The sequence below is a fragment of the Pseudoxanthomonas suwonensis genome, from assembly GCF_010093235.1.
In the GTDB taxonomy this organism is placed as follows: Bacteria; Pseudomonadota; Gammaproteobacteria; order Xanthomonadales; family Xanthomonadaceae; genus Pseudoxanthomonas; species Pseudoxanthomonas suwonensis.
In genome coordinates this window covers 1-110,579 of the sequence record NZ_PDWP01000002.1, presented here as the reverse complement: position 1 = coordinate 110,579, position 110,579 = coordinate 1, and the positions used below count along the sequence as shown (strand labels likewise).

109 protein-coding genes, 1 tRNA gene and 4 pseudogenes (1 of these 114 running past the window's edge) are annotated in these 110,579 nt (G+C 69.2%); 20 read left to right on the top strand and 94 right to left on the bottom strand.

Annotation, left to right across the window (positions count from 1 at the left end; translation table 11 throughout):
• Positions 1-79 carry the 5' portion of a leucine--tRNA ligase gene (gene leuS / locus CSC68_RS01430; protein ID WP_162201719.1) on the bottom strand. 2,573 nt of this gene lie to the left of the window's left edge, so only the first 79 of its 2,652 coding nucleotides appear in the window; the start codon lies at positions 77-79; the stop codon falls past the left edge of the window.
• Between the two features lie 248 nt (positions 80-327).
• Between leuS and CSC68_RS01425 the strand changes: the two genes are divergently transcribed.
• The gene (locus tag CSC68_RS01425) at positions 328-579 is read left to right on the top strand and encodes a SemiSWEET transporter (protein WP_162201718.1); all 252 of its coding nucleotides are present in this window, start codon (positions 328-330) and stop codon (positions 577-579) included.
• A gap of 15 nt (positions 580-594) precedes the next feature.
• On the opposite strand, the gene CSC68_RS01420 is transcribed toward CSC68_RS01425, so the two are convergent.
• Together CSC68_RS01420 and CSC68_RS01415 are read right to left on the bottom strand one after the other, a co-directional pair.
• A complete protein-coding gene (locus CSC68_RS01420) occupies positions 595-1,197 on the bottom strand; it encodes a DUF998 domain-containing protein (RefSeq protein WP_162201717.1) in 603 nt (200 codons plus the stop codon).
• The gene (locus tag CSC68_RS01415; RefSeq protein ID WP_162201716.1) at positions 1,194-1,415 is read right to left on the bottom strand and encodes a helix-turn-helix transcriptional regulator; all 222 of its coding nucleotides are present in this window, start codon (positions 1,413-1,415) and stop codon (positions 1,194-1,196) included. The genes CSC68_RS01420 and CSC68_RS01415 overlap by 4 nt, the downstream gene beginning before the upstream one ends.
• A 274-nt stretch (positions 1,416-1,689) precedes the next feature.
• Between CSC68_RS01415 and trxA the strand changes: the two genes are divergently transcribed.
• A complete protein-coding gene (trxA, locus tag CSC68_RS01410) occupies positions 1,690-2,547 on the top strand; it encodes a thioredoxin (protein WP_162201715.1) in 858 nt (285 codons plus the stop codon).
• Positions 2,548-2,601: 54 nt separating this feature from the next.
• On the opposite strand, the gene CSC68_RS01405 is transcribed toward trxA, so the two are convergent.
• The 4 genes from CSC68_RS01405 to CSC68_RS01390 form a co-directional block, all read right to left on the bottom strand.
• A complete protein-coding gene (locus tag CSC68_RS01405; RefSeq protein ID WP_162201714.1) occupies positions 2,602-3,378 on the bottom strand; it encodes a LytR/AlgR family response regulator transcription factor in 777 nt (258 codons plus the stop codon).
• Positions 3,375-4,622 carry a sensor histidine kinase gene (locus tag CSC68_RS01400; protein ID WP_162201713.1) on the bottom strand — a complete coding sequence of 416 codons (1,248 nt, stop codon included), beginning with the start codon at positions 4,620-4,622 and terminating at the stop codon, positions 3,375-3,377. Before CSC68_RS01400 ends, CSC68_RS01405 begins: the two co-directional genes overlap by 4 nt.
• A gap of 97 nt (positions 4,623-4,719) precedes the next feature.
• The gene (locus CSC68_RS01395; RefSeq protein WP_162201712.1) at positions 4,720-6,351 is read right to left on the bottom strand and encodes a serine hydrolase; all 1,632 of its coding nucleotides are present in this window, start codon (positions 6,349-6,351) and stop codon (positions 4,720-4,722) included.
• Positions 6,352-6,471: 120 nt separating this feature from the next.
• The gene (locus CSC68_RS01390) at positions 6,472-7,695 is read right to left on the bottom strand and encodes a formimidoylglutamate deiminase (RefSeq protein WP_162201711.1); all 1,224 of its coding nucleotides are present in this window, start codon (positions 7,693-7,695) and stop codon (positions 6,472-6,474) included.
• 92 nt (positions 7,696-7,787) lie between these two features.
• Here CSC68_RS01390 and hutI point away from each other — a divergent pair, with 92 nt between their 5' ends.
• Positions 7,788-9,011, top strand: a complete 1,224-nt coding sequence (hutI, locus tag CSC68_RS01385) for an imidazolonepropionase (protein WP_162201710.1) — start codon at positions 7,788-7,790, stop codon at positions 9,009-9,011.
• A gap of 93 nt (positions 9,012-9,104) precedes the next feature.
• On the opposite strand, the gene CSC68_RS01380 is transcribed toward hutI, so the two are convergent.
• Entirely contained in the window at positions 9,105-9,275 is a 171-nt protein-coding gene (locus tag CSC68_RS01380; RefSeq protein ID WP_162201709.1) for a 30S ribosomal protein THX, read from the bottom strand.
• A 73-nt stretch (positions 9,276-9,348) separates the two neighbouring features.
• Positions 9,349-9,759, bottom strand: coding sequence for a MerC domain-containing protein (locus CSC68_RS01375; protein WP_162201708.1), 411 nt, complete (start codon positions 9,757-9,759; stop codon positions 9,349-9,351).
• An 80-nt stretch (positions 9,760-9,839) separates the two neighbouring features.
• Here CSC68_RS01375 and CSC68_RS01370 point away from each other — a divergent pair, with 80 nt between their 5' ends.
• From CSC68_RS01370 to CSC68_RS01360, 3 genes are all read left to right on the top strand, one after another.
• The gene (locus CSC68_RS01370; RefSeq protein WP_162201707.1) at positions 9,840-12,029 is read left to right on the top strand and encodes a TonB-dependent receptor; all 2,190 of its coding nucleotides are present in this window, start codon (positions 9,840-9,842) and stop codon (positions 12,027-12,029) included.
• 106 nt (positions 12,030-12,135) lie between these two features.
• Positions 12,136-12,567, top strand: a complete 432-nt coding sequence (locus tag CSC68_RS01365; RefSeq protein WP_162201706.1) for a MarR family winged helix-turn-helix transcriptional regulator — start codon at positions 12,136-12,138, stop codon at positions 12,565-12,567.
• Positions 12,564-13,775, top strand: coding sequence for an MFS transporter (locus CSC68_RS01360; protein ID WP_162201705.1), 1,212 nt, complete (start codon positions 12,564-12,566; stop codon positions 13,773-13,775). Before CSC68_RS01365 ends, CSC68_RS01360 begins: the two co-directional genes overlap by 4 nt.
• Before the next feature lie 23 nt (positions 13,776-13,798).
• Here the strand turns inward: CSC68_RS01360 and CSC68_RS01355 are convergent, their stop codons facing one another.
• From CSC68_RS01355 to CSC68_RS01345, 3 genes are all read right to left on the bottom strand, one after another.
• Positions 13,799-14,278, bottom strand: coding sequence for a transcriptional repressor (locus CSC68_RS01355; protein WP_162201704.1), 480 nt, complete (start codon positions 14,276-14,278; stop codon positions 13,799-13,801).
• 13 nt (positions 14,279-14,291) lie between these two features.
• A complete protein-coding gene (gene gltX / locus CSC68_RS01350; RefSeq protein ID WP_162201703.1) occupies positions 14,292-15,695 on the bottom strand; it encodes a glutamate--tRNA ligase in 1,404 nt (467 codons plus the stop codon).
• A gap of 155 nt (positions 15,696-15,850) precedes the next feature.
• Positions 15,851-17,167, bottom strand: coding sequence for a GGDEF domain-containing protein (locus CSC68_RS01345; RefSeq protein WP_162201702.1), 1,317 nt, complete (start codon positions 17,165-17,167; stop codon positions 15,851-15,853).
• A gap of 171 nt (positions 17,168-17,338) precedes the next feature.
• On the opposite strand from CSC68_RS01345, the gene lpxH reads away from it, so the two are divergent.
• Positions 17,339-18,085, top strand: a complete 747-nt coding sequence (lpxH, locus tag CSC68_RS01340; RefSeq protein WP_162201701.1) for a UDP-2,3-diacylglucosamine diphosphatase — start codon at positions 17,339-17,341, stop codon at positions 18,083-18,085.
• Between the two features lie 12 nt (positions 18,086-18,097).
• Here the strand turns inward: lpxH and CSC68_RS01335 are convergent, their stop codons facing one another.
• The 8 genes and pseudogenes from CSC68_RS01335 to CSC68_RS01300 all read right to left on the bottom strand — a co-directional run bounded on the left by CSC68_RS01335 (position 18,098) and on the right by CSC68_RS01300 (position 26,965).
• The gene (locus CSC68_RS01335; RefSeq protein WP_162201700.1) at positions 18,098-18,913 is read right to left on the bottom strand and encodes a ferritin-like domain-containing protein; all 816 of its coding nucleotides are present in this window, start codon (positions 18,911-18,913) and stop codon (positions 18,098-18,100) included.
• 13 nt (positions 18,914-18,926) lie between these two features.
• Positions 18,927-20,396: an amidophosphoribosyltransferase gene (gene purF, locus CSC68_RS01330; RefSeq protein ID WP_162201699.1), complete on the bottom strand. Its 1,470-nt coding sequence runs from the start codon at positions 20,394-20,396 to the stop codon at positions 18,927-18,929.
• 19 nt (positions 20,397-20,415) lie between these two features.
• Positions 20,416-21,057 carry a CvpA family protein gene (locus tag CSC68_RS01325; protein ID WP_162201698.1) on the bottom strand — a complete coding sequence of 214 codons (642 nt, stop codon included), beginning with the start codon at positions 21,055-21,057 and terminating at the stop codon, positions 20,416-20,418.
• 34 nt (positions 21,058-21,091) lie between these two features.
• Positions 21,092-22,159, bottom strand: a complete 1,068-nt coding sequence (locus CSC68_RS01320) for an SPOR domain-containing protein (protein WP_162201697.1) — start codon at positions 22,157-22,159, stop codon at positions 21,092-21,094.
• Between the two features lie 61 nt (positions 22,160-22,220).
• Positions 22,221-23,479 (bottom strand): annotated as a pseudogene (folC, locus tag CSC68_RS01315) (bifunctional tetrahydrofolate synthase/dihydrofolate synthase).
• 34 nt (positions 23,480-23,513) lie between these two features.
• Positions 23,514-24,053 (bottom strand): hypothetical protein, encoded by a 540-nt coding sequence (locus tag CSC68_RS01310; protein WP_162201696.1) that lies wholly within the window; start codon positions 24,051-24,053, stop codon positions 23,514-23,516.
• Between the two features lie 16 nt (positions 24,054-24,069).
• A complete protein-coding gene (locus tag CSC68_RS01305; RefSeq protein ID WP_162201695.1) occupies positions 24,070-24,714 on the bottom strand; it encodes a histidine phosphatase family protein in 645 nt (214 codons plus the stop codon).
• A gap of 91 nt (positions 24,715-24,805) precedes the next feature.
• Positions 24,806-26,965 carry a S46 family peptidase gene (locus CSC68_RS01300; RefSeq protein WP_162201694.1) on the bottom strand — a complete coding sequence of 720 codons (2,160 nt, stop codon included), beginning with the start codon at positions 26,963-26,965 and terminating at the stop codon, positions 24,806-24,808.
• A gap of 182 nt (positions 26,966-27,147) precedes the next feature.
• Here CSC68_RS01300 and tdh point away from each other — a divergent pair, with 182 nt between their 5' ends.
• Positions 27,148-28,182 carry an L-threonine 3-dehydrogenase gene (gene tdh, locus CSC68_RS01295; protein WP_211365672.1) on the top strand — a complete coding sequence of 345 codons (1,035 nt, stop codon included), beginning with the start codon at positions 27,148-27,150 and terminating at the stop codon, positions 28,180-28,182.
• Positions 28,183-28,251: 69 nt separating this feature from the next.
• Here tdh and CSC68_RS01290 read toward each other — a convergent pair whose 3' ends face one another.
• The 6 genes from CSC68_RS01290 to CSC68_RS01265 form a co-directional block, all read right to left on the bottom strand.
• Positions 28,252-28,944: a TorF family putative porin gene (locus tag CSC68_RS01290; protein WP_162201693.1), complete on the bottom strand. Its 693-nt coding sequence runs from the start codon at positions 28,942-28,944 to the stop codon at positions 28,252-28,254.
• Positions 28,945-29,065: 121 nt separating this feature from the next.
• Complete coding sequence (locus tag CSC68_RS01285; RefSeq protein ID WP_162201692.1) at positions 29,066-30,115, bottom strand: sulfate/molybdate ABC transporter ATP-binding protein; 1,050 nt, start codon at positions 30,113-30,115, stop codon at positions 29,066-29,068.
• A 9-nt stretch (positions 30,116-30,124) separates the two neighbouring features.
• Positions 30,125-31,039, bottom strand: coding sequence for a sulfate ABC transporter permease subunit CysW (cysW, locus tag CSC68_RS01280; RefSeq protein ID WP_162201779.1), 915 nt, complete (start codon positions 31,037-31,039; stop codon positions 30,125-30,127).
• Positions 31,040-31,103: 64 nt separating this feature from the next.
• Positions 31,104-31,982, bottom strand: coding sequence for a sulfate ABC transporter permease subunit CysT (gene cysT / locus CSC68_RS01275; RefSeq protein ID WP_246193407.1), 879 nt, complete (start codon positions 31,980-31,982; stop codon positions 31,104-31,106).
• Positions 31,983-32,068: 86 nt separating this feature from the next.
• Positions 32,069-33,091, bottom strand: a complete 1,023-nt coding sequence (locus CSC68_RS01270; protein ID WP_162201691.1) for a sulfate ABC transporter substrate-binding protein — start codon at positions 33,089-33,091, stop codon at positions 32,069-32,071.
• Positions 33,092-33,123: 32 nt separating this feature from the next.
• The gene (locus tag CSC68_RS01265) at positions 33,124-34,560 is read right to left on the bottom strand and encodes an OprO/OprP family phosphate-selective porin (RefSeq protein WP_162201690.1); all 1,437 of its coding nucleotides are present in this window, start codon (positions 34,558-34,560) and stop codon (positions 33,124-33,126) included.
• Positions 34,561-34,733: 173 nt separating this feature from the next.
• On the opposite strand from CSC68_RS01265, the gene kbl reads away from it, so the two are divergent.
• Positions 34,734-35,933 carry a glycine C-acetyltransferase gene (kbl, locus tag CSC68_RS01260; RefSeq protein WP_425501182.1) on the top strand — a complete coding sequence of 400 codons (1,200 nt, stop codon included), beginning with the start codon at positions 34,734-34,736 and terminating at the stop codon, positions 35,931-35,933.
• 6 nt (positions 35,934-35,939) lie between these two features.
• Here the strand turns inward: kbl and CSC68_RS01255 are convergent, their stop codons facing one another.
• From CSC68_RS01255 to CSC68_RS01240, 4 genes and pseudogenes are all read right to left on the bottom strand, one after another.
• Positions 35,940-36,236: a hypothetical protein gene (locus tag CSC68_RS01255; RefSeq protein WP_162201689.1), complete on the bottom strand. Its 297-nt coding sequence runs from the start codon at positions 36,234-36,236 to the stop codon at positions 35,940-35,942.
• A 69-nt stretch (positions 36,237-36,305) separates the two neighbouring features.
• A complete protein-coding gene (locus CSC68_RS01250) occupies positions 36,306-37,115 on the bottom strand; it encodes a pseudouridine synthase (protein ID WP_162201688.1) in 810 nt (269 codons plus the stop codon).
• 8 nt (positions 37,116-37,123) lie between these two features.
• Positions 37,124-37,384, bottom strand: a pseudogene (locus CSC68_RS16075) (hypothetical protein); the annotation flags it as partial.
• 266 nt (positions 37,385-37,650) lie between these two features.
• Positions 37,651-38,754: an OmpA family protein gene (locus CSC68_RS01240; RefSeq protein WP_162201686.1), complete on the bottom strand. Its 1,104-nt coding sequence runs from the start codon at positions 38,752-38,754 to the stop codon at positions 37,651-37,653.
• A 315-nt stretch (positions 38,755-39,069) separates the two neighbouring features.
• Here CSC68_RS01240 and CSC68_RS01235 point away from each other — a divergent pair, with 315 nt between their 5' ends.
• The 4 genes from CSC68_RS01235 (at position 39,070) to CSC68_RS01220 (ending at position 43,747) form a co-directional block, all read left to right on the top strand.
• Entirely contained in the window at positions 39,070-40,089 is a 1,020-nt protein-coding gene (locus tag CSC68_RS01235) for a zinc-binding alcohol dehydrogenase family protein (protein WP_162201685.1), read from the top strand.
• A gap of 73 nt (positions 40,090-40,162) precedes the next feature.
• On the top strand, positions 40,163-42,202 hold the full coding sequence (locus CSC68_RS01230; RefSeq protein WP_162201684.1) for an NADPH-dependent 2,4-dienoyl-CoA reductase: 2,040 nt from the start codon (positions 40,163-40,165) through the stop codon (positions 42,200-42,202).
• Positions 42,203-42,635: 433 nt separating this feature from the next.
• Positions 42,636-43,091, top strand: a complete 456-nt coding sequence (locus CSC68_RS01225) for a cell wall hydrolase (RefSeq protein WP_162201683.1) — start codon at positions 42,636-42,638, stop codon at positions 43,089-43,091.
• 44 nt (positions 43,092-43,135) lie between these two features.
• A complete protein-coding gene (locus tag CSC68_RS01220; protein ID WP_162201682.1) occupies positions 43,136-43,747 on the top strand; it encodes a glutathione S-transferase family protein in 612 nt (203 codons plus the stop codon).
• A 49-nt stretch (positions 43,748-43,796) separates the two neighbouring features.
• Here the strand turns inward: CSC68_RS01220 and CSC68_RS01215 are convergent, their stop codons facing one another.
• Genes CSC68_RS01215 through prpB form a run of 3 tightly spaced genes read right to left on the bottom strand, consistent with a single transcriptional unit; the run spans position 43,797 to position 46,473 of the window.
• Positions 43,797-44,336, bottom strand: a complete 540-nt coding sequence (locus tag CSC68_RS01215; RefSeq protein ID WP_162201681.1) for a hypothetical protein — start codon at positions 44,334-44,336, stop codon at positions 43,797-43,799.
• Positions 44,337-44,375: 39 nt separating this feature from the next.
• Positions 44,376-45,536 (bottom strand): bifunctional 2-methylcitrate synthase/citrate synthase, encoded by a 1,161-nt coding sequence (prpC, locus tag CSC68_RS01210; RefSeq protein WP_162201680.1) that lies wholly within the window; start codon positions 45,534-45,536, stop codon positions 44,376-44,378.
• A 52-nt stretch (positions 45,537-45,588) separates the two neighbouring features.
• Complete coding sequence (gene prpB, locus CSC68_RS01205; RefSeq protein WP_162201679.1) at positions 45,589-46,473, bottom strand: methylisocitrate lyase; 885 nt, start codon at positions 46,471-46,473, stop codon at positions 45,589-45,591.
• Positions 46,474-46,556: 83 nt separating this feature from the next.
• On the opposite strand from prpB, the gene CSC68_RS01200 reads away from it, so the two are divergent.
• Positions 46,557-47,780, top strand: coding sequence for a citrate synthase family protein (locus tag CSC68_RS01200; protein ID WP_162201678.1), 1,224 nt, complete (start codon positions 46,557-46,559; stop codon positions 47,778-47,780).
• Between the two features lie 168 nt (positions 47,781-47,948).
• Here CSC68_RS01200 and CSC68_RS01195 read toward each other — a convergent pair whose 3' ends face one another.
• Genes CSC68_RS01195 through CSC68_RS01170 form a run of 6 tightly spaced genes read right to left on the bottom strand, consistent with a single transcriptional unit; the run spans position 47,949 to position 53,328 of the window.
• The gene (locus tag CSC68_RS01195; protein ID WP_162201677.1) at positions 47,949-49,862 is read right to left on the bottom strand and encodes a hybrid sensor histidine kinase/response regulator; all 1,914 of its coding nucleotides are present in this window, start codon (positions 49,860-49,862) and stop codon (positions 47,949-47,951) included.
• The gene (locus tag CSC68_RS01190; protein ID WP_162201676.1) at positions 49,849-50,712 is read right to left on the bottom strand and encodes a sensor histidine kinase; all 864 of its coding nucleotides are present in this window, start codon (positions 50,710-50,712) and stop codon (positions 49,849-49,851) included. The genes CSC68_RS01195 and CSC68_RS01190 overlap by 14 nt, the downstream gene beginning before the upstream one ends.
• Positions 50,709-51,725 (bottom strand): ATP-binding protein, encoded by a 1,017-nt coding sequence (locus tag CSC68_RS01185; RefSeq protein ID WP_162201675.1) that lies wholly within the window; start codon positions 51,723-51,725, stop codon positions 50,709-50,711. The genes CSC68_RS01190 and CSC68_RS01185 overlap by 4 nt, the downstream gene beginning before the upstream one ends.
• On the bottom strand, positions 51,716-52,114 hold the full coding sequence (locus tag CSC68_RS01180; RefSeq protein WP_162201674.1) for an anti-sigma regulatory factor: 399 nt from the start codon (positions 52,112-52,114) through the stop codon (positions 51,716-51,718). The genes CSC68_RS01185 and CSC68_RS01180 overlap by 10 nt, the downstream gene beginning before the upstream one ends.
• Positions 52,111-52,476, bottom strand: coding sequence for an STAS domain-containing protein (locus CSC68_RS01175; protein WP_162201673.1), 366 nt, complete (start codon positions 52,474-52,476; stop codon positions 52,111-52,113). The genes CSC68_RS01180 and CSC68_RS01175 overlap by 4 nt, the downstream gene beginning before the upstream one ends.
• Positions 52,477-53,328 carry an STAS domain-containing protein gene (locus CSC68_RS01170; protein WP_162201672.1) on the bottom strand — a complete coding sequence of 284 codons (852 nt, stop codon included), beginning with the start codon at positions 53,326-53,328 and terminating at the stop codon, positions 52,477-52,479.
• A gap of 326 nt (positions 53,329-53,654) precedes the next feature.
• Between CSC68_RS01170 and CSC68_RS01165 the strand changes: the two genes are divergently transcribed.
• Positions 53,655-54,611 carry an alpha/beta hydrolase gene (locus tag CSC68_RS01165; RefSeq protein ID WP_162201671.1) on the top strand — a complete coding sequence of 319 codons (957 nt, stop codon included), beginning with the start codon at positions 53,655-53,657 and terminating at the stop codon, positions 54,609-54,611.
• Positions 54,608-55,621 (top strand): glycoside hydrolase family 43 protein, encoded by a 1,014-nt coding sequence (locus CSC68_RS01160; protein WP_162201670.1) that lies wholly within the window; start codon positions 54,608-54,610, stop codon positions 55,619-55,621. Before CSC68_RS01165 ends, CSC68_RS01160 begins: the two co-directional genes overlap by 4 nt.
• Positions 55,622-55,768: 147 nt before the next feature.
• On the opposite strand, the gene CSC68_RS01155 is transcribed toward CSC68_RS01160, so the two are convergent.
• From CSC68_RS01155 to CSC68_RS01120, 8 genes are all read right to left on the bottom strand, one after another.
• On the bottom strand, positions 55,769-56,050 hold the full coding sequence (locus CSC68_RS01155) for a hypothetical protein (protein WP_162201669.1): 282 nt from the start codon (positions 56,048-56,050) through the stop codon (positions 55,769-55,771).
• A gap of 342 nt (positions 56,051-56,392) precedes the next feature.
• Positions 56,393-56,710 carry a cupin domain-containing protein gene (locus CSC68_RS01150; RefSeq protein ID WP_162201668.1) on the bottom strand — a complete coding sequence of 106 codons (318 nt, stop codon included), beginning with the start codon at positions 56,708-56,710 and terminating at the stop codon, positions 56,393-56,395.
• 560 nt (positions 56,711-57,270) lie between these two features.
• Entirely contained in the window at positions 57,271-57,774 is a 504-nt protein-coding gene (locus CSC68_RS01145) for a GNAT family N-acetyltransferase (RefSeq protein WP_162201667.1), read from the bottom strand.
• 909 nt (positions 57,775-58,683) lie between these two features.
• Positions 58,684-58,998 carry a hypothetical protein gene (locus CSC68_RS15810; RefSeq protein ID WP_211365671.1) on the bottom strand — a complete coding sequence of 105 codons (315 nt, stop codon included), beginning with the start codon at positions 58,996-58,998 and terminating at the stop codon, positions 58,684-58,686.
• 74 nt (positions 58,999-59,072) lie between these two features.
• A complete protein-coding gene (locus CSC68_RS01135; RefSeq protein WP_162201666.1) occupies positions 59,073-60,017 on the bottom strand; it encodes an IS481 family transposase in 945 nt (314 codons plus the stop codon).
• A gap of 1,253 nt (positions 60,018-61,270) precedes the next feature.
• Positions 61,271-61,630 (bottom strand): hypothetical protein, encoded by a 360-nt coding sequence (locus CSC68_RS01130; protein ID WP_211365670.1) that lies wholly within the window; start codon positions 61,628-61,630, stop codon positions 61,271-61,273.
• Between the two features lie 525 nt (positions 61,631-62,155).
• Entirely contained in the window at positions 62,156-64,048 is a 1,893-nt protein-coding gene (gene prpE / locus CSC68_RS01125; protein ID WP_162201665.1) for a propionate--CoA ligase, read from the bottom strand.
• A 142-nt stretch (positions 64,049-64,190) separates the two neighbouring features.
• A complete protein-coding gene (locus CSC68_RS01120; RefSeq protein WP_162201664.1) occupies positions 64,191-66,716 on the bottom strand; it encodes a S9 family peptidase in 2,526 nt (841 codons plus the stop codon).
• Positions 66,717-66,887: 171 nt separating this feature from the next.
• Here CSC68_RS01120 and CSC68_RS01115 point away from each other — a divergent pair, with 171 nt between their 5' ends.
• Genes CSC68_RS01115 through CSC68_RS01105 form a run of 3 tightly spaced genes read left to right on the top strand, consistent with a single transcriptional unit; the run spans position 66,888 to position 69,752 of the window.
• The gene (locus CSC68_RS01115) at positions 66,888-67,697 is read left to right on the top strand and encodes a MipA/OmpV family protein (protein WP_162201663.1); all 810 of its coding nucleotides are present in this window, start codon (positions 66,888-66,890) and stop codon (positions 67,695-67,697) included.
• A gap of 11 nt (positions 67,698-67,708) precedes the next feature.
• On the top strand, positions 67,709-68,416 hold the full coding sequence (locus tag CSC68_RS01110; protein ID WP_162201662.1) for a response regulator transcription factor: 708 nt from the start codon (positions 67,709-67,711) through the stop codon (positions 68,414-68,416).
• Positions 68,403-69,752 (top strand): ATP-binding protein, encoded by a 1,350-nt coding sequence (locus tag CSC68_RS01105; protein ID WP_162201661.1) that lies wholly within the window; start codon positions 68,403-68,405, stop codon positions 69,750-69,752. The genes CSC68_RS01110 and CSC68_RS01105 overlap by 14 nt, the downstream gene beginning before the upstream one ends.
• Before the next feature lie 233 nt (positions 69,753-69,985).
• Here CSC68_RS01105 and CSC68_RS01100 read toward each other — a convergent pair whose 3' ends face one another.
• The 3 genes from CSC68_RS01100 to CSC68_RS01090 form a co-directional block, all read right to left on the bottom strand.
• Entirely contained in the window at positions 69,986-70,972 is a 987-nt protein-coding gene (locus CSC68_RS01100) for a malate dehydrogenase (protein WP_162201660.1), read from the bottom strand.
• Between the two features lie 75 nt (positions 70,973-71,047).
• The gene (locus tag CSC68_RS01095) at positions 71,048-71,407 is read right to left on the bottom strand and encodes a glutaredoxin family protein (protein WP_162201659.1); all 360 of its coding nucleotides are present in this window, start codon (positions 71,405-71,407) and stop codon (positions 71,048-71,050) included.
• 130 nt (positions 71,408-71,537) lie between these two features.
• The gene (locus tag CSC68_RS01090; protein ID WP_162201658.1) at positions 71,538-72,032 is read right to left on the bottom strand and encodes a peptidylprolyl isomerase; all 495 of its coding nucleotides are present in this window, start codon (positions 72,030-72,032) and stop codon (positions 71,538-71,540) included.
• A gap of 125 nt (positions 72,033-72,157) precedes the next feature.
• Between CSC68_RS01090 and typA the strand changes: the two genes are divergently transcribed.
• On the top strand, positions 72,158-73,987 hold the full coding sequence (typA, locus tag CSC68_RS01085) for a translational GTPase TypA (RefSeq protein ID WP_162201657.1): 1,830 nt from the start codon (positions 72,158-72,160) through the stop codon (positions 73,985-73,987).
• A gap of 95 nt (positions 73,988-74,082) precedes the next feature.
• Here the strand turns inward: typA and CSC68_RS01080 are convergent, their stop codons facing one another.
• The 44 genes and pseudogenes from CSC68_RS01080 to tuf (CSC68_RS00865) form a co-directional block, all read right to left on the bottom strand.
• Complete coding sequence (locus CSC68_RS01080; RefSeq protein ID WP_162201656.1) at positions 74,083-75,258, bottom strand: mechanosensitive ion channel family protein; 1,176 nt, start codon at positions 75,256-75,258, stop codon at positions 74,083-74,085.
• Positions 75,259-75,404: 146 nt separating this feature from the next.
• A pseudogene (locus CSC68_RS01075) lies at positions 75,405-76,802 on the bottom strand (class II 3-deoxy-7-phosphoheptulonate synthase).
• Between the two features lie 34 nt (positions 76,803-76,836).
• Positions 76,837-77,355 carry a disulfide bond formation protein B gene (locus CSC68_RS01070; RefSeq protein ID WP_162201655.1) on the bottom strand — a complete coding sequence of 173 codons (519 nt, stop codon included), beginning with the start codon at positions 77,353-77,355 and terminating at the stop codon, positions 76,837-76,839.
• Positions 77,356-77,480: 125 nt separating this feature from the next.
• On the bottom strand, positions 77,481-77,855 hold the full coding sequence (gene rplQ / locus CSC68_RS01065) for a 50S ribosomal protein L17 (protein ID WP_162201654.1): 375 nt from the start codon (positions 77,853-77,855) through the stop codon (positions 77,481-77,483).
• A gap of 233 nt (positions 77,856-78,088) precedes the next feature.
• Positions 78,089-79,087: a DNA-directed RNA polymerase subunit alpha gene (locus CSC68_RS01060; RefSeq protein ID WP_162201653.1), complete on the bottom strand. Its 999-nt coding sequence runs from the start codon at positions 79,085-79,087 to the stop codon at positions 78,089-78,091.
• Between the two features lie 158 nt (positions 79,088-79,245).
• Entirely contained in the window at positions 79,246-79,872 is a 627-nt protein-coding gene (rpsD, locus tag CSC68_RS01055) for a 30S ribosomal protein S4 (protein WP_162201652.1), read from the bottom strand.
• 14 nt (positions 79,873-79,886) lie between these two features.
• Entirely contained in the window at positions 79,887-80,279 is a 393-nt protein-coding gene (rpsK, locus tag CSC68_RS01050; RefSeq protein ID WP_013535974.1) for a 30S ribosomal protein S11, read from the bottom strand.
• Between the two features lie 14 nt (positions 80,280-80,293).
• On the bottom strand, positions 80,294-80,650 hold the full coding sequence (rpsM, locus tag CSC68_RS01045; RefSeq protein ID WP_162201651.1) for a 30S ribosomal protein S13: 357 nt from the start codon (positions 80,648-80,650) through the stop codon (positions 80,294-80,296).
• Between the two features lie 330 nt (positions 80,651-80,980).
• On the bottom strand, positions 80,981-82,333 hold the full coding sequence (gene secY / locus CSC68_RS01040; protein ID WP_162201650.1) for a preprotein translocase subunit SecY: 1,353 nt from the start codon (positions 82,331-82,333) through the stop codon (positions 80,981-80,983).
• A 7-nt stretch (positions 82,334-82,340) separates the two neighbouring features.
• Positions 82,341-82,778 carry a 50S ribosomal protein L15 gene (gene rplO, locus CSC68_RS01035; RefSeq protein ID WP_013535977.1) on the bottom strand — a complete coding sequence of 146 codons (438 nt, stop codon included), beginning with the start codon at positions 82,776-82,778 and terminating at the stop codon, positions 82,341-82,343.
• Positions 82,779-82,788: 10 nt separating this feature from the next.
• Positions 82,789-82,980, bottom strand: coding sequence for a 50S ribosomal protein L30 (rpmD, locus tag CSC68_RS01030; protein WP_019399170.1), 192 nt, complete (start codon positions 82,978-82,980; stop codon positions 82,789-82,791).
• Positions 82,973-83,515, bottom strand: coding sequence for a 30S ribosomal protein S5 (rpsE, locus tag CSC68_RS01025; RefSeq protein ID WP_125165457.1), 543 nt, complete (start codon positions 83,513-83,515; stop codon positions 82,973-82,975). Before rpsE ends, rpmD begins: the two co-directional genes overlap by 8 nt.
• A gap of 151 nt (positions 83,516-83,666) precedes the next feature.
• Positions 83,667-84,023 (bottom strand): 50S ribosomal protein L18, encoded by a 357-nt coding sequence (gene rplR, locus CSC68_RS01020; RefSeq protein ID WP_162201649.1) that lies wholly within the window; start codon positions 84,021-84,023, stop codon positions 83,667-83,669.
• 74 nt (positions 84,024-84,097) lie between these two features.
• Positions 84,098-84,625 carry a 50S ribosomal protein L6 gene (gene rplF / locus CSC68_RS01015; protein WP_162201648.1) on the bottom strand — a complete coding sequence of 176 codons (528 nt, stop codon included), beginning with the start codon at positions 84,623-84,625 and terminating at the stop codon, positions 84,098-84,100.
• A 19-nt stretch (positions 84,626-84,644) separates the two neighbouring features.
• Positions 84,645-85,043: a 30S ribosomal protein S8 gene (gene rpsH / locus CSC68_RS01010; protein ID WP_162201647.1), complete on the bottom strand. Its 399-nt coding sequence runs from the start codon at positions 85,041-85,043 to the stop codon at positions 84,645-84,647.
• Positions 85,044-85,217: 174 nt separating this feature from the next.
• On the bottom strand, positions 85,218-85,523 hold the full coding sequence (gene rpsN / locus CSC68_RS01005) for a 30S ribosomal protein S14 (protein ID WP_162201646.1): 306 nt from the start codon (positions 85,521-85,523) through the stop codon (positions 85,218-85,220).
• Between the two features lie 12 nt (positions 85,524-85,535).
• Complete coding sequence (rplE, locus tag CSC68_RS01000) at positions 85,536-86,078, bottom strand: 50S ribosomal protein L5 (RefSeq protein ID WP_162201645.1); 543 nt, start codon at positions 86,076-86,078, stop codon at positions 85,536-85,538.
• An 11-nt stretch (positions 86,079-86,089) separates the two neighbouring features.
• The gene (gene rplX / locus CSC68_RS00995) at positions 86,090-86,407 is read right to left on the bottom strand and encodes a 50S ribosomal protein L24 (protein ID WP_162201644.1); all 318 of its coding nucleotides are present in this window, start codon (positions 86,405-86,407) and stop codon (positions 86,090-86,092) included.
• A 15-nt stretch (positions 86,408-86,422) separates the two neighbouring features.
• Positions 86,423-86,791 carry a 50S ribosomal protein L14 gene (rplN, locus tag CSC68_RS00990; protein ID WP_014161372.1) on the bottom strand — a complete coding sequence of 123 codons (369 nt, stop codon included), beginning with the start codon at positions 86,789-86,791 and terminating at the stop codon, positions 86,423-86,425.
• A gap of 14 nt (positions 86,792-86,805) precedes the next feature.
• Complete coding sequence (gene rpsQ, locus CSC68_RS00985; RefSeq protein WP_162201643.1) at positions 86,806-87,072, bottom strand: 30S ribosomal protein S17; 267 nt, start codon at positions 87,070-87,072, stop codon at positions 86,806-86,808.
• A gap of 12 nt (positions 87,073-87,084) precedes the next feature.
• Positions 87,085-87,273 (bottom strand): 50S ribosomal protein L29, encoded by a 189-nt coding sequence (gene rpmC, locus CSC68_RS00980; RefSeq protein ID WP_019399179.1) that lies wholly within the window; start codon positions 87,271-87,273, stop codon positions 87,085-87,087.
• A complete protein-coding gene (gene rplP, locus CSC68_RS00975; protein ID WP_019399180.1) occupies positions 87,273-87,686 on the bottom strand; it encodes a 50S ribosomal protein L16 in 414 nt (137 codons plus the stop codon). The genes rpmC and rplP overlap by 1 nt, the downstream gene beginning before the upstream one ends.
• 5 nt (positions 87,687-87,691) lie before the next feature.
• A complete protein-coding gene (gene rpsC / locus CSC68_RS00970; protein ID WP_013535990.1) occupies positions 87,692-88,420 on the bottom strand; it encodes a 30S ribosomal protein S3 in 729 nt (242 codons plus the stop codon).
• Position 88,421: 1 nt separating this feature from the next.
• Positions 88,422-88,757 (bottom strand): 50S ribosomal protein L22, encoded by a 336-nt coding sequence (gene rplV, locus CSC68_RS00965; RefSeq protein WP_013535991.1) that lies wholly within the window; start codon positions 88,755-88,757, stop codon positions 88,422-88,424.
• 10 nt (positions 88,758-88,767) lie between these two features.
• The gene (rpsS, locus tag CSC68_RS00960; RefSeq protein ID WP_162201642.1) at positions 88,768-89,034 is read right to left on the bottom strand and encodes a 30S ribosomal protein S19; all 267 of its coding nucleotides are present in this window, start codon (positions 89,032-89,034) and stop codon (positions 88,768-88,770) included.
• Positions 89,035-89,040: 6 nt separating this feature from the next.
• Entirely contained in the window at positions 89,041-89,868 is an 828-nt protein-coding gene (gene rplB / locus CSC68_RS00955) for a 50S ribosomal protein L2 (RefSeq protein ID WP_162201641.1), read from the bottom strand.
• A gap of 10 nt (positions 89,869-89,878) precedes the next feature.
• A complete protein-coding gene (gene rplW, locus CSC68_RS00950; protein WP_013535994.1) occupies positions 89,879-90,178 on the bottom strand; it encodes a 50S ribosomal protein L23 in 300 nt (99 codons plus the stop codon).
• The gene (gene rplD / locus CSC68_RS00945; protein WP_162201640.1) at positions 90,175-90,780 is read right to left on the bottom strand and encodes a 50S ribosomal protein L4; all 606 of its coding nucleotides are present in this window, start codon (positions 90,778-90,780) and stop codon (positions 90,175-90,177) included. The genes rplW and rplD overlap by 4 nt, the downstream gene beginning before the upstream one ends.
• Before the next feature lie 11 nt (positions 90,781-90,791).
• Positions 90,792-91,442 (bottom strand): 50S ribosomal protein L3, encoded by a 651-nt coding sequence (gene rplC / locus CSC68_RS00940; RefSeq protein WP_162201639.1) that lies wholly within the window; start codon positions 91,440-91,442, stop codon positions 90,792-90,794.
• Positions 91,443-91,453: 11 nt separating this feature from the next.
• Entirely contained in the window at positions 91,454-91,765 is a 312-nt protein-coding gene (rpsJ, locus tag CSC68_RS00935; protein ID WP_013535997.1) for a 30S ribosomal protein S10, read from the bottom strand.
• A 320-nt stretch (positions 91,766-92,085) separates the two neighbouring features.
• Positions 92,086-93,276 carry an elongation factor Tu gene (tuf, locus tag CSC68_RS00930; RefSeq protein WP_162201638.1) on the bottom strand — a complete coding sequence of 397 codons (1,191 nt, stop codon included), beginning with the start codon at positions 93,274-93,276 and terminating at the stop codon, positions 92,086-92,088.
• A 96-nt stretch (positions 93,277-93,372) separates the two neighbouring features.
• On the bottom strand, positions 93,373-95,502 hold the full coding sequence (fusA, locus tag CSC68_RS00925) for an elongation factor G (RefSeq protein ID WP_162201637.1): 2,130 nt from the start codon (positions 95,500-95,502) through the stop codon (positions 93,373-93,375).
• Between the two features lie 132 nt (positions 95,503-95,634).
• On the bottom strand, positions 95,635-96,102 hold the full coding sequence (gene rpsG / locus CSC68_RS00920) for a 30S ribosomal protein S7 (RefSeq protein ID WP_162201636.1): 468 nt from the start codon (positions 96,100-96,102) through the stop codon (positions 95,635-95,637).
• A 15-nt stretch (positions 96,103-96,117) separates the two neighbouring features.
• Positions 96,118-96,492 (bottom strand): 30S ribosomal protein S12, encoded by a 375-nt coding sequence (gene rpsL, locus CSC68_RS00915; protein WP_013536001.1) that lies wholly within the window; start codon positions 96,490-96,492, stop codon positions 96,118-96,120.
• A 237-nt stretch (positions 96,493-96,729) separates the two neighbouring features.
• Positions 96,730-100,956: a DNA-directed RNA polymerase subunit beta' gene (gene rpoC / locus CSC68_RS00910; RefSeq protein WP_162201635.1), complete on the bottom strand. Its 4,227-nt coding sequence runs from the start codon at positions 100,954-100,956 to the stop codon at positions 96,730-96,732.
• 83 nt (positions 100,957-101,039) lie between these two features.
• Entirely contained in the window at positions 101,040-105,227 is a 4,188-nt protein-coding gene (gene rpoB, locus CSC68_RS00905; protein WP_162201634.1) for a DNA-directed RNA polymerase subunit beta, read from the bottom strand.
• 273 nt (positions 105,228-105,500) lie between these two features.
• On the bottom strand, positions 105,501-105,875 hold the full coding sequence (rplL, locus tag CSC68_RS00900; protein ID WP_162201633.1) for a 50S ribosomal protein L7/L12: 375 nt from the start codon (positions 105,873-105,875) through the stop codon (positions 105,501-105,503).
• A 54-nt stretch (positions 105,876-105,929) separates the two neighbouring features.
• Entirely contained in the window at positions 105,930-106,460 is a 531-nt protein-coding gene (gene rplJ, locus CSC68_RS00895; RefSeq protein ID WP_162201632.1) for a 50S ribosomal protein L10, read from the bottom strand.
• A 365-nt stretch (positions 106,461-106,825) separates the two neighbouring features.
• On the bottom strand, positions 106,826-107,524 hold the full coding sequence (gene rplA / locus CSC68_RS00890; RefSeq protein WP_162201631.1) for a 50S ribosomal protein L1: 699 nt from the start codon (positions 107,522-107,524) through the stop codon (positions 106,826-106,828).
• A gap of 4 nt (positions 107,525-107,528) precedes the next feature.
• A complete protein-coding gene (gene rplK / locus CSC68_RS00885) occupies positions 107,529-107,957 on the bottom strand; it encodes a 50S ribosomal protein L11 (protein ID WP_162201630.1) in 429 nt (142 codons plus the stop codon).
• 202 nt (positions 107,958-108,159) lie between these two features.
• Positions 108,160-108,717 (bottom strand): transcription termination/antitermination protein NusG, encoded by a 558-nt coding sequence (nusG, locus tag CSC68_RS00880; RefSeq protein ID WP_162201629.1) that lies wholly within the window; start codon positions 108,715-108,717, stop codon positions 108,160-108,162.
• A 13-nt stretch (positions 108,718-108,730) separates the two neighbouring features.
• Entirely contained in the window at positions 108,731-109,144 is a 414-nt protein-coding gene (gene secE / locus CSC68_RS00875) for a preprotein translocase subunit SecE (RefSeq protein WP_162201628.1), read from the bottom strand.
• Positions 109,145-109,211: 67 nt separating this feature from the next.
• Positions 109,212-109,287 (bottom strand) — tRNA-Trp (locus CSC68_RS00870).
• Between the two features lie 102 nt (positions 109,288-109,389).
• Positions 109,390-110,579, bottom strand: a pseudogene (gene tuf, locus CSC68_RS00865) (elongation factor Tu).

The following is a 110,579-nucleotide window of genomic DNA, read 5'->3' as shown; positions in this document are numbered from 1 at the left end:
TCGACTCCCAGAAGGCCTGGGCGGCGGTTTCGACCGGCTTGGGATCGTAGGCGGAGACGTTTTCGGGGACGGCGGACATTTGCAGGTCGCGGCGGCTGCGGCAAAGTCCGCAAGGGTACCGCAGCGCAGCATCCGGCTCCACCGGCAGCCCCCGCGGTTACGGGCCGGGAGCCGTTCCGGCCTCCCCTGCGGCTACCATCGATCCGACCTGCGCGAAGGAACCGCCATGCGCTCCACGCCCCTGCCCTGCCGCCCCGACGGCATGTCCTGCGTATTCATGCAGCCGCGTGTCCGGCGCGCCCCGGCGTCGGCGGCGGAGGACCGCCTGTGAGCGGCCACTGGCTGGGCTTCGTCGCCGCGACCCTGACCACCGCGGCCTTCGTGCCGCAGGCGCTCAAGACGTTGCGCAGCCGCGACACCCGCGGCATCTCGCTGGGGATGTACGTGATCTTTACCGTGGGCCTGTGCTTCTGGCTTGCCTACGGGATCGTGCTGGGTTCGTGGCCCATGATCCTGTCCAACATCGTCACCCTGGTGCTGGCGGCGCTGATCCTGGCGCTGAAGATCCGGCACGGCTGACGCCCTGCACCCGGATCAGCCGCGCCGGGAGGCCACCGCCACGTAGCAGGACCAGGCCAGCCAGGCGGCGGTGGCCAGGCGCTGGGACAGGGCTGGCCCGATCCAGCCGCCGGCGAAGAAGGCGCCCGCCAGCACCACGACCGCGGTCACGCCCCCGACCCAGGCCAGCGCCCTGGCGCCTGCCTCCCGGCAGAGGCCCAGCGCAAGGCCCAGGCCACCCAGCGGGAAGGCCAGCGCCCAGGACAGCCAGGCCAGCGCATGCCAGCGGCTGGCGCCACCCTCCTCACCCTCGAGGTCCAGCGGCAGCAGGCCCTGCGCGGCGAATGCCAGCGCCGCCAGCAGCGCCAGCTGGGCGCCGATGCGGGCCGGCCAGCCTGCGGCCCGTGGCAGGTCAGAGCGCAGGCCCAGCGCGACCCAGGCTGCCGCCAGCCCTGGCACGACGAAACCGAACACGCCGAACAGGGTCCCGGCCGAACCCCACTGCCGGGCCCCGAGCCAGGCCAGGGGATGCAAAAGGTGGGAATAGCCTTCCACCGCCATGCCGCCCACCAGGCTGGCGATCACCAGGCTGGCGACGGCGATGGCCATGGCCAGCAGGCCGGACGGGTTGCGGCTCATGGCCCTCTCCAGTGGAAGACATCCTCGACCGCCACCCCGAAGGCGCGGGCGATGCGGAAGGCCAGTTCCAGCGACGGCGCGTAACGCCCGGCTTCCAGCGCGATGATCGTCTGCCGGGTCACGCCGCAGGCATCGGCCAGCGCCTGCTGGGTCATCTCCCCGCGCTCGAAGCGCAGGCGCCGGATCTCGTTGCCGACCGGCGTCGTTCCCGTCGTCATCGGCGGTCGCGCCGGCGCAGTACCGCGCGGGCGCGCGCGCCGACGGCGAGCGGACCAGGCCCATGCCCGTCCCTGCCCGCCGAACCGAAAACGGTGCGGCTATCCATTCCTGTGCTCCAACCTGAGGTCCTGGCGCGAGAGGTAACTTACGCTTTACGCAAAGTAAGCCGAACCTTACTTTCGCCCGCAGCAATGTCAACTGGACCTTACATCCGCTTGTAAGCTGCGCCCCCCGGCTCCATCTGGCGCCTACACACCGCAACCGGAACCCTCCATGTCCAACCTTCCCCACGTCTTCGACGTCACCACCGAGAACTTCGAGACCGAAGTCCTGCAGAAATCGCTGCAGACGCCGGTGCTGGTGGACTTCTGGGCGACCTGGTGCGGCCCGTGCAAGTCGCTGGGCCCGATCCTGGAGAAGCTGGCCGGCGAATACGGCGGCGCCTTCGTGCTGGCCAAGGTCGACGTGGACCAGCAGCAGCAGATCGCCGCGGCGTTCCAGATCCGCTCGGTGCCGACCGTGTTCCTGCTGGTCGGCGGGCAGCCGGTGGACGCCTTCCAGGGCGCGCTGCCGGAAGGCCAGCTGCGCCAGTTCCTGCAGCAGCACGGCATCGAGCCGCAGGCCGGCGCCGAAGTGGCCGAAGCCGGGGCCGCGCCGCTGGATCCGCACGAGGAAGTCGTGCGCCTGCGCCAGGCCGTGCAGGCCGAGCCGGAGAAGGAGGAACTGAAGCTGGACCTGGCCCTGGCCCTGCTGCGCACCGGCGCCGCGGCCGAAGCCGGGCAGCTGCTCGACGCCCTGCCGGCCAACCTCGCCACCGACGACCGCGCCGTGCGTGCCCGCGCGCGCCTGGGCTTCGCCGGCCTGCTCAGGGAAGCCCCGCCGCCGGCGGCGCTGGAACAGGCCCTGTCCGCCAATCCTGACGACCATCGCGCGCGCCACCTGCTGGCCGTCCACCAGCTGGTCGCCGGCGACTCGGCCCCGGGCCTGGAAAACCTGCTCGAACTGCTGCGCCGCGACCGCAACTACGAGGACGGTCTGGCGAAGAAGGCGCTGATCGACGCCTTCCGCGTGGTCGAGGACGAGGACCTGGTCGGCCAGTACCGCCGGAAGATGGCGTCGCTGCTGTTCTGATCGCCCTGATCAGCGATCCCGGCGCGGCAGCCATGCCGCCGCCGGCTTTCCACGCTACATCCCGCGGAAGCGGTGCAGGAACGCACCGCTGACCGGCAGCGAATCCGGATGCTCCCTGAGCTTGAGGCTGTGCCGGCCAAGTTCGTTGCGCACAAGCCGGTCGATCGCCGACACCCGCACCACCGCGCCGCGGTGCACCTGCCAGAAGGTGTCCGGATCCAGCCCCGCCAGCAGCTCCTTCAACGGCGTGCGGATCACGGCGTCACCATCGGCCGTGGCCACCCGCACGTACTTGTCCTGGGCCTGGAAGAACAGGACCTCGTCGATGCCGATCATGCGCACGCTCTCGCCCACGCTGGCGGTGATCCAGCGGATCAGCTGGTCGCCACGCGGGCGCAGGCGCGCGTCCAGTTCGTCCAGCAGCACCTGGAGATCGGGGCCGCCGCCGGCGGCGCGCTCCTCCAGCCGCTGCCTCAGCCGCGCCACCGCCTGTTCCAGCCTCTGCGGCTGCACGGGCTTGAGCAGGTAGTCGGCCGCGCCCGCCTCGAAGGCGCGCACGGCGTAGTCGTCGTAGGCGGTGGTGAACACCACCAGGCCACCGTGGCCGGCCACCGCGCGGGCGACGTCCAGGCCATTGGCGCCGGGCATGCGGATATCGAGGAAGGACACCACGGGCCTGTGCTCGGCCACCGCTTGCAGCGCGGCCTCGCCATCGTCGCAGACCGCCACCAGCTCCAGCGCCGGCCAGACCTGCTGGAGCTGCTCCACCAGCGCCCGTCGCTGCGGCGCTTCGTCCTCGGCCACCAGGCCGGTCAACCTGCCCATGGTCATCGCGATGCCTCCTTCCGTGCCGCCTCCTGCAACGCGGCGAAGGCCACGTCGATCCGCGCCACCACCCCGCCCCCTGCTGCGGCCTGCAGGCGCAGCGAGGCCTGCCCACCGAAACGCTGGACCAGCTGCTCGCGCACGTTGGCCAGGCCCATGCCGCCACCCACGCCCGGCTGCAGGCCGGCGCCGTCGTCGCCCACCCGCACCACCAGTCGTGCACCCTCGCGAGCGGCGGTGATCTCGACCCGGCCCGGACCAGGCCGGGGCTCGATGCCGGGCTTGATCGCGTTCTCGACCAGGGTGATCAGCAGGGCCGGCGGGAACGGCAGCTCGCGCAGCGCCGCGTCGACCCGCGCCGTCCACGAGAGCCGTCCGCCCATGCGCACCTCCATCAGCGCCAGGTAGCTGGCGCAGATGTCCAGCTGCTGGCCGAGGGTGGAGACCATGCCCTGCCCGTCGCGCATACGCGGGATTGTCGCGCGCAGGAAGGCCACCAGCGCATCCAGGGTGGCCTCGGCCTGGGCAGGATCCTGGCGTACCAGCGCGCGCACGGACGCCAGGGTGTTGAACAGGAAGTGGGGCTCGACCTGGGCCTGCAGCACCCCCAGGCGCATGTCCGCCTCGCGTGCGCGGGTGGCCATCTCGGCCAGCTCGCCCGCATGCCGGTGTGCTTCCCAGCGGCGCCGCTCGCTGAAGTAGGCGCGCAGCGCCAGGCCGCCGCCGAACAGTCCGTAGATCACCGCCAGCACCGCCAGGTTGACCGCGAGCAGCAGCGCCCTGGCCACGGTGCCGAGCTCGACCTTGGGCGGCGTCGTGCCGAGCGAGGCCAGGCGCGGTTTCACCAGCTCGTTGATGTATCCGGAAGCGACGTGGTCCACGCCATAGCTCAGCACCATGCCCAGCAGCACGGCGACGACCACGCCCCAGCGCTCGCGCGGTCCCGGCCAGCCACGATGGCGTACCCAGGTGGCCAGGGCCGGACCGAGCATCGCCATCAGCGAGAAGGCGACGAACTGCGCGCCCCAGACCTGGACGCCGACCCGCACGCTCTGCATGGCCAGGGCGACGGCGACGCCGATCAGGGCCGTTGCCACCAGGACCAGGCTGCAGAACAGCAGGCTGCGACCAGCCAGCCAGCGCCAGCTGAAGACCGGGTACTGCTGGTAGCGGCTCCAGATCGCGTTGCCGCCCACCAGCACCTGCGGCGGCAGCACCTGTTGCAAGGAATACCCTGCCCGCGGATCCATCAACGCCTCCCCTCCCCGCGCCCCGGCTGCAGCAGCAGGAGCATCGCAAGCAATGGCGCCAGCAGTTCGAAACCCATGTCCATGGCGACGTCTCCCGTTACCGAGCCTGGCGCTGGCCGCGCAGCACGCGGCCGGCCTGGTGCAGTTCCAGCGCGTCGACCGCGCCGTCATGGTCACGACCGAAGTGCAGCTCAAGCATCAATGCCGGAGCCTCGAACCGGTCCTTGGCCACCGCTTCCATCGGGAACGCGCCCTGGCCCGTGGCCTGCGCCACCAGCCTGCCGCCCTCCTCGCGCACCGACAGCTCGAAGCCGGGCGCCAGCGGATAGGTGCCGGCATAGGCGGCCAGCTCGGCAGGCGACGGCTGCGCGAAGTCCGCACGGGGCCCGAACCGCGTCGCCTGCAGCATGGCGCCGGACTGCATCCAGGTGAAGGCATACGTGCCGTCGGAACGCATATCGGGGCGCAGCAATGCGTCGAAATCCCGCGGATGGAAGTCGCCGGCATCGTCGTAGGCCATCTCGTATTCGGGCTGGCCTGCCGGCTGCAGGAACAGCTTCCCGTCGCGGCTGCGCAGGCTCATCTTCATTCCGCCCTGCACCTGGTAGTCGCCGACCAGCGCCTGCAGCAGCTCCGCGGGCGGCGTGGCCGCCCGGCGAGGCTTGCCCAGCGGCAGCGACGGTTCGGCCAGGTGGTTGCCCAGGCTGGCCAGTCCGCCGACCGCGATCCAGTTCGTGTCCGACAGGATCACGACGCCGCGCTCCTGCTCCGGGTCCAGGATCACCAGCGAGGAGAAGCCACCGGTGGCGCCGTCGTGGACGAGCAGCTTGCGGCTGCCGACCGGCGCAATCATCCAGTTCATGCCCATCGGCGGGGGCTGCGAGACCGGTGCATGGGTCATGACCATCGCCCGCGAAACAGGTGTATCGTCCAGGGCCAGCCCGCCCTGTACGTAGCGGACCATGTCGGCAAGGGTGGCACGCACGCCACCGGCGCCTGCGAGGTCGGTGGCGAAGCGCCATGCCGGCACCTCCTTGCCGTGGGAGCCGTGGGCCTTGGCCTCGCGCACGCCGTCCGGGCGGCGGTTGATGTAGGCGTGGTCCATCCCCAGCGGCGCGAAGAGGCGCTGCTGCAGCAGGGTCTCCAGGTCGGTACCGGCGCGGCGCGCAACCGCATAGGAGAGCAGCATCGAAGCGTAGTTGGAGTACTCGAAGCGGCTTCCCGGTGCGTGGTCCAGCTGCACGTCGCCCAGCGAGGCCAGCAGGGCCTCCGCATCAAGCCGAGCATAGGGATCGTCCATGCGGGCCAGGTCCATGCCCCGCGACGGCAGCGACGGCAGCCCCGAGGCATGCGTCACCACGTGGCGCAGCAGGATGGGCTGGCCCTGGAACTCCGGGACCTTCGTGCCCTCAGGCAGCCACGAGGCCAGGGTGTCGTCCAGCGAACCCTTGCCCTGCTGGATCAGGTCGGCCAGCAGGACGGCGGTCATGGTCTTGCTGACCGAGCCGATCTCGAAGGCTACCTCGGGGCCGATGCGGCCGGCCTCGGCGGGATCGGCGCACTGGAAGGTGCGTGAGACGTGCGTCCTCTCGACCACGGCCACGGCCATGCAGGCTCCGGTGCGGTCGCCATCCAGGCGCTGGCGGACGAGCTGGGCGAGGCGGGCATCGTCCATCGCATGCGCGGGAGCGGCTGCGAGGACCAGGGCCACCAGGGCGGCAGGCTTCATGTCGTGCTCTCCATTGCCTCTCGGGATGACGCCATCATTGGCATCGGCAACGCCTGCGTGCGGGCGTGCGACGGGCACGGCCCCGCGGGCGACGAACGCCCCCGGAGCGGTCGCGGACGCTCAGCCTGACAGCAGGCCCGCCATCGCCTTGCGGTAGCGGGCGGCGATGGCGTCGGCATCCACATGGCGGCCGCCGCGTACCCGTACCTGCCCGGCCACCCGGGTTTCCGCCACCAGCGGCCGGTTGCCGGCAAACAGCCAGCGCTCGGCCAGGTCGTCCTGCGTGGCGCCGGCAAGCTGCGCGGCGTCCGCATCGAGCAGGACCAGGTCGCCGGAGCTGTCCGCGAAGCCGGTGGCGTCGGCGGCGCTGGCGGCCACCCCGGCCAGCAGGCTGGCGCCCACGCGTGGGCGGCGCTCGCTGGCGACGATGTTGCGCCGCCGGGCAATCAGGCGCTGCCCGTACTCAAGCCAGCGCAGCTCCTCCACCGCCGACACCGAGCCGTGCGAGTCCGAGCCGATGCCCCAGCGGCCGCCGGCATCAAGGTACTCGCGCAGCGGGAACAGGCCGTCGCCGAGGTTGGCTTCGGTGGTCGGGCAGATCGCCACGGTCGCGCCGCTGGCGGCGATGCCGCGCACCTCGTCCGCATCCAGGTGGGTGGCGTGGACCAGGGTCCAGCGGCGGTCGACCGGGAACCGGCGCAGCAGCCACTGCACCGGACGCTCGCCGCGCGCCGCCAGGCTGGCCTCGACCTCCGGCACCTGCTCGGCGATATGCAGGTGGATGCGCGCGTCCTGCGGCAGTGCTTCCAGCACCACGCGCATGGCGTCCTCCGGCACCGCACGCAGGCTGTGGAAGGCGCAGCCGATCCGCAGCATGTCGTCCTGCAGCGGGCGCAGCATTTCGAGCAGGCGCAGGAAACCGTCCACGTCGTGGGCGAAGCGCTGCTGCCGCGGCGACAGCGGTTCGCCGGCGAAGCCACCGGCCATGTACAGCACCGGCAGCAGGGCCAGGCGGATACCGGTGTCGCGCGCGGCGGCGATGAGCGCACGCGACATCGCCGCCGGATCGGCGTAGGGCGTGCCATCGGGCTGGTGGTGCACGTAGTGGAACTCGCACACCGTCGTGTAGCCGGCCTCCAGCATCTCCGCGTACAGCTGGGCGGCCACGGCGTAGGTGCTGTCCGGATCCATGCGTTCGGCGAAGCGGTACATCAGCTCGCGCCAGGTCCAGAAGCTATCCTGCGGATGGGTGCGGTGCTCGGCCAGTCCGGCCATCGCCCGCTGGAAGGCGTGCGAATGCAGGTTGGCGATGCCAGCCAGGACGAAGTCGTTGTTTTCGCGCATGTGCGCATTGTGCCCGCACCGCGTCCCCGCCGGGTGCGTGCGAGAATCCTGGCCATGACCGATACGATCCCGAGCGCCCGCGAGGGCATCCGATGATCCGTCCGCCCCGCTGGGACGGCCTGTTGCTGGACGTGCGCCTGGCCACGCTGGACGGCCCGGGCTACGGCCTGGTCGAGGACGGCGCCCTCGGCTGGAAGGATGGCCGCATCGCCTACGTCGGCCCGCGCGCAGGCCTGCCTGCCTCCGATGGGCCGCTGGCCGCGCAGGTGCTGCAGGGCGGCGGGCGCCTGGTCACGCCGGGCCTGGTCGACTGCCACACCCACCTGGTGTTCGGCGGCGATCGCGCCGGCGAGTTCGAGCAGCGCCTGACCGGCGCCAGCTACGAGGAGATCGCGCGCGCCGGCGGCGGCATCGTGTCCACGGTGCGCGCCACGCGCGGGGCGGATGCGGCATCGCTGCTGGCGCAGTCGCTGCCGCGCGCGCGTTCGCTGGTCGCCGACGGCGTGACCACGGTGGAGATCAAGTCCGGCTACGGCCTGGATTTCGACAGCGAGCGGCGCATGTTGCAGGTGGCGCGCCAGGTCGGGGCCAGCCTCGGCATCGAGGTCCGCACCACCTTCCTCGGCGCGCACGCCCTGCCCCCGGAATACGCCGGGCGCCCGGACGACTACATCGACGCCGTCTGCGACTGGCTGCCACGGTTGCGGTCCGAGGGCCTGGTCGATGCGGTGGACGCGTTCTGCGAGCGGATCGGCTTCGATGCCGCCCAGACCCGCCGCGTGTTCGAGGCCGCGCGCGCGCTGGGCCTGCCGGTGAAGCTGCATGCCGACCAGCTCAGCGACGGCGATGGCGCGGCGCTGGTCGCGGAGTTCGGCGGACTGTCGGCCGACCATGTCGAGCACACCTCGCCCGAGGGCGTGGCGGCGATGGCGCGTGCCGGCACGGTCGCCGTGCTGCTGCCCGGCGCCTTCCACGTGCTGCGCGAGACGAAGCTGCCGCCACTGGATGCCTTCCGCGCAAGCGGCGTGGCGATGGCGGTGGCGACCGACTGCAACCCCGGCACCTCGCCGCTGCAGTCGCTGCGCCTGGCCATGGCACTGGCCTGCACCCATTTCCGGCTAACCCCGGAGGAAGCGCTGCGCGGCGCCACGCAGCATGCGGCGCGCGCCCTGGGCCTGGATGATCGCGGCCGCCTGGCCGAAGGACTGCGCGCGGACTTCGTGCTGTGGAACGCGAAGGCGCCAGCCGAGCTTTGCTACTGGCTGGGCGGCAACCTCGCCGCTTCGGCCTGGAGCGGCGGACGCCAGCTTTACTGACCGACGCTTCGATGCGTCACCCCTGAAACGCGAAACGCGAAACGCGGCGCCAGGCGCCGCGTTCCGGGAGTATTGCTTCCGGCAGGGACCGGATCAGCCAGCCTTGGCCACCGACTTCTTGGCAACAGCCTTCTTCACGACGGTCTTCTTGGCCGCCGGCGCGGCCGAGCCGGCGGCGACACGGGTGCCCCCGTGGCGGCGCGCATTGCCGTAGCTGGCGTTGTAGCGCTTGCCCTTGGCGGTCTTGCGGTCACCCTTGCCCATTCTTCAACTCCTTGATTCAAATGACGTATGCGGCGCGCGGCGCGCGACAGGCCGGCAAGCCTAGCATGCGCGCTCAATGGGCGCAGCTGGCGTCATGAACGTGTCCATGGTTGAGCCGCAGGTTCAGCAGGTGGGCCACGCCGACCAGGGTGCCGCCGAAGGTCATCGCCACCGCGTGCGGAACCACCGATTCGTGCAGCGGGGCATACAGCAGTGCGGTCCACAGGGCGGCCAGTCCGGGCACCAGCAGGCCCAGGGCCTGCAGCGCCCGGTGCCGGCGGTAGCTCCATCCCAGGCTGAACAGGCCGAGCAGGCTGACGAAGGACACCAGCGCCCATTCCACCCCGTCGTCGAACCACAGCGACAGGCCCAGCGCCGGCAGGCCTGCCAGCAGCAGCGGGGTCAGCGCGCAGTGGATCGCGCACAGCAGCGAACCGGTCGCGCCGACGCGGTCCAGCAGGTTATTCGGGTGGTGATGCGGCATCGGGCGGTTTGGGGGTAGCGCGGCGGGGATCGATACATTATAACATCCGCCCTCCCATGTCACCCCAGGATGATCCCCACATGCTGCATCCGGTGCGTCTCCGTACTCCGCGCGTCCCCGCCTCGGCCCCGCTTGCCGCCGCCATCGCCCTTGCCTGCGCAACCCTGGCCCCGCCGGCCCTGGCACATGACGATCCCACCGACCTCCCCGCGCTGCAGGTGACCGCCTCGCCGCTGGCCGGCGACGCGGAAACCCTGGCACGTCCGGTCGAGGTCCTGCAGGGCCAGGCGCTGGACGATGCCCGTGGCGCCACCCTGGGCGAGACCGTCGCGCGGCTTCCCGGCGTGCAGACCAGCTATTTCGGCCCCGGCGTCGGCCGCCCGATCCTGCGCGGCCTGGATGGCCCGCGCGTGCAGGTGCTCTCCAGTGGCCTCGGCACCCAGGACGCCTCGGCGGTCAGCGCCGACCATGCCGCCGGCATCGAGCCGTTCCTGGCCGACCAGATCGAAGTGCTGAAGGGCCCGGCCACCCTGCTGTTCGGCAGCGGCGCCATCGGCGGCGCGGTCAACGTGGTCGACGGCCGCATCGCCCGCCAGGTGCCGGATGCGCCGCTGTCCGGTCGCGCCGAACTGCGCGGCAACACGGTCAACAACGAGCGCAGCGGCATGTTCCGCCTCGATGGCGTCAGCGGCGACAACCTGGTGCTGCACGTCGACGGCCTGCTGCGCGACACCGACGACTACGACATCCCCGGCGCGGCCCATGCCGGGCACGACCACGAGGGCGACGAGGAAGGCCACGATGCCCGCCCCGGCCGCCTGGCCAACAGCGCGATGAAGACCCGCGCCGGCGGCATCGGCCTGACCTGGCTGGGCGAAGGCGGCTACCTCGGCCTGGCCGCCGGTACCTACCGCAGCGAGTACGGCATCCCCCCTGGTGCGCACGTGCACGCCGGCGATCACGACCACGGCCACGACGAGGAAGAACACGGGGAGGAGGCGCACGACCATGGGGACGGATCCCACGACGTGCGCATCGACCTGCGCCAGGACCGGCTGGAACTGAAGGGCGGGGTCCATGCGCCGCTGGCGTTCCTCGAGCGCGTCGACTTCCACGGGGCCTGGACCGAGTACGAACACCTGGAGCTGGAAGGCCACGAGGTCGGCACGCGTTTCACCAGCTCCGGCTACGACGCGCGCCTGCAGGCGGTGCAGAAGGAAATCGGCGGCTGGCGCGGCGCCTTCGGCCTGCAGTCGGGCAAGGTCGATTTCGGCGCCGTGGGCGAGGAGGCCTTCGTGCCGGCCACCGTCACCCGCAACAACGGCCTGTTCGTGCTGCAGGAAAAGAGCGCCGGGCCGGTGAAGATGGAGTTCGGCGCACGCCATGACCGGGTCGAGCTGGATCCGGCAGGCGCCAGGCCGCAGCGCAGTTTCGACGCCACCAGCCTGTCCGCGTCGGCGATCTGGAAGCTGCATCCGTCCCTGGACCTGCGCTTCGGCCTGGACCGGTCCGAGCGCGCGCCGACCCAGGAAGAGCTTTACGCCGGCGGGATGCACGTGGCCACCGCCTCGCTGGAGGTCGGCGACGCCACGCTCGATACCGAAAGCGCCCTGCGCGGCGAGATCGGCCTGCATGCCCACCACGAACGCTTCGACCTGGAAGTGTCGGTGTACCGCAGCCGCTTCGACGACTTCATCCACCTGGCCGACACCGGCGTCTTCGAGCACGACGTGCCGGTGCGGCTGTGGACCCAGGCCGGCGCGGTGTTCACCGGCGCCGAGGCCGAGGCGGTGCTGCACCTGGCCGACAACGGCAGCGGCCGCTGGGACCTGCGCCTGTTCGCCGACCATGTGCGCGGCGAACTGGACGGCAGCGGCACCCGCACGGCGGCGTTCGGGGTCCCGCACGGCGACCACGTGCACGCCTACGAAGTGGAGCTGGACAACAGCGGTTCGCTGCCGCGCGTGGCACCGGGCCGCTTCGGCGCCAACCTGGCCTGGGACTTCGGCGGCTGGCGCGCGTCGCTCGGCGCGATCCGCTATCGCGCCCAGGACGACGTCGCCCGCAACGAGGAGCCCAGCCCCGGCTACACCCTGGTCGACGCCCACCTCTCCTATGCGTGGGAGCAGGCCAGTGGAGGGCGCCTGGAAGTCTTCCTGGACGGGACGAACCTGGGCGATACCGAGGCGCGCCCGCATACCTCGCTGCTGCGCGAGTACGCGCCGCTGCCGGGCCGGGCCGTGGCGTTCGGCGTGCGCGCCTGGTTCTGACCACCGCGGAAAACGGGGCGTGCCGTCACGGATCGGTGGCGGCACGCTTCCATGAATACGTGCATATGCACCTATAGTGGCGGCCCGCCATCGCGGCCCCGCCACCATGCGTAACCAGGCTTCCCCCTGCACCTGTTTCCGGCTGCGCCGCGCGGCGCGCCAGGTGTCCCAGCTGTACGACCACGCCCTTGCCGGCGCCGGCCTGACCGTGAACCAGTATTCGCTGCTGCGCCACGCGCGCACGCCGCAGAGCCTGGGCGAACTGGCCGCGAGCCTGGGCATGGACCGCACCACCCTCACCCGCAACCTGCGCCCCCTGCTGCGCGACGGCCTGCTGGCCGAGGTCCGCGACGAGGATCCGCGCCGGCGCGTGGTGGCGCTGACCGCGGCCGGGCGCCAGCGCCTGGCCCACGCGCGCCCGCTATGGCAGCGCGCGCAGCGGCGCATCGATGCCCTGCTCGGCGGCGCCACGCCCTCGCGGCTGCATGCGGGACTGGATGCGCTGGACGCCGCACTGGCGCAGGAGAGGAAGGCATGAACGCGCCCCGCACGCCCGGCGCCACCGGGCTGGTCGTCGCCGCAGCGGTGACCCTGATGCTGACCATGGGCGCACGCCAGACCACCGGCCTGTTCGTCGCACCGATCCATCTGGATACCGGCGTCGGCATCGCCACCATCAGCCTGGCCCTGGCGATCGGCCAGTTCACCTGGGGTGCGGTGCAGCCGGTGTTCGGCGCACTGGCCGATCGCCATGGCCCCGAGCCGGTGCTGGTCGCCGGCGGCCTGCTGCTGGCCGCGGGCCTGGCCCTGGTGCCGTTCCTGCCGTCAGGACCCGGGCTGATGCTGAGCCTGGGCGTGATGACCGCCGCCGGCGCAGGCGCCGGCAGCTTCTCGATCCTGATCGGCGCCACTGCCGGCCGCCTGCCGCCGCAACGGCGTTCCTCGGCCGCCGGCTTGATCAATGCCGGCGGCTCGCTGGGGCAGTTCGTGTTCGCGCCGGTGCTGCAGCTGGTGATCGGCGCGGCCGGCTGGACCGTGGCGATGCTGGGCATGGCCGCGACCTCGCTGCTGACCCTGCCGCTGGCGCGCTGCTTCCGCCGCCGCGAGGGCGAGGCGCCACCGGCGCACGAGGGCTTCGAGGACCGCGGCCTGCGCCACCAGCTGGGCGTGGCTGCGCGCGATCGCAGCTACTGGCTGCTGCACCTGGGCTTCTTCACCTGTGGCGTGCACGTGGCCTTCCTGGTCACCCACCTGCCCGGCGAAGTGGCGCTGTGCGGACTGCCTGCCAGCGTGTCGGCGGTGTCCATCGCCCTGATCGGCCTGTTCAACATCGCCGGCAGCCTGGTCGCGGGCAAGCTGGGCGAGTACGTCCGCATGAAGTGGATCCTGGCGGTGATGTACGCCAGCCGCGCGGTGCTGATCGCGCTGTTCCTGCTGGCACCGCCGGGCGCGTGGACCTTCTACCTGTTCGCGGCCGGCCTTGGCTTCACCTGGCTGGCGACGGTACCGCCGACGGCGGGCCTGGTCGGCAAGCTGTTCGGCCCCCGCTACCTGGGCACGCTGTTCGGGCTGACCCTGCTCTCGCACCAGGTCGGCGGCTTCTTCGGCGCCTGGCTGGGGGGCGTCGCATTGGAGGGCACCGGCAGCTACCAGTGGATGTGGTATGCGGACATGGCGCTGGCGCTGGTGGCCGCGGTGGCCAATGCGCCGATCAGGGAGCGGAAGCTGGTGCCCGCGGCGGCCTGAGTGCCGCGCAGGCGATGCCGGGATCAGCCGGCGCAGCGCGCGCACAGGCCGTGGACTTCCAGGGTCTGCGCCTGCGGCTGGAAGCCGAGCGCCTTGGCCCGCGCGTCGAGCTGGGCCACCACCTCGCGGTCCTCCAGCTCCACCGCGCTGTGGCAGCGGTCGCAGATCAGGAACGGCACCGAGTGCTGGGCACTGTTGGGATGGTGGCAGGCGACGAAGGCGTTGACCGAGGCCAGCTTGTGCACGAAGCCGTTGGCCATCAGGAAATCCAGCGCGCGGTACACGGTTGGCGGCGCATCGGCGCCGGCGCCCTTGGTCTCGCGCACCTTCTCCAGCAGGTCGTAGGCCTTCACCGGCTTGCCGGCATCGGCGATCAGCCGCAGCACGTTGGCGCGGATCGGCGTCAGGCGCAGGCCACGCTCGCCGCAGGCCCGCTCCACCGCCCGCACGAACGCTTCGGCGCTGTGGACATGGTGATGGGGGTCGGTGCAGGCGTGCGGCATGGCGTCTCCGTGGTCAGCCCTTCGGGATCTTGGTGAGGGCCGCGTCGATGCGCTTCAAGGCTTCTTCGCGACCGGCCAGGTAGACCGTCCAGGAAATGTCCGGGCTCACCTGGGTACCGGTGATGGCCACGCGCAGCGGCTGGGCGACCTTGCCCATGCCCAGCTCCAGCGCCGCGGCGGTGTCGTGCAGGGCCTGGCCGACGCCCTCGACCGTCCACTCCGGGAGCGCGGCCAGCAGCTCGCGCGCCTTGGCCAGCGGCGCGTCGGCGCCGGCCCTCAGGTGCTTGGCCACCGCGGCCTCGTCGTAGGTTTCCAGCGGGGTGTACCAGACCACCGACTTCTCGGCCATTTCCTTCAGGGTCTGCACGCGCTCGCGCAGGGCCACGACCACTTCCTCCGGCTTCGGGCCCTTGTCCAGGTCCAGGCCCAGCTTCTCCAGTTGGTAGACCAGGTGCGGCGCGATCGCGGCCGGATCGGTGGTCTTGAGGAAGTGCTGGTTGACCCAGCCGAGCTTGGCCATGTCCAGGCGCGCGGCCTTGGAATTGCAGTCGCGCACGTCGAACAGCTCGACCAGCTCCTGGCGGCTGAAGATCTCCTGGTCGCCATGCGACCAGCCCAGGCGCGCCAGGTAGCTCAGCAGCGCGTCGGGCAGGTAGCCCATGTCCTTGTACTGCATCACGTCGGCCGCGCCGGTGCGCTTGGACAGCTTCGCGCCCTGCTCGTCCAGGATCATCGGCATGTGGCCGAACTTCGGCACCGGAGCGCCGATGGCCTCGTAGAGGTTGATCTGGCGCGGGGTGTTGTTGATGTGGTCGTCGCCGCGGATCACGTCGGTGATGCCCATGTCCCAGTCGTCGACCACGACCGCGAAGTTGTAGGTCGGGTAGCCGTCGGGACGGAAGATCACCATGTCGTCGAGCTCGCTGTTGGCGATCTCGATGCGGCCCTTGATCAGGTCGTCGAACGCGACCACGCCCTCGGTCGGGTTCCTGAAGCGGATCACCCGGTTCGGGTCGTCGCGGTACGGCAGGCCGAGGTCGCGCGCGGCGCCGTTGTAGCGCGGCTTCTCCTGCCTGGCCATGGCGGCCTCGCGCATGGCGTCGAGCTCTTCCTTCGTCTCGTAGGCGTAGTAGGCCTTGCCCTGGGCGATCAGCTGCTCGGCCACCTCGCGGTACCGGTTGATGCGCTGGGTCTGGTAGACCGGGCCTTCGTCGTAGTCCAGGCCCAGCCAGTCCATGGCCTCGAGGATGGCGTCGATCGCCGCCTGGGTGCTGCGCTCGCGGTCGGTGTCCTCGATCCGCAGCACGAACCTGCCGCCGCGATGGCGGGCCTCCAGCCAGCAGTACAGCGCGGTGCGGGCGCCACCGATGTGCAGGTAGCCGGTGGGACTGGGGGCGAAACGGGTGCGGCAGGTCATGGGAATGGGGGCAGGCAAGGAATGGGACATTTTACCCCGCCGGCGGCGGGGCCATGGCCGGCGACCTCCCGGCGCCCCAGGCCACGCCGTCATCCGCACCTGGGCCCGCGCCCGCACGGCGCCGCGCGGCCCGCCATGCACCCGCGGTCCGCTTGCTACGGACCGTCGGCGATCACGACCCGGTTCCGTCCCTCGCGCTTGGCCTGGTAGAGCGCCTCGTCGGCGCGCTTGAACAGCGCCTCGAAGTCCTCCCCGGGCGCCTGCAGCGCCACGCCTACGCTGACGGTGACCGGCACCGGCACGCCGTGCCCGAAGCCATGGCTCTCGACCGCACTGCGCAGGCCCTCGGCCAGGCCGGCCACGTCGTTGGCCTGCACGCCGGGCAGCAGGATCACGAACTCCTCGCCGCCCCAGCGCACCAGCCAGTCGCTGGAGCGCAGCTGGCGCCGCAGCAGCCCGGCCAGCTCCTGCAGCACGCGGTCGCCGATATCGTGGCCGCAGCTGTCGTTGATGCGCTTGAAATGGTCGATGTCCAGCACCAGCAGGGCCCGCATCTGCCCCGGCTCGGGGATGGCGTGGCCCTGCAGGCGCGCCCAGCGCTGCTCGAAGCCGTGGCGGTTCAGCGCCAGGGGCAGCGGATCGGTGGTGGCGCGGGGACGGTAGCGCTCGGCCTCCTTCTGCAGCGAGCGGCGCTCGGCGCGGTAGGTGCGCAGCTGCAACAGGGCGTACAGGACGATGCCGGCCAGCCACACGCCCAGGATTCCCAGGTACCAGGTCTCGCGCGACAGCCCCGGGCGCACGAAGGTGATCTCCTGCACCTCCAGGTCGTGCGCGCCCTCGGTCATGGGATAGGAGAAATCCAGTCCCACCGTGACCACGTTGCCCAGCTCGGCGTGCGCCAGCTCGCGCGGCAGCTTGTAGGTCAGGCGCCACCACTCGGCGACGGTGAACTCGTCCACGTCCAGCGTCAGCGGCGTACGCAGGTCCTGGGTCGGCAGGAACACCGCGTTGTACTTGGTGCTGTTGGTGTCCTCCACGGTGGAGTAGCGCGGGTCGAAATGGCGCGCGAACAACCGCAGCTTGGGCACGTCGCCCTTGTAGACGACCTTTACCTCCACGTGCGTGTAGGCCGACAGGTCCACGCCCTGTCCGGGGCCGCTCCCGAGGAAGTAGTTGACCGCGCAGTAGTAGAGGGGCTCGTTGGTGCCCGGCGGGTAATGGCAGCGCAGCCGGCGCCTGTCGTCGTCCAGCCACTCCCCGGTCCGGTCCAGGCCCGGCAGCGGGGTAAAGGACAGGACCGTCGCCTCCTTCGGGACCCGGGTCACGTCGAAGCGCACGGGCGGAATGAGGTCGTAGCCGGCAATGGCGGCGAGGGTCAGGGCCACGCCGCCCAGCAGGGCCAGGGCGGCGCGCTTGCGTTGTCCGGGCTGGGACGTGGAAGTCAGGGGAACGTCTGCACCGGCCGGGGTCATGCGCTATCTACTGCTCTTGGCGGCGTCCGGACGACCCGCGGTTAACGGAACGTTACCAAATGCAACCACCGCCCGCACCGGCTGTTCCTGTGACGGGCATGCCACATCGGCGCAAACCGCCAGGAACAGGCGAGCGGGCGGGAAGGCAAGCCCTCGGCCTACAATCCCGCGATGAGCACCCTGTTCGTGTCCGACCTGCACCTGGATCCGGCCCGTCCGGAAATCACCGCCCTGTTCCTGCGCTTCCTGCGCGAACGGGCTGCCGGCGCCGATGCGCTGTACATCCTCGGCGACCTGTTCGAGGCCTGGGTCGGCGACGACGACCCGTCCGAGGCCGGGGCCGAGGTCGCAGCAGGGCTGCGCGTACTGGCCGACGCCGGGGTGCCGGTGTACTTCATGCATGGCAACCGCGACTTCCTGGTGGGCCAGGACTACGCCCGCAGGGCCGGCATGCGCATCCTGCCGGACCCGTCGGTGGTGTCGCTGTACGGCAGGCCGGTGCTGCTGATGCATGGCGACCTGCTGTGCACCGACGACACCGCCTACCAGGCATTCCGGGCCCAGACCCGCGATCCGCGCTGGCAGCAGCAGTTCCTCGCCCAGCCGTTGCAGGCCCGCCTCGCCTTCGCCGCCCAGGCCCGCCAGGCCAGCATGGCGCGCCAGCAGGAGATGCTCCAGGGCGACCGCGGCATCTTCGAAACGGTCACCGACGTGACCCCGGCCACGGTCGAGGCCGCCCTCGCCCGCCATGGCGTGGACCTGCTCATCCACGGCCACACCCACCGTCCCGCCGCGCACGCGCTGCGGGTGAATGGACGCGACTGCCGCCGCGTCGTACTGGGGGACTGGTACGAGCAGGGTTCGGTGCTGCGGGTCGACGCCGACGGCGTCAAGCTGGAAGCGCTGCCGGTCGGCTGAGCGACGGCGGGCTCAGCGCCCGGCCTGCTCCGCTTCCACGTAGCGCAGCGACTCCAGCTCGTCCTCGTCGAACCCGGCCATCAGCCGCGCCTCGACGTTGAACGGCCCGTGCAGGTAGCCGCCGGCGTACTCGTGCAGCAGTTCGCGGAAGCGCGCGCGCGGCTCGACCCCGGCGCGCTCGCAGTACCAGCGGTACCAGCGCGAGCCGGCGGCCACGTGGGCCACTTCCTCGCGCAGGATCAGCTCCAGGATCGCCACCGTGTCGGTGTCGCCCATGTCGCGCAGGCGGGTGATCATCCCGGGCGTGACGTCGAGCCCGCGCGCCTCCAGCACGCGCGGCACCAGGGCCATGCGCGCCAGGCCGTCATGCGCGGTCTTCTCGCACATCTCCCACAGGCCGTTGTGGGCGTCGAAGTCGCCGTAGTCGCGGCCCATCCGACGCAGGCGGTCGCGCAGCAGGGTGAAGTGGCGGGCCTCGTCGTCGGCCACCTGCACCCAGTCGCGGTAGAACTGTTCCGGCAGGCCGCGGAAGCGGTAGGCCGCATCCCAGCCCAGGTCGATCGCGTTGAGTTCGATATGGGCGATGGCGTGCAGGAACGCGGCGCGTCCCTCGTCGCTGCCCAGGCCGCGGCGCGGCAGGTGGCGCGGGTGCACCAGCTTCGGCCGCTCCGGCCGGCCCGGCATGCGGATCGGCTCCGGCGGCGGCGCCTGCACCGGCAGGACGATGTCGCCGCGGGCGAAAGCCGCGGCGTATTCGTGGGTCAGCGCGACCTTGCGGGCCGGGTCGGCCTCGTCCAGGCAGGCCCGCGCGGCCTCGAACAGGTCCATCGCCACGCCTTCCTCAGCAGGCGCGGCGGCGGCGCTTGGCCTCGTCCGAACGCAGCTGCTGCAGGCGTTCGAAATAGCCCGGCTCGATCCCGGTGACGTAGTTGCCGTCGAAGCAGGAGGAGTCGAAGCGCTTGAGCTGCGGGTTGCCCTCGCGCACCGCGGCCTCGAGATCCTCCAGGTCCTGGTAGATCAGCCAGTCACAGCCCAGCAGCTTCTCCACTTCCTCGACCGTGCGGTTGTGCGCGATCAGCTCGTCCGGCGACGGCATGTCGATGCCGTAGATGTTCGGATAGCGCACCGGCGGCGCGGCGCTGGCCAGGTAGACCTTGCGCGCGCCTGCGTCGCGGGCCATCTGCACGATCTGCTGGCTGGTGGTGCCGCGCACGATCGAGTCGTCCACCAGCAGCACCACGCGGTTGCGGAACTCCAGGTGGATCGGGTTGAGCTTGCGGCGCACCGACTTAACCCGCTCGCCCTGGCCCGGCATGATGAAGGTGCGGCCGACGTAGCGGTTCTTGATGAAGCCCTCGCGGTACTTCACGCCCAGCACGTTGGAGATCTCCAGCGCCGCGTCGCGCGAGGTGTCCGGGATCGGGATGATGGTGTCGATGTCGTGGTCCGGACGCAGGCGCAGGATCTTCTCGCCCAGCTTGATGCCCATGCGCATGCGCGCCTTGTGCACCGAGACGTTGTCGATCATCGAGTCCGGGCGCGCAAAGTACACGTACTCGAAGATGCACGGGGCCTGCTCGCCGGTCTCGGCGCAGACCTCGGAGAACACCTCGCCGCGCGGGGTGACCACCAGCGCCTCGCCCGGCTGCACGTCGCGCACGCGGGCGAAGCCGAGGATGTCCAGCACCGCCGACTCGGAGGCGACGATGTACTCGGCGCCCTCGTTGTGCTCGCGCTTGCCCAGCACCAGCGGGCGGATGCCGTGCGGATCGCGGAACGCGACCAGGCCCAGGCCCAGCACCACGCTGACCACCGCGTAGCCGCCCTTGACCCGGCGGTGCACGCCGGCCACCGCGCGGATCGCCGCCTGCGGGGTCAGCTCGCCCTGCACGTCCAGTTCGTGCGCGAACACGTTCAGCAGCACTTCGCTGTCCGAGTCGGTATTGATGTTGCGCCGGTCCTGGGCGAACACCTGCTGGCGCAGCGCCTCGGTGTTGATCAGGTTGCCGTTGTGCGCCAGGGCGATGCCGTAGGGCGAGTTGACGTAGAACGGCTGCGCCTCGTCCATGCCCTCCGAGCCGGCGGTCGGGTAGCGGCAGTGGGCGATGCCCACCCGCCCCTGCAGCACGCTCATGGCCTTGGCGTTGAACACGTCGCGCACCAGGCCGTTGTCCTTGTGCACGCGCAGGCGCGTGCCGTCGGCGGTGGCGATGCCGGCCGCGTCCTGGCCGCGATGCTGGAGCACGGTCAGGCCGTCATACAGCTGGCCTGCGACGTTGTCGTTGCCGACGATTCCGACGATGCCGCACATGATGCAAATCTCCGACGGTCTACTGACCGGGGTTGGGACTGGAAGACGGGACAGGTTCGCCGCCGGACGGCGGCGGTTCGGCATCCACCGGGACGGGCAATGCCCCGCCGAGGGATTCGACGAGCACGCCGGCGCGCTTGAGGGCGCCATTATCGCCGTCGGCCTTGCCGTTGCCAAAGTCGAGTTCGCCGGCCGCCCATTCCGGCAGCCAGCGCGCCAGCCACTGCGCGCCAGGCACCAGGAGCGGCAGCGCGCGCGACTGCGACCAGGCCGGTTCGCGGGGCAGCGTGCTGAAGGCCATCAGCAGCACCAGCACGCAGGCGACCAGCACGCCGCGCGCCAGGCCCAGGGCCAGGCCGAGCATGCGGTCCACGCCCGACAGGCCAACCGAATGCAGCAGCTTGCGCATGAGCCAGCCGACCAGGGTCACCGCCACCAGCACGCCGAAGAACGCCAGCGCGTACCCGGCCAGCAGGCCGGTGGCGCCCGGCTGGCCGTCGCTGCTCAGCAGGAAGGCCAGGTGTGCGCCGTAGCGGAACGCGCACCAGGTGGCGCCGATCCAGGCCACCAGCGAGGCGATCACGCCGACGAAACCGCGCACGACCCCGAGCAGGGCCGAGGCGGCGATCACCAGCAACAGGACGAGGTCGATCGCGTTCATCGCTTCGCCGCGTGCGCGGCCGGTCCGGCCGGGATCACGGGTGCGGGACCACCATGCCGCCGCCATGCGCGGCAAGCCGGCCGCGCAACTGCTCGGCTTCGGCGCGCGTAGCTACCGGCCCGACGCGCACGCGGCTGAGCGTGCCCTTGTCGGTACGCACCGGCTGGACGATGGCGCTGAAACCGGCCGCGCGCAGGCGGTCGCGCAGGGCGATCGCGTCGGCCTCGCTGGGGAACGCCCCCATCTGCCCCGCGAAGCCCACGTTCGACGCCGCCGGGGTCGGCGACGGGGCCGGCACCGTCGCGGCCGGGGGCTGCGCGGGAGTGGCGGGCCTGGACGCGGCGGGAATCGTGGCCGTCGCCTTCGGCGCCTGCGGCTGGGTGGTCGCCGTCCGGGTCGATGCGGTCGAGGTCGACGCGGCGGCCGGCGAGGAAGTGGCAGGCGCGGTCGTGGTCGTGGTGGAGACCGTGCGCGGCGCTTCGCGTGCCGGGAGCGGCTCGGAAGCGGCCGTGGCCTGCGCCGGGGCCGGTGCGGTCGCCTGGGTGGCCGCCGTCGCCGCAGCGCCCTGCGTACCCTCCCCGTCCGCAGCGTCCAGCGCGATCACCTGCGCATTGACGTCGTTGCGGATCCGCACCGCGCGCAGGCGGCCGGCTTCGGCCAGCGCCCGGTCGGCATACGGTCCGACCCGCACGCGCCAGGCCTGGCGCCCGTTGACCGTGTCCTCCTCGCTGAAACCGTCCAGCCCGGCCTGGCGCAGGCGGCTGATGACCGCCTCGGCGTCGCGCTCGCTGGCGTAGGCGCCGAAGCTCACCGCCCAGCGGCCGGCGGCGGTCGCCGGGTCGGCGGCCGGGGTCGCGGGGGCGGCATCCTCCTCCGCGACCGCGGCGGTCTCCGGCGCGGGCACGGGGGTGTCGGCGGCAGGCCCGAGCAGGGGCAGCTCGCGGGTTTCGTAGCCACCGGCAGGGGCATCCGGCACGCGGGTGGAGACATCAGCCACGCCACTGTCGGGCGCGGGCCCCTGGACCAGCATCGGCAGGAAGATGACCGCGAGCGCGACCAGTACGGCCGCGCCGATCAGGCGTTGTTTCAGCGTGGTATCCACGGGGACTGGGGCCTGGCGGGAAGTGTCGGCAATTATAGGGGGAGGCCCGGGGCCCGGACCGTCATTGCCCTGAACGCAGCATCGCCAGCGCGGCGGCGGCGGTGTGGAAGGACCCGGCCACGACCACCCGATCGCCCGGCGAGGATTGCGCGAGCGCCCGGGACAGCGCCGCTTCAACGCCCGCATCCCGGCTGCCGTCCGCAGCCGCGGTACCGGCCAGGCGCGCGGCGAGGACATCGACCTCCTCGCCGCGCGGGATGCCCGCGAGCCCGGCCAGGTGCCAGCGGTCCACGCAGCCTTCCAGCGCCTGGACGATCGCGGCCACGTCCTTGTCGGCAAGCGCCGACAGCACCATGGCGGTGGCGCCTGCGGCCGGCCGTGCCCTGGCCCAGGCCGCCAGTTCGCGCGCCGCTTGCGGGTTTGGGCCACGTCGACCACCACCTCGACGCCATCGCGCTCGAAGCGCTCCAGGCGTCCGGGCACGCGCGCAGCAGCCACGCCGGCGGCGAAGCACGCATCCGAAGGCGGACGCGGCAAGGCGCGCAGGGCGGCGACCGCGGCCGCGGCATTGGCCCGTTGCACCGGTGCCGCCAGGGCCGGCTCGGGCAGCAGCAGCTCGGCGCCGACCTCGCGCCACAGCCACTGCCCCTCTCCGGCCGGTTCGTGGAAGAAGTCGCTGCCCGAGCGGATCGCGTTGGCACCGATCGCATAGGCATGGCGCAGCACGCTGGATGGCGGATCGATCTCGCCCAGCACCAGCGGCTTCCAGGCACGGGCGATGCCGGCCTTCTCCGCGCCGATGGCCTCGCGGTCGCTGCCCAGCCAGTCGACGTGGTCCACGTCGACCGTGGTGATCACCGCCACGTCCGGATCGACCAGGTTGACCGCATCGAGGCGGCCGCCAAGGCCGACCTCCAGCACTGCCAGGTCCAGCCCCGACTGCTGGAACAGCCACAACGCGGCCAGGGTCCCGTACTCGAAATAGGTCAGCGGGGTCTGTCCCCGTGCGGCCTCGACCGCTGCGAAGGCAGCGGCCAGCGCCGCGTCCGAAGCCTCGGCGCCATCGATGCGGACCCGCTCGTTGTAGCGCAGCAGGTGCGGCGAGGTGTAGGCGCCGACCTTCCAGCCACCGGCCCGCGCCATGGCCTCGATGAAGGCCACGGTCGAGCCCTTGCCGTTGGTACCGGCGACGGTCACCACCTGCGCCGCCGGCCGCTCCAGCCCGAGGCGCGCGGCGACCTCGCGCACGCGCTCCAGGCCCATCTCGATGGACCTGGGATGTTGCCGCTCGATGAACTCGAGCCACTGCTGGAGGTTCATTGCCGCTGTTCCGCTGCCCTTGCGTATCGCCGCCTCAGTCCACGGCCTCGGCCCGCTCCACCGTGACGCCGAGCGCGGACCTGCGGCCGTGCAGCCGCAGCCCGGCCCGGCTCGCCGGCACCCTGGCCGCAACGCCAGGCACGCAGATCTTGCCGCGGAACGTGTCCTTCTCCGTCTTCGGGAGGAACCTTACCGGACACACCAGGTCGCCGGCGCGCAGCTCCCCGTACACCGTCCTGGCGTAGGGGGTGCCGGCGACCGTCGTGTAGGCCCAGGGCAGCATCTGCCCCGCCAGCGCCCAGACGATGAAGACGTAGGCCAGCGCCAGCAGTCCGAAGCGGCGCGGGGTACCGGCCGAAGGCTCGACCTCGACCGGGCCCGATGATGCCTCGCGGGCCACGTGCCGGAACGCCAGCGCCAGGCCCGCGCCGGTGAGCAGCAGCGGACCCCAGAAACCGGCCAGCGCGCCACTGGCAATGAAGTTCTGCCGCGCCGAGGCGGCCGCGCATGCCGCGCCAAGGACCAGCAGGCCTCCCAGGACCAGCCGGCCGTTGTCGCGCGCCCCCCCTTCCACGCACGCCCATGGCCACCTACAGCGCGCGGTGCTTGGCTTCGCCGAAGAACGGGGTGTGGTGCGAGCAGTCGTTCAGGCGCACCACTTCCAGCCCGTCCACGTCCGGGCCTTCCAGCAGGTTGAGCGTGGTCGGCGCCTGGCGGAAGGTCCACAGCTTGCCGATCGGCAGGCCCAGGATCCGGCACAGCAGGACGCGGTTGACCGCGTCGTGGGCGACCAGCAACAGGGTGTCGTCGGCGCCCAGGCCCTCGCTGGCCCGGACCAGGCCGCGCCAGGAACGGTCCAGCACCTGGCGCAGCGACTCGCCGCCGGGCATCAGCACCGTGTCCGGCTCCTCGCGCCAGGCGCGCAGGCGGGCCGGGTCCTTCTCGTTTATCTCGCTGGCCAGCAGGCCTTCCCACTCGCCGTGGGCGATTTCCTGCACGTCCGGATCGATCTGCAGCATCCCCGCCCGCTCCCCGCCCAGCGCCAGCTCGGCGGTGCGACGGGCGCGCGACAGCGGCGAAGCCACCGCGCGGGTGATCGGAACGTCGCGCAGGCGCTCGCCCAGCGCGCGGGCCTGGGCCTCGCCCACCGGCGAGAGCGGGATGTCGATCTGGCCCTGGTAGCGGCCCTCGGCGTTCCACGGCGTCTCGCCGTGGCGTGCAAGCAGGATACGCATGGACTTCCCTCTGCAAGAAAACCCCCGCCGTGCACGGGCACGGCGGGGGGGCGCATGATAACCGACGGCCGGCTCCCCGGCCCGGACGGGTTCAGCGGGGAATACCCATTTCCTGGAGCAGCTGCGGGGCCGGGTAGACCTCCTGCATGATCCAGCGCATGTAGCGGGCATCGACCGCGATCATGCGGGTCATCTTCGGGTCGAACACCCAGTTGGAGCTGACCGACTCCCAGTTGCCGTCGAAGGCCAGGCCCACGAGCTTGCCGCGGGCATCCAGCACCGGCGAACCGGAGTTGCCGCCGGTGATGTCCAGGTCGGACAGGAAGTTCACCGGGACCGAGCCGATGCGCGGATCCTCCAGCCCGCCGTAGCGCCGGGCCTTGACCGCATCCAGCAGCGCCTGCGGGGAATCGAACGGATCCTCGCCGGTGTCCTTGGCGACGATGCCCTCGAGGGTGGTGAACGGGGTGTAGGCCACGCCGTCCTTCGGCTCGTAGCCGGTGACATTGCCGAAGGTGATGCGCAGCGACAGGTTGGCGTCCGGGTAGACCGCCTTGCCCTGGCTCTTCTTGTAGTCGGCCAGGGCCTGCAGGAACACCGGGCGCGCGGCCAGGTTCTCGCCGGTGCGCACCTTGCGCTCCTGCTCCAGCTTCAGCAGGGTCGGCATCACCGCCACCGCGTACTGGATCGCCGGATCGTCGCTGGACTCGAACGCGGCGCGGTCGGCGGACAGCCACTTCAGGCGCTCCCCGGTGCTGCCCAGCTTCGTCTGCGACAGGCGGTCCAGGGCGCGCTCGATGGCGGCGGCGTCGTTGCCGCCCAGCCACTTGTCCACGGCCGGCACCCGCTGCGCGGCCGGCAGCCTGATGTACTCGTTGAGCCAGTAGGCCTGCAGCTGGCGGTCCATGGCCGGCACGTAGCGGCGCTCCAGCTGCTTCATCGCGCCTTCGATGGTCGGCAGGTCGCGCTGCTGGTAGCCGGACTCGCGCTCGGCGTCGGGCTTGGCCTTCTCCAGCGCCAGGCGGTACAGGTGGGTGGCGGCACCGACGGTGGCGGTGTTGTTGAACATGCCCAGCACCAGGTCGCGCTCGCGGGTCGCCCTGGACTGCTCGAGCAGCTTCAGCAGCCTGGCGTGCGCTTCCAGCGCCAGGCGGCCCTTGCTGCCCTGGCCCTTGAGCCACTTCAGCACCGCCGCTTCCTCGGCCTGCTTCTGGCCGGCGGCGTCGATGCGCCTGAAGCCCTCGAGCTGGCCTTCGTAGTTCTTGCGCACGTTGTTCCAGCTGGCCATGGTGCTGGCGTACTTGACCTGGATGTCCGGGTCCTGGCGGCCGGCGGCTTCGACCAGTTCGATCAGCTTCGCGTAGTGCCCGCCGACCACCGGGTAGGTCCACTGCTCGGTGTTGGCGAACTCGGCGGCCAGGGCGTAGCGGTTGGTCGAACCCGGGTAGCCGGCGACCATCACGAAGTCACCCGCGCCCAGCGGCTTGTCGGCGATCTCCAGCCAGCGCTTCGGGGTGTAGGGCACGTTGTCCGGGGAGTACGGCGCCGGCTTGCCGTCCTTGCCGACGTAGGCACGGTAGAAGGAGAAGTCACCGGTGTGGCGCGGCCACATCCAGTTGTCGATGTCGCCGCCGTACTTGCCGACGCTGCCCGGAGGCGCGTACGCCAGGCGCACGTCGCGGATCTCGAGGTTCTTGAACAGGCGGTAGGTGTTGCCGCCGGCGAAGCTGTAGAGGCGGCAGCGGAAGCCCGGCTCGGACTCGCACTGGGCGATCAGCTTCTTCTCGAACGCCTCCAGCGCGCGGGTGCGGGCCAGCGCGTCCGGCGCGGCGGCGATCACCGCCTTCGCCTCGGCGGTCACGTCGGTGATCTCGTCCAGGACGAACACGCGGGCATTGGGGCCGGCGCTGAGCTCATCGGCCGGGGTGGCCGCGTTGAAGCCCTCCTTGATGAGGTTCTTCTCGGGAGTCGAATTGAGCTGGATCGCGCCGTAGGCGCAATGGTGGTTGGTGACCACCAGTCCCTGCGGCGAGACGAAGCTGGCGGTGCAGCCGCCCAGCGCGACCACCGCGCCCATGGGATCGCCGGTCAGGTCCGCCAGCTGCTCCGGGGCCAGCTCCAGCCCGGCCTGCTTCAGCGGCCCGGCGATCTCCGGGAGCTGCTGCGGCACCCACATGCCTTCCGCGGCATGGGCCAGCGGCGCGGCCAGCAGGGCGGCGAAGACGGAAAGGGACAGGGGGCGCATGCGCATGGAGGTGTTTCCAGCCGGGAGGAGCCCGGATTCTAGCCCTGCGGCCGCCAGGCCCGCCCCATGACTAATGGCAGGTAAATCCCCGGGGCCGGGCCTGCCCCGGCGGCGCCACGTCGTCTACATGGTTTCGGCGGCAACCTATAATGCCCGTCTTTCCCTTCTCCCCGTACCGAGGTCCGCCGATGTCCCGAACCATGAAGGCGCTGGTCAAGCGCGAAGCCGCCAGGGGCATCTGGATGGAGGAGGTGCCGGTCCCGCAGCCGGGTCCCAACGAGGTCCTGATCAAGGTCGAGAAGACCGCCATCTGCGGCACCGACCTGCACATCTACCTGTGGGACGAATGGAGCCAGCGCACCATCAAGCCCGGCCTGGTGATCGGCCACGAGTTCGTCGGCCGCGTGGTCGAAATGGGCCCGGGCGTGTCCGGCTACAGCGTCGGCCAGCGCGTCTCGGCCGAAGGCCACATCGTCTGCGGCCACTGCCGCAACTGCCGCGGCGGCCGCCCCCACCTGTGCCCGCACACGGTGGGCATCGGCGTGAACCGCAACGGCGCCTTCGCCGAGTACATCGTAATGCCGGCCTCCAACCTGTGGCCGATCCCGGACCCGGTGCCGTCGGAGCTGGCCGCGTTCTTCGATCCCTATGGCAACGCCGCGCACTGCGCGCTGGAGTTCGACGTGGTCGGCGAGGACGTGCTGATCACCGGCGCCGGCCCGATCGGCATCATCGCCGCCGGCATCTGCAAGCACATCGGCGCGCGCAACGTGGTGGTCACCGACGTCAACGACTACCGCCTGAAGCTGGCCGCTGACATGGGCGCCACCCGCGTCGTCAACGTGGCCAACCAGTCGCTGCGCGACGTGATGTCGGACCTGCACATGGAAGGCTTCGACGTCGGCCTGGAGATGAGCGGCAACCCGCGCGCGTTCAACGACATGCTCGAGTGCATGTACCACGGCGGCAAGATCGCCATGCTCGGCATCATGCCCAAGGGCGCCGGCTGCGACTGGGACAAGATCATCTTCAAGGGCCTGACCGTGCAGGGCATCTACGGCCGCAAGATGTACGAGACCTGGTACAAGATGACCCAGCTGGTCCTGTCCGGCTTCCCGCTGGGCAAGGTGCTGACCCACCAGCTGCCGATCGACCAGTTCCAGCAGGGCTTCGACCTGATGGAGGAAGGCCGCGCCGGCAAGGTCGTGCTCAGCTGGACCTGAGCGCCCCCGGGGCCCGCGAACGGAAAAAGGCGCCGCAAGGCGCCTTTTTCCTTTGCCGCGTGGCCGGGATTACTGGCCGACGCTGAGGGTCAGCACGACGCGGCTGTCGGCGAGCTTGCCGTAGATGTCGCGGCCGTTGCCGTCGGTGCCGACGTAGGCCAGCGAGGCGCTCAGCAGGCCCCAGCTGCGGCTGACGCCGATGCTCCAGTCGGTGTAGTCCTCGCTGAACTCCTTCTCGAACAGGCTGCGACCGACGCTCAGGTCGAGGCTGAAGTCCTCCGGTAGGCCGAGGCTGGTGCCGGCGGCCACGTACCAGGCGTCGGTGTCGCTGCCGCCGAAGTCGTCGCTGTAGGCGACGGTCAGGGTGTACTGCTCGGCGAAGGTGGTGGTGGTGATCAGCTCGTTGAAGTTCAGCTCGCCCGCATCCGGGTAGGTGTAGCGGTTGAGCATGATGTCGAAGTTCACCGAGTCGCTGAAATCGACGTTGTAGCCGATGAAGCCGTCGACCTCCAGGTCGGGGTCGCCGGGCCCGAAGTCGACGCCCGAGGCCCAGACGCCGGCATAGATGCCGACCGGCGAGGTGTAGGTGAAACCGGCCTGGCCGGTCGGGTTCTCGTCGCTCTGCGAGCTACCGCGCCACACGTAGTCGGAAACCGCGGTGATTTCCCAGGAGAACGGCGATTCCTCTTCCTGCGCGAAAGCGGCGAACGGAGCGGCGGACAGCACGACGGCAAGCGAGGCAGCGAGCTTGAAGGACTTCATCCCTGGATCTCCTCTGGTGGGGTGGTGCAGCGCGGGGCGGCCAAGGCCGTCTCGGTTCACGAATAATTAACCCAGCAGATATTGCGACGCAACATTCACACCGTCAACCAATTCCGCGGCCTCAGCCCCCCGCGAAAGCGCCGTACCGCACCGGCACCAGCCCCACCCGGCTGCCCGGGGGGTGCGCCTGCTGCGCATCCACCGGCAGTTCCACCTCGACCTCCTCGCCCTGCCCGTCTTGCAGGCGCGCCCGCACCCGCAGCCGCGGGCCGCTGCGCTGGGCATCGACCACCACCGCGTCCCAGCCGCCCTCCCCCAGGCGCAGGTCCTCCGGGCGCACATAGATATCCAGCTCGTTCGCCGCACCCTCCGGCAGCCTGCCCCCCGGGGGCGGCAGCACGAGCCCTCCAACCTCGACCTGGTCGCCATGCCGCCGGCCGCGCAGGCGGTTCACCGCGCCGACGAAGGAATACACGAACGGGCTGGCCGGGCGGTCGTAGGCCCCGGCCGGCGTGGCCAGCTGCTCGATCCGGCCGCCGTTGAGGATCGCGACCCGGTCGGCCAGTTCCAGCGCCTCCTCCTGGTCGTGGGTCACGAACACCGTGGTCAACCCGGTCTGCACGTGCAGCTGCCGCAACCAGCCGCGCAGGTCGCGCCGGACCTGGGCGTCGAGCGCACCGAAGGGCTCGTCCAGCAACAGCACCCGCGGCTCGATCGCCAGCGCGCGCGCCAGCGCCACGCGCTGGCGCTGGCCGCCGGAAAGCTGCGCCGGATAGCGTCCGCCCAGACCCTGCAGCTGCACCAGCGACAGCAGCTCCTCGACCCGCGCGGCGATCCTGGCCGCCGGCCAGCGTTCGCGACCGCGGCGCACCTTCAGGCCGAAGGCGATGTTGTCGGCCACCGTCATGTGCCGGAACAGCGCGTAGTGCTGGAACACGAAACCCACGCGGCGCTCCTGCACGCTCAGGCGCGAGGCGTCCTCGCCGCCGAACAGGATGCGCCCGCCGTCGGCGTGCTCCAGCCCCGCGATCACCCGCAGCAGGGTGGTCTTGCCCGAGCCGGACGGCCCCAGCAGGGCCAGCAGCTCGCCGTCGCGGATCTCCAGGTCGATGTCGTCCAGCGCGGCGAAGGAACCGAAGCGCTTGTGCAGGTTCTGGATGTCGATCTTCATCGCATGTCCTCAGTGGCGGTGGCCGGCCGCCAGCGACTCGCCGTGCCGTGATTCCAGCCAGGTCTTGAGCACCAGGGTGACCAGTGCGCTGAGCGCCAGCAGCGAGGCCACCGCGAAGGCGGCGCTGTAGGCGTATTCGTTGTAGAGGATCTCCACGTGCAGCGGCAGCGTGTTGGTGCGCCCGCGGATGTGGCCGGAGACCACCGACACCGCGCCGAACTCGCCCATCGCGCGGGCGCCGCACAGCAGCACGCCGTACAGCAGGCCCCAGCGGATGTTGGGCAGGGTCCCCCGCCAGAAGGTCTGCCAGCCGCCGGCGCCCAGGCTCAGCGCGGCCAGCTCCTCGTCGCTGCCCTGCTGCTCCATCAGCGGCATCAGCTCGCGGGCGATGAACGGGAAGGTGACGAACACGGTGGCCAGCACGATGCCCGGCAGCGCGAACACGATCTTCGGCAGCTGCACGTGCACCTGCCCCAGCAGCGGCAGCGACAGGTCCACGCCCTCGTCGATCAGCGGCCAGGCCCAGCCGTGCGCGCCGAACACCAGGATGAACACCAGGCCCGCCACCACCGGCGAAACCGCGAACGGCAGGTCGATCAGGCTCACCAGGATGCGCTTGCCCGGGAACTCGTGCTTGGCCACCAGCCACGCGGCCGCCACGCCGAATACCAGGTTCAGCGGCACGGTGATGGCGGTGACCACCAGGGTCAGCCGCACCGCCGCCAGCGCGTCCGGCTCGCGGATCGCGGCCAGGAACGCGCCGATGCCGCCGCGCAGGGCCTCGGCGAACCCCAGCCCCAGCGGCAGCAGCAGGAATGCCAGCAGGAAGCCGATCGCTGCGGCGATCAGCAGCCACTGCACCCAGCGCGGCTCGCTGGTCGGCGAGGTCCGGCGGACATGGGCGGCGGGCGCGGGCTCGGCCATCGTCAGTTCCCGTGGATCCAGCGCAAGGACGCCATGCACGTTACCACCCGTCTGCGGCGCCATCTCACTTCCCTCCCCTGCGGCCTGCAAGCCGCGACTGCAGGGTGTTGATCACCAGCAGCAGCGCGAAGGACAGCAGCAGCATGGCCAGCGCGATCGCGGTCGCGCCGGCGTAGTCGAACTCCTCCAGCTTGATCGTGATCAGCAGCGGCGCGATCTCCGAGACCATCGGGATGTTGCCGGCGATGAAGATCACCGATCCGTACTCGCCGACCCCGCGCGCGAACGCCAGGGCGAAGCCGGCCAGCACCGCCGGCCACACCGCCGGCAGCACCACCTTCCACACCGTGTGCCAGCGCCCGGCGCCGAGGGTGGCCGCGGCCTCCTCCAGCTCGCCTTCGGTTTCGGCCAGCACCGGCTGCACCACCCGCACCACGAACGGCAGGCCGATGAACACCAGGGCCACGGTGATGCCCAGCGGGGTGTAGGCCACCTTGATCCCCGCCGCCTCCAGCCACCGCCCTATCCAGCCATTGCCGCCATACAGCGCGGTCAGGGCGATGCCGGCCACCGCCGTGGGCAGGGCGAACGGCAGGTCGATCATGGCGTCGAACAGGCGACGGCCCGGGAAGCGGTAGCGCACCAGCACCCAGGCCACCAGGGTGCCCATCACCGCATTGAACGCGGCTGCCGCCAGCGCGGTACCGAAGCTGATCTTCAGCGCCGCCAGTACCCGCGGCTCGCTCCAGATCGCCCACAACCCGCTCCAGCCAAGTTTCGACGAGTACACGAACACGCCGGCCAGCGGGATCAGCACGATCAGGCTCAGCCAGGCCACGGTGTAGCCCAGGCTCAGGCCGAAGCCGGGCATCACCCGGCGTCGCCGTCCGGATACGGCCACGCCGCCCGCGGGCGGCGTCAGGGGATTGGTGACAGTGGACATCTCGCTCGCTTCGTCGGGGGGCCTGCTGCAACGCCGCCGCAAGCGCGGCGGAAGGCCCGGGGCGGCAGCCACCCCGGGCCGGCCGGTTACCTGGCCTTGGCGGCGGCCAGGATCTGGTCGAATTCTCCGCCATCGCTGAAGTGCCGCTTCTGCGCCTGCGCCCAGGAACCGAAGGCGCCATCGATGGTCACCAGCTGCACCTTCGGGAAGCGCGCCACGTCCTCCGGATCGGCGTGCTGCGGATAGCGCGGGCGGTAGTAGTTCCTGGCCGCGATGCGCTGGCCTTCCGGCGAGTACAGGAACTCCAGGTAGGCCTGCGCGATCTCGCGGGTGCCCTTCTTGTCGACGTTGCGGTCGACGATGGCCACCGGCGGCTCGGCCAGGATGGACAGCGAGGGCACGACGATGTCGAACTTGTCCGGGCCCAGTTCCTCGATCGACAGGAAGGCCTCGTTCTCCCAGGCCAGCAGCACGTCGCCGATGCCGCGCTGGACGAAGGTGGTGGTCGATCCGCGCGCGCCGGTATCCAGCACCGGCACGTTGCGGAACAGCGCGGTCACGAAGTTGCGGACCTTGGCTTCGTCGCCCTTGAAGATCCTGTCGGCGAAGGCCCACGCGGCCAGGTAGTTCCAGCGCGCGCCGCCGGAGGTCTTCGGGTTGGGGGTCACCACCGAGACGTTGGAGCGCAGCAGGTCCGGCCAGTCCTTGATGTTCTTCGGATTGCCCTTGCGGACCAGGAACACGATCGTCGAGGTGTACGGCGAGCTGTTCTCCGGCAGGCGCTTCTGCCAGTCGGGCCTGATCAGCTTGCGCTCGGCGATGGAGTCGATGTCGTAGGCCAGGGCCAGGGTGACGACGTCGGCCTCCAGGCCGTCGATCACGGCGCGCGCCTGCTTGCCCGAGCCGCCATGGGAGTTCTCGATCTCGACCTTCTGGCCCTTGGTCTGCTGCCAGTGCCTGGCAAAGGCGGCGTTGAACTCGCGGTACAGCTCGCGGGTGGGGTCGTAGGACACGTTGAGCAGCTTCGCGTCCTTGGCGAAGGCCCCCACCGCGAGGGTCAGGCCGAAGGTGGCGGCCAGCACCAGGAGGGAACGGCGGATGGTTTTCATCGGGAAACGCTCCGTTGGGATGGGGGAAGCTGTCAGAACGCGACCTGCAGGCGGGTGAACACGGCCTTCTCGTCCTCGCGGTCGGCGCCGCCGGCGGCCCCGCCCTCGAAGCCGGTCTGCAGGTAGTTCACCACCAGCTTCAGGTTGCTGTTGAGGTACCAGTTCACGCCGGCGACCCAGGCGGTGGCCTCGCGCGCGGACACGGCCGGGTCGGCGAACACCGGGAACGCGCCCTCGTCCACCTCCAGGCGACCGTAGCGGGCCACCAGCTCCCAGGCGCCCCAGCCGCCCTTGCCGGGGCTGAAGGCACGCGCGGGCTTCACCCCGCGATAGCTGGCGTCCTCGCCGGTAAGCACCCAACTGGCGGTTGCCTGCCAGGCCGTGGTCTCCAGGTCCGCCCTGGTGCCGCCGATGTCCAGCTCCTGGCTGGACGAAGCGTACTCGGCCAGCAATCCGAACGGCCCGCGATAGAAGTAGCCCTGCGGCGACCAGCGCTTGCGCCGGCCATCGGCGGCCACGCCGCCCCGGTAGGCGAAGAACTGCTGCTGGCCCGGGGTGCGGTAGCGCGGCAGGAAGTTGTTGCCGGCACCCTCCACGTCGCCGATGCTGGCGCCGATGCCGAAGCCCAGGCCGGACCAGAAGCTGTCGCTGCCCTTGAGCGGCTCGAAGAACAGCCGGCCGGCGTACTCGAAGTTGTCGTCCGGGTTGGTGGTCACCGCGTCGCGGCCGTCGACCGCGCCGTTGAACACGCCGATCGCGTAGGAGACCTTGCCGTCGGCCAGGTCGCCCTGCAGCTGCACGCCGAGGTCGCGGTTGGGCAGCAGCTCGGAAACCAGGGCGCGCTCGATGTCGGACAGCGAGGCCGAGGACTGCAGCCGTTCCAGGCCCACCGGCGAAGTGAACTTGCCGACCCGCACGGTCGCCGCCGGGGAGAACTTCAGGTCGGCGTAGGCGTCGACGATGCTGGCGCTGTCGCCGGCGAATTCCGGGGTGAAGCGGTAGCCCACCCACTTGCCCAGGGTGCCTTCGATCGTCGGGCGCGCGGTACGCAGCAGGAAGGTGTCGTTGGCGCCCGGTGCGCCGCTGTTGAAGAAGCGGCCATCCCCCTGCAGCAGGCCGCGGATCTTCACCTCGTAGGCGCCATCCCCGGAACGGAAGGACGCGCCCTTGTCGTTGACCGCGACCACCGGTGCGGCCTTCTCCTTCGCCGCGCGCGCCTCTTCCTGCAGCTCGAGGTTGCGCTCCAGCGCGCGCAGGCGCTGGTCCAGCGCCTGCAGGTCGAGGCTGTCCTGGCCATCGACGCTGGTGCCGCCGTAACGGGCTTCCAGCGCCTGCAGGCGGCGGGCCAGTTCCTCGACCGTGGGCTGCGACTGTGCGAAGGCGGGCGCGGCCAGTGCCAGGGCGACGGCCCCGGCAAGCCAGGAACGGACCGGCAGGCGCGAGCGGCGATGGGGGATGTGCTTGGACATGGGAGTTCCGTGGTCGGAGCCGGACATCGGCCGTGCGCAAAATACTCCCTATTCAGTTTGAAGACCGGAAATGACTTAGGGGCCGACCCTTATAGCGGATGCGCATGAAGCGGGCGCCGCCGCCGGCAGCCCCGGTAGAATGACGGTTTTCCTTGCAACTGAAGGCCTTGCCCATGTCCGAAGCCGCCATCGCCCGCTACGCCGCCCAGCTGGAAGACCTGCGCGCCAAGGGCCTGTTCAAGTCCGAGCGCGTGATCACCAGCCCGCAATCGGCCGAGATCGAGCTGGCCGACGGACGCAAGGTGCTGAACTTCTGCGCCAACAACTACCTGGGCCTGGCCGACCATCCGGACATCATCGCCGCCGCACGCGGGGCCCTGGACAGCCACGGCTTCGGCATGGCCTCGGTGCGCTTCATCTGCGGCACCCAGGACCTGCACAAGCAGCTGGAAGCGAAGATCGCCGGGTTCTTCGGCACCGAGGACACGATCCTCTACGCCGCCTGCTTCGATGCCAACGGCGGCCTGTTCGAGCCGCTGCTGGACGAGAACGACGCGATCATCTCCGACGCGCTCAACCATGCCTCGATCATCGACGGCGTGCGCCTGTGCAAGGCCAGGCGCTACCGGTACGCCAATTGCGACATGGCCGATCTGGAGAAGCAGTTGCAGCAGGCCCGCGCCGACGGCGCGCGCACCATCATGATCACCACCGACGGCGTGTTCTCGATGGACGGCTTCATCGCCCCGCTGGACGAGATCACCGCGCTGGCCAGGAAGTACGACGCCCTGGTCCACATCGACGAGTGCCACGCCACCGGCTTCCTCGGCGCCACCGGCCGCGGCTCGGCCGAGGTCAAGGGCGTGCTGGAGAAGATCGACATCTTCACCGGCACCCTGGGCAAGGCCATGGGCGGAGCGCTGGGCGGCTTCACCACCGCGCGGAAGGAAGTGATCGAGCTGCTGCGCCAGCGCTCGCGCCCCTACCTGTTCTCCAACTCGCTGCCGCCGCACGTGGTGGCGGCCGGGACCAAGGCCTTCGACATGCTGTCCTCGGCCGGCGAGCTGCGCAGCCGCCTGCAGGAAAACACCGCCTATTTCCGCGAGCGCATGACCGCCGCCGGATTCGACATCAAGCCCGGCGTGCACCCGATCTGCCCGGTGATGCTGTACGACGCGCCGCTGGCGCAGCGCTTCGCCGAGCGCCTGCTCGAGGAAGGCATCTACGCCATCGGCTTCTTCTTCCCGGTGGTGCCGCAGGGACAGGCGCGCATCCGCACCCAGATGAGCGCGGCCCATACCCGCGAGCACCTGGACCGTGCGATCGACGCCTTCACCCGCATCGGCCGCGAGCTGGGCGTCATCGCCGGCTGATACCGGTCAGTCGCGTTTCTCCGCCGCCGCCGGAGTGTCGGCGGCCGGCGTGGCATCGGCATTGCCGCGCGCGATGCGGATGCCACGGGCCTTCATCCAGGCCTCGAATTCGTCGGCGTTCATCTGCCGCCCCTGTTGCTGCATGTCGAAGCGGTAGTCGAGCGGATTCTCGCTGCGGACGATGACGACCTCCGGGGCCGGCGCCGGTTCGGCGGGCGCGGAGGCGGTATCGCGGGGCGTGTTGCCCGCGCAGGCGGACAGGGCGAGGACGAGCAGCGGCAGGGTCAGGCGCAGGGTTTTCATCGCAACTCCTGGATCAGGCGCGGGAAGGATGCACACCCGGTCGTCGCCATGGCGTGGCGACGGCGGGGTTCATGCCGCCGGCATCCCTGCCGCGGTGGCCGGCGCCAGGGCATCGCGCTCGGCCGGGTCCAGCATGCGCCACTGTCCCTTGCCAAGCGAGCCCAGCCCCACCGGACCGATGGCCACGCGCACCAGGCGCAGCACGGACAGGTCGAATGCCGCCAGCAGCCGGCGGATCTGCCGGTTGCGTCCCTCGTCGAGCACGATTTCCAGCCAGGCATTGCGGGTGCCGCTGCGCAGGACGGTCGCCGAGACCGCGCGCAACCACTCGCCATCGTCCTCGACGCCGGAGCGTAGCGCCTGCAGCAGGGACTCGTCGGGGATGGTGTCGACCTGGACGTGGTAGGTCTTGTCGGGGCCGCTGTCAGGATCCAGCACGCGCGCGGCCCAGGCCGGGTCGTTGCTGAAGAGCAGCAGGCCTTCGCTGGCGCGATCGAGGCGGCCGACCGGGGCCAGCCATGGCAAGCCGCTGCCGTCGAGGCAGCGGTAGACCGTATCCCGGCCCTGCTCGTCGCGGGCCGTGGTCACCAGGCCGCGCGGCTTGTTGAGCGCCAGGTAGATGCGTTCGGGCCCGGCCGGGACCTGGCCGTCGACCAGGACCCCGCGCAACCCGTCGCGCATGGGGTATTCGGGATCGAGGACGACCCGGCCATCGACCTGCACCCGCCCGGCCTGGATCCAGCGCGTGGCCTCGGTACGTGAGCACAGCCCGGCCTTGGACAGGACGCGGGCCAGGCCATGGCGAACGCCGGACCGGGGAGACCCTGGTCCGGCGCTGTTCGGCTGGCGCGGTTGGCGCGACCGGCGGTGCGCGCCCATCGCGATCCTCAGTCCTTGGCGGGCGCCGTCGCTGCGTCGGCGGTCGCGGTGCCGCCGGCTGCGGTCGCCGGGGTCGCCGGACCACGGGCCACGCGCACGCCGCGGGCCTTCATCCAGGCGTCGAACTCGTCGGCGGTCATGCGCTTGCCGTCCTGGCTCATGTCGAAGCGCCAAGGGGTGTTGTCGTGCTCGGTCTGCGGCTTGTAGGTGGCCGGATCCGCGTTGGCGGCGGTGGCCCCGCAGCCCTTCTTGCCGTTGTCGCAACCGTCGGCAGCCATGGCGGCCGCGGGAGCGAGGGTGATGCAGAACAGGCCAGCGGCGATGAGGTTACGCATGGTGGAACTCCCCCTGAAGACGGGGCGAGTGTATGCACGGCGTGCAGGCCGATTCAAGAAGATTCTTAGGGGATGCCGCCAAACCGCCAACGGTTCGGCAGAATTCCGGCCGCGGGCCCGGCTACCCCGGCCGGCGCCGGCAAAAAGAAAGGCCCGGCTTGCGCCGGGCCCTTCCATTACTGCCTGCCTTGGTCCGGAACTTAGTTCTGGACGTTCAGCTCGGTGCGGCGGTTCTTCGCACGGCCTTCCGGATTGTCCGAACCATCCGGGTTGGCGTTCGGAGCGATCGGACGGCTCTCGCCGTAGCCGGTCGGGCCGATCAGGCGCGAAGCGTCGATGCCGTTGCTGGTCAGGTAGTCATAGACCGCCTTGGCGCGACGCTCGGACAGCTTCTGGTTGTAGGCGTCGGTGCCCCGGGAATCGGTGTGGCCGGCGACTTCGACGCGCAGATCCGGGTAGCGACGCAGGATCTCGGTGGCCTCGGCCAGGATCGCGACGGCGTCCGGACGCAGGGTGGCCTTGTCGTAGTCGAAGTTCACGCCCTTCAGGTCGATCGAGACCGGGACCGGGCAGCCGTCCGGACCGATGGCCTGGCCGGCCTGCGAACCCGGGCACTTGTCGTCGCAGTTGTTGACGCCGTCGCCGTCGTCATCCAGGTCGGCGCAGCTCGGGGCGACCGGAGCCGGGGCCGGCGGCGGGGCGGCGACCGGAGCCGGGCCCAGCGGGATCACGACGCCGACCGAAGCCAGCAGGTCGCCGAACCAGTCCTCGTCGTTACCGGCGCGGGTCGGGTTGACGCTCTGGTCATCGAAGTCGGCGCGGTAGGCCAGCTCGGTACGCAGGGCGACGCGGTTGTCGAAGGTGGTCTGCAGGCCGACGCCGACCTTGGCGGCCAGGTTGCCGTCGCTACGCTCGCCCAGGACCGGACCCGGGATCGAATACTCCTCCTCGGAGTACTGGTAGCCGATGCCGAACAGCAGGTACGGGTTCCAGCCACGGCCTTCCTGCACGAAGTGGCGGCGGAAATCCAGCGAGGCGCCGTACTGGCTCCAGTTCAGGTCGCTGTTGTCGTCGAACGACGGGTTCTGGTAGTTCAGCTCGGCGTCGACCGACCACAGCGGGCTGATGAACTTGCCGAGGCCGATGGTGCCGAACGGCGCATCCTCGGTGCCGCGATCGCTGTTCTGGAAATTGAAGCCCGCCGAACCGGTCAGGTACCAGCGGTCGTCGAACTCCTGCGCGGAAGCCGCCTGGGCCATCGCAAGGCCGCCAAGCAGCGCTGCAGTCAGAAGTTTCTTGTTCATCTCATGCTCCTTGATGATCGGGGGAATAATCCGGGGGGAGTGAACCCACATGCCTCAGGATTCAGATCACAGACATGCGCTTGCTTTGAGCGGCATATCCCGACGGCCGTTTCAGTGACGTCGTCGGCCGGCAGGTTAGGCGCGGGCATGTGAAGCCGATGTTAACAGTCCCATAACATGTCCATTGACGATCGGGCGCGCTCGCGTCCTCGCAGAATCGCTGCGCGATCGCCTTCGATACGCCCTTCCAGCGCCTGCGGGGCAACGCCATCGCTGCGTATCATGGGCCGCTCCCGCCGAAGACCGGAGTCGCGCATGAAAGCCGTCGGACTGACCCGCTACCTGCCGATCGACGATCCGCACTCGCTGCAGGACATCGAACTTCCGGTTCCCGTGCCGGGTCCGCACGACCTGCTGGTGCGGGTGGAGGCGGTCTCGGTCAATCCGGTCGACACCAAGCTGCGCGCGCCGCGCGATGGCGTGGAAAGCACGCCGCGGGTGCTCGGCTTCGACGCCGCCGGCGTGGTCGAGTCGGTGGGCAGCGAGGTCACCCTGTTCCAGCCCGGCGACGAGGTCTATTACGCCGGCGATGTCACCCGCCCCGGCAGCAACGCGCAGTACCAGCTGGTCGACGAACGCATCGCCGGCGCCCGCCCGGTGACCCTCGACTTCGCCGAGGCGGCCGCGCTGCCGCTGGCAACGCTCACCGCGTGGGAGCTGCTGTTCGAACGCATGTGCTACGGCTTCGACGCCGACAATTCGGGCAAGCGGCTGCTGGTCATCGGCGGCGCCGGCGGCGTCGGTTCGATCGCCATCCAGCTGGCGCGCCATGCCGGCTTCACCGTGGTTGCCACCGCCTCGCGCGGCGAGACCGCCGACGGGCGCCGACGCATGGGTGCGCACGAGGTGGTCGACCACAGCCAGCCACTGGGCCCGCAGCTGGAAGCCCTGGGCATGGGCGAGGTCGAGGCGGCCATCAACCTGGCCGACACCGACCGCTACTGGGACGAGCTCGGCCGGATCCTGGCGCCGCAGGGCCACGTCGGCCTGGTCGTGGAACCGAAGGGGCCGCTGCGCATCGGCGACCCGTACAAGGCCAAATGCATCGGCATCCACTGGGAGTTCATGTTCGCGCGGTCGCGCTTCCGCACCGAAGACATGATCTGCCAGCACCGCATCCTCAACCGGGTCGGCAGCCTGGTCGAAGCCGGCGAGCTGCGGACCACGCTCACCGAGGTACTGGGGCCGATCAATGCCGCCAACCTGAGGGAAGCGCACCGGCGCCTGGAGTCCGGCCGGACCATCGGCAAGCTGGCCCTGTCCGGCTGGGAATGATCCGGCCGGCCTGCTTGCCCCGCAGCGGGCTTTCACCGACGATGGCGGGCCTCCGTACGCCAGCGTATCCGACATGACGCCTGCCGCCGACACTCCGCCGTACCCGCACCTGTTCGCCCCGCTCGACCTGGGCTTCACCACCCTGCGCAACCGGGTGCTGATGGGCTCGATGCATACCGGCCTCGAGGACCGCGTCCGCGACTTCCCGAAGCTGGCGGCCTACCTGGCCGAACGCGCCGCCGGCGGCGCCGGGCTGATCGTGACCGGCGGCTTCGCCCCGAACGTGGAAGGCTGGCTCAAGCCGTTCGGCGGCAAGCTGTCCTGGCCCTGGGAGACCCGCCCGCCCCGCCAGCTCACCCGCGCCGTGCACGAGCATGGCGCCAGGCTGTGCCTGCAGCTGCTGCACGCCGGCCGCTACGGCTACCACCCGCTGCAGGTGGCGCCTTCGAAAGTGAAGGCGCCGATCAACCCGTTCACCCCGCGCGAGCTTTCCGCACGCGGCATCGAGCGCCAGATCCGCGCCTTCGCCAGCGCCGCCGCACGCGCCCGCGACGCCGGCTACGACGGCGTGGAGGTGATGGGCTCGGAGGGCTACCTGATCAACCAGTTCACCGCCCCGCGCACCAACCGCCGCGAGGACGCCTGGGGCGGCGACGCCGCCCGGCGCATGCGCTTCGCGGTGGAGATCGTGCGCCGGGTGCGCGAGGCCTGCGGTCCGGACTTCATCCTCATATATCGCCTCTCGCTGCTGGACCTGGTCGAGGACGGCAACGCCTGGGACGAGATCCTCGAGCAGGCGCGCGCGGTCGAGGCCGCCGGCGCGACCATCATCAATTCGGGCATCGGCTGGCACGAGGCGCGGGTACCGACCATCGCCACCTCGGTGCCGCGCGCGGCCTTCGCCGGGATCACCGCCCGCCTCCGCCCGCACGTGGCGGTGCCGGTGGTCGCGGTGAACCGGATCAACACGCCCGAGGTGGCCGAGGGCATCCTCGCCTCCGGCCAGGCCGATCTGGTCTCGCTGGCCCGCCCCCTGCTGGCCGATCCGGAATGGCCGAACAAGGCCCGGGCCGGACGCGCGCACGCCATCAATACGTGCATCGCCTGCAACCAGGCCTGCCTGGACCACATCTTCGTCGGCAAGGTCGCCAGCTGCCTGGTGAACCCGCGCGCCGGCCACGAGACCGAACTGCGCTACGAGCCGGCGGCCACGCCGCGCCGGATCGCGGTGGTCGGCGCGGGCCCGGCAGGCCTGGCCTGCGCCACCGTGGCCGCGCAGCGCGGCCACCACGTCACCCTGTTCGAGGCCTCGGACCGGATCGGCGGCCAGTTCAACCTGGCCTCGCGCATCCCGGGCAAGGAGGAGTTCACCGAAACCCTGCGCTACTTCCGCCACCGGATCGGGGAGACGGGGGTGGACCTGCGCCTGGGCACCCCTGCCGGCCCGGCCGAGCTGGCCGGCTACGACGAGATCGTGCTGGCCACCGGCATCGCCCCACGCAAGGTGGACTTCCCCGGCGCCGACGATCCGCGCGTGGTCGGCTACCTCGACATATTGAATGGCCGGGTGCAGGCCGGCGGCCGGGTGGCGATCGTCGGCGCCGGCGGCATCGGCTTCGACGTGGCCGAGTTCCTGGTCCAGGAAGGCCCCTCGCCCACCCTCGACCCGGTGCGCTGGCGTGCCGAGTGGGGCGTGGACCTGGAAGGCTCCGGCCGCGGCGGGCTGGCCCAGCCCCGCCCGGAGCCGCCGGCACGGCAGGTGTGGCTGCTGCAGCGCAGCCCGGGCCGCCCCGGCGCGCGCCTGGGCAAGACCACCGGCTGGATCCACCGCGCCACGCTCAAGGCCAGGCAGGTGCGCATGCATGGCGGGGTCGAGTACCTGGGCATGGAGGCTGGGGGCTTCCGGGTGCGCATCGACGGCGCCGAGCAGGTCCTGCCGGTGGACACCGTGGTGGTCTGCGCCGGGCAGGAACCGCACCGGGAGCTGCAGGCGCAGCTGCAGCAGGCGGGGATCGGCGCGCCGGTGCACCTGATCGGCGGCGCGGACGTGGCCGCCGAGCTGGACGCGAAGCGCGCCATCGCCCAGGGCAGCCGACTGGCCGCGGGGTTCTGAGCCATCCAGCGCACGGAGGGGGTCGGGGCCGGGTTCGCCCCCCTCCCGGCATTCACCCTATTCAGCTTCGGAACCGGAGCCCGGAAGGGTGCCCGGAGGCCTCGCCTGACCCGACCGGATCTTTACGCGGGCACTGGAAAACAGGCTCCGAAGGCCTTCACATCATCTTCACATGGGTCCGGAAGCGGCTTCCGCAGGCCATCAGGCGTGACCGCTGTCAAGCCGAAGCGTTCAGTTTCGATTAGGGAAATCGCACCTATCGTGCGCGCCACTTCGACCCGCCCCCTGAACTGGCGGGTCCTGCCGGCCACCTTCGCCGGCACCCGGGCGGCCCGCGGAAAGATGGCCGCCTCCCCATGACGCCCCGCGTGTCGCCCCGCCATCCGGCCCTGCCGCCTGGCACCGACAGCGAAGACGGAGCAAGGAGAAACACATGAAGTTGGCCTGGATCCTCTGGCTGTCGCAGTTCCTGCCCCAGCCAGCAGCAGACTCGCTGTGCCTGAGCACCACCGTATACCTGGAGGCCCGCAACCAGAGCCTGCAGGGCCAGCAGGCCGTCGCCGAGGTGGCCCTGCGCCGCAAGGACAGCGGCCTGTGGGGCGATTCGATGTGCGACGTGGTCACCGCGCGCAAGCAGTTCGCGCCCACCCTCGTCTCGCCCAATACCCGGCTGCGCAACCTCGACGCGTGGCACCGGTCGGTCAACGTGGCCCTGGACGCCGAGCGCAACTGGGCGCTGCCGGTCGGCCAGCGCAAGGAGATCGTGCCTGGCGCCAGCCACTTCGCCGCCCACGCCATCGCCCGGCCGAGCTGGTCCAACGCCTACCAGGTGGCGACCATCGGCGACCACACCTTCTATCGTGTCCAGCGGCTCAAGCCGCGGACCTGAGCCCGCATCCGGCGCCGCGCGGCGCCATCCCCTGCCCGAACCGCATGAAGCTCTATACCAAGCCCGGCGCCTGCTCCACCGCAGTCCACATCGACCTGTGCTGGACCGGGCAGCCGTTCGAGGTCCAGGTCATGGACGCCGACGGCATGAAGTCCCCCGGGTTCCGCGCGCTCAACCCGACCGGCGCCGTCCCGGTGCTGGTCGACGGCGACTTCGTCCTGACCCAGAACACCGCGATCGTCGGCTACCTGGCCGACCGCTTCCCCGAGGCCGGCCTGGCCGGCGACGGCAGCGCGCGCCAGCGCGCCGAGGCCACCCGCTGGCTGGCCTTCGTCAATTCGGACCTGCACCCGGCGTTCAAGCCGGCCTTCGGACCGGCGGCGTACATCGCCGACCCGGCCCAGCACGACGCCCTGCGCGAAGCCGCCCGCGTCCGCGTGCGCGGCCTGCTGGAGGGCGCCGACAAGGTGCTGGGGAGCCGTGACTGGCTGGCCGGCTTCCGCAGCTTCGCCGACCCCTACTTCTATATGACCCTGCGCTGGGCCGGCCGCATCGGCGTGGACCTGTCCGGGCTGGACGCCCTGGCCGCGTTCCGCGCGCGCATGGACGCAGACCCGGGCGTGCAGCGCGCGCTCCGGGCCGAAGGCCTGGCCTGATCCACGGAGGCCTCCCCGCCGGCGCCCTGACCGCGGCGCCGGCCGGCCCTCAGCCTAGGAGCTGCTGCTCCCAGAACGCGGCGAAATCCTCGCCGCGGGCCTTGGCCAGGGCCTGGCGCAGTTCGGGCAGGACCTCGCGCAACCCGGCCGCGTCGGTGCAGCGCTCGATCTTCAGCTGCATGAAGTAGCCGCGCAGGCCCAGGTGGGCGCGCACGACCTCGCTCATGGCCTCGTACAGCCGCACGTAATCGTTGGCCTCGTCGGCCGAACGCACCACCGGTTCGGGTGCCTCCGGCTCCGGCACGGTTGCCGGCTCCGCGGGCATGCCCGCGCCCGCCGGACCCGCGGCCCGCGCCAGGCCGGCGGCGTCGAACCCGCCGGAGGCGTGCTCGATCAACCCTTCGGCCAGCAAACGCTCCAGGGCGTCGTCCGGGGCCTTGACCCCGGCCGCGACCTGGCGCAGCTCGGCCAGCGTGCGCTGGCCGTCCACCATCAACAGGACCGTCCTCAGCTGAGGCGGCAACTTCCGGGTCCGGTCGCGGATCTCGTCGCGGCCGGCCTCGGTCTTCCGGTATATCCCCTCGCGCATCGTTTCCCCCCCAGGAACACGCGAGGCCACAATATCACTTCAGGAGCGCTGGTCCAGAGGGACGAAGGGGAGATTCTCCGGGCCGGTGTAGTTGGCGCTGGGGCGGATGATCTTGCCGTCCTGGCGCTGCTCGATGACGTGGGCGCTCCAGCCGGCGGTCCGGGCCAGCACGAACAGCGGGGTGAACATGGCCGTGGGCACGCCCATCATGTGGTAGCTGACCGCGCTGAACCAGTCCAGGTTGGGGAACATCTTCTTGATGTCCCACATCACCGTCTCCAGCCGCTCGGCGATGTCGAACATCTTGGTGCTGCCCTGCTCCACCGACAGCTGGCGCGCCACTTCCTTGATCACCTGGTTGCGCGGGTCGGCCACGGTGTAGACCGGGTGGCCGAAGCCGATCACCACTTCCTTGCGCTCGACGCGGGCCTTGATGTCGGCCTCGGCCTCGTCCGGCGCGTCGTAGCGCTTCTGTACCTCGAACGCGACCTCGTTGGCGCCGCCATGCTTGGGACCGCGCAACGCACCGATCGCGCCGGCGATGCAGCTGTACATGTCCGAACCGGTGCCGGCGATCACGCGCGCGGTGAAGGTCGAGGCGTTGAACTCGTGCTCCGCGTACAGGATCAGCGAGGTGTGCATCGCCTTGACCCAGGACTCGCGCGGCTTCTCCCCGTGCAGCAGGTGCAGGAAGTGGCCGCCGATGGAGTCGTCGTCGGTCTCGATCTCGATGCGCTTGCCGTTGTGGCTGTAGTGGTACCAGTACAGCAGCATCGAGCCGAGCGAGGCCATCAGCTTGTCGGCGATGTCGCGCGCGCCCGGATGGTTGTGGTCGTCCTTCTCGGGCGAGATGCAGCCGAGCACCGACACGCCGGTGCGCATCACGTCCATCGGGTGGGCCGACGGCGGCAGCTGCTCCAGCGCGGCCTTGACCGCGGCGGGCACGCCGCGCAGGGACTTGAGCTTGGCCTTGTAGCCGGCCAGTTCGGCGCGGTTGGGCAGCTTGCCGTGGACCAGCAGGTAGGCGATCTCCTCGAACTCGCTGCCGTGCGCCAGGTCGAGGATGTCGTAGCCGCGGTAGTGCAGGTCGTTGCCGGTGCGGCCGACGGTGCACAGGGCGGTGTTGCCGGCGGGGGGACCGGACAGGGCGACCGACTTCTTCGGCTTGAACGGCGTGGCGGTGGCGGTGGTCTCGCTCATCTTCATGCTCCTGGTTCTGCGCGCGGCCTGGGTCGGGCCGGGCGGGATGCGGTCACTTCTTGGCGGCGAACAGCGCGTCGAGCTTCTGCTCGAAGGCGTGGTAGCCGATGCGGTCGTACAGCTCCTCGCGGGTCTGCATGCTGTCGACCACGGCCTTCTGGTGGCCGTCGCGGCGGATGGCCTCGTACACGTTCTCGGCGGCCTTGTTGGCGGCACGGAACGCCGACAGCGGGAACAGCTGGATGGCGACGCCGGCGCTGGCCAGCTCGTCGCGCGAGAACAGCGGGGTCTTGCCGAACTCGGTGATGTTGGCCAGCACCGGCACCTTCACCGCGTCGACGAAGCGGCGGTAGGTGTCCAGGTCGTACGCGGCCTCGGCGAAGATGCCGTCGGCGCCGGCCTCGACGCAGGCGATGGCGCGCTCGATCGCCGCGTCCACGCCGTCGACCTGGATGGCGTCGGTGCGCGCGATCAGGAAGAAGTCCTTGTCGGTCTTCGCGTCGGCCGCGGCCTTGACCCGGTCGACCATCTCGCCCTGGCTGACGATCTCCTTGCCCGGACGGTGGCCGCAGCGCTTGGCGCCGACCTGGTCCTCGATGTGGCAGGCGGCGGCGCCGGCCTTGATCAGGCTCTTGATCGTGCGCTCGATGTTGAACGCGCTCGGCCCGAAGCCGGTGTCGATGTCCACGAGCAGCGGCAGGTCGCACACGTCGGTGATGCGGCGCGTATCGATCAGCACGTCCTCGAGCGTGTTGATACCCAGGTCCGGCAGGCCCAGCGAACCGGCCGCGACGCCGCCACCGGAGAGATAGATCGCCTTGTACCCGGCGCGCTTGGCCAGCAGGGCGTGGTTGGCGTTGATCGCGCCGATCACCTGCAGCGGCGACTCGGCGGCCAGGGCGGCACGGAAGCGGGCCCCGGCGGATCGGGTGGACATGGTCGGCTCCAGAGGTAGTGCAATCGACGGGCGCAATGTGTCACTCTGGTACCGGTTGATCAATCTTGATCCCTTAAATCAACATGTCCCTCGACAGAGACCTGATTCCCGCTTCCGAGGCCTGCCGCCTGCTGGGCATCAGCCCGGCCACGCTGTACGCCTACGTCAGCCGCGGGCTGCTGGAGTCCCGGCCGGGGCGCGACCATCGCAGCCGCGTCTACCGGCGCCAGGACGTGGAGCGGCTGGCCCAGCGCAAGCGCCTCGGCCGCGGCCCGGCCCGCGGGGCCGCGCAGAGCCTGGACCGCGGCCTGCCGGTGCTGGAGACCCGGATCTCGCTGATCCGCCCGGACGGGCCGTACTACCGGGGCCGCTCGGCGGTGCGGATGGTGCGCGAGGGCGCCACGCTCGAGGACACCGCCCGCCTGCTGTGGGACTGCGGCACCCAGGATCCGTTCGCCGATCCACCGGGCGACTGGCCGGCACGCGTGGTGGCGCTGGCCACCGATCCGGACCTGCCGCCGCTGGCCCGCGCGATGGGCGTGATCCCGCTGCTGGCGCTGCAGGTGCCGCATTCGTTCCAGGCCGACCAGGCCACCCGCCGCGCCCTGGCCGCCCCCCTGCTGCGGCAGAACGCCGGCCTGCTGGTCGCGCGCCGCCCCTCCGGCCCGGTGCACCGCCTGCTGGCCGACACCTGGCGCCCGGGAGACGAAGGATTCGCCGAGCTGGTCCGCGCCGCGCTGGTGCTGTGCGCGGACCACGAGCTCAACGTCTCCGCGTTCGCCGCGCGCGTGGTCGCCTCCACCGGCGCGCACCTGCACGCGACCGTGTGCGCCGGCCTGTCCGCGCTGGCCGGTCCCCGCCACGGCGGCGCCACGGCACGCGTGTACGCGCTGCTGGAGGACGCGCGCCAGAGCCGCGACGTGCAGCGCCTGATCCTGGCGCGCTGGCGCCAGGGCGAGGACCTGCCCGGCTTCGGCCATGCGCTCTATCCGGACGGCGATCCGCGCGCGACCGAGCTGATGGCGATGCTGCGCCAGCAGCCGCTGCCGCCGGCGACGATCGAACTGCTGGACAGCGTGGTCGCCGCGGCCGAGCAGGCCAGCGAGCGGCGGCCGAACGTGGACTTCATGCTTGGCGCGATCTGCTTCGCCTACGGCCTGCCGGCCGCGCCGGCGCTGTCGATCTTCGCCGCCGGCCGGCTCGCCGGCTGGCTGGCCCACGTGCTGGAACAGCAGGCCCTGGGCCGCCTGATCCGCCCGCGCGCCAGCTACACAGGCCTCCCCCCCGAGACCACCCCCGACGACTGAAACCGGGGTCAGAGTGCACTTTCAGGAAAAAGCCTAAGCCAGGGCGCACCAATCCCTGACGCGCGCCACAAGCGCATGCCGTGGAAAGTGCGCCCTGCCCCACCACCGGTCAGGAAACGACGCGCCCACGGGTGGGGTTTCCCTCAAAAGTGCACTCTGACCCCGGTTTTAGCCGAGTTTGCGGCGTACGGCGCGGAGCAGCTCGTTGAGGTTGAACGGCTTGAGCAGCATGTCCATGCGCTCGCCGAGGAAGCTCTGCCGGTTCTGCGCGTTCTCCGCGTAGCCGGTGATGAACAGTACCGGCATCTCCGGATGGCGCTCGCGCACCCGATCGGCCAGCTCGCGGCCGCCGATGCCCGGCAGGCCGACGTCGGTCAGCAGCAGGTCGAACTCGCGCCCCTCGACCGCCTGCAGCGCCTCGCCCGCATCGGCGCAGTCCACCACCTCGTAGCCGGCATCCACCAGCACTTCCAGCGCCATGCCGCGCACCAGCTCGTTGTCGTCCACCAGCAGGATGCGCTCGGCACCGCCCGGCGCCCGGGCATCTTCCACCGCCGCCTCGGACGCGGCGCTGTCGCCGCGCGGCAGCAGCAGCTCGATGGTCGTCCCCTGGCCGACCACGCTGTGCACGCGTGCGGCTCCACCACTCTGGCGGGCGAAGCCGTAGGTCATCGACAGGCCCAGGCCGGTGCCCTGCCCGATCGGCTTGGTGGTGAAGAACGGCTCGAACACCTTGCCGACGATCTCCGGCGGGATGCCCGGGCCGTCGTCGGAAACCGTCAGGCTCACGTACTCGCCCGGCGGCAGATCGGCCGGCACCGAGCCGGCCGGGCGTGCCGCGATGGTGATCCGCCCCGATCCGCGCAGGGCGTCGCGGGCGTTGATCACCAGGTTCAGCACCACGCTCTCCAGCTGGTTGGCGTCGGCGACCACCACCAGGCCATCGGCCAGGTCGAACTCCAGGGCGATGTTCTCGCCGATCGAGCGGGCCAGCAGCTCCGAAAGGCTGGAAACGCGCGGCCCGAGCTCGAACGCGGTGGTGTCCAGCGACTGCTTGCGCGCGAACGCGAGCATGCGTTGGGTCAACGCCGCGGCGCGGAACGCCGAGGTCGAGGCGACCGACGCGAAGCGCGGGATGCGCTCCAGCCGCCCGCTCTCCACCGCGCCGTTGATCATGTCCAGGGCACCGATGATGCCGGTCAGCATGTTGTTGAAGTCGTGCGCGATGCCGCCGGTGAGCTTGCCCAGCGCGTCCATCTTCATCGCCTGCTGCAGCTCCATCTCGGTGCGCTCGCGCTCGGCGATCTGGACGGCCAGCTCCGAATTGGCCGTATCCAGGCGCTGGCGATGCTCCTGCTCGCGCGCGTGCTGCTCGGTCTGGTCTTCCACGTACAGGAGCCCCGCGCCGGGATCCTTGTGCGGCGTCACCCGCCACTCGGTCACCCGCGGCCCGCGCGGCGTGTGCAGGCAGAACCTGCCCTTCCAGCTGCCGCCGCGGCGCAGCGCGTCGCACAGCGCATCGACCGGCTGTTCGCCGAACAGCGCGGCCAGGCCGTCCACGCCGGCCTCCGCCAGCAGGCGCTTGAATGCGTGGTTGGCTTCGCGCACCTCCAGGTCGCCGGTCACCACCGCGATCGGCGCGCCGACGTGCTCGAAGATCTCGCGGAAACGCACCTCGCTGGCGTGCAGGGCGTCCTCGGCGCGGCGCGCGCGCAGCAGGGTGCGCAGCGTGGCCAGCAGGACCCCGTGGTCGACCGGATGCACCAGGTAGGCGTCGGCACCGGCGTCCAGCCCCGTGATCACGTCGCCGGTGGCGATGGAGGCGGCCGAGACGTGGACCACCGGCAGCAGGCTCGTGGCCGGGTCGGCGCGCAGCGTGCGCACCAGGTCGAAGCCGCTCATGTCCGGCAGGTTCACGTCCAGCACGAGCGCATCGAACGGCAGGCGCGCGAGCTGCTCCAGTCCCTCGCCACCGGTACCGGCCTCCTCGACGCTGTAGCCGTGGTGTTCGAGCACGCGCCGCACCGAGTAACGGGTAGCGGCGTTGTCGTCCACCACCAGGATCCGGTTACCGTCCCTCATCCTTCTCCTCCGGCAGTGCGATGGGCAGGACCACGTGGAACTCCGAACCCTGGCCAACCACGCTGTGCACCCCGACGCTGCCGCCGAGCAGTTCGGCGAAGCGGCGGCACAGGGCCAGGCCCAGGCCAGTGCCGCGCAGGCGCTTCTGGATCGGCGAGTCGACCTGGACGAAGTCCTCGAACAGGGCTCCGATCATGTGCCCGGGGATGCCGATGCCGGTATCGCGCACGCTGAAGCGGACGTGCCCGGCGCCCTCCGGCCGCGCCGATACCGAAACCCGGCCCTGCGGGGTGAACTTGAGCGCGTTGGAAATGAAGTTGCGCAGGATCTGCGCCAGCTTCTTGTCGTCGGTGTAGAGCATCGGCAGCGCCGGTGGCTCCTCGAACACCAGCTCCACGTTCCCGGCACCCTCCACCAGCGGACGGAACATGCCGCGCAGGGCCGAGAACAGGTCCATCAGGTCGAACCAGGCCGGCGAGATCGAGATGCGCCCGGCCTCGATCTTGGCCAGGTCCAGCAGGTCGTCGACCATGTCGCGCAGCTCGATCGCCGCGGCACTGACGAACTTCACCTGCCGCAGCTGCTCGGTGTTGAGCGGCCCGTCCAGGCCGTCCTCCAGGATCCGGGTGATGCTCAGGATCGAGCCCAGCGGCGTGCGGAACTCGTGGCTCATGTACGACAGGAACCGGCTCTTGAGCTCGGAAACCTCCCTGAGCTGCTCGGCCTGCTGGTCCAGTTCGGCGTAAAGCGCCAGCACGCCCTGGTTGGTCTCGTCCAGTTCGGCGCGCAGGGCCGCGTTCTCGGCGCGCAGGCGCCCAAGCTCGGCTTCGATGTCGGTGGAACAGGTCACGTCCGGCCTCCGAGGCGAACGGCAAGGGCGCTGGTGTCGTCGCGGCCGCGGTCGAAATCGCGCAGCAGCACCGCCAGCACCAGCGCCGGGTGGCGGAAGGCCAGGCCCTCGTACTGCGCGAGGCTCCAGCGGGTTTGCAGGCCGTCACTGTGCATGAGCAGCAGTGCACCAGGCGTCGCGGGCACCACGAAGGCCGGCGCGCGGCGGTACTGGCTGCCGACGATGCCCGGATGCGAGGCGAGGCCGCGCCCCGGCATTCCCGGCTCATGGATCGCCGCGGCGATGTTGCCGACGCCCGCGAAACGCACGACTCCGGCCCCGGGGTCGTGGATGAAAGCCGCCGCCGCGCCGCCGCGGGTGGAGGACATGCGCGCGTGCATGCGCGCGACCACCTCCTCCACGTCCAGACCTGCCGCTTCGGCGGCGGCGGCAATCCCGGTCTCGGCCGCCTCGGCCGCGAGCAGGCCATGGCCCAGGCCGTCGACCAGCGCGCCGGACACGCGGTCGCCGTCGGCACCCAGGTACCAGGCATCGCCGCATACCGTCTCCTGGCGCATCGGCACGCGCAGCGCGCCATAGCCGAGGTCCTCGTCGCGCGTGCGCTCGCCGTAGATCCGCGCCAGCACCACCGCGCCCCGCGCGTCGGACCACGCGTCGAACACCTGCGACTGGCGCTTGATCGCTCCCAGCCCCTGGCCCGGCGTGCCACCGGTCGAGTAGCCGTCCGGCAGGCAGTTCGCCAGCGAGAAACCCGGCCCGCGGTCGATGCCGCACACCTCCACGCCCAGGCCGGTCCGGCCCTGCACCAGCGCCAGCAGCACCCGTCCGCCGCGCCCGTGGCGCAGCACGTTGGTGGCGACCTCCATGGCCACGAGGGTCACGCGCCCGGCGTCGAGCTCGCCGAAGCCGGCCAGCCGCGCCAGTTCCTGCGCCTCGCGGCGCACCTGGCCTGCCTGGGTGGCCTCCTCCACCACGATTGCGCGCGTGGCCTGGCCGACGAACCCTACGCCCATTTGGTGATCGCCACCCGGGTCCCCTTCCCCGGCGTGCTCTCCAGTTCGAACGCGGCCACCAGCCGGCGCGAGCCGGACAGGCCCAGGCCCATGCCGTTGCCCGAGGTCCAGCCGTCGGTGAGCGCCTGCTCGATGTCGGCGATGCCCGGGCCCTGGTCGACGAACTCCAGGCGGACGCCCTGGCGCATTCCATCGCGCACCGTGCTCCAGCTCATGGTGCCGCCGCCGCCGTAGACCACGGCGTTGCGCGCCAGCTCGCTGGCGGCGGTGATCAGCTTGGTCTGGTCAACCAGGCGCAACCCGCAGGCCACCGCCGCCTGCCTCGCCGCCTGGCGCGCGAGCACGACGTCCTGTTCGGTCCGGACCGGTAGCTGGCCGCTGGCGCTCATCCGGCTTCCGCACCCGCCTGGCGCAGGAGCCGCATGCCGCGCTCCACGTTGAGCGCGGTGGACACACCGGTGAGGTTGAGCCCCAGCTCGACCAGGGTGATCGCCACCGCCGGCTGCATGCCCACCACCACTGTGCGCGCGTCCATCACCGCCGCCAGGGCGGAGATGGTGGCGATCATGCGGCCGATGAAGGAATCGACGATGTCCAGCGCGGAGATCTCGATCAGCACCCCGCGCGCGGAGGTGGCGCGGATGCGCTCTGCCAGGTCGTCCTGGAGCGCAAGGGCCAGCTGGTCGTGCATGTCCACCTGGATGGTGACCAGCAGGACATCGCCCATCTGCAGGATCGGGATGCGCTCCACTCAGGCCGCCTTGGTCACGGACACGCCCGTGCGCTTGAGCGCCAGCGCCAGGGCGTCGGCGAGGTTGGCCTTGGTCACGATGCCCTGCAGGTCCAGGCCAAGGTGGACGATGGTCTGGGCGATCTGCGGACGCACGCCGCTGATGATGGCATCGGCGCCCATCAGGCGGATGGCGGTGACGGTCTTGAGCAGGTGCTGGGCGACCAGGGTGTCCACGGTGGGCACGCCGGTGATGTCGATGATCGCGATCTCCGAGCCGGTCTCCACGATCCGCTGCAGCAGCGATTCCATGACCACCTGTGTGCGCTGCGAATCCAGGGTGCCGATCATCGGCAGCGCCAGCACGCCATCCCACAGCTTCACCACCGGGGTGGACAGCTCCAGCATCTCCTCCTGCTGGCGCTTGATCACGTCCTCGCGGTTCTTCTGGAACACCTTGACGGTGTGCAGGCCCAGCTGGTCCAGCAGACCGGACAGTTCTCGCAGGCGCGCGGCCATCTGCTGCGGCTCGGCCGCGAAGCCCTGCTCGACCACGTCGAACAGCGGCTGCTTGAGCGAGAACACGAAGGTTGCCGTCTCAGCGGCGCTGAAGCCCTTGAGCACGCGCTGGCGCGACAGGTCCTCGAGGAAGTGGCGTGTCTCCTCCCATGCCCCGCCCTGCAGGTCCGCGGTGTCGCCGCTGGCGATCGCGCGCAGGAACAGCTGCCAGAACTCGCGCACCTGGGCTTCCAGTTCGCGCGACGAGGTCCGCCCGTCCTGGGCGGAATGGGCGAATCCGGCGACCCAGGCATCGACGATGTCGGCCTGGCGGGATTCGATGAGGGTGCGCGCACGCGGGTCGAGAGCAGCCATGCAGGGATCCTGTATTGAGGGCGCAGCCGGACGATCCCGGCCAAGCGGATCCCCCTGCCACGTTGTGTGGCCAGCGTAACTGGATTTCGGTTGCCGTGTCGGCGCGCGGATTAGCGGGAAAGCGTCGTGAAACGGGCGTGAAATCCCGCGGCACGGATCCTGCACGCGCGGGATCCCCAAGCATGGAAAAGCGGGTGGCGCGCCGGGCCGATGCCAGGAAGGTTATGGCGTGGCACGGACATCGAATCGTTTCCGCCCCCTTGCCCGCCTACACTCGTGCCCGGCCGCATTGGATGGCCTGACCAGACACTACGGAGCCCGACCGAATGCCACTGGAGTCCCGCGCCCTGTCCTTCCGCACCGCCGCGCTGGCGGCCCTGCTGTCCTGCCTTGCCTTGCCGGCCTTCGCGCAGGACGACCGCGTCACCCCGATCCCGGTCCCGGCCCAGCCTAACGCGATCAGGCTGCCGACCGGCCCGCTGCCGGATGCACGCCACCCGGAGGCCTGGCATCGCCAGTACGGCAGCACCTTCGTCCGCAACGTCACCGAGGCCACGCTCACGCCCTTCCTGCCCGATCCGGCCAAGGCCACCGGGACGGCGGTGATCGTCGCGCCCGGCGGCGCCTTCGTCACCCTGTCGATGGAGAACGAGGGCTGGCAGGTGGCGCAGGCGCTGGCCGACCGTGGCGTGGCGGCGTTCGTGCTCAAGTACCGGCTCAGGCAGACCCCATCGGATCCGGACGGGTTCGCGCAGGCCCTGCGTGAGATCTTCGCCGGCCCGATGCCGACCGGCCGCATCGAGCCGGCCTCCTCCTTCGCCTCGCTGGCACCACAGATCGCCGACGCGCGCTCCGCCTTCGCCCTGGTGCGCAGCCGTGCGCAGGAATGGAACGTGGATCCGGACCGCATCGGCATGATCGGCTTCTCCGCCGGCGCGATGCTCACCATGGCCACCACGCTCACCGTCGAGGATGCGAAGCCGGCCTTCATCGGCGACATCTACGGCCCGCTGGCGCCGCTGGACGTGCCTGCCGACGCGCCGCCGCTGTTCGTCGCCATCGCCGCCGACGACGGCCTGTTCGCCGGCCGCGGCTTCGGCCTGGTGGAAAGCTGGCAGGCCGCGGGCCGCCCGGTGGAGTTCCACTATTACGAGCAGGGCGGCCACGGCTTTGGCATGTACCCCAAGCCGACCACCAGCACCGGCTGGTTCGAGGCCTTCGCCGCGTGGATGAAGATGCATGGCTGGCTGGAGCCGGCCGCCGGCCGCGGGGCCGCCCGATGAGCGCCCTCCGCGTCACCCGACGCCTGGGCCTGGCGGGGTTGCTGCCGCTCCTGCTGGCGGCCGGCCCGCTGGCCGCCGCCGGCACACCCGTGCCCGGATCGAACCCGCTGTTCCGCGACCGCTTCACCGCCGACCCGGCCCCACTGGTGGTCGGCGACCGCCTCTATCTCTACGTGGGCCACGACGAGGCCCGCGGCGAGGAGATGTTCAACATGCGCCAGTGGCTGGTGTACTCCACCAGCGACATGAAGCAGTGGACCGAGCACGGCCCGGTCATGAAGGCCACCGATTTCCGGTGGGCCAAGGCCGATGCCTGGGCCTCGCAGGTGATCGAAAAGGATGGCCGCTACTGGTTCTACACCGCGGTGGAGCACGACGACACCCACCCGGGCAAGGCGATCGGCGTCGCCGTCGCGGATTCTCCCACCGGGCCATTCGTGGACGCGAAGGGCTCGGCGCTCATCACCAACCAGATGACGCCCAAGGGCGAGCACAGCTGGGAGGACATCGACCCAACGGTGTTCACTGACGACGACGGCAGCACCTGGATCGCCTGGGGCAACCGCCACTGCTACATCGCCCGGCTCAAGCCCAACATGATCGAGCTCGACGGGGAGATCACCGAGATCACCCCGCCGCACTTCGAGGAAGGTCCCTGGCTGCACAAGCGCGGCGACACCTACTACCTGACCTACGCCTCGCTGGACCGCAGCGACCACACCGACGAGCGCATCTCCTACGCCACCGCCCCGTCCATCCAGGGGCCATGGACGTACCGCGGCGAGCTGACCGGCTCCGGGAAGAACAGCTTCACCATCCACCCGGGCATCGCCGAGTTCAAGGGCCAGTGGTACATCTTCCTGCACAACGCCGCGCTCAGCATCGGCGACCAGGAAGGCGCCCTCGGCCGCCGCGCCGTCACCGTCGAGTACCTGCAGTACAACGAGGACGGCACCCTCAAGCCGGTGGTGCAGACCGACGCGGGCGTGTCGGTACCGCCGCCGGGCTGAGCCACCCGGACGAAAAACCGGGGCCAGAGTGCAAGTTTCTCCAGTGGACTCCTGACGCCGCTCCCGCACCGCTTCCTGGCCAGGGCCAGGAAAGCGCCTGCTGCGACAGGGTTTCACCCCGGAGTCGGGGCGACCAAGCGGGGCATTTCAGTCCCGCGCGGCAGCCCCCAGCGGGCGTCCCTCGTCCTCTTCGTAGGCTTCCTCCGTGGTACCGAACGCGTACGCGTGGAACTGGGGCCCGAGCGGCTCGACGATCAGCTCGCCGCCATCTTCCCCACCCTCATCCGACTCGGCATCGAAGGCGACGAACGGACGGTAGTTGCGACCCTCGTACTCGATCTCGCCCTGGTCCAGCAGCATGGACAGCTCGAAACTGAAGTGGCCACAGATGGACTTGCCCACCTCGTCGCCGATCCCGTGCTGCCTCAACGTGTCGCGCAGGCTTGCGATCCATTGCCGCTGGAAACCTGCCAAAGCGCTTCGAGCCTGGCGTAGTCGTCCTCTTCCATGGTTCCTCCCAAACGGGGTCAGAGTGCACTTTTCAGGGAAATCCGAAGCTGGGGATGCACCTTCCTTCCAGCCACGCAATCCTGGCGCCTCCGGGCGAGATGCACTCCGCACGCATCAGCGCATCGGGTGGCAGTCTTGAGTTCACCGCTGGCGGAGTCGGGGAACACATGACCGCGATGTGGACGGCTCCACCGTTGCTTCCCGTCTGTGGCCTCTGGCTGCCATGCCTGCGTCCTCGTCGTGGGAACCTGTCTCGACCGACTACCTGTAGAAGACCGCCAGCCAGATCGTGATCCCCGGATCCGTCCAGGCGACCTGATGCCTGGAGTGGGCCGGAATGTTTACATAGTCCCCGGCCGAAAGCTCGCAGGTCGCCCCGTCCTCGAACCGCAGGCATGCCCTGCCGCGGACGACCATCACCCACTCATGTTCGTCCTGGTCGTACCACCCATCGACCGGCGAGGAATGCCCCTTCGACACTATCCGTTCGATCCGGACCGACTCCGAGCGGACAATGTCCTCAAAGACCTCTGCGCGGAGATCCCTCGGCAGCGGATCGAGCACGCTGCGCGGCTTCATGATCCGGGCCCGATGGTTCGTGAGGGCGCCGATCCATCGAGCCCCACCCGGTCCATTGCTGCCAGGCCTGTTTTCGCCCGAAGTCCGGATGGAACCGCGACCTGTCCGAGCACATGCAGGCTCGCGGCTTCTTCCAGCGTCGAACTCCTGCGTGGTGCGTGGACCACCATCCGTCGGGATCGTGGCCGGGCACCAATACCCGATGGTTCTGGCCCCTCCGCGACATGGAGCTGCAGCTTCGACGCAACGATCTTCCGCCGGTCGATGCCATAGGGGAGCGATTGCGTGGCTGGACGCCCGGCCGCGAAGACAGGGAACGCATGCCCTCCGCCAGACGAGTCATGGAAAGGAACGGACAGGGAACTGCAAGTGGCAGCGAGCAGGACGGGAAGCAGGAACGCGATCTTCACGGAAACCAATCCCTGGTCTGGACCGTCGAATCAACAGGACCTGTACCACGGTACTGGCGCCGGCGTCCTGTCGTCCACGATGCAGCGCGACGGAACCGGCGCGCAGTCCGTGCATGCGCGTACAGCCTGGATTGAGTACCAGGTGGTCACTCAGGCCCCAGCCGCGCCCTGCGGCTGCAGGAACCTGTACATGACGTATGCGTCGACCAGGCCGAACTGCCGGTGCCTGAAGGCTCCTGGAAGCGTGCCCACGACTGCGAATCCAAGCTTCCTGTACAGCTCGACGGCTGCCACGTTGGAGCTTACGACGTAGTTGAACTGCATCGCTCGATACCCATCGCTCCGGGCCCGGGCAAGGCTGTCCTCGACCAGGGCGCGACCGATGCCCCTGCCCTGGGCGGCGGGTCGCACCAGGTAGGTGGCGCTTGCAACGTGCGAGCCGGGACCGGGGTAATTGGCGCCGTACTTGTACATGCCAAGGACATCAGAGCCATCCACGGCAAGGTACGTGGCCTGCGCGCCGAACCAGTGCGACTGGAACGTCCCCCGGTCGAAGTCGACCGGGAACGGCAGGGTGTCCCCGGTAACGATGACCTCCTGGAAGATCTCCCACATCGCTGCAAGACCGGAGGGGACTGCCGGTCGGATTTCCATGGCGACTCGAGCACCGTCTGGGGTTTGCGCGGGAGGCTTGCCCCCTCGCAGGAGCTTGCCAGCGGAAGGCAGCCCGCATCCTGGCACGTAACCGCTCCAGGGATGCGTTTATGGAGCCCCCGCTGGAAGATCAGTCCCGTAGCCCGGGTAAGCGAAGCGCACCCGGGGCCGCGGAGCCGGAATGGGCCTGGTGTAGCGCCGGCAGGTGATACCGGGAGTCCGGAGGTGGCGAAGCCCCGAAGCCTTGCCACGAGGCGACGTCCGCCCGGGCGAACCGTCAGGCCACAAGCTACACCGCGCGTCCCGGCAACGCAGCAAGCCCCGCTCCAGCCAGCCCCAGGCACAACATGGCCACGCAATATTCCCTGATCGACGCCGGCATGCCCTGTGTTACCTGAAGCGAGGCAACGAACATGGACGCGGCTGCCGCACCTGCAGCGAAGCTCAAGCCCGCGCAATGCAGCCCCGCCCGGGAGAACAGGCCTACCGGCCTCCTCCTTCGCACGGCGGCACAGGCAAACGGGAACGCGAAAAGAGTGGCGAGCGAGACAACGAGCGGGAGAACCTCGCGCCAACTCCACCGCTGATGGGCCAAAGCCGGAATGCCAGGCCCAGACCCAGCAGGAGCGCAAGCCGCAGCCAGAGTCTTGCGGAGGCATCGAGCAGGACAGGTAGCGGAATGCCACGATCCGCCATTCATGCCCTCTCGATGGAAGAGTCGGGCTGGCTCCACGCATGCGCGGCCTCGATCATTCCAAGAAGCCATTGCAAGCCCGCCAGGTGCTGCTGGTCGTGGCTGCACAGATAGTGCACCAGACTTTGCAGCGACACCTGCCTGTAGCCTTCGAACTTTGCCGTGCGGACAAGCTGGTCCGGTCCCAGGCCGGCGATCAGGGCAAGTGTCTTCGATCAGGCTTCACGGAACTCGGACAGTGCGAGCTCCGCACTCTGGCTGGCGTACGCGCAATCCTTGGCCAGCGCGTACGTGTCCAGGGATTCGAGCGAGGGATTGGTCTCGCTGAGCGTTCTCTGGAAACGCACGTGATAGCCAAGAACCTCGATGTCGCGGACATGGCAAACCTGTTCGATGGCGGTGAGCTGCTCGCTGGGGATGCCATCCCAGGACGGCGGAGTCCAGTGCTTGAATTCCTGGGGGATGGCGGCGTAGTGCGCCTCAAGCAACGAGGGGAAATCAGCCAACGCCTGGAGGGTGATCGAGTTCATGGGAGGTAGACGCTCCACGCAGACCGGATGCCTGGATTATGCCGCCGCGAAACGGCATCGGCTTGGGTGAATGGCTAGGTGTGTAAACCCAGCACGTTGTTCAATGGGATGCGGGAGATGGGTGGCTTGTAGCCGAGGCTGGCATGAGGCCGATGCCAGTTGTAGTGGTGCAGCCAAGGAACCAAGGCCTCGGCGCGCTGTGCCGAGTTGGCATAGGCACGGGCGTAGGCCCATTCGCGCAGGCTGGTCTGAACCAGCCGCTCAGCCTTGCCGTTGGTGCGGGGGGTGTAGGGGCGTGTGCGCAGGTGGCGCATGCCGAGGCGGCGGGCCAGGCGGCGGAAGCTGCGGGATCTGTAGCAGGCGCCGTTGTCGGTGAGGACGCGCTCGAAGCGCACGCCCAGGCCCCGGTAGTAGCGGACCGCTCGCAGCAAGGCCTTGCAGGCGCTGATACCGCGTTCGTCGGGTTCGATGGAGCCGAAGGCCACGCGTGAGTGGTCGTCGATGGCCAGATGGACATACTCCCAGCCGACGCCGTCGGAGTTGATCTGGCGATTGCCGGTGACGCGATAACCGGGCTGACGGAAGCGAGCCAGCTTCTTGATATCCAGATGCAGCAAGTCGCCGGGCTGGGGATGTTCGTAGCGGTTCTCCGGCAGGGCCGGTTCCAGCTCGGCCAATCGATGCAGGCCGGCACGCCGCAGCAATCGGGCCACGGTGCTGGGTGCCACGGACAGTTGCGCGGCAATCTGGCGATAGGTCTGGCGCGAGCGGCGCTGCTCCAACACTTGGTCCACGACATCCTGCGGCGTCGCGTGTGGACAGGCATGGGGCTGGGAGGACCGGTCGAACAACCCCGGAGCCCCTTCCTCCCTGAATCGCTTGAGCCACTTGTAGGCGGTGCGCACGCTAACGCCAGCGGCTTGCGCGGCCTCTTCCACGCGCAAGCCCTGAACAAGGATGCGGTCCACAAGCAGGGCTCGACCACGAGGGCTCAAACGGGCATGGTGATGCAGGTTCATCCGGGGCTCCTGGGGGCTGGGTTGGCTTCGTAACCCCCATCTTCCAGAGACGCCCCGGATGAACAACCTACTGAGAGATCACAGCTAGGCCGCACCGCGGGAGTTGCGGGTGCGCCAAATGGAGATCCCGGCCAAGCTCGAGATGACCAGGCTTGCCAGGAAACCCGCCCGCCACCAGCGAACGTGCGCCCCTGGGCGACTAGCATCTTGGCAGTCTGGGCTTGACAAGGAAGTGACTCGGCCGAAAGACCGAGGAAGCAGACAGCTGCAGCACATAGCGCGTCGGGCGTACCTGCCGATGCCGATCAGCTCGAACACCAGGACCAGGGCGACGCCCAGGAGGAGAAAGGACGGCCTGCCGCCTGACGGGCCGCCGGGGGAGGCTTTGGCCGCGAGGTCCGGCACTCCAGCCGCAAGGCTCTGGGGCCTTGCACCGCAAGGGAGGTAGCTCCGATCGCGAGGCGCGGAGCTGCAGTCGTGAGGCTATTAGGCTTGGGCACAAGGCGCGGAGCTGCAGTCGTGAGGCATTTTTCCTTGGGCGCAAGGCTTGGAGCCTTGTGATCGGAACGCTGCGTGGCACGACTCGATGCTTTCCGCCTTGCGCGCAAGGCTCCGGGGGGCGTGCGCAAGGCTTTTCGGCTTGCGTGCAAGGCTCCATGCCTCGGTTGCAAGGCTTTTTGCCTTGCCATGGCAAGCCTCGGAGCTTCGCCCGCAAGGCTTTTCGGCTTGCGCGCAAGGCTCGGAGGGTCACGGGTGGGGCTTGGGGGCTTGCGCGCCAGCCTCCGAGGGTCGCGTGCAAGGCTTCTTTGGCTTGCGCGCAAGCCTCCGAGGGTTGCACGCAGGCTTTTTTGGCTTGCGCGCAAGGCTCCGAGGGTTACGCGCGGGTCCTTTTATGGCTTGCGGGGATGTCGACGCGAGGCTCCGGGAGGTGGGGTAGCCCGGGTAAGCGAAGCGCACCCGGGAAATCCAAGGGGCAATGGCGGGGGGGGAACGGGCGGGGGCCCCCGGTGCGGCCTTTTGCCTTATCCGGGCTACGGGCTACGAAGCGTCGCGCTCTGGCGGGCGGCGGCCATGGCAACGGCACCTGCCGGCGCGCTTCAATGGCGCCGGCCCGCAGCCCGGGTAAGCGGAGCGCACCCGGGGCCGCGAGGCCGGAATCCGCACCTGGTTTAGCGCCGGCAGGTGAGACCGAGAGTCCGGAGGCGGCGGCGCCCCGGATGCGGCCTTCGGCCTTATCCGGGCTACGGGGCCTGTCAGTCCTGTTCCGGAATCGCCAAGGCACTGCCTATGACGGCACCCGTGCCGTCGCGCACCAGTCCATCACTGTCCACCTGCAGCACGGGCGCGTCGCCAGCCGTTACCCGCACTCCACCTTCGCGCTTCAGCCACCGGTGCTCGCCGGCCGCCTTCAGCCTGGCGACGAGGGTCCCGATGCGCGAGCCCGCGTCCGTCAGCCCCGGCATGGGCATGAATATGCAGTCGCCCTCCTCATCCTTGAAGCTGGGCGAGCCGAGCATGAAGCCGACAGGCTCCCCATCCTGCGTCTGCAATGCGAATCCGTTCGTATATTCCATGGCGAAAACCTCCGGAAGCCAGGCCAGCAACAGCAACATGAGCAGGCGCCTGATCGCAGCGGGACGCGCGGCCACGGCTGCGACGGGGGCCAGGGCGCACCCCGCATGGGAGGCGCAGGGCCGCGCACGAAGATACCAAGGTACGGAGAACAAGCCCGGGCCTCCCGACAGGCGGTTGTAACCGGATATCCGGCGTGCCTGCCCGCCGGTGCGGCGCTTGTTCCAGTGGGATCGCCCCGCCCCTGGCTCCCGGCACCGGTCGCGCCCCTGATGCATGCCCCGGATCCACTCCCTGATGATGGCCAGCCGCCAGCCTCCTGGCAGCCCGGTCCCTCCCATCACTTCCGTTCCCCTTCCCCTGGATATTCCATCCGCCTCGCCCGCTCCGCCGGCTGCGCGCCCGTGCGGTCGCGGCGAAGGTTCCTGCCCACCGGGCGCATCACTACCTACGTGCCCGTCTCCATCGGCAGGCACGTGCGGCCGGATGCGCCCGGCAGCAGGAGGGGGAGACATCGCGGCGGTCACGCCCGCGTCCGGCCGACGCGGCGTGGCCGCCGCGGGGTGTCAGCTGCCCGCGTCGGCGCCGCGTTCCAGCGCGCGCTTCACTTCCTCCAGCGCGTTGGGATCGTCCAGGGTCGACAGGTCGCCGGGGTCGCGGTGTTCGGCCAGAGCCTGCAGCGAGCGGCGCAGCAGCTTGCCTGAGCGGGTCTTGGGGAGGGCACTGACCACGTACACGCGCTGCGGGCGGGCCACCGCGCCAAGCTGGCTGGCAACGGTCTGCAGCATCGCGCTGGCGGCACCGGCCGGGTCGGCGTCGCCACGCTTGAGGGTGGCGAACACCACCGGCACCTGGCCCTTGACCTCGTCGTGCACGCCGACCACCGCGGCCTCGGCCACGTCGGGGTGGCTGGCCACCGATTCCTCGATCTCGCGCGTGCCCAGTCGGTGGCCGGCGACGTTGATCACGTCGTCGGTGCGGCCGAGGATGAAGGTGTAGCCGTCCTCGTCGCGGATCGCCCAGTCCAGCGAGCTGTACAGCAGTTCCTTGAAATGGCTGAAGTAGCTGGCGATGAAGCGGTCGTCGTTGCCCCACACCGTGCTCAGGCAACCCGGCGGCAGCGGCGGCTGGATCGCCAGCACGCCCTTCTGGCCCGGGCCAACATCCTCGCCGGTGTTCTCGTCGATCACGCGCAGGCGGTAGCCCGGCGATGGCAGGCCCGGCGAGCCGAGCTTGACCGGCTTCAGCTCCACGCCCGGCATCAGGGGGAGCACCGGCCAGCCGGTCTCGGTCTGCCAGTAGTTGTCGATCACCGTCTTGCCCAGGGCACTGGTGATCCACTCGGCCGTGGGCTCGTCCAGTGGCTCGCCTGCCAGGAACAGGTACTTGAGCTGCGACAGGTCGGCGCTGCCCAGCCACTGGGGATCCTGCTTCTTCAGCACGCGCACGGCGGTGGGCGAGGAGAACATGGGGCGCACGCCGTACTTCTCGCAGATGCGCCACCAGATACCCGGATCCGGACAGGTCGGCAGGCCTTCGTAGAGGATCGAGGTGGCGCCGGCGATCAGCGGGCCGTAGACGTTGTACGAGTGGCCCACCACCCAACCGATGTCGGAGGTGGAGAACATCGCCTGCCCGGCGCGCACGTCGTAGATCGACCACATCGACAGGGCCAGGGCCACGGCATAGCCGCCGACATCGCGCTGCACGCCCTTCGGCTTGCCGGTGGTGCCGGAGGTGTAGAGGATGTAGCTGGGTTCGTTGGACTCCAGCCACTCCACGGGCACTTCGGCCTCTGCGTACCGCGCGGCCAGCGGACCGTATTCGACATCGCGGCCATCCTGCATCGGCACTTCGCCGGCCAGGCCGCGGTTGACCACCAGTACGTGCGCCGGCGGGAAACCGGCGCGCGACAGCGCCTCGTCCCCCAGCGGCTTGAACGGGATGACCTTGCCGCCGCGCATGCCGGCATCGGCGCATACCAGCACCGCCGGCTTCGCGTCGTCGATGCGCAGCGCCAGGTTGAGTGCGGCGAAGCCGCCGAACACCACCGAATGGATCGCGCCGATGCGGGCGCAGGCCAGCATCGCGATCGCCGCCTCGACGGTGTGCGGCATGTAGATCACCACGCGCTCGCCCTTGCGCGCGCCCAGCGACTGCAGCACGGCGGCGAAGGTGTTCACCTCGCGGTGCAGCTGTCGGAACGTGAGTTCGCGCACCTGGCCGGTCTCGGTGGACCAGCCGACCAGGGCCAGCTGGTCGCCGCGTTCGGCCAGGTGGCGGTCGACCGCGTTGTGGCACAGGTTGGTGGTGCCGCCGACGAACCAGCGCCGGAACGGCGGCTTGTCGTAGTCGAGGATGCGCTGCGGCTGGTCCTTCCAGTCGATGGCGCGAGCGGCTTCGGCCCAGAATTCCTCCGGCTGCTCGATCGAGCGCCGGTAAAAGTCTTCGTAACCCATGGCTGGCCCCTCCCGGAGATGGGCCGAGCATAGACCCGCCCCGTCGGGGAGGGCGTGCGACCTTGGTCGAAAACATGTGCGGCAGGTACAGGAAAGGCCGGTTTGCCCGGCCTTTCCGTCGTTCACAGGTTGATCGTTGCGATCAATGCGCGGCGCCGCGGCTGGCTCTCTTCACGCCGCCGGCGTCCCCCTGCCCGTCCGCCCCGGGGTTCTTCACGTAGCGGTCGAACCAGGCCAGCATCTCGGCCACGAAATGCTCGTTTGATTCCCGCGCAGCGTACCAGTGCGGCTCGAACGGCAGCATCACCAGCCGGGTGGTGCCTCCGTTGCCACGGATGGCCTGGAACAGGCGTGGCGACTGGGTGGCCTCGGTGCCGGGGTTGGCATCGTCGGCACCGTGCACCAGCAGCAATGGCTCGTTGATCTTGTCGGCGTGGAAGAACGCCGAGGCCTGGTCGTACACCCCGGGCGCGGCCCAGAACGAGCGCCGCTCGCTCTGGAAGCCGAACGGGGTCAGGGTCTTGTTGTAGCCGCCACTGGAGGCCACGCCGGCGCGGAACAGGTCGGTGTGGGCCAGCAGGTTCGCGGTCATCAGCGCGCCATGGCTGTGGCCGGTGACGCCGATGCGGTCGCGGTCGACCACGCCCAGTTCCACGGCCTTGTCGATCGCCGCCTCGGCATTGGCGACCAGCTGCTCGAGGTAGGTGTCGTACGCATTCCTCGGGTCACCCACGATCGGGAAGGCGGCGTTGTCGATGATCGCGTAGCCGGCCAGCAACAGCAGGCGGTAGTTGGCCAGGCGGGTGAAGGTCTGCTCCGAGCCGCTGACCTGGCCGGCCTTGGTCGGGTCGGCATAGTCCAGCGGATAGGCGTAGAGGATCGCCGGCACGCGCGTGCCTTCGACATGGCCCGGCGGGGTGTACAGGGTGAACGACAGGTCCACCCCGTCCTTGCGCTTGTAGGTCACCAGCCGCTTCTTCACCCCGCGCACCAGCGGCGTGGGATCGGGGAAGCGGGTCACCGCGGTGGCGGCGGATGCGACCACAGCCTCGCCTTCGGCGGCGCCGGCAAGCGGCTGGCCCAGCGTGCGCAGGTGCAGGTTGGGCGGATCGGACGGCGACTGGTGCCAGGTCAGCAGGCGCGAAGAGTCGCCGCCGGCGAAGCCGACGAAGGTCTCGTAGGCGTCCGGGGCGCTGCGGAACAGGCGGGTGGTGCGGCCGCTGGCCAGCTCGTAGCGGTCGAGGAACGGGCGGTCGCCCTGCGGGCTGGAGCCCTTCCCGTCCAGGTACAGGTGGCCGGCGTCCTCGCGCAGGACGTATGCGCCGTTGGGCAGGCGGCGCTGCACCGGCTCGCCGGGATGGGCGTAGAGCTCGTCGGTGGACAGGTCCCACAGCACCCGGCCGGGGGTGCCCGGACGGTCGATGTCGACCAGGGTGGTGGTCTGCCAGTTGCGGTTGGCGTCGTATTCGTGCGCCAGGGCGCGACCGCCGCCGGCGAACCAGTCCAGGCCGGCGAAGCGCTGCTTCGTCCGCAGGACCTCGCGCGGCTTGCCGGTGAACGGCGCGGCCAGCATCAGCACGCGGTCGCGGTGCGGCACCTCGGCCTTCCAGTCGCCACCGTCCAGGGCCTCGGCCCAGACCAGGGTGGCCGGCTGGTTGGCGCGCCACTGGTGCTCGCGCGGACCGGTCGGCACGCCATGCACGGGCACGCGGTCGGCCACCGGCAGGCTGGCAAGGGTGCGCACGCGGCCGTCGGCCAGGTCGAGCACCGCCACGTCGCGGGCGAAACGGCGCCAGGTAGTGATGTAGGAGTACGGGCGCCTGATCGTCTCCACCAGCACATGGCGGCCGTCCGGTGCGACATCGACGTTGCCCAGCACCGCCGGCGCGCCCACGGCGGCCACCGCGCCGCTGCCCAGGTCGACGGTCGCCAGCTGCGAAGTGGCGTAGTAGTCGAACAGGACCTCGTCCTCCGGACCGGAAAGGGTGTCGCGCGCCTCGTAGGTGCTGCTCTCGCCCTTGCCGCCGATCGCCTCCTTGATCTCCGGCCCCGGCGGCACCGCGGCCTTGCGCGGCGCCGGGCCAAGGCTGGCCGGCACGGTCTTGACCAGCAGCCTCGGCTGGCTGCCCAGCCACTGCATCCAGTTGCCGAGCACGGTGTTGACCTTCACTCCCTCGATCCGCCGCACCATGCCGGTGGCGGCCTCGCCGACCCACAGCTCCACGCCGGTGTCGGTGGTGTTGTCGAAGGCGAAGCGCAGGCCATCGGGCGACCAGGACGGCATGCCCGGGCAGGCGCCTGCGGGCAGCTGCACGGGCGTTTCGGCGCCGCTGGCCAGGTCCAGCACGCTGAAGCCTTCCAGGCAGGTGCGGATGCCGTAACCGTTGGAGCGATCGTGGCGACTGTGGTTGCGCGGCTCCACCCGCACGCCGGCCAGCTTCAGGTACGGCTCGGCCACGCGCTCCACCGGCGGGTACTGCGACTGCCGCACCAGCAGCGCGCGGGTGGCGGTGGGATCGAGCGAAGGCACCGGGTTCAGCGGTGCGCGCATGACGCCCAGCAACGGCTCGGGCGGTTGCAGGTATCCGCCGTCGGCGGCCAGCGCCGGCGCGACGAACGCGCCGGCCACCAGCAGCGGCAGGCCCCTGGGATTCCACGTCTGCAGCATGTTCCGGTACCGGTTGGAGGGATGGTGCGAACGTACCACGCAGTACGCCGCGTTCCGCAGGCATGCGGCGCGGCCAGGCCATCGGTCATGCGTTGCCCGGCGGTCCGTAAGACCTGGGTAAGCCGGGATGCCGACACTGGATCCGCTCCTTCCCCAGAGGTTTCACCGCGCATGTTGCGTCCTGCCCTGCTCGCTTCCCTGCTGCTTCCCGCGACGGTCCATGCCGAGACCACGCCCACCCCGCCCGCGGAACTGTTCGAGTCCGATGGCCAGGCTTCGAGCTGGAGCATCGGCATCGGCCTCGGGGTGCGCGACAGTCCGTATGCCGGCGAGGACCTGCGCGTCCGTCCGCTGCCGGTGCTCACCTACGAGGGCGAGCGCTTCTTCTGGCGTGGACGGTACGGTGGCGTACACCTGCTCGAGAAGGGCCCGTTCACCCTGGACGCGGTGCTGGTCGCGCGCCTGGACGGCTTCGACATCAAGGACGACCTCGGCCGCCGCCAGCTGCTCGCCAACGGCCTGGACCCGGACCTGATGGAGGACCGCGACGATGGCCTGGATGCCGGTTTCGCCCTGTCCGTGCACGGCCGCGCCGGCGAACTGGAGCTGGAGGCGCGCACCGACATCACCGACGCCAGCGGTGGCCACGAGGTCACGCTGGACTACCGCTACGCCCTGCACTGGGGCCGCACCGTCGTCGTCCCGGGCGTGGGCGTCAGCTGGATGTCCAGCGACCTTGCCAACTACTACTATGGAACCCTCGGTTCGGAAGTCGCGCGCGGCGTTCCCGCCTACCGCCCCGGATCGGTGGCGACGCCACACGCCAGCATCGGGTTCTCCCGCGCAATCGGCGGGAAGTGGCGCGCGATCGGCGCACTGAGCTACGAGTTCCTGCCGGACCGCATCAGCGACAGCCCGCTGCTCGATCCGGACACCAGCGGCGTGCCGCGCCTGAGCATCGCCTTCTTCCGCAGTTTCTGAGGCAGTCCCCGATGTCCCGGAACAGCCAGCTCTCCTACCGCATCGCCCTGGTGGAAGACCACGAGCGCATGGCCGCGCTCATCCAGCGCGCGATGGCCATGTCCGGCGTGGCGGTGGATGTCTTCCAGACCCAGGCCTCGGCCTGGTACGGACTGCGCACGGGTGGCTACGCACTGGCCATCATCGACCGCGGCCTGGGCGATGGCGACGGCCTGGGCCTGGTACGCCGCCTGCGCGCGGCGGGACAGCAGATGCCCTGCCTGATGCTCACCGCCCGCGACGCCCTGCACGACCGCGTGGCCGGACTTGAAGCCGGCGCCGACGACTACCTGCCCAAGCCATTCGCGATGGAGGAACTGGTCGCGCGCGTGCGGGCCCTGATGCGGCGGCCGCCGGAGCTGCGCGACCTGCAGCTGGTGCATGGCGACCTGGTCGTATCGCCGGAGTCGGCGTCGCTGGAATGCGGCGGCGAGCGGGTCGGCCTGGCGCCGGCCGAGCTTCAGATCGTGATCTGCCTGGTGCGCGCGGAAGGCAACGTGGTGCGCCGCGCCTCGCTGGAAGCGGCGGCCTGGGGCTCGCACGAGGCGGTCACGCCCAACGCGCTGGACGTGGCCCTGCACCGCCTGCGGCGCAAGCTGGAGGCAATCGGCTCGCAGCTGTCCCTGGTCAACATCCGCGGCCTCGGCTTCGCCCTGCGGCGCGTCGATGTTGCCGCGTAGCCTCGCCGGCCGGCTGGTGCTGGCCAGCCTGATGGCGTTGCTGCCGGCCGCCTGCGCCGCGGTGGTGGTGATGGCCGCATCGTTGTTCCTGGCCTCCGGCTACCTGCTGCGCGCGGAGCTGGAACACGAGGTCGCGCAGGTCGGCGCGGGCCTGCGCCCCACCAGCGACGGCGGCGTGGCCATGTCCCTGCCCCTGCAGGTGGCCACCCTCTACGACGCCATGCCCGCCGATGCCGCCTACCGGGTGGTGTCCCGGGACGGACGCGTGGTCGCCTCCAGCCGTCCCGGCCACGCCCTGGACACGCTCGCCGGCAGGCGCCCCCACGGCCAGCGCGTCCCTTCCTGGCAGGAGGGCGCCGACGAAATCGTCCTGGAAGTCGCCGAAGCACCAGTGCAGGTCGGCAGTCAGGAGTACTGGGTGCAGGTGGCGCACAGCCGCCGCCTGGTCAGCACCCTGCACGACCATGCCGGCGAGCTCTACCTCAAGGCCGGCGGCATCACCGCGATCCTGGCGCTGCTGACGTTCGCCGTCTCCACCTACCTGACCACCCGGCGCCTGGTGCGGCCGATGAACGAGGTCTCGCGCGTGGCGTCCGGCATCGGGCCGCGCAACCTCGGCACGCGGCTGCACAGCCGCGACCTGCCGCGAGAGCTGGAACCGCTGATCGACGCGTTCAACGCGACGCTGGCGCGCCTGCAGAACGGCTACCGCGTGCAGCAGGACTTCCTCGCCTCGGCCGCGCACGAACTGAAGACGCCGCTGGCGCTGCTGCAGGCGGAGATCGAGCTGGGCGCGGCCAACCGCGAGGTGCTGCTGCGCGACACCGCGGTGATGGCCCGCCAGGTGCACCAGCTGCTGCACCTGGCCGAAGCCAGCGAGGGGCAGAACTACAGCTTCGCGCCGTTGCGGCTGCGCCCCGTGCTGGCGGACGCGGCCGACTACCTGCAGCGGCTGGCGTCCCGCCACGGCGTGTGCATCGTGCTGGACGACCAGGCCGACGATGGCGCGGCCGTGGAGGCCGACAGCTCGGCGGTATTCGTGCTGGCCAAGAACCTGCTGGAGAACGCGGTGCACCACGCCCCACCCGGCAGCGTGGTGCGGGTGGAGCTCGGCGCCGGCTGCTTCGCGGTGCGCGATGAAGGCCCGGGCGTGGCCATGGCCGACCGCCCGCACCTGTTCGAGCGCTTCTGGCGTGGCCGCACCGGCGGCAACGGTGCCGGCCTGGGCCTGGCGATCTGCCGCGAGATCTGCGTGGCCCACGGCTGGAGCATCGGGCTGGACCAGGACTCCCGTCCGGGCGCCCGCTTCGTCGTGTGCTTCGACACCCCGCCGTAGCCCGGGCAGGCAAAGCGCACCCGGGGCCGGGTGCCACGGCACCGCGCGGGTTGTCGGGCAGCGGCGTGCCCGATCCCGGATGCGGCCTGCGGCCTTGTCCGGGCTACGCCCTCCCCCCAAACGGGACCGGGGGCCACGCAGCGGAGCCCGCCCAGCGCCCCAACCCCACCCGGCCCTGCACAAAAGGAAAGGGCGGCCGGAGCCGCCCTTTCCATGCACCACCGCGGGCAGGATCAGCCCAGCAGGTGGGCGACGCCGGCGCGCTCTTCTTCCAGCTCGGCCAGGGTCTTGTCGATGGCCTTCTGGCTGAACTCGTCGATCGGCAGGTCCTTCACCAGGGTGTACTTGCCGTTCTCGGTGGTCACCGGGAAGCCGAAGATCACGCCCTCCGGGATGCCGTAGGAACCATCGGACGGGATGCCCATGGTGACCCACTTGCCGTTGCTGCCCAGCACCCAGTCGCGGATGTGGTCGATGGCGGCGTTGGCGGCCGAGGCGGCCGAGGACAGGCCACGGGCCTCGATGATGGCGGCGCCGCGCTTGCCGACCTTCGGGATGAACTCGTTGGCGTTCCAGTCGGCGTCGTTGATCTTGTCCTTCAGCGACTCGCCCTTGACCGTGGCGAAGCGGTAGTCGGGGTACATGGTCGGGCTGTGGTTGCCCCACACGACCAGCTTCTCGATGTCGCCGACGGCGACGTTGGCCTTGGCGGCCAGCTGGCTCAGGGCGCGGTTGTGGTCCAGGCGCAGCATGGCGGTGAAGTTCTCCGGCTTCAGGTCCGGCGCCGACTTCATCGCGATGTAGGCGTTGGTGTTGGCCGGGTTGCCGACCACCAGCACCTTCACGTCACGGCTGGCGACCTTGTTCAGCGCGGCGCCCTGGGCGGTGAAGATCTTGGCGTTCTCCAGCAGCAGGTCCTTGCGCTCCATGCCCGGGCCGCGCGGACGCGCGCCGACCAGCAGGGCCACGTCGGCGTCCTTGAACGCCACTTCCGGGTCGTCGGTGCCGACGATGCCGGCCAGCAGCGGGAACGCGCAGTCCTCCAGCTCCATGATCACGCCCTTGAGCGCGGCCTGGGCCTTCTCCATCGGCAGCTCCAGCAGCTGCAGGATCACGGGCTGGTCCTTGCCGAGCATCTCGCCGGAAGCGATGCGGAACAGCAGGGCATAGCCGATCTGGCCGGCGGCACCGGTCACGGCAACTCGAACGGGGGTCTTCATCGGTGGAGGTCCTTCGGTGTGTGTGTTGCGGGTAATGGGAAGGCGTCGACGGCGGGCCGTGCGGCGCCGCGCAGGTTAATAGACGTCGTACCCCAGCGGGGTAAGCCTTTGGTCCAAGGAGGCGGTGTCGTAGCCGTGGACCACGGCCTGGCCGATGACGGTGACCGGCACGCCGCGGGCGCGCAGGGCGCGCATGGCCAGGTCGCCTTCCTCCTGGTCGATGTCCAGCACGCGGTAGCGGACCCCGGCCCGCTCGAAATCGCCCTGCTGGCGGCGGCAGTAGCCGCACCATTCGGCGGCCAGCATCACGATGCCGTCTTCGCCCGTGGCCAGGCGCGGGTCGTCCGGATGCAGGTCATCGGCCGGATGCTGCGACCACAGGGCATGCAGGCCGCCGGCCAGGCCGATGATCATCAGTAAGCCGAGGATACGCATGGGGATCCGTCGCTCAGGGGCCGGAGATTTTATCACGCGGCCCCGGGCGGGCTCCGGACGGTGCCAATCGGAACCATTGGCGCAGACTGTCGTCCGGAGGGGTACGGGGCCGGTCCGGCCCCGCAGGGGATCAGGCGCTGAGCTGGCGGTTCCACTCGGCGACGCGGTCGGCCTTGGCGGCCAGCACGGCATCGGCGTCGCCTTCGATCTTCACCGAGTTGATCTTGTCGCCCTGGGCGATGGCGTCCACCACCTCCATGCCCTCGGTGACCTTGCCGAACACGGTGTGGCGGCCGTCCAGCCAGTCGGTCTTCACGTGGGTGATGAAGAACTGGCTGCCATTGGTGTTCGGGCCGGCATTGGCCATGGACAGGACCCCGCGCTCGTGGGCCACGCCGTTGCTGGTCTCGTCCTCGAACCGGTAGCCCGGGCCGCCGCGGCCGGTGCCCTCGGGACAGCCGCCCTGGATCATGAAGTCGGCGATGACCCGGTGGAAGTTCAGGCCGTCGTAGAAACCGCGCCTGGCGAGGTTGACGAAGTTGGCCACGGTGAGGGGGGCCTTGTCGGCCAGCAGGTCCACCTTGATCACGCCCTTGGCGGTGTCAAAGACGGCGGTGACGGTCATCGGTTCATCTCCAGGCACCCGGAACGGGCAGTAGACCGGCTATAATAGCCCGTTCGTCCGCCCACCATCTCCGCGCCCTGTCCTCCTTCTGGCAGCCGGGTGCGTCTTTCCCGATCCCAGAAATCATGTCCATCGAGAACCTGCGCAATATCGCCATCGTCGCCCACGTCGACCATGGCAAGACCACCCTTGTCGACCAGCTCCTGAAGCAGTCCGGCACCCTTTCCGAGCGCACCGTGCTGGCCGAGCGGGTCATGGACAGCAACGACCAGGAAAAGGAGCGCGGCATCACCATCCTGGCCAAGAACACCGCCATCACCTGGCGCGGCAACCGCATCAACATCGTCGACACCCCCGGCCACGCCGACTTCGGTGGCGAGGTGGAGCGCGTGCTGTCGATGGTGGACTCGGTGCTGCTGCTGGTCGATGCGATGGACGGCCCCATGCCGCAGACCCGCTTCGTGACCCAGAAGGCCTTCGCGATGGGCTTCAAGCCGATCGTGGTGGTGAACAAGGTCGCCCGCCCCGGCGCCCGCCCCGAGTGGGTCGTGGAGCAGGTGTGGGACCTGTTCGACCGCCTGGGCGCCACCCCCGAGCAGATGGACTTCCCGATCATCTATGCGTCCGGCCTGGCCGGCTACGCGGGCCTGACCGACGACGTGCGCTCCGGCGACATGACCCCGCTGTACGAGGCGATCATGCAGCACGTGCCGGCCCCGCCGGTCGATCCGGACGGCCCGTTCCAGATGCGCATCAGCCAGCTGGACTACAACAGCTTCGTCGGCGTGATCGGCATCGGCCGCATCCAGCGCGGCACCCTGCGCAAGAACCAGCCGGTGGTCGTGATCGACCGCGAGGGCAAGAAGCGCCAGGGCAAGGTGCTGCAGGTCATGGGCTTCCTCGGCCTGGAGCGCATCGAGCAGGAAGTCGCCCACGCCGGCGACATCGTGGCCATCTCCGGCATCGCCGAGCTGACCATCTCCGACACCGTGTGCGCGATCGACTGCCCGGAGGCGCTGCCGCCGCTGACCGTCGACGAGCCGACCATCTCGATGACCTTCCAGGTCAACAACTCGCCGTTCGCCGGCAACAAGGACCTGTCCGGCGGCAAGTTCCTCACCAGCCGCCAGCTGAAGGAGCGCCTGGAGCGCGAGACCGTGCACAACGTGGCGCTGAAGGTCGAGCAGCTGGAGGACGCGGACAAGTTCCTGGTCTCCGGCCGCGGCGAGCTGCACCTGTCGGTGCTGATCGAGAACATGCGCCGCGAGGGCTACGAGCTGGCCGTGTCGCGCCCCGAGGTCATCATCAAGGAGATCGACGGCCAGCTGATGGAGCCGATCGAGCAGCTGGTGGTGGACATCGAGGAGCAGCACCAGGGCGGCGTGATGGAGAAGCTGGGCATCCGCAAGGCCCAGCTGAAGAACATGGAGCCGGACGGCAAGGGCCGCGTGCGCCTGGACTATGAAATCCCGGCGCGCGGCCTGATCGGCTTCCAGAACGAGTTCAAGACCCTGACCCAGGGCTCGGGCCTGCTGTTCCACGTGTTCGACCACTACGGCCCGAAGGAACAGGGCGCGATCGCCAAGCGTCCGAACGGCGTGATGATCGCCAATGCCGCTGGCCCGACCCCGGCCTACGCCCTGGGCCCGCTGGAAGAGCGCGGCCGCCTGTTCGCCGCCGAAGGCGACCAGGTGTACGAGGGCCAGCTGATCGGCATCCACTCCAAGGACAACGACCTGACCGTCAACGCGATCAAGACCAAGCCGCTGACCAACATGCGCGCTTCGGGCAAGGACGATGCGATCAAGCTGACCCCGGCGCTGAAGTTCACCCTGGAGCAGGCGCTGGACTTCATCGAGGACGACGAGCTGGTCGAGGTCACCCCGAAGGAAATCCGCCTGCGCAAGAAGCTGCTGACCGAGAGCGACCGCAAGCGCGCCTCGCGCGCCGCCTGATCCTGCCGGCGCGGATGCGTCCGCGTCCCGGCTGGACGACGAAGAACGCCGGCCCCGTGGCCGGCGTTCTTCGTTTGGAGCATGCCCTGCCCGGCTCAGGCCGGCGGCGGCGGGGGCGCGATCGGCATTTCCCCGTCCTCGGCGCGCGGCGAGTCGGGCACCTCGGTACCGGCGTCGTGGCGGCGCCGCATCGGCTCCTCGCCGGCCACGTCGATCTGCGCGCGCAGCCGTGGCAGCGCATAGGGATGGTGGCGGGCGAGGAAGTCGATCATGCGCTCGCGCACCGCGCAGCGCAGGTCGAAAGCCTCGCCGGAATCGCGCGCGCTCACCAGCAGGCGTACCTGCATCACGTGCTCGGCGGTCTCGGTGACCTGGGCGATGCAGACCCGGCCATCCCAGCGCGGATCCTCCTTGCAGATGCGCTCCAGCTCGGCGCGCACCTCGTCCATCGGCGTGCGGTAGTCCAGCCACAGGAAGGCGGTGCCGAGCATCTGCGCGGTGCGCCGGGTCCAGTTCTGGAACGGGTTCTCGATGAACCACGACAGCGGCACCACCATCCGCCGCTCGTCCCAGATGCGCACCACGACATAGGTGCTGGTGATCTCCTCGATCCGCCCCCACTCGCCTTCCACGATCACCACGTCGTCCAGGCGGATGGGCTGGGCCAGGGCGATCTGCAGGCCGGCGATCAGGTTGCCGAACACCGGACGCGCTGCGATACCGGCGACCAGGCCGGCGATGCCCGCCGAGGCCAGCAGGGTGGCGCCGACCTGGCGTACCGCCGGGAAGGTCATCAACGCCAGCGCCGCGCCCAGCAGGATGATCCCGCCCTGCATCACCCGGCTCAGCACCCGGGTCTGGGTCTGGATCCGGCGCGCGTGCAGGTTGTCGGCGACCTCCATCGGGTTGTGGCGCAGGATCGATGCCTCCACCGCGCCGACGATGCGCACCAGCAGCCAGGTGAAGCAGCCGAATACCGCCAGCCGCAGCAGGTGCAGCCAGTTGGCCAGGTGGTCCTCCGGCATCGGCACCGCACGCAGGGCCTGGCCCAGGAAGACCAACGGCAGGGCGAAGGCCAGCGGCAGGATCACCGCGTGCGCCACGCGCGCGCGGCTGGAGTCCTTCTGCGCGATGCGGCGCGCGTAGCGGCGCAGCACGTAGTGCACCAGCAGGCCCAGCAGCAGGGCCGCGCCGATCGGGATGGCGTAGGCGGCAGCCAGGCGCCAGTCGGGCACCGGCACGCCGGCGATCAGGAAGTGCGGATCGGGCATCTGTCTGCTCCTCGCGTTGCCGTGAGTGGCAGCCATGCCGTGCGGTGTTCCTCGGCATGGCGCACCGGTCGATGCCCCATGCTGCCGATGCCGGCGTGAGGAGCGCGCGCAAGCGCGCCCCACGCGGCACTGCCCGAGCCGCGGCCTCAGCCTCGCGCTTCGGCGGCGCGCTGCTGGCCCTGCTTGCGCACGATCGCCATCGCGATTTCCAGCGACTGCTCGTAGTTGAGCCGCGGATCGACCGTGGAGCGGTAGGCGCGCTCCAGGTCCGCGTCCTTCAGCTCGCGCGCGCCGCCGGTGCACTCGGTGACGTCCTCGCCGGTCAGCTCCAGGTGCACGCCGCCCAGGCGGGTGCCGGCGGCGGCATGCAGGTCGAAGCTCTGTTCGACCTCGCCGAGGATGTTGGCGAAGCGGCGGGTCTTTTAGCCGTTGCTGGTGCTCTCGGTGTTGCCGTGCATGGCGTCGCACACCCACAGCACGCGACGGCCGTCGCGCTTGACCGCGTCCAGCAGCGGCGGCAGCTTCGCGGCGATCTGGGTCGCGCCCATGCGGTGGATGAAGGTCAGCCTGCCCGGCTCGTCCTCGGGGTTGAGCACGTCGATCAGGCGCAGCAGCTGGTCCGGCTGCACCGACGGGCCGACCTTGATCGCGATCGGGTTGCGGATGCCGCGGAAATACTCCACGTGCGCGCCGTCCAGCGCGGCGGTGCGCATGCCAATCCACGGGTAGTGGGTGGACAGGTTGAACCAGCCCCACTGCCGCGGCACCTGCCGGGTCAGCGCCTCCTCGTACGGCAGCAGCAGTGCTTCGTGCGAGGTGTAGAAGTCGATGCGGTTGAGGTTGTGCACCTCCGCGCCGGCCAGCGTCTCCATGAAGCGCACGGCGTCGCCGATGGAGTTGACCATCTTCTGGTAATCGTCGGCCAGCGGCGAGCAGCCGACCCAGCTGAGGTTCCAGTACTCAGGGTGGTGCAGGTCGGCGAAGCCGCCGTCGATCAGGGCGCGGACGAAGTTCATGGTCATCGCCGAACGCGCATGCGCGGTGATCATGCGCTGCGGGTCCGGTACGCGGGCTTCGGCGGTGAATTCCGGGCCGTTGACCACGTCGCCGCGGTAACTGGGCAGGCTCACCTCGCCGCGGGTCTCCATGTCCGCCGAACGCGGCTTGGCGTACTGGCCGGCGAAGCGCCCGACGCGCACCACCGGCAGGCGCAGGCCGTGGACCAGCACCAGGCTCATCTGCAGCAGCACCTTCAGGCGGTTGGAGATGGTGCCGGACTCGCAGTCGGCGAAGTTCTCGGCGCAGTCGCCGCCCTGCAGCAGGAAGCGCCTTCCTTCCTGCGCCTCGGCCAGCTGGCGCTTGAGCGCGAAGATCTCCCACGAGGTCACCAGCGGCGGCAGGTTGCTCAACTCGGCCAGCGCCTTGTCCAGCGCGGCGGCGTCCGGATAGGTAGGCATCTGCAGCGCGGGACGGGCACGCCAGCTGTCCGGGGCCCATCCGGCGGGCAGGTTGACGGGGTGCAGGCTGCGTTCGGGGGTGCTCATGGGAGGTTCCGGGAGGAGGAGGAGCCCGGCGGGCTCAGTAGCGGTTGCGGCCCTTGGGCCGGCGCAGGGCCGCCAGCAGGCCCCAGCCGGTGAGTACGACGAAGCCGACCAGGCTCCATGCGGGCATGCTCAGGCCGAGGAAGGTCCAGTCGACATCGCCGCAGTTGCCGGTGCCGGTCAGGACCCGGCGCACCAGCTGCATCGGGCCCATCGTCTCCTGCAGGAAGGACAGCGGCGGACCGCAGGAAGGCGCGAGGTCGGCCGGAAGGGTCTGCAGCCACACGTGCCGCCCGGCGATGCCGATGCCTGCCAGGCCGGCCAGCGCCACCAGCACCGCATACGCGCGGCGCGCGCCGATGCCCTTGGGCGCGTGCAGGCCGCCGACCAGGAAGACAAAGGCCAGCGCGGCGTAGGCGATGCGCTGGAAGATGCACAGCGGGCACGGCTCCAGCCCCTGGTAGAGCTGCGTGTAGATGGCGTAGCCCAGCAGGGCCACGCAGGCCAGGAAGCCGGCCAGGAAGCGGGCGCGGAAACTCCAGTCGAACGGATTCATCGGGCGATGCCTGGAAACGATCCGCCGATTATTCCGCATCGGGACGCCGAACAGGAAAAAGCGTGACACCTGAAACGGAAAACCCCGGCCGGGGCCGGGGTCTCCAGATACTGCCTGCTGCGCGATTACTCGGCGGCGGCTTCGGGGCGGTCGACCAGCTCGACGTACGCCATCGGGGCGTTGTCGCCGGCGCGGAAGCCGCACTTCAGGATGCGCAGGTAGCCACCCGGACGGTCCTGGTAACGCGGGCCGAACTTGGTGAACAGGTTGCCCACGGCTTCCTTGTCGCGCAGGCGGGCGAAGGCCAGGCGGCGGTTGGCGACGGAGTCGACCTTGGCCAGGGTGATCAGCGGCTCGGCGACGCGGCGCAACTCCTTGGCCTTCGGCAGGGTGGTCTTGATCAGCTCGTGCTTGAACAGCGAGGCGGCCATGTTCTTGAACATGGCTTCGCGGTGGGCGCTGGTGCGGCTGAACTTGCGGCCGGCTTTCTGGTGGCGCATGGCGTTGTTCCTTTATCGATGAATGTTGGGTCTGTGTACTTCGCTGTCGCCATCCACTGGCGCTGGAGCATGGACTGCGCTGGTCCGACCGGCCTCCCTGGCCGGATAGTCGCCGCGGACCTTACGGGTCCGTCGGCGCTGTTGCCCCCGTCGCCAGGGGCCGTCCTGCTGGTACTGCGGTACTGCAATAGCGACGGCCGGCGCCCCGGGGGACGCCAGCCGTTGCGGGCTCATCAGCCGAGCATGCCGTGGGCGGCGACGCCGGCCGGCGGCCAGTTCTCGAGCTTCATGCCGAGCGAAAGGCCGCGCTGGGCGAGCACTTCCTTGATCTCGGTGAGCGACTTCTTGCCCAGGTTCGGGGTCTTGAGCAGCTCGACCTCGGTCTTCTGGATCAGGTCGCCGATGTAGTAGATGCTCTCGGCCTTCAGGCAGTTGGCCGAACGCACGGTCAGCTCCAGGTCGTCGATCGGGCGCAGCAGCACCGGATCCACGCCCGCCTGGGCCGGCTTGGCCGCACCGCGGTCGCGGTGGGTGAAGTCGCCGAACACCGACAGCTGGTCGCTCAGGATGTCGGCGGCGGTGCGCACGGCTTCCTCGGCGTCGATGGTGCCGTTGGTCTCGATGTCGATGACCAGCTTGTCCAGGTCGGTGCGCTGCTCGACGCGCGCGGCTTCGACCGAGTAGGCGACGCGACGGACCGGCGAGAACGAGGCGTCCAGCATCAGGCGGCCGATCGCACGGCTCTCTTCGTCGGGACGGCGACGCGAGGTGGCCGGCTGGTAGCCGAAGCCGCGCTCGATCTTCAGGCGCATGTTCAGCGCCGTGTCCTTGGTCAGGTGGCAGATCACGTGCTCGGGGTTCAGGATCTCGACGCTGTGGTCGGTCTTGATGTCGCCGGCGGTGACCACGCCCGGGCCCTGCTTGGTCAGGCTCAGGGTGGCGCTCTCGCCGCTGTGCATGCGGATGGCGACGTCCTTCAGGTTCAGCAGGACTTCCAGCACGTCTTCCTGCAGGCCCTCGACCGTGGTGTACTCGTGCAGCACGCCGTCGATCTCGACCTCGGTGATCGCGAAGCCCGGGATCGAGGACAGCAGGACGCGACGCAGGGCGTTGCCCAGCGTGTGCCCGTAGCCGCGCTCGAGCGGCTCGATCACGATCTTGGCGCGATTGCCATTGAGGCGTTCGATCTGCGGTCCGCGGGGACGCAGGACCTGGTTGGCGGTAACCGTCATGTTGCGGATTCTCCTGCAATGGGCCGACGATCGGGAAAGCGCCGGCCCTGGTGTGTGGCCCCTTATCCGGGGACGGCCGGAAGGCGGGGCGACGCGATCCGGCCGGGGGTGGGATGCGGCGCCGCGCCCCGGAGGGCGCGGCTGCCTGCCACTACTTGTTACTTCGAGTACAGCTCGACGATCAGCGCTTCGTTGATGTCGGCCGGCAGGTCGGCCCGGTCAGGCACGGCCTTGAACACGCCGGCGAACTTCTTCGCATCGACTTCGATCCACGACGGGGTCAGGTCGTGCTGCTCGGCGATGGTCAGGGCTTCCTGGACGCGCAGCTGCTTCTGCGCCTTCTCGGACAGGGCGATCGAGTCGCCGGCCTTGACCTGATACGACGGCAGGTTCACCGGCTTGCCGTTGACCAGCACGCCGCGGTGCGAGACCAGCTGGCGGGCCGAAGGACGGGTCACCGCAAAGCCCATGCGGTAGACGACGTTGTCCAGGCGGGTCTCCAGCAGCTGCAGGAGGTTCTCGCCGGTGTTGCCCTTCTTGGTCGAGGCCTTCTTGTAGTAGTTGCGGAACTGGCGCTCCAGCAGGCCGTAGATGCGCTTGACCTTCTGCTTCTCGCGCAGCTGGGTGGCGTAGTCGGACAGCTTGCCCTTGCGCGCAGCGCCGTGCTGGCCGGGCTTCTGCTCCAGCTTGCACTTGGAGTCCAGCGCACGGGCCGGGCTCTTGAGGGACAGGTCGGCGCCTTCGCGGCGCGCGAGCTTACAGGTAGGACCGATATAACGAGCCATTTCTTATCGCCCCCTTAGACGCGACGCTTCTTCGGCGGACGGCACCCGTTGTGCGGGATAGGCGTCACGTCGATGATGTTGGTGATCTTGTAGCCCACGTTGTTCAGCGAGCGCACGGCGGACTCGCGGCCCGGGCCCGGGCCCTTGATGCGGACTTCCAGCGACTTCACGCCGTAGTCGAGCGCGGCCTTGCCGGCCTTCTCGGCGGCGACCTGCGCGGCGAACGGGGTCGACTTGCGCGAACCGCGGAAACCCGCGCCGCCCGAAGTCGCCCACGACAGCGCATTGCCCTGGCGATCGGTGATGGTGACGATGGTGTTGTTGAAAGAAGCGTGGACGTGGGCGATGCCGTCGGTGACGACTCGCTTGATCTTCTTCTTGGTCTTGGCAGCAGCTGGCTTGGCCATGGTCTATATATCCCTTACTTCCTGATCGCCTTGCGCGGACCCTTGCGGGTGCGGGCGTTGGTACGGGTACGCTGGCCACGCAGCGGCAGGCCGCGACGGTGGCGCAGGCCGCGGTAGCAGCCCAGGTCCATCAGACGCTTGATGGCGATGCCGACTTCGCGACGAAGGTCGCCCTCGACGATGTACTTGCCGACCTCGGCGCGCAGGCGCTCGATCTCCGGCTCGGACAGGTCACGGATCTTGGTCGTCGGGGCCACGTTGGCGGCCTCGCAAACCTTCTTCGACCGGGTGCGGCCGATGCCATAGATGCTCTGCAACCCCACCCACACGTGCTTGTGGGTCGGCAGGTTGACGCCTGCAATACGCGCCATGACGCGATCTCCAAACTTGAGGGTCGGGGCGCCCCAGGGCGTACCCGACAGGAATGGTTCAAAAGTGAACTGCGAATTCTATCAATGTCCCGGATTGCTTGGAAGTCCAAGGCCTTGCGACCCTGAACCCGGCATGGGGAGTGTGCCCATGCTCCGGCGCCGGACCCCGCTGGCCCCGGTTTCCCGGGACCGGCCGCGCTACTCCAGCGCAGCACCGCAAGGTCTCACCCGCGCGCGAGACGTCGCACGGGCCGCCCATTTCTGGAAGAACCGGCCCGTGGGGCCGGCCTGCCGGCGGAATGGGTCCGCCGGACTTGGATCTTGCTTCGGTCAGCCGCGCGACAGGCCGCGCGAACCGCCCTTCAGGTTGGCCTTCTTCAGCAGGCTCTCGTACTGGTGCGACATCAGGTGGGCCTGGACCTGCGCGATGAAGTCCATGACCACGACCACCACGATCAGCAGCGAGGTGCCGCCGAAGTAGAACGAGGTGCCCAGCTGGGTGCGCATCAGCTCCGGCAGGAGGCAGACGATCACCAGGTAGGCCGCGCCCGCGGCGGTCAGCCGGGTCAGCACGCCGTCGATGTAGTCGGCGGTGGCCTTGCCGGGGCGGATGCCCGGGATCAGGGCGCCCGACTTCTTGAGATTATCCGCGGTTTCCTGCGAGTTGAACACCAGCGCCGTGTAGAAGAACGCGAAGCCGGTGATCAGGCCCGCCAGGGCGATCATGTGCAGCGGCTCGCCCGGGCCCAGGGCGTTGGACACGCGCTGCAGCCAGGTGGCCGAGGTGGCCTGGCCGGACCACATGCTCAGGGTCGCCGGGAAGGCCAGGATCGACGAGGCGAAGATCGCCGGGATCACGCCCGCCATGTTGAGCTTCAGCGGCAGGAACGAGGTCTGGTTCATGTACGCGTTGCGGCCACCCTGGCGGCGCGCGTAGTTGACCGTAATCCGGCGCTGGCCGCGCTCGACGAACACCACGAACCAGGTGAAACCGGCGACCACCGCGGCGATGATCAGCAGGCTCAGGAAGTTCATCGTTCCGTTCTGGAACGCCTGGAAGGTCTGGATCACCGCGCCCGGCAGGCCGGCCACGATGCCCGCGAAGATGATCAGCGAGACGCCGTTGCCGATGCCGCGCTCGGTGACCTGCTCGCCCAGCCACATCAGGAAGATGGTGCCGGCGGTCAGCGCGACCACGGCGGTCAGGACGAAGCCCATGCCCGGGCTGTACACCACCGGCATGCCGCCCGGCGCGGTCTGGTTCTGCAGCGCAAGGGCGATGCTGCCGCCCTGCACGATCGCCAGGCCAACGGCGCCGATGCGCGAATACTGGGTGATCTTGCGGCGGCCGGACTCGCCTTCCTTCTGCAGCGCCTTCAGCGCCGGGAAGATGTGCACGGCCAGCTGCATCACGATGGACGCCGAGATGTACGGCATCACGTTCAGCGCGAACACGCTGAAACGGTGCAGGGCGCCGCCCGAGAACATGTTGAACATGTCCACGATGCCGCCGCCCTGCGCCTGCATCATGGCGAGCATGGCATCGGGGTTGACGCCCGGCACCGGCACGAAACAGCCGATGCGGTAGACGACCAACGCTCCAAGCACGAACAGCAGGCGCTGGCGCAGTTCGGTGAACTTGCCCAGGCCACTGCCGAGATTGCCGATGCCAGCTTGCGCCATGTGCGACTTACTCCTCGATGCTGCCGCCGGCAGCCTCGACCGCGGCCTTGGCGCCGGCGGTCAGGGCGATGCCCTTGATGACCAGCTTCCGCGAAAGCTCGCCCTTCTTGACGATCTTCGCGCGCTTGGCGGTGGACGGAACCAGCTTGGCGGCCTTCAGGGCCGCGAAGTCGACGGTATCGCCCTCGACCAGCTCGAGCTTGTACAGGAGCACCTCGGCGGTGTCCTTGGCGGTCATCGAGCGGAAGCCGATCTTCGGCAGGCGACGCTGCATCGGGGTCTGGCCGCCTTCGAAGCCGGCCTTGATCTTGCCCTTGCCAGCGCGGGCGAACGAACCCTTGTGGCCGCGGCCGGCGGTCTTGCCGAGGCCGGAGCCGATGCCGCGACCGACGCGGGTGCGCTCCTTGCGGGCGCCCTCTGCGGGCTTGAGAGTATTCAGACGCATGGGTTTCTCCTTACTCCTCGACCCGCACCAGGTAGTGGAGCTGGTTGATGAGGCCGCGGACCTGCGGGCTGTCCTTCAGCTCGCGGACGTCGTTGAGCTTGTTGAGGCCCAGGGCGCGGACCGACAGACGGTGACGGGCCTGGGTGCCGCGCAGGCCGCGCACCAGGCGCACCTTGACGGTCTTGTTGGACTCGTTAGCCATTGAGGAGTTCCTCCGCCTTCTTGCCGCGCTTGGCCGCGATGCGGGTCGGGGACTGCATGGCTTCCAGGCCCTTCAGGGTGGCGCGGACCAGGTTGATCGGGTTACGCGAACCGACGGCCTTGGCCAGCACGTTCTTCACGCCGACCGCTTCCAGGACGGCGCGCATGGCACCACCGGCGATCACGCCGGTACCCTCGGAAGCCGGCTGCATGAACACGCGGGCCGCACCGTGGCCGGCCTTGACCGGGTGCCACAGGGTGCCGTTGTTCAGCTCGACGGTCAGCATGCCCTTGCGCGCATACTCCATCGACTTCTGGATGGCCACCGGGACCTCGCGGGCCTTGCCGTAGCCGAAGCCGACGCGACCCTCGCCGTCGCCGACCACGGTCAGCGCGGTGAAGGTGAACTGGCGGCCGCCCTTGACGGTCTTGCTGACGCGGTTGACCGCGATCAGCTTCTCGATCATGCCGTCGTCGACTTTCTCTTCGCGGTTGCGGTCGCGATCGCGACCCCGCGGCTGACGCTCTTCTGCCATTTCTATTTCCTGGTTGGTTGGATATGTACGGCTCGTGCGCCGCTTGTCGTTGTGGTCTACCGCGGTGTTGCGTCACGCCCCCGCAGAAGGGGGGCGGCGCCCGGCGCAACCTGCGCCGGCAGGACGGACCCGCCGAAGCGGGCCCGCAGGATCAGAACTGCAGGCCACCCTCGCGGGCGGCGTCGGCCAGGGCCTTGATGCGGCCGTGGAACCGGTAGCCCGAGCGGTCGAAGGCGACCTTCTCGATGCCGGCGGCCTTGGCGCGCTCGGCGATGGCCTTGCCAACCTTGGCGGCAGCGTCGATGTTCTTGCCGTTCTTCAGGCCTTCCTTGACGTCGGCCTGCAGGGTGTTGGCGGCCGCGATCACCTTCGAGCCATCGGCGGTGAACAGCTGGGCGTACAGGTGCTGGCCGGTACGCAGGACCGACAGGCGCGGAACGCCGAGCTTGCGGATGTGCGAACGGGTGGACTTGGCGCGGCGCAGGCGGGCGTCGTTCTTGATGCTCATTTTCTTGTCCTCGGAAAGCGGATCGGCTATCGGTCTGCCCGGCCACCCGCTGGATGCGGGCGGCCAGGACGGCCTTAGGCCTTCTTGGCTTCCTTGCGAATGATGACTTCGTCGGAGTACTTCACGCCCTTGCCCTTGTAGGGCTCCGGCGGACGCACGGCGCGGATCTTGGCCGCGACTTCGCCGACGCGCTGCTTGTCAGCGCCCTGCACCAGGATTTCGGTCTGGGACGGGGTGGACAGGGTGATGCCTTCCGGCGCCTGGAACACGACCGGGTGCGAGAAACCGAGCGACAGGCTCAGGTCCTTGCCCTGCATCGCGGCGCGATAACCGACGCCGACGAGGTCGAGCTTGCGCTCGAAGCCCTCGGACACGCCCTTGACCATGTTGGCCAGGATGGCGCGCACGGTGCCGGTCAGCGGGATCAGCGAGGGATCGTTGGCCGACAGGACGGCGTTGCCGTCCTGTATGGCGATCTGCACGCCGGCCGGCTTGGCCAGGCTCAGGGTGCCCTTCGGACCCTTGGCGCTGACGCTGGTGTCCTGGATATTCAGTTCGACGCCCTTCGGCAGGGCAATCGGCTTCTTGGCTACGCGGGACATGGTCGTCGTACTCCTTCGATTAGGCCACGTAGCACAGGACTTCGCCACCGACGCCGGCGTTGCGCGCCTGCTTGTCGGTCATGATGCCCTGGGAGGTGGAGATGATGGCCACGCCGAGGCCACCGAGGACCTTCGGCAGCTCGTTCTTGCCGCGGTACATGCGCAGGCCCGAGCGCGAGGCGCGCTTCAGCTGCTCGATGACCGGACGGCCCTCGAAGTACTTCAGCACGATTTCAAGCTCGGCCTTGTTGTTCTCGCCCTGGATGACGCGCAGGTCCGAGATGTAGCCCTCGTCCTTCAGCACGGTGGCGATGGCGACCTTGATCTTGGAGGACGGCAGCTTCACCGTCTGCTTGCCGACGGCGGCCGCATTCTTGATGCGGACCAGCATGTCGGCGATGGGATCAGTCATGCTCATGAGTGGTTCCTTGAGTGCACCGATATCCGCTTTCGCGAAATCTGTATTGTCCCGGGATGGGCCGGGGCCCTTTGCCACGCCCGGCCGGGCCGGGCAAGCGGCGAATAATAGCAGGAAAACCGGCCCATGGGGGCCGGTTTCCTTGCGGGGGCGACCAGGGCCGCCCTCGCCTTCTTACCAGCTGGCCTTGCGCAGGCCGGGCACGTCGCCACGCATGGTGGCTTCGCGCAGCATGTTGCGGCCGAGGCCGAACTTGCGGTAGACGCCACGCGGACGGCCCGACAGCTCGCAGCGGTTGCGCTGGCGGCTCGGCGAGGAGTCGCGCGGCAGCTTCTGCAGCTTGGTGGCGGCGTCCAGCTTCTCCTCGTACGAGGCGGTCTGGCTGGCGATCACCTTCTTCAGCGCGTCGCGCTTGGCGGCGTACTTCTTGGCCAGCTTTTCCCGCTTCGCGTCGCGGTTGATCATGGAGGTCTTAGCCATGGTCGATATCCCTTAGTTGCGGAACGGGAACTTGAACGCCTCGAGCAGCGCCTTGGCTTCGGCGTCGGTCTTGGCGGTCGTGGTGATGGCGATATCCATGCCGCGGATCGCGTCGACGGCGTCGAAGTCGATTTCCGGGAAGATGATCTGCTCCTTCACGCCCATGTTGTAGTTGCCACGGCCGTCGAACGAACGGCCGGACACGCCACGGAAGTCGCGCACGCGCGGCAGCGCGACGCTGATCAGGCGGTCCAGGAACTCGAACATCTGGTTCCGGCGCAGCGTGACCTTGCAGCCGATCGGCCAGCCGTCGCGGATCTTGAACGAGGCCACCGAGACGCGGGCCTTGGTGGTCACCGGCTTCTGGCCGGTGATCTTGGCCAGGTCGGCAACGGCGTTTTCCAGCACCTTCTTGTTGGTCGCCGCCTCGCCGACACCCATGTTCACGGTGATCTTGACGAGCTTGGGCACTTCCATCGGATTGGTGTAGCCGAACTTCTCCATGAGAGCCGGCACAACCTGTTCCTTGTAGATCTTTTCGAGCCGCGTGGTCATTGCTTCATTCCTCAGGCGTCGAGCGCCTCACCACTGGAGCGGAACACACGCAGTTTGCGTCCATCCTCCAGGACCTTGTACCCGATGCGCTCGCCCTTGCCGGTGGCGGGGTTGAGCGGCATCACGTTGGAAATGTGGATCGAGGCTTCGCGCTCGACCACGCCGCCGGCGATGCCCGCCTGCGGGTTCGGCTTGGTGTGCCGCTTGACCAGGTTGACGTTGGCGACGACCACGCGGTCGCCCTCCACGCGCACAACCTCGCCCTGCTTGCCCTTGTCCTTGCCGGTGATGACCACGACCTGGTCACCCTTCTTGATACGGTTTGCCATGTCTGCTTCCTCCGCTCAGAGCACTTCAGGCGCGAGCGAGACGATCTTCATGAACTTCTCGGAACGCAGTTCACGGGTCACCGGTCCGAAGATACGGGTGCCGATCGGCTCCTGCTTGTTGTTCAGCAGGACGGCGGCATTGCCGTCGAAGCGGATCAGCGAGCCGTCGGCACGACGGACGCCCTTGCGGGTACGGACCACGACGGCGTCGTAGACCTCGCCCTTCTTCACCTTGCCACGCGGGATCGCGTCCTTGACGGTCACCTTGATGATGTCACCGATGCCGGCGTAACGGCGCTTGGAGCCGCCCAGCACCTTGATGCACATCAGTTCCTTGGCGCCGGAGTTGTCGGCGGCGTCAAGGTAGCTCTGCATCTGGATCATGATTCAGATCTCCCTTATTCGGCCGCGCGGGTGACGACTTCAACCACGCGCCAGTTCTTGGTCTTGGACATCGGTGCGATCTCGGTCACGCGCACCACGTCGCCCTCGTTGCAGCTGTTGTCCGCATCGTGGGCGTGGAGCTTGGTCGAGCGCTTGATGTACTTGCCGTACAGCGGGTGCTTGACCTGACGCTCGACCAGGACGGTTACCGTCTTGTCCATCTTGTTGCTGATCACCCGGCCTTCGACCGTGCGCAGCGGCTTGTTGTTGTTCTCGCTCATCGCTGCGATCCCTTACTTGTTGCTGCCGAGCAGGGTCTTGACACGAGCGATCTCGCGGCGCACCCGGCGGGTTTCGTGGGTCTTCGTCAGCTGGCCGGTCGCCCGCTGCATGCGCAGGGAGAACTGCTCCTTGCGCAGGTCCAGCAGGTGAGCCTTCAGTTCGTCGGCCGACTTTTCACGGAGTTCGTTGATCGTAGCCATTAGCGCACCGTGCGGGTCACGAAGGTGGTGGTGACCGAGAGCTTGGCGGCCGCCAGGCGGAACGCCTCGCGCGCCTGCTCCTCCGACACGCCCTCGATTTCATAGATCATGCGGCCCGGCTGGATCTGGGCCACCCAGTACTCCACGTTACCCTTACCGGAGCCCATACGGACTTCGATGGGCTTCTGGGTGATCGGCTTGTCCGGGAACACGCGGATCCACATCTTGCCGCCGCGCTTGACGTAGCGGCTGATCGTGCGGCGGGCCGCCTCGATCTGGCGCGCGGTCAGGCGACCGTGGGCGGTGGCCTTCAGGCCGTACTCGCCGAAGGACACGGCGTTGGCGCTCCAGCTCAGGCCCTCGTTACGGCCCTTGTGCTGCTTGCGGTACTTGGTTCGCTTGGGTTGCAACATCGCCGTTACCTCGCTTCACGTGCCGGACGGGAGGGACGCTCGCGGTCGCCACGCTCGCCGCGCGGGCTGCTGGCTTCTTCCTGCTTCTCCTGTCCAACCTGGGCGAAGTCGAAGATCTCGCCCTTGTAGACCCATACCTTGATGCCGATCACGCCGTAGGTGGTGTGAGCCTCGGCAAAGCCGTAGTCGATGTCCGCGCGCAGGGTATGCAGCGGCACGCGGCCTTCGCGGTACCACTCCGAACGGGCGATCTCGGCGCCGTTCAGGCGGCCGGCGACGTTGACCTTGATGCCCAGGGCGCCGAGGCGCATCGCGTTGCCCACGGCGCGCTTCATCGCGCGACGGAACATGATGCGGCGCTCCAGCTGCTGGGCGATGGACTCGGCGACCAGCTGCGCGTCGAGCTCGGGCTTGCGCACCTCGCTGACGTTGATGTGGGCGGGGACGCCCATCATCTCGCTGACTTCCTTGCGCAGCTTCTCGATGTCCTCGCCACGCTTGCCGATCACCACGCCCGGGCGGGCGGTGTGGATGGTGACGCGGGCGGTCTTGGCCGGACGCTCGATCAGGATGCGGCTGATGCCGGCCTGGGCCAGCTTCTTGCGCAGCATCTTGCGGACCTTCAGGTCGGCCGCCAGGTAGTCGGCGTACTCGCCCTTGCCCGCGTACCACTTCGAGTTCCAGTCCTTGGCGATGCCCAGGCGGATGCCGGTGGGATGAACTTTGTGACCCATATTACTTGCCCTCTCCCACGACGACGGTGATGTGGCTGGTCCGCTTGAGGATGCGGGTGCCGCGGCCCTTCGCACGCGCCATGAAGCGCTTCAGGGTCGGGCCCTCGTCGACCATGATGGTCTTGACCTTCAGGGCGTCCACGTCGGCGCCGTTGTTGTTCTCGGCGTTGGCAATGGCGGACTCGACGACCTTCTTGATCAGGGCGGCGGCCTTCTTGTCGGAGAACTTCAGCAGGTTGACGGCACGCTCGGCCGGCAGGCCACGCACCTGGTCGGCGACCAGGCGGGCCTTCTGCGGGGAGATGCGCGCGGTGCGCAGGATGGCTTTCGCTTCCATGGTCATCTCCTTACTTCGACTTCTTGTCGCCGCCGTGACCCTTGAAGGTCCGGGTGACAGCGAATTCGCCGAGCTTGTGGCCGACCATGTTCTCGTTGATGAGAACCGGAACATGGTTCTTGCCGTTGTGCACAGCGATGGTGAATCCCACCATTTCCGGCAGGATCATGGAACGGCGCGACCAGGTCTTGATCGGCTTCTTGGTGCCGCCCGCGGCCTCCACCTTCTTGATGAGGTGGTGATCGACGAACGGGCCTTTCTTGAGAGAACGTGGCATGGTCGATTAGCCCCTACGATCGCGGACGATGAACTGCTGGGTGCGCTTGTTCTTGCGCGTCTTGTAACCCTTGGTCGGGACACCCCACGGGGTGACCGGATGCGGGTTACCCTGGCCGGCCTTGGCCTCACCACCACCGTGCGGGTGGTCAACCGGGTTCATCGCCGCACCGCGGACGGTCGGACGAACGCCGCGCCAGCGCTTGGCACCGGCCTTGCCCAGCTTCTCCAGGTTGTGCTCGTCGTTGCCGACTTCGCCGATGGTCGCGCGGCACTCGGCCGGAACCTTGCGCATCTCGCCCGAACGCAGGCGGAGCAGCGCGTAGGAACCCTCGCGGGCGACCAGCTGCACGCCGGCGCCGGCGGCGCGGGCGATCTGGGCACCCTTGCCCGGCTTCAGCTCGATGCAGTGCACCGTGGTGCCGACCGGGATGTTGCGCAGCGGCAGGGTGTTGCCGGCCTTGATCGGGGCGTCGGAACCGGCGATCACCTGGTCGCCAGCCTTCAGGCCCTTCGGGGCGATGATGTAGCGGCGCTCGCCGTCGACGTAGCACAGCAGGGCGATGTGGGCGGTGCGGTTCGGATCGTATTCGATCCGCTCCACGCGCGCCGCGATGCCTTCCTTGTTGCGCTTGAAGTCGATCAGACGGTAGTGCTGCTTGTGGCCACCGCCGACGTGGCGGGGGGGGATGCGGCCGTGGGGGTTACGGCCGCCGGCCTTGCTCTGCTTCTCGACGAGCGCGGCGTGCGGGGCACCCTTGTGCAGATCCGGGGTGACCACGCGGACCGCGGAGCGGCGGCCGGCAGAGGTGGGCTTGAACTTCATCAATGGCATGGGATCACCCTCAGGCCTTCGCGGACACGTCGATGCTCTGGCCGTCGGCCAGGCGCACGTACGCCTTACGCCAGTCGCCACGGCGACCGGAACGGAAGCGGAAGGACTTGTTCTTGCCCTTCACGTTGACGACGTTGACCGACTCGACCTTGACGTCGAACAGCTGCTCCACGGCGGCCTTGACGTCGGCCTTGGTGGCGTCGTTCGAAACTTCGAACACGTACTGGTTGCTCACTTCCTGCAGGCGAGCGGTCTTTTCGGACACGCGCGGCGCGAGCAGTACGCTGAAAACTTTCTCGTTGGTGCTCATGCCAGCCACTCCTCGACCTTCTTGACCGCATCGGCGGTGATCAGCACGGAATCGGCGCCGACCAGGGCGACCGGATCCAGGCCCTGCACGTCGCGGACCTGCACGTACGGCAGGTTGCGGGCGGACAGGAACAGGTTCTCCGAAGCGTCCTCGGTGACGATCAGCGGGCGCTTGCCCAGCTCGAAACCGGCCAGCTTCTCGACCAGGCCCTTGGTCTTGGGGGCGTCGATGTCGAACGACTCGACGACCTTCAGGCGGCCCTGGCGGTTCAGCTCGGACAGGATCGCGGCGATGGCCGCGCGGTACATCTTGCGGTTGACCTTCTGCTCGAAGCTGCGCGGCTTGGCCGCGAAGGCCCGGCCGCCGCCGACGAAGATCGGGGCCGTCAGGGCGCCGTGACGCGCGCCGCCGCCCTTCTGCTTCTTCGACTTCTTGGTCGTGCCGTTGACCTCGGCGCGGGTCTTCTGCGCCTTGGTGCCGGCGCGACCGGCGGCCTGGTAGGCCACCACGACCTGGTGGACCAGGTCCTCGCTGAATTCGCGGCCGAACACTTCGTCGGAAACCGACAGCTTGTTGGCGCTACCCGTAATGGTGAGTTCCATCGTGCTTCTCCTTACGCCTTGCTCGCCGGACGCACGATCACGTCGCCACCCGGGGCACCCGGGACGGCGCCGCGAACGGCGATCAGGCCGCGCTCGGCATCGACGCGAACCACTTCCAGGTTCTGCGTGCTCTGCTGCTCGGCGCCCATGTGGCCGGCCATCTTCTTGCCGGGGAACACGCGACCGGGGGTCTGGCGCTGGCCGATCGAGCCCGGGGCGCGGTGCGACAGCGAGTTACCGTGGGTAGCGTCACCCATGGTGAAGTTGTGGCGCTTGATCGTGCCCTGGAAGCCCTTGCCCTTGGTCACGCCCTGGACGTCGACGATCTGGCCAACCTCGAAGATGTCGGCCTTGATCTCGCCGCCAACGGCGAAGTCACCGATCTTCTCGTCGGCGACGCGGAACTCCCACAGACCGCGGCCGGCTTCGACCTTGGCCTTGGCGTAGTGGCCGGCCAGCGGCTTGTTGACCAGCGAGGCGCGGCGCGCGCCAGTGGTGACCTGGACGGCGCTGTAGCCGTCGACTTCGACGGTCTTGATCTGGGTGATGCGGTTAGGGGTGGCCTCGATCAGGGTCACCGGGATGGAACGGCCATCCTCGGTGAAGACGCGGCTCATGCCGGCCTTGCGGCCGACCAGACCCAACGAATACTTCTTCGTCATGTCGGCAGTCCTCAGGCGAGCTTGATCTGGACGTCGACGCCAGCCGCGAGCTCGAGCTTCATCAGCGCGTCCACGGTCTTGTCGTTGGGGTCGACGATGTCGAGCACGCGCTTGTGCGTGCGGGTCTCGTACTGGTCACGCGCATCCTTGTCGGCATGCGGGGAGACGAGAATGGTGTAACGCTCGATCTTGGTCGGCAGCGGGATCGGGCCACGCACCTGCGCGCCGGTCCTCTTGGCCGTCTCGACGATCTCGCTGGCCGAACGGTCGATCAGACGATGATCGAACGCCTTGAGCCGAATCCGGATCTTTTGGTCCGCCATGACGGAGTTCCTTCGTTAAAAGAGCGACGGGCGCGGCCTCTGGGATGCCTGCCCCGGTATGGTTCAGTTCGTCCGGCCGGTCCCGCTCCGGACTGGAAGCCGCTCCAGGCGACCCCCAAAAGCGCGGGCAGACCAGCGAGCCGGCCTGCCCAGACGGAAAAGTATAGAACGCGTAAAACGGCGCGTCAACAGCCAATGGCTGTCCCGCGCTCTGCGTCACGCGACTTTTCCCTGTCTGGCGAACACGAGGCGCTTCCTGCACCTCTTTTCGCGGTAAGCCCCCTGCCCGCCCAGGCGGACAGGGGGTTAATAAACCTGAATTACTTCAGGATCTTGGCAACCACGCCGGCGCCGACGGTACGGCCGCCTTCGCGGATCGCGAAGCGCAGGCCTTCGTCCATCGCCACCGGGTTGATCAGCGACACCGACATCTTCACGTTGTCGCCCGGCATCACCATCTCCACGCCCTCCGGCAGTTGGACGGCGCCGGTGATGTCGGTGGTGCGGAAGTAGAACTGCGGACGGTAGCCCTTGAAGAACGGGGTGTGACGGCCGCCCTCGTCCTTCGACAGCACGTAGACCTCGGCCTCGAAGTCGGTGTGCGGGGTGATCGTGCCCGGCTTGGCCAGCACCTGGCCACGCTCGACCTCGTCACGCTTGGTGCCGCGCAGCAGCAGGCCCGCGTTGTCGCCCGCCTGACCCTGGTCCAGCAGCTTGCGGAACATCTCCACGCCGGTCACGGTGGTCTTGGCGGTCGGACGGATGCCCACGATCTCGACTTCGTCGCCCACCTTGATCACGCCGCGCTCGATACGGCCGGTCACCACGGTGCCGCGGCCCGAGATCGAGAACACGTCCTCGACCGGCATCAGGAACGGCTTGTCAACGTCGCGCTCCGGGGTCGGGATGTAGCTGTCCAGCGCGTCCACCAGCTGGATGATCGCCGGAACGCCGATCTCCGACTGGTCGCCTTCCAGAGCCTTCAGCGCCGAACCCTTGATGATCGGGGTGTCGTCGCCCGGGAAGTCGTACTTGCTCAGCAGCTCGCGGACTTCCATCTCCACCAGCTCCAGCAGCTCGGCGTCGTCCACCATGTCCGCCTTGTTCAGGAAGACCACGATGTACGGCACGCCCACCTGGCGGGCCAGCAGGATGTGCTCGCGGGTCTGCGGCATCGGGCCGTCGGCCGCCGAGCACACCAGGATCGCGCCGTCCATCTGGGCGGCACCGGTGATCATGTTCTTGACGTAGTCGGCGTGGCCGGGGCAGTCAACGTGCGCGTAGTGGCGGGTCGGGGATTCGTACTCGACGTGCGCGGTCGAGATCGTGATGCCGCGAGCCTTCTCTTCCGGCGCCGCGTCGATCGCGTCGTACGCCTTGAACTCGCCACCGAAACGCTCGGCGCCGATCTTGGTCAGCGCGGCCGTCAGCGTGGTCTTGCCATGGTCAACGTGGCCGATGGTGCCGACGTTCACGTGCGGCTTGGTGCGCTCGAACTTACCCTTGGACATTGGTGCAAAACCTCTTGAACTTGGATTTTTCCTGGAAGACGGGGCCACCCAGGGGATGGCCCCGCCCGATATGTGCGCGCCCGGGGGCGCCGCCGGTTACGCCTTCTTGATCACCGTCTCGGCGATGTTGTTCGGCGCTTCCTCGTAGTGGTCGAACTCCATCGAGAAGGTGGCGCGGCCCTGCGTCATCGAACGCAGCGAGGTGGCGTAGCCGAACATTTCGCCCAGCGGGATCATCGCGTTGATGATCTTGCCCGACGGGCTGTCGTCCTGGCCCTGCAGCACGCCGCGACGACGGCTCACGTCGCCCATGACGTCGCCCAGGTAGTCCTCGGGGCTGACGATCTCGACCTTCATGATCGGCTCCAGCAGCACCGGGTTGGCCTTGGCGAAGCCCTGCTTGAACGCCATCGAGGCGGCCAGCTTGAACGCCATTTCCGACGAGTCGACGTCGTGGTACGAACCGAAGACCAGCTTGACCTTGACGCCGACGACCGGGAAGCCGGCCAGCGGGCCGCTGGTGATGGTCTCGCGCAGGCCCTTCTCGACCGAGGGGATGAATTCCTTCGGGATCACGCCACCGGTGATCTCGTTGAGGAACAGGAAGTCGTCCTTGATCAGGTCGGCGTACTTCTCGCGGTCCTCGGCGGTCATCGGCGACAGCTCGATCACGACGTGGCCGTACTGGCCCTTACCGCCGGACTGCTTGGCGTGCTTGTAGTCCGACTTGACGTCGCTGGAGCGGATGGTCTCGCGGTAGGCCACCTGCGGCTTGCCGACGTTGGCCTCGACGTTGAACTCGCGCTTCATGCGGTCAACGATGATGTCCAGGTGCAGCTCGCCCATGCCGGAGATGATGGTCTGGCCGGACTCCTCGTCGGTGCGGACGCGGAACGACGGGTCTTCCTGGGCCAGACGGCTCAGGGCGTTGCCCATCTTCTCCTGGTCGGACTTGGTCTTCGGCTCGACGGCCATCGAGATGACCGGCTCCGGGAACGCCATGCGCTCGAGGACGATCGGGGCGTCGATGGCGCACAGGGTGTCGCCGGTGGTGACGTCCTTCAGGCCCACGGCGGCGGCGATGTCGCCGGCCAGCACTTCCTTGATCTCGTCGCGGTTGTTGGAGTGCATCTGCAGCAGGCGGCCGATGCGCTCCTTCTTGTTCTTGACCGAGTTCAGCACCTGGTCGCCGGCGCTCAGGGTGCCGGAGTAGACGCGGAAGAAGGTCAGCGAACCGACGAACGGGTCGGTCATGATCTTGAACGCCAGCGCCGAGAACGGAGCCTTGTCGGAGGACTCGCGGGTCATCTCCTTGGTCTCGTCGTCCATGTCGACGCCCTTCACCGCCGGCACGTCGATCGGCGACGGCAGCAGCTTGATCACGCCGTCGAGCATGGCCTGCACGCCCTTGTTCTTGAACGCCGAGCCGCAGAACATCGGCACGATCTCGGTGTTCAGGGTGCGGGCGCGCAGAGCCGAGTAGATCTCGTCCTCGGTCAGCTCCTCGCCGCCCAGGTACTTGTCCATCAGCTCTTCGTTGGCCTCGGCCGCGGACTCGACCATGTACGAACGCGCCTCTTCGGCCTGCGCCTGCAGCTCGGCCGGGATGTCGCGGTACTCGAAGGTCATGCCCTGGTTCTTCTCGTCCCAGTGGATGGCCTTCATCTTGACCAGGTCGACCACGCCGACGAAGTTGTCCTCGGCGCCGATCGGGATCTGCATCGGCACCGGAACGGCGCCCAGGCGGCTCTTCAGCTGGTCACGGACCTTGAAGAAGTTCGCGCCGGTGCGGTCCATCTTGTTGACGAACGCGATGCGCGGCACGTGGTACTTGTTGGCCTGGCGCCACACGGTCTCCGACTGCGGCTGCACGCCGCCGACGGCGCACAGCACGAACACCGCGCCGTCCAGCACGCGCAGCGAGCGCTCGACTTCGATGGTGAAGTCGACGTGCCCGGGGGTGTCGATGATGTTGAAGCGGTGCTCCGGGAAGGACTTGTCCATGCCCTTCCAGAACGCGGTGGTGGCGGCGGACTGGATCGTGATGCCACGCTCCTGCTCCTGCTCCATCCAGTCCATGGTCGCGGCGCCGTCGTGCACTTCACCGATCTTGTGGCTCTTGCCGGTGTAGAACAGGATGCGCTCGGACGTGGTGGTCTTGCCGGCATCGATGTGGGCCATGATGCCGAAATTGCGGTAACGCTCGATGGGAGTAGTGCGGGCCACGGGGAGCCTCTCGTTAGCTTGGCGTTTCGGATGCGGGGGCCGGCTGCGCGGCACCCCCTGAAATGCGGAGGGCGCGGAACATGCCGCGCCGCCCGGGCTGGTCGCGCGGGTCCGCAAGGGACCCGCGTGCTGTTACCAGCGGTAGTGGGCGAAGGCCTTGTTGGCCTCGGCCATGCGGTGGGTTTCTTCGCGCTTCTTGATCGCGCCACCGCGGTTCTCGGCCGCGTCCAGCAGCTCACCGGCCAGCTTGCGGGCCATGGTGTTCTCGCCGCGCTTGCGGGCGGAATCGATCAGCCAGCGCATGGCCAGGGCCAGACGGCGGGACTGGCGCACCTCGACCGGGACCTGGTAGGTCGCGCCGCCGACGCGGCGGGACTTGACCTCGACCGCCGGGGACACGTTGTCCAGCGCCTTCTGCACCAGCTCGATGGCGTTGGGGTTCTTCTGGCCGATGACGTCCATCGCGTCGTACACGATGTTCTCGGCGATCGACTTCTTGCCGCTCTTCATCACCATGTTGATGAAGCGGGCGATGGTCTCGCTCCCGTGCTTGGGATCGGGCAGGACGGAGCGCTGGGGGGTGGAACCTTTACGGGACATGTCGGGCTTCCTCGATTAGCTCTTCGGGCGCTTGGCGCCGTACTTCGAACGGCCCTGGCGACGCTTGGTGACGCCGGCGGCATCCAGCGAACCGCGGACGGTGTGGTAACGCACGCCCGGCAGGTCCTTGACGCGGCCGCCGCGGATCAGCACGACGGAGTGCTCCTGCAGGTTGTGGCCTTCGCCGCCGATGTACGAGATGACCTCGTAGCCGTTGGTCAGGCGGACCTTGGCAACCTTGCGGAGGGCCGAGTTCGGCTTCTTCGGGGTGGTGGTGTAGACGCGGGTGCAGACACCGCGGCGCTGCGGGCACTTCTCAAGTGCCGGCGAGGCGCTCTTGTACGTTTCCGCCTGCCGCGGCTTGCGGACCAGCTGGTTGATCGTCGCCATTCTAAGGTTCTTCTGCTTGGGGCCCCGCCAATCGGGGCCGGACGTGAAAACGACGGCAGGCCGAAGGACGGCCTGCCGAGACATGAAAGTATAGCGGGCCGGTAAAAACCGCGTCAACCGACCCCCTTCCCTGGCCCGGCGCCCGGCCGTCCCGAAGGGGCCGCCGGGTTCCCGGGGGCGGCGGGGCTTCCCTGCCCCGCCGTCACCCCCGCCCGCCGTTGCCGGCGGGCGGGGTCATCACTCGGCCGCGTCGTCCTGGGACGGGGCGGCCTCGGTCGCCTCGGCCACGGCCGCCGGCTCGGAGCCGCCGGACAGGGCCTCCAGCTCCGACTCGGTCAGGCCGCTGGCGTGGCGGCGGCGCTTGCTGTGGTAGGCAAGGCCGGTACCCGCCGGGATCAGGCGGCCGACGATCACGTTCTCCTTCAGGCCGCGCAGGCTGTCGCGGGTGCCGCGGACGGCAGCCTCGGTCAGCACGCGGGTGGTCTCCTGGAAGGAGGCCGCCGAGATGAACGACTCGGTCGCCAGCGAGGCCTTGGTGATGCCCAGCAGCACCGGCTCGTACTTGGCCGGGATCTCGTTGCGGGCCAGCAGGCGCTGGTTCTCCTCGATGACGCGCTGCTTCTCGACCTGCTCGCCATTGAGGAACTTGGAGTCGCCCTGGTCGGTGATCTCGACCTTGCGCAGCATCTGGCGGGTGATCACCTCGATGTGCTTGTCGTTGATCTTCACGCCCTGCAGGCGGTAGACGTCCTGGATCTCCTTGACCAGGTACGCGGCCAGGTCCTCGATGCCCTTCAGGCGCAGGATGTCCTGCGGGCTCGGCTCGCCGTCCACGATGGTCTCGCCCTTGGTCACGTGCTCGCCTTCGAACACGATGATCTGGCGGTACTTCGGGATCAGCTCCTCGTGCTCCTCGCCGTCCGGTCCCTTGATGATCAGGCGCTGCTTGCCCTTGGTGTCCTTGCCGAAGCTGACCACGCCCGAGCGCTCGGCCAGGATCGCCGGATCCTTCGGCTTGCGCGCCTCGAACAGGTCGGCCACGCGCGGCAGACCGCCGGTGATGTCGCGGGTCTTCGACGCTTCCTGCGGGATCTTGGCGACCACGTCGCCCACGCCCACCGGGGCGCCGTCCTGCAGGTTCACGATCGAGCGCGGCGGCAGCAGGTACTGCGCCGGCAGGTCGGTGCCCGGGATGGTCAGGTCGTTGCCGTCCTTGTCCACGATGCGGACCAGCGGACGCAGGTCCTTGCCCTGCGAGCCACGACGCTTCGGATCGGTGATCTCGCGCGAGGCCAGGCCGGTCAGCTCATCGGTCTTCTCGATGACGGTGATGCCGTCGACGAAGTCGATGAAGCGGACGAAACCGGCCACTTCCGACACGATCGGGTGGTTATGCGGATCCCAGTTGGCGACCGACTGGCCGGCCTTGACCTCGGCGCCGTCCTTGACGGAGATGGTGGCGCCGTACGGCAGCTTGTAGCGCTCGCGCTCGCGGCCGTGCGGGTCGAGGACCGAGATTTCGCCCGAGCGCGAGACCGCCACCAGGTGGCCGCCGGCGTGCTCGACCGACTTGAGGTTGTTGAACTTCACCGAGCCGGTGGTCTTGACCGTGATGTTGTCCACCGCGGCGGCACGCGAAGCGGCACCACCGATGTGGAACGTACGCATGGTCAGCTGGGTACCCGGCTCACCGATCGACTGGGCGGCGATGACACCGACCGACTCGCCGATGTTGACCAGGTGGCCACGGGCCAGGTCGCGGCCGTAGCAGTGCGAGCACACGCCGAAGGCCGATTCGCAGGTAATGGTCGAACGGACCTTGATCGACTGCACGCCCGCCTCTTCCAGGCGGTTCACCCAGACCTCGTCCAGCAGGGTGTTGCGGGTGACGATCGGATCCTCGTCGTTGCCCGGCAGGAACACGTCCTCGGCCACGACGCGGCCCAGCACGCGGTCCTTCAGCGGCTCGACCACGTCGCCGCCTTCCACGATCGGGGTCATGGTCAGGCCATGGACCGTGCCGCAGTCGGACTCGGTGATCACCACGTCCTGCGCCACGTCGACCAGGCGGCGGGTCAGGTAACCGGAGTTGGCGGTCTTCAGCGCGGTATCGGCCAGACCCTTACGGGCACCGTGGGTGGAGTTGAAGTACTCCTGCACGTTCAGGCCTTCGCGGAAGTTCGCCTTGATGGGCGTCTCGATGATCGAGCCGTCCGGGCGGGCCATCAGGCCGCGCATGCCGGCCAGCTGGCGGATCTGCGCCTGCGAACCACGGGCACCGGAGTCGGCCATGATGTACAGCGAGTTCATCGACTTCTGCGCGACTTCCTCGCCCTTGGCGTTGACCACCTTGTCGGTACCGATGGTCTCCATCATCGCCTTGGCGATGCGCTCGTTGGTGCGCGACCAGATGTCGACCACCTTGTTGTAGCGCTCGCCGGCGGTGACCAGGCCGCTCTGGTACTGCTCCTGGATCTCCAGCACCTCGGCTTCGGCCTCGGCGAGGATGCTCTTCTTCTCGTCCGGGATCAGCATGTCGTCGATGCCGATCGACACGCCGGCGCGGGTGGCGAAGCTGAAGCCGGTGTACATCAGCTGGTCGGCGAACACCACGGTGTCCTTCAGGCCCAGGCGACGGTAGCAGCTGTTGATCAGGCGGCTGATGTTCTTCTTGGTCAGCTCGGTGTTGGCCAGCGCGAACGGCAGGCCCTCCGGCAGGATCTCGGCCAGCAGCGCACGGCCGACGGTGGTGTCGACGATGGTGTTCTTGCGGACCTTGTTGCCGTCCTCGTCGATGGTCACTTCCGGGATGCGGACCTTGACCTTGGCGTGCAGCTCGACGGTGCGGTTGTCATAGGCGCGCTTGACCTCGGCCACGTTGGCGAACGCCATGCCCTCGCCCTTCTTGTTCTCCAGGGCGCGGGTCATGTAGTACAGGCCGAGCACGACGTCCTGCGACGGCACGATGATCGGCTCGCCGTTGGCGGGCGACAGGATGTTGTTGGTCGACATCATCAGGGCGCGCGCCTCCAGCTGGGCCTCGAGGCTCAGCGGGACGTGCACGGCCATCTGGTCGCCGTCGAAGTCGGCGTTGAACGCGGTGCAGACCAGCGGGTGCAGCTGGATGGCCTTGCCCTCGATCAGCACCGGCTCGAACGCCTGGATGCCCAGGCGGTGCAGGGTCGGGGCGCGGTTCAGCAGCACCGGGTGCTCGCGGATCACCTCTTCGAGGATGTCCCACACCTCGGCCTCTTCGCGCTCGACCAGCTTCTTGGCGGCCTTGATCGTGGTGGCCAGGCCGCGGCGCTGCAGCTTGGCGAACACGAACGGCTTGAACAGCTCCAGCGCCATCTTCTTCGGCAGGCCGCACTGGTGCAGGCGCAGGTACGGGCCGACCACGATGACCGAACGGCCCGAGTAGTCGACGCGCTTGCCGAGCAGGTTCTGGCGGAAGCGGCCCTGCTTGCCCTTGATCATGTCGGCCAGCGACTTGAGCGGGCGCTTGTTGGTGCCGGTGATGGCGCGGCCGCGGCGGCCGTTGTCCATCAGGGCGTCAACCGACTCCTGCAGCATGCGCTTCTCGTTGCGCACGATGATGTCGGGCGCGTTGAGCTCCAGCAGGCGGCGCAGGCGGTTGTTGCGGTTGATGACGCGGCGGTACAGGTCGTTCAGGTCGGAGGTCGCGAAGCGGCCGCCGTCCAGCGGGACCAGCGGGCGCAGGTCCGGCGGCAGCACCGGCAGCACGGTCATGACCATCCACTCCGGACGGTTGCCGGACTCGATGAACGCCTCGATCAGCTTGATGCGCTTGGTCAGGCGCTTGAGCTTGGTCTCCGAACCGGTGGCGGCGATCTCCTCGCGCAGGCGGGCCATCTCGGCCTGCAGGTCGATGGTGCGCAGCAGCTCGTAGATCGCCTCGGCGCCCATGGCGGCGTCGAAGTCGTCGCCATGCTCCTGGCGCGCCTGCATGTACTGCTCTTCGGTCAGCAGCTGGCGGCGCTCGAGCGGGGTCAGGCCCGGCTCGGTGACGACGTAGGCTTCGAAGTACAGGATGCGCTCGATGTCGCGCAGGGTCATGTCCAGCATCAGGCCGATGCGGGACGGCAGCGACTTGAGGAACCAGATGTGCGCGACCGGCGAGGCCAGGTCGATGTGGCCCATGCGCTCGCGGCGGACCTTGGCCAGGGTGACCTCGGTGCCGCACTTCTCGCAGACCACGCCGCGGTGCTTCATGCGCTTGTACTTGCCGCACAGGCACTCGTAGTCCTTGATCGGACCGAAGATCGCGGCGCAGAACAGGCCGTCACGCTCGGGCTTGAACGTGCGGTAGTTGATCGTCTCGGGCTTCTTCACCTCGCCGAAGGACCACGAGCGGATCAGGTCCGGCGAAGCCAGGGCGATCTTGATCGCGTCGAAGTCCAGCGTCTGGCGCTGCTGGTTGAAGAGGTTGAGCAGGTCTTTCATTTCTTGTCTCCGTCAGGAGTAAAGGCGGTCGATCGGGCGATTCGGGGGTTGCGCGGCCCGCGAGGCGGGCCGCGCCGCGCGCCTTACTCGTCCTCCAACTCCATGTTGATGGCCAGCGAGCGGATTTCCTTCACCAGAACGTTGAAGGACTCCGGCATGCCCGCGACCATCTCGTGGTTGCCGTCGACGATGTTCTTGTACATCTGGTTGCGGCCCTGCACGTCGTCGGACTTCACCGTCAGCATTTCCTGCAGGGTGTACGCCGCGCCGTAGGCTTCCAGCGCCCACACTTCCATCTCGCCGAAGCGCTGGCCGCCGAACTGCGCCTTGCCGCCCAGCGGCTGCTGGGTGACCAGCGAGTACGGGCCGGTGGAGCGGGCGTGCATCTTGTCGTCGACCAGGTGGTTCAGCTTCAGGTAGTGCATGTAGCCGACCGTGGTCTTGCGATCGAACGCCTCGCCGGTGCGGCCGTCGTGCAGCTGCATCTGGGTCTTGCTGGCGTTGAAGCCGAGGCGGGCGGTCTCCGGATCGTCGTCCGGATAGGCCAGCTCCAGCATCTGGCGGATCTCTTCCTCGTGGGCGCCGTCGAACACCGGGGTGGCCATCGGCACGCCGCCGGTCAGGTTGCGCGCCATGCCCAGCAGCTCCTCGTCGCTGAACTGCGACAGGTCGACGCGCTGGCCGACCAGGCTGCTGTCGTGGTTGTAGACCTTGTCCAGGAACTCACGCAGCTCGGACACCGCACGCTGCTCGTCCAGCATCTTCTGGATGCGCTTGCCCAGGCCCTTGGCGGCCCAGCCCAGGTGCACCTCGAGGATCTGGCCGATGTTCATGCGCGAAGGCACGCCCAGCGGGTTGAGGCAGATGTCCACCGGGGTGCCATCGGCCATGTACGGCATGTCCTCGACCGGGACGACGTTCGACACGACGCCCTTGTTGCCGTGGCGGCCGGCCATCTTGTCGCCCGGCTGGATGCGGCGCTTCACCGCCAGGAACACCTTCACCATCTTCAGCACGCCCGGGGCGAGGTCGTCGCCCTGGGTGATCTTGCCGCGCTTGTCGGCGAAGCGGCGCTCGAACTCCTTCTCGTGCGCCTGGATCTGCTTCTGCGCGCGCTCGATGGCCTCGGCGGCCTCGTCGTCCTTCATGCGCAGGGCGAACCAGTCGGCCTTCTTCAGGCCGTCCAGGTAGGCGTCGGTGATGGTGTCGCCCTTCTTCAGGCCCGGGCCGCCGTTGGCGACCTTGCCCACGATCTGGCCGCGCAGGCGCGCGTAGATCGCCGCCTCGAGGATGCGGAACTGGTCGTCGAAGTCCTTCTTGACCCGACGGATCTCGTTCTCCTCGATCTGCTTGGCGCGCTTGTCCTTCTCGATGCCGTCGCGGGTGAAGACCTGCACGTCGATGACCGTGCCGTCCATGCCCGGCGGCACGCGCAGCGAGCTGTCCTTAACGTCGGAAGCCTTCTCGCCGAAGATCGCGCGCAGCAGCTTCTCTTCCGGGGTCAGCTGGCTCTCGCCCTTCGGCGTGACCTTGCCGACCAGGATGTCGCCGGCACGGACCTCGGCGCCGATGTACACCACGCCCGACTCGTCCAGGCGGCCCAGGGCCTGCTCGGACACGTTCGGGATGTCGGCGGTGATCTCCTCCGGGCCCAGCTTGGTGTCGCGGGCGACGCAGGTCAGCTCCTCGATGTGGATCGTGGTGTAGCGGTCTTCCTGGACCACGCGCTCCGACAGCAGGATCGAGTCCTCGAAGTTGTAGCCGTTCCAGGGCATGAACGCGATCAGCATGTTCTGGCCCAGGGCCAGCTCGCCGATGTCGGTCGACGGGCCGTCGGCCAGCACGTCGCCGCGCGCGACCACGTCACCCACGTGCACCAGCGGGCGCTGGTTGATGCAGGTGTTCTGGTTGGAGCGGGTGTACTTGGTCAGGGTGTAGATGTCGACGCCGGCATCGTGCTCGCCGGAGATCTCCTCCTCGTTGGCCTTGACCACGATGCGGCCGGCGTCGACCTGCACCACCTCGCCGCCGCGGCGGGCGTTGACGGTCACGCCCGAGTCGCGCGCCACGGCGCGCTCGATGCCGGTGCCGACCAGCGGGGTCTGCGCACGCAGGGTCGGGACGGCCTGGCGCTGCATGTTCGCGCCCATCAGCGCGCGGTTGGCGTCGTCGTGCTCCAGGAACGGGACCAGCGCCGCGGCGACCGACACGGTCTGCATCGGCGACACGTCCATGTAGTGGATCTCGGACGCCGGCTTCAGCAGCGACTCGCCCTGGTGGCGGCAGGGGACGAACGCCTCGGTCAGGCGGCCTTCCTTGTCGTGGGCGGCGTTGACCTGGGCGATGACGTACTCGTTCTCCTCGATCGCCGACAGGTACTCGACCTCGTCGGTGATGCGGCCGTCCACGACCTTGCGGTACGGCGTCTCGAGGAAGCCGTACTGGTTGGTGCGGGCGAACACGGCCAGCGAGTTGATCAGGCCGATGTTCGGGCCTTCAGGGGTCTCGATGGTGCAGACGCGGCCGTAGTGGGTCGGGTGCACGTCGCGCACCTCGAAGCCGGCGCGCTCGCGGGTCAGGCCGCCCGGGCCCAGCGCCGAGACGCGGCGCTTGTGGGTCACTTCCGACAGCGGGTTGTTCTGGTCCATGAACTGCGACAGCTGCGAGGAGCCGAAGAACTCCTTGATCGCGGCGGCCACAGGCTTGGCGTTGATCAGCTCCTGCGGGGTCAGGCCCTCGGACTCGGCCATCGACAGGCGCTCCTTGACCGCGCGCTCGACGCGGACCAGGCCCACGCGGAACACGTTCTCGGCCATCTCGCCGACCGAACGCACGCGGCGGTTGCCCAGGTGGTCGATGTCGTCGACCACGCCGCGACCGTTGCGGATCTCGGTCAGCACGCGCAGCACGTCGAGGATGTCGGAGGTCTCGCCCTGCTCGGCCACCAGCGACCTGGACTCCTCGTCGCCGCGCTCGGAGAAGTACTTGTGGTCGTACAGCACGGCCGGGCCGACGACGTCCTTGCGGCCGACGCGGCGGTTGAACTTCATCCGGCCCACGGCCGACAGGTCGTAGCGCTCGAAGGTGAAGAACAGGTTGTGGAACAGGTTCTGCGCGGCCTCCTTGGTCGGCGGCTCGCCCGGACGCATCATCCGGTAGATCTCGACCAGGGCCTCCAGCTGGGTGCGGCTCGGGTCGATGCGCAGGGTGTTGGACAGGTACGGACCGCGGTCGAGGTCGTTCACCCACAGGGTGCCGACGCTGGCGACGCCGGCCTTGCGGAAGGCGGCCAGGTGCTCGTCGTTGATCTCGTCGTTGGCCGAGGCCAGCAGCTCGCCGGTGGCGGCGTCGACCACGTCATGGGCCAGGATGCGGCCCAGCAGGTACTCGTCCGGCACCGCCAGCGCAGTGATGCCGGACTGCTCCAGCTGGCGCACGTGGCGCGCGGTGATGCGCTTGCCGGCCTCGACGATGACCTTCTCGCCGTCGGACAGGTCGAAGCCCAGGGTCTCGCCGCGCAGGCGCTCCGGGACCAGCTCCAGCTGCACGCCTTCCGGCAGGATGTGGAAGGTGTTGATCTCGAAGAACGCGCGCAGCATCTCCTCGTTGGTGTAGCCGAGCGCGCGCAGCAGGATGGTCACCGGCAGCTTGCGGCGACGGTCGATACGGGTGTACAGGGCGTCCTTCGGGTCGAACTCGAAGTCCAGCCAGGAGCCGCGGTACGGGATGATGCGGGCGCTGTACAGCAGCTTGCCCGAGCTGTGGGTCTTGCCGCGGTCGTGGTCGAAGAACACGCCCGGCGAACGGTGCAGCTGCGAGACGATGACGCGCTCGGTGCCGTTCACGATGAACGTGCCGTGCTCGGTCATCAGCGGGATCTCGCCGAGGTAGACCTCCTGCTCCTTGACGTACTTGATCGCCTTGGTCGACGACTCGCGGTCGTAGATGACCAGGCGCACGGTCACGCGCAGCGGGGCGCCGTAGGACAGGCCGCGGTTGCGGCACTCGCGCTCGTCGAACACGGGCTCGCCGAGCTTGTAGCCGACGTACTCGAGCGCGGCGTTGCCGCTGTAGCTGGCGATCGGGAACACCGACTTCAGCGCGGCGTGCAGGCCGGTGTCGCGGCGCTTGGCGGGATCGATGTCGGCCTGCAGGAATTCGCGGTACGAATCGACCTGGATGGCCAGCAGGAACGGCACCTCGAGGATGGAGCGCTGCTTGCCGAAGTCCTTGCGGATGCGCTTCTTCTCGGTGAACGAATACGTCGTCATGGGTGTACCACCTTTGGCAGTGCGGGCCGCGCGTCCGCGGACCCGGGGGAACATGAAGCTGTCAGTCGGTAGTCGCTGGTATTGCCGGCACCAGCACGCCATCTCCCGCTACTTCCGACTACCAGCTCCCCTGTGTGGAACTGGGTTTTGCGATGTTGCCAGGCCCTTGCGGACCCCTTCAGGGCCGAGGGCCCCGGAAACGACCGAAGGCCGGGGGCTTTCGCCCCCAGCCTTTGGCGCATCACCGAGCGTGCCGGCGATGCAAGGTACTGCTTACTTGAGCTCGACGGTGGCGCCGGCGGCTTCCAGTTCCTTCTTGAACTTCTCGGCGTCTTCCTTCGACACGCCTTCCTTGACGTCCTTCGGGGCGCCTTCGACCAGGTCCTTGGCTTCCTTCAGGCCCAGGCCGGTGATGGCGCGGACGGCCTTGATGACCTCGACCTTCTTCTCGCCGGCCGACTTCAGGACGACGGTGAACTCGGTCTGCTCCTCGGCGGCCGGACCAGCGGCGACCGGGCCGGCGGCCACGGCGACCGGGGCGGCGGCGGAGACGCCGAACTTCTCTTCGATGGCCTTGACCAGCTCCATCACTTCCATCAGGGTCTTGCCGGCGATGGCTTCGACGATCTGCTCGTTGGTAAGGGACATTGTGATTACCTTCTGAATGTTTTCTGGAAAGGGTTTCGGAAATCGTCGATACGCTTACGCGGTCTCGGCGGCTGCCTCGGCCGGCGCGGCTTCGCCGCCACCCTGCTGCTCGCCGACGGCCTTGACGGCGCGGGCGAACATGGTGGCCGGCTCGGCCAGGACGCGGGCCAGCATGGCCAGGGCCTGGTCGAGGGTCGGCAGCGAGGCCAGGACCTCGACGTGGCTCGCCGGGTACAGCTGGCCGCCGACGGCGACCACCTTCGGCTTGAGCTTGTCGTTGGTCTTGGCGAACTCCTTGATCAGGCGACCGGCGGCGCCGGGCTCCTCGGTCGAGAACGCGTAAAGCAGCGGACCCACGAGCGCATCCTTGGCGCACTCGTATTCCGTGCCTTCGACGGCGCGCGCGACCAGCGTGTTCTTGACAACCTTCAGGAACACGCCGGTTTCGCGGGCCTTCTTGCGCATCGCGGTCATCTGCTCGACCGTGGTGCCAGCGTACTCGGCGGCGATCAGGGAGTGCGCGTTGGCGGCGACGTCGGCCAGTTCGGCGACGACTTCCTTCTTCTGGGACAGATTGAGAGCCATAACACTCCTCCGTATGAACTCCGCTCGCGGCTCCTGCCGCTTGCGGTCCTGGGCGGCGCCCTTCCGTGCGCGCCGGGGATGCCCGTGGCATCCCGGTGCTGGCCTTTCTGACCCGTACGCCCGAAGGATCGGTCGTGCCGGGGAAACATCCAGAAGGCGGCACCATCTACGCAGGCCAGGCCCCGTGGGGACCCGATTAAGCAGCCCCGCTGCACCGACGGCGATTCCCTGCCATAGCGAGCATCCGTGCCCGTCGTCGATGTGCGCCGACCGCACCTGCGGTCTTTGACGGCTGTCGGTCCGCGCCGGCCCCGACTGCCCTCAAAACGTGCACCCGGGCCACCCGTCGGCCCGGGGTTACTGCATTACTTCAGGGACAGCGAGCCCTGGTCGACGGTCACGCCCGGGCCCATGGTCGAGCTGAGCGAGATCTTCTGCAGGTACTGGCCCTTGGAGGTCGCCGGCTTGGCCTTGATCAGGTCCAGCAGCAGCGCCTGCAGGTTCGACTTCAGGGCCTCGTCGGCGAAGTCGGCCTTGCCGATGGTGGCGTGGATGATGCCCGCCTTGTCGGTGCGGTAGCGCACCTGGCCCGACTTGGCGTTCTTGACCGCCTCGGCCGGGTTCGGGGACACGGTTCCGACCTTCGGGTTCGGCATCAGGCCGCGCGGGCCCAGGACCTGGCCCAGCTTGCCCACCACGCGCATGGCGTCCGGGGTGGCGATGACCACGTCGTAGTTCAGGTCGCCGGCCAGCATCTTCTCGGCCAGGTCGTCCATGCCCACGGCCTCGGCGCCGGCGGCCAGGGCCTCGTCGGCCTTGGCGCCCGCCGGGGCGAACACGGCCACGCGCACGCTCTTGCCGGTACCGGCCGGCAGCACGGTCGAACCGCGGACCTGCTGGTCGGACTTCTTGGCGTCCACGCCCAGGCGCACGGCCACGTCGACGGACTCGACGAACTTGGCCTTGGTGAAGCCCTTGATGATCTTCAGCGCCTCATCGATGGCGTAAGCCTTGCCCGGCTCGACCGCCGCCTTGATCGCCTTCTGTCGCTTGTTCAGTGCCATGTGCTCAGCCCTCCACCACCAGACCCATCGAACGGGCGGAGCCCGCGATGGTACGAACCGCCGCATCCAGGTCGGCCGCGGTCAGGTCGGGTTCCTTCGCCTTGGCGATCTCCTCGAGCTGCTTGCGGGTGACCTTGCCCACCTTCTCGGTGTTCGGGCGCTTGGAGCCGGAGGTGATACCCGCGGCCTTCTTCAGCAGGATGGTCGCCGGCGGCGTCTTGGTGATGAAGGTGAAGGTACGGTCCGAGTAGGCGGTGATGACCACCGGGATCGGCAGACCGGGCTCGAGCTTCTGCGTGGCGGCGTTGAACGCCTTGCAAAACTCCATGATGTTCAGGCCGCGCTGACCCAGCGCAGGACCGACCGGCGGCGAGGGGTTGGCCTGACCGGCCTTCACCTGCAGCTTGATGTAACCGACGACTTTCTTTGCCATTTCTGTTTATCTCCGGGTGCTGACGCCTGCGCCGCAGGCTCCCCATCGGTCCGGGAAAATCACGCGTCCCGGCATCGCGTTGAACTTCTGGCCCCCGTCCGCGCGAAAGGCCGCCTGGCGGCGGCCGTCGGGGCTGCCCGGCTTTCCGGACGGGAAGCCGCGCAGTATATCAGGTTTGCCGGCCCGCCGCGGGGCCGGCGGCTCAGGCCTTCTCGACCTGGCCGAATTCCAGCTCCACCGGGGTGGAGCGACCGAAGATGAGCACGGCCACGCGCAGGCGGCTCTTCTCGTAGTTGACTTCCTCGACCACGCCGTTGAAGTCGTTGAACGGGCCGTCGATGACGCGGACCATCTGGCCCGGCTCGAACAGCACCTTCGGGCGCGGCTTCTCGACGCCTTCCTGGACGCGGTCCAGGATGGCCGCGGCCTCGCTGTCGCTGATCGGCAGCGGGCGGTCGGCGGTGCCGCCGATGAAGCCCATCACCTTCGAGGTTTCCTTGACCAGGTGCCAGCTCTCGCTGTCGATGCGCGGGATGCCGTTCTCGTCGTGGGTCTCGATCTGGACCAGGACGTAGCCCGGGAAGAACTTGCGCTCGGAACGGCGCTTCTGGCCGGAGCGCATTTCCACCACTTCCTCGGTCGGCACCAGCACGTCGCCGAAGCGGTCCTGCATGCCGTGCATGGCGATGCGGTCGCGCAGGGCCTGGGCGACGGACTTCTCGAAGCCGGAATAGGCGTGGACCACGTACCAACGCTTCACTTGGACATTCTCCTCAGCGGCCGAAGTTCAGGAACAGCTCGATCGCCCACTTAACGAAGAAATCGAAGCCAGCAAGGATCAGGCTCAGCACCACCACCACGGCGACCACGACCCAGGTCATGCGGGTGGCTTCCTGGCGGGTCGGCCACACCACCTTGCGCAGCTCGAAGCGCGACTCGGACAGGAACTCGCGGACACCGCGGCCCTTGGCGCTGAGCATGAATACGACGGTTCCGGCCACCAAGCCGGCGACGACGGCGAGGCCGCGCAGCTGCGGGGCCCACTGGCCCAGCTGGGCCGCGCGGGTCGCATCGCCGAACCAGAACCAGACGAACAGCCCGCCGAGCACCAGCAGCGCCGCGAGCGCGTACTTGACCATGTCGCCGCCACTGGTGGCGGTCTGTGCCGGATCGATCTTGCTGTTCAAGTCGCTGTCGCTCTCTTGACTGTTGCGGCGCGGGGACCGGGTGGACGGGCCCGCGACGCGGGGAAAGTGGCACGCCAGGAGGGACTCGAACCCCCAACCTGCGGTTTTGGAGACCGCTGCTCTGCCAATTGAGCTACTGGCGTACGCGTGAACCTCGACCTTCCCTTAGACGGCAAAGGCGGACCGGGGTTCCGGCCCGCCCTCGCGCTGTCCGGCGAGCCCGTCGCCGGGATCCCGCAGGGGGCTTACTTCAGGATCTTGGCAACCACGCCGGCGCCGACGGTACGGCCGCCCTCGCGGATCGCGAAGCGCAGGCCCTCGTCCATCGCCACCGGGTTGATCAGCGACACCGACATCTTCACGTTGTCGCCCGGCATCACCATCTCCACGCCCTCCGGCAGCTGGACGGCGCCGGTGATGTCGGTGGTGCGGAAGTAGAACTGCGGACGGTAGCCCTTGAAGAACGGGGTGTGGCGGCCGCCCTCGTCCTTCGACAGCACGTACACCTCGGCCTCGAAGTCGGTGTGCGGGGTGATCGTGCCCGGCTTGGCCAGCACCTGGCCACGCTCGACCTCGTCACGCTTGGTGCCGCGCAGCAGCAGGCCCGCGTTGTCGCCCGCCTGACCCTGGTCCAGCAGCTTGCGGAACATCTCCACGCCGGTCACGGTGGTCTTGGCGGTCGGACGGATGCCCACGATCCCGACTTCGTCGCCCACCTTGATCACGCCGCGCTCGATACGGCCGGTCACCACGGTGCCGCGGCCCGAGATCGAGAACACGTCCTCGACCGGCATCAGGAACGGCTTGTCAACGTCGCGCTCCGGGGTCGGGATGTCGCTGTCCAGCGCGTCCACCAGCTGGATGATCGCCGGAACGCCGATCTCCGACTGGTCGCCTTCCAGAGCCTTCAGCGCCGAACCCTTGATGATCGGGGTGTCGTCGCCCGGGAAGTCGTACTTGCTCAGCAGCTCGCGGACTTCCATCTCCACCAGCTCCAGCAGCTCGGCGTCGTCCACCATGTCCGCCTTGTTCAGGAAGACCACGATGTACGGCACGCCCACCTGGCGGGCCAGCAGGATGTGCTCGCGGGTCTGCGGCATCGGGCCGTCGGCCGCCGAGCACACCAGGATCGCGCCGTCCATCTGGGCGGCACCGGTGATCATGTTCTTGACGTAGTCGGCGTGGCCGGGGCAGTCAACGTGCGCGTAGTGGCGGGTCGGGGATTCGTACTCGACGTGCGCGGTCAGATCGTGATGCCGCGAGCCTTCTCTTCCGGCGCCGCGTCGATCGCGTCGTACGCCTTGAACTCGCCACCGAAACGCTCGGCGCCGATCTTGGTCAGCGCGGCCGTCAGCGTGGTCTTGCCATGGTCAACGTGGCCGATGGTGCCGACGTTCACGTGCGGCTTGGTGCGCTCGAACTTACCCTTGGACAT

Coding starts and splice junctions, on each gene's coding strand:
- secY (WP_162201650.1), bottom strand. CDS start 82,333: ATGGCGCAAGCTGGCATCGGCAATCTCGGCAGTGGCCTGGGCAAGTTC.
- rplR (WP_162201649.1), bottom strand. CDS start 84,023: ATGAGCATCAAGAACGACGCCCGCCTGCGCCGCGCCAAGTCCACCCGT.
- CSC68_RS01080 (WP_162201656.1), bottom strand. CDS start 75,258: ATGCCCGATCCGCACTTCCTGATCGCCGGCGTGCCGGTGCCCGACTGG.
- rpsE (WP_125165457.1), bottom strand. CDS start 83,515: ATGGCAGAAGAGCGTCAGCCGCGGGGTCGCGATCGCGACCGCAACCGC.
- CSC68_RS01170 (WP_162201672.1), bottom strand. CDS start 53,328: ATGGCTGCTCTCGACCCGCGTGCGCGCACCCTCATCGAATCCCGCCAG.
- CSC68_RS01265 (WP_162201690.1), bottom strand. CDS start 34,560: ATGTCCAAGCACATCCCCCATCGCCGCTCGCGCCTGCCGGTCCGTTCC.
- CSC68_RS01375 (WP_162201708.1), bottom strand. CDS start 9,759: ATGCCGCATCACCACCCGAATAACCTGCTGGACCGCGTCGGCGCGACC.
- CSC68_RS01115 (WP_162201663.1), top strand. CDS start 66,888: ATGTTGCGTCCTGCCCTGCTCGCTTCCCTGCTGCTTCCCGCGACGGTC.
- prpC (WP_162201680.1), bottom strand. CDS start 45,536: ATGAGCGAGACCACCGCCACCGCCACGCCGTTCAAGCCGAAGAAGTCG.
- tuf (WP_162201638.1), bottom strand. CDS start 93,276: ATGTCCAAGGGTAAGTTCGAGCGCACCAAGCCGCACGTGAACGTCGGC.
- CSC68_RS01145 (WP_162201667.1), bottom strand. CDS start 57,774: ATGGAAATCCGACCGGCAGTCCCCTCCGGTCTTGCAGCGATGTGGGAG.
- CSC68_RS01150 (WP_162201668.1), bottom strand. CDS start 56,710: ATGAAGCCGCGCAGCGTGCTCGATCCGCTGCCGAGGGATCTCCGCGCA.
- CSC68_RS01395 (WP_162201712.1), bottom strand. CDS start 6,351: ATGAAGCCTGCCGCCCTGGTGGCCCTGGTCCTCGCAGCCGCTCCCGCG.
- rplO (WP_013535977.1), bottom strand. CDS start 82,778: ATGCGTCTGAATACTCTCAAGCCCGCAGAGGGCGCCCGCAAGGAGCGC.
- rplF (WP_162201648.1), bottom strand. CDS start 84,625: ATGTCCCGCGTAGCCAAGAAGCCGATTGCCCTGCCGAAGGGCGTCGAA.
- CSC68_RS01225 (WP_162201683.1), top strand. CDS start 42,636: ATGAAGTTGGCCTGGATCCTCTGGCTGTCGCAGTTCCTGCCCCAGCCA.
- CSC68_RS01230 (WP_162201684.1), top strand. CDS start 40,163: ATGACGCCTGCCGCCGACACTCCGCCGTACCCGCACCTGTTCGCCCCG.
- rpoC (WP_162201635.1), bottom strand. CDS start 100,956: ATGAAAGACCTGCTCAACCTCTTCAACCAGCAGCGCCAGACGCTGGAC.
- rpsJ (WP_013535997.1), bottom strand. CDS start 91,765: ATGGCGGACCAAAAGATCCGGATTCGGCTCAAGGCGTTCGATCATCGT.
- rplP (WP_019399180.1), bottom strand. CDS start 87,686: ATGTTGCAACCCAAGCGAACCAAGTACCGCAAGCAGCACAAGGGCCGT.
- CSC68_RS01335 (WP_162201700.1), bottom strand. CDS start 18,913: ATGGACCTGTTCGAGGCCGCGCGGGCCTGCCTGGACGAGGCCGACCCG.
- hutI (WP_162201710.1), top strand. CDS start 7,788: ATGATCCGTCCGCCCCGCTGGGACGGCCTGTTGCTGGACGTGCGCCTG.
- rpsC (WP_013535990.1), bottom strand. CDS start 88,420: ATGGGTCACAAAGTTCATCCCACCGGCATCCGCCTGGGCATCGCCAAG.
- CSC68_RS01215 (WP_162201681.1), bottom strand. CDS start 44,336: ATGCGCGAGGGGATATACCGGAAGACCGAGGCCGGCCGCGACGAGATC.
- CSC68_RS01370 (WP_162201707.1), top strand. CDS start 9,840: ATGCTGCATCCGGTGCGTCTCCGTACTCCGCGCGTCCCCGCCTCGGCC.
- rplW (WP_013535994.1), bottom strand. CDS start 90,178: ATGAGCACCAACGAGAAAGTTTTCAGCGTACTGCTCGCGCCGCGCGTG.
- rpsK (WP_013535974.1), bottom strand. CDS start 80,279: ATGGCCAAGCCAGCTGCTGCCAAGACCAAGAAGAAGATCAAGCGAGTC.
- lpxH (WP_162201701.1), top strand. CDS start 17,339: ATGAGCACCCTGTTCGTGTCCGACCTGCACCTGGATCCGGCCCGTCCG.
- CSC68_RS01070 (WP_162201655.1), bottom strand. CDS start 77,355: ATGAATCCGTTCGACTGGAGTTTCCGCGCCCGCTTCCTGGCCGGCTTC.
- rpoB (WP_162201634.1), bottom strand. CDS start 105,227: ATGACGACGTATTCGTTCACCGAGAAGAAGCGCATCCGCAAGGACTTC.
- rpsS (WP_162201642.1), bottom strand. CDS start 89,034: ATGCCACGTTCTCTCAAGAAAGGCCCGTTCGTCGATCACCACCTCATC.
- purF (WP_162201699.1), bottom strand. CDS start 20,396: ATGTGCGGCATCGTCGGAATCGTCGGCAACGACAACGTCGCAGGCCAG.
- rplC (WP_162201639.1), bottom strand. CDS start 91,442: ATGACGAAGAAGTATTCGTTGGGTCTGGTCGGCCGCAAGGCCGGCATG.
- CSC68_RS01195 (WP_162201677.1), bottom strand. CDS start 49,862: ATGAGGGACGGTAACCGGATCCTGGTGGTGGACGACAACGCCGCTACC.
- rpmD (WP_019399170.1), bottom strand. CDS start 82,980: ATGGCTAACGAGTCCAACAAGACCGTCAAGGTGCGCCTGGTGCGCGGC.
- rplE (WP_162201645.1), bottom strand. CDS start 86,078: ATGACCACGCGGCTCGAAAAGATCTACAAGGAACAGGTTGTGCCGGCT.
- CSC68_RS01290 (WP_162201693.1), bottom strand. CDS start 28,944: ATGAAGTCCTTCAAGCTCGCTGCCTCGCTTGCCGTCGTGCTGTCCGCC.
- CSC68_RS01185 (WP_162201675.1), bottom strand. CDS start 51,725: ATGGGCGTAGGGTTCGTCGGCCAGGCCACGCGCGCAATCGTGGTGGAG.
- CSC68_RS01180 (WP_162201674.1), bottom strand. CDS start 52,114: ATGAGCGCCAGCGGCCAGCTACCGGTCCGGACCGAACAGGACGTCGTG.
- CSC68_RS01220 (WP_162201682.1), top strand. CDS start 43,136: ATGAAGCTCTATACCAAGCCCGGCGCCTGCTCCACCGCAGTCCACATC.
- trxA (WP_162201715.1), top strand. CDS start 1,690: ATGTCCAACCTTCCCCACGTCTTCGACGTCACCACCGAGAACTTCGAG.
- CSC68_RS01415 (WP_162201716.1), bottom strand. CDS start 1,415: ATGACGACGGGAACGACGCCGGTCGGCAACGAGATCCGGCGCCTGCGC.
- CSC68_RS01105 (WP_162201661.1), top strand. CDS start 68,403: ATGTTGCCGCGTAGCCTCGCCGGCCGGCTGGTGCTGGCCAGCCTGATG.
- rplL (WP_162201633.1), bottom strand. CDS start 105,875: ATGTCCCTTACCAACGAGCAGATCGTCGAAGCCATCGCCGGCAAGACC.
- rpsD (WP_162201652.1), bottom strand. CDS start 79,872: ATGGCTCGTTATATCGGTCCTACCTGTAAGCTCGCGCGCCGCGAAGGC.
- CSC68_RS01360 (WP_162201705.1), top strand. CDS start 12,564: ATGAACGCGCCCCGCACGCCCGGCGCCACCGGGCTGGTCGTCGCCGCA.
- CSC68_RS01305 (WP_162201695.1), bottom strand. CDS start 24,714: ATGCGTATCCTGCTTGCACGCCACGGCGAGACGCCGTGGAACGCCGAG.
- cysT (WP_246193407.1), bottom strand. CDS start 31,982: ATGTCCACTGTCACCAATCCCCTGACGCCGCCCGCGGGCGGCGTGGCC.
- rplB (WP_162201641.1), bottom strand. CDS start 89,868: ATGCCATTGATGAAGTTCAAGCCCACCTCTGCCGGCCGCCGCTCCGCG.
- CSC68_RS01270 (WP_162201691.1), bottom strand. CDS start 33,091: ATGAAAACCATCCGCCGTTCCCTCCTGGTGCTGGCCGCCACCTTCGGC.
- rplQ (WP_162201654.1), bottom strand. CDS start 77,855: ATGCGCCACCAGAAAGCCGGCCGCAAGTTCAGCCGCACCAGCGCCCAC.
- gltX (WP_162201703.1), bottom strand. CDS start 15,695: ATGACCTGCCGCACCCGTTTCGCCCCCAGTCCCACCGGCTACCTGCAC.
- rpsL (WP_013536001.1), bottom strand. CDS start 96,492: ATGGCGACGATCAACCAGCTGGTCCGCAAGCCGCGGCAGGCGGAAACG.
- CSC68_RS01120 (WP_162201664.1), bottom strand. CDS start 66,716: ATGCTGCAGACGTGGAATCCCAGGGGCCTGCCGCTGCTGGTGGCCGGC.
- rpsQ (WP_162201643.1), bottom strand. CDS start 87,072: ATGAGCGAGAACAACAACAAGCCGCTGCGCACGGTCGAAGGCCGGGTG.
- rpsN (WP_162201646.1), bottom strand. CDS start 85,523: ATGGCTAAGACCTCCATGATCAACCGCGACGCGAAGCGGGAAAAGCTG.
- CSC68_RS01300 (WP_162201694.1), bottom strand. CDS start 26,965: ATGCGCATGCGCCCCCTGTCCCTTTCCGTCTTCGCCGCCCTGCTGGCC.
- rplJ (WP_162201632.1), bottom strand. CDS start 106,460: ATGGCTCTCAATCTGTCCCAGAAGAAGGAAGTCGTCGCCGAACTGGCC.
- CSC68_RS01090 (WP_162201658.1), bottom strand. CDS start 72,032: ATGACCGTCACCGCCGTCTTTGACACCGCCAAGGGCGTGATCAAGGTG.
- CSC68_RS01355 (WP_162201704.1), bottom strand. CDS start 14,278: ATGCCGCACGCCTGCACCGACCCCCATCACCATGTCCACAGCGCCGAA.
- rplX (WP_162201644.1), bottom strand. CDS start 86,407: ATGGCAAACCGTATCAAGAAGGGTGACCAGGTCGTGGTCATCACCGGC.
- CSC68_RS01200 (WP_162201678.1), top strand. CDS start 46,557: ATGTCCCTCGACAGAGACCTGATTCCCGCTTCCGAGGCCTGCCGCCTG.
- CSC68_RS01135 (WP_162201666.1), bottom strand. CDS start 60,017: ATGAACCTGCATCACCATGCCCGTTTGAGCCCTCGTGGTCGAGCCCTG.
- CSC68_RS01165 (WP_162201671.1), top strand. CDS start 53,655: ATGCCACTGGAGTCCCGCGCCCTGTCCTTCCGCACCGCCGCGCTGGCG.
- CSC68_RS01060 (WP_162201653.1), bottom strand. CDS start 79,087: ATGACGGTTACCGCCAACCAGGTCCTGCGTCCCCGCGGACCGCAGATC.
- tdh (WP_211365672.1), top strand. CDS start 27,148: ATGTCCCGAACCATGAAGGCGCTGGTCAAGCGCGAAGCCGCCAGGGGC.
- CSC68_RS15810 (WP_211365671.1), bottom strand. CDS start 58,998: ATGAACTCGATCACCCTCCAGGCGTTGGCTGATTTCCCCTCGTTGCTT.
- CSC68_RS01110 (WP_162201662.1), top strand. CDS start 67,709: ATGTCCCGGAACAGCCAGCTCTCCTACCGCATCGCCCTGGTGGAAGAC.
- CSC68_RS01130 (WP_211365670.1), bottom strand. CDS start 61,630: ATGTTGCTGTTGCTGGCCTGGCTTCCGGAGGTTTTCGCCATGGAATAT.
- CSC68_RS01380 (WP_162201709.1), bottom strand. CDS start 9,275: ATGGGCAAGGGTGACCGCAAGACCGCCAAGGGCAAGCGCTACAACGCC.
- rpsH (WP_162201647.1), bottom strand. CDS start 85,043: ATGAGCATGACTGATCCCATCGCCGACATGCTGGTCCGCATCAAGAAT.
- CSC68_RS01345 (WP_162201702.1), bottom strand. CDS start 17,167: ATGACCCCGGCCGGTGCAGACGTTCCCCTGACTTCCACGTCCCAGCCC.
- rpsM (WP_162201651.1), bottom strand. CDS start 80,650: ATGGCGCGTATTGCAGGCGTCAACCTGCCGACCCACAAGCACGTGTGG.
- rplV (WP_013535991.1), bottom strand. CDS start 88,757: ATGGAAGCGAAAGCCATCCTGCGCACCGCGCGCATCTCCCCGCAGAAG.
- CSC68_RS01235 (WP_162201685.1), top strand. CDS start 39,070: ATGAAAGCCGTCGGACTGACCCGCTACCTGCCGATCGACGATCCGCAC.
- kbl (WP_425501182.1), top strand. CDS start 34,734: ATGTCCGAAGCCGCCATCGCCCGCTACGCCGCCCAGCTGGAAGACCTG.
- cysW (WP_162201779.1), bottom strand. CDS start 31,039: ATGGCCGAGCCCGCGCCCGCCGCCCATGTCCGCCGGACCTCGCCGACC.
- CSC68_RS01285 (WP_162201692.1), bottom strand. CDS start 30,115: ATGAAGATCGACATCCAGAACCTGCACAAGCGCTTCGGTTCCTTCGCC.
- CSC68_RS01240 (WP_162201686.1), bottom strand. CDS start 38,754: ATGAACAAGAAACTTCTGACTGCAGCGCTGCTTGGCGGCCTTGCGATG.
- CSC68_RS01325 (WP_162201698.1), bottom strand. CDS start 21,057: ATGAACGCGATCGACCTCGTCCTGTTGCTGGTGATCGCCGCCTCGGCC.
- CSC68_RS01390 (WP_162201711.1), bottom strand. CDS start 7,695: ATGCGCGAAAACAACGACTTCGTCCTGGCTGGCATCGCCAACCTGCAT.
- CSC68_RS01250 (WP_162201688.1), bottom strand. CDS start 37,115: ATGGGCGCGCACCGCCGGTCGCGCCAACCGCGCCAGCCGAACAGCGCC.
- rpmC (WP_019399179.1), bottom strand. CDS start 87,273: ATGGCTACGATCAACGAACTCCGTGAAAAGTCGGCCGACGAACTGAAG.
- rplK (WP_162201630.1), bottom strand. CDS start 107,957: ATGGCAAAGAAAGTCGTCGGTTACATCAAGCTGCAGGTGAAGGCCGGT.
- CSC68_RS01400 (WP_162201713.1), bottom strand. CDS start 4,622: ATGGATCCGCGGGCAGGGTATTCCTTGCAACAGGTGCTGCCGCCGCAG.
- prpB (WP_162201679.1), bottom strand. CDS start 46,473: ATGTCCACCCGATCCGCCGGGGCCCGCTTCCGTGCCGCCCTGGCCGCC.
- CSC68_RS01365 (WP_162201706.1), top strand. CDS start 12,136: ATGCGTAACCAGGCTTCCCCCTGCACCTGTTTCCGGCTGCGCCGCGCG.
- CSC68_RS01100 (WP_162201660.1), bottom strand. CDS start 70,972: ATGAAGACCCCCGTTCGAGTTGCCGTGACCGGTGCCGCCGGCCAGATC.
- typA (WP_162201657.1), top strand. CDS start 72,158: ATGTCCATCGAGAACCTGCGCAATATCGCCATCGTCGCCCACGTCGAC.
- prpE (WP_162201665.1), bottom strand. CDS start 64,048: ATGGGTTACGAAGACTTTTACCGGCGCTCGATCGAGCAGCCGGAGGAA.
- rplA (WP_162201631.1), bottom strand. CDS start 107,524: ATGGCACTGAACAAGCGACAGAAGGCGATCAAGGCGGCGGTCGAGCCG.
- CSC68_RS01160 (WP_162201670.1), top strand. CDS start 54,608: ATGAGCGCCCTCCGCGTCACCCGACGCCTGGGCCTGGCGGGGTTGCTG.
- rplN (WP_014161372.1), bottom strand. CDS start 86,791: ATGATCCAGATGCAGAGCTACCTTGACGCCGCCGACAACTCCGGCGCC.
- rpsG (WP_162201636.1), bottom strand. CDS start 96,102: ATGTCCCGTAAAGGTTCCACCCCCCAGCGCTCCGTCCTGCCCGATCCC.
- rplD (WP_162201640.1), bottom strand. CDS start 90,780: ATGGAACTCACCATTACGGGTAGCGCCAACAAGCTGTCGGTTTCCGAC.
- CSC68_RS01095 (WP_162201659.1), bottom strand. CDS start 71,407: ATGCGTATCCTCGGCTTACTGATGATCATCGGCCTGGCCGGCGGCCTG.
- CSC68_RS01420 (WP_162201717.1), bottom strand. CDS start 1,197: ATGAGCCGCAACCCGTCCGGCCTGCTGGCCATGGCCATCGCCGTCGCC.
- CSC68_RS01405 (WP_162201714.1), bottom strand. CDS start 3,378: ATGACCATGGGCAGGTTGACCGGCCTGGTGGCCGAGGACGAAGCGCCG.
- CSC68_RS01255 (WP_162201689.1), bottom strand. CDS start 36,236: ATGAAAACCCTGCGCCTGACCCTGCCGCTGCTCGTCCTCGCCCTGTCC.